Annotated in this window: 105 protein-coding genes, 1 pseudogene and 2 riboswitches (2 of these 108 running past the window's edge); of the genes and pseudogenes, 66 read left to right on the forward strand and 40 right to left on the reverse strand. The window is 70.2% G+C overall.

The window, feature by feature from the left end; all coding sequences use genetic code 11:
* The 3 genes from sucB to OG226_RS35055 all read right to left on the reverse strand — a co-directional run.
* A protein-coding gene (gene sucB / locus OG226_RS35045) for a 2-oxoglutarate dehydrogenase, E2 component, dihydrolipoamide succinyltransferase (RefSeq protein WP_328683808.1) crosses the window boundary here: on the reverse strand, window positions 1–587 show its beginning. It extends 1240 nt beyond the left edge of the window; only the first 587 of its 1827 coding nucleotides appear in the window; its start codon is at window positions 585–587; its stop codon lies beyond the left edge, outside the window.
* Between the two features lie 57 nt (window positions 588–644).
* Window positions 645–2033: a dihydrolipoyl dehydrogenase gene (gene lpdA / locus OG226_RS35050; protein ID WP_328683809.1), complete on the reverse strand. Its 1389-nt coding sequence runs from the start codon at window positions 2031–2033 to the stop codon at window positions 645–647.
* 302 nt (window positions 2034–2335) lie between these two features.
* Window positions 2336–3859, reverse strand: a complete 1524-nt coding sequence (locus OG226_RS35055) for a leucyl aminopeptidase (RefSeq protein WP_328683810.1) — start codon at window positions 3857–3859, stop codon at window positions 2336–2338.
* A gap of 440 nt (window positions 3860–4299) precedes the next feature.
* On the opposite strand from OG226_RS35055, the pseudogene OG226_RS35060 reads away from it, so the two are divergent.
* Window positions 4300–4548, forward strand: a pseudogene (locus OG226_RS35060) (DUF3492 domain-containing protein); the annotation flags it as partial.
* A gap of 31 nt (window positions 4549–4579) precedes the next feature.
* On the opposite strand, the gene OG226_RS35065 reads toward OG226_RS35060, so the two are convergent.
* Complete coding sequence (locus OG226_RS35065; protein WP_328683811.1) at window positions 4580–5356, reverse strand: adenosylcobinamide-GDP ribazoletransferase; 777 nt, start codon at window positions 5354–5356, stop codon at window positions 4580–4582.
* 60 nt (window positions 5357–5416) lie between these two features.
* Here OG226_RS35065 and OG226_RS35070 point away from each other — a divergent pair, with 60 nt between their 5' ends.
* Window positions 5417–6184: a hypothetical protein gene (locus OG226_RS35070; RefSeq protein ID WP_328683812.1), complete on the forward strand. Its 768-nt coding sequence runs from the start codon at window positions 5417–5419 to the stop codon at window positions 6182–6184.
* Window positions 6185–6204: 20 nt separating this feature from the next.
* On the opposite strand, the gene OG226_RS35075 is transcribed toward OG226_RS35070, so the two are convergent.
* From OG226_RS35075 to cobT, 3 genes are all read right to left on the reverse strand, one after another.
* Complete coding sequence (locus OG226_RS35075) at window positions 6205–6867, reverse strand: hypothetical protein (RefSeq protein WP_328683813.1); 663 nt, start codon at window positions 6865–6867, stop codon at window positions 6205–6207.
* Window positions 6864–8630 (reverse strand): phosphatidylglycerol lysyltransferase domain-containing protein, encoded by a 1767-nt coding sequence (locus OG226_RS35080; RefSeq protein WP_328683814.1) that lies wholly within the window; start codon window positions 8628–8630, stop codon window positions 6864–6866. Before OG226_RS35080 ends, OG226_RS35075 begins: the two co-directional genes overlap by 4 nt.
* Before the next feature lie 178 nt (window positions 8631–8808).
* Window positions 8809–10023 (reverse strand): nicotinate-nucleotide--dimethylbenzimidazole phosphoribosyltransferase, encoded by a 1215-nt coding sequence (gene cobT / locus OG226_RS35085; protein WP_328683815.1) that lies wholly within the window; start codon window positions 10021–10023, stop codon window positions 8809–8811.
* Between the two features lie 138 nt (window positions 10024–10161).
* On the opposite strand from cobT, the gene OG226_RS35090 reads away from it, so the two are divergent.
* Entirely contained in the window at window positions 10162–10686 is a 525-nt protein-coding gene (locus OG226_RS35090) for a class I SAM-dependent methyltransferase (RefSeq protein ID WP_328683816.1), read from the forward strand.
* A 160-nt stretch (window positions 10687–10846) separates the two neighbouring features.
* Here the strand turns inward: OG226_RS35090 and OG226_RS35095 are convergent, their stop codons facing one another.
* A complete protein-coding gene (locus OG226_RS35095; protein WP_329351111.1) occupies window positions 10847–12049 on the reverse strand; it encodes a bifunctional adenosylcobinamide kinase/adenosylcobinamide-phosphate guanylyltransferase in 1203 nt (400 codons plus the stop codon).
* A gap of 233 nt (window positions 12050–12282) precedes the next feature.
* On the opposite strand from OG226_RS35095, the gene OG226_RS35100 reads away from it, so the two are divergent.
* Window positions 12283–12495: a hypothetical protein gene (locus OG226_RS35100; protein ID WP_033284163.1), complete on the forward strand. Its 213-nt coding sequence runs from the start codon at window positions 12283–12285 to the stop codon at window positions 12493–12495.
* An 81-nt stretch (window positions 12496–12576) separates the two neighbouring features.
* On the opposite strand, the gene OG226_RS35105 is transcribed toward OG226_RS35100, so the two are convergent.
* The 3 genes from OG226_RS35105 to OG226_RS35115 form a co-directional block, all read right to left on the reverse strand.
* Window positions 12577–13677: a S1C family serine protease gene (locus OG226_RS35105; RefSeq protein ID WP_329351112.1), complete on the reverse strand. Its 1101-nt coding sequence runs from the start codon at window positions 13675–13677 to the stop codon at window positions 12577–12579.
* 87 nt (window positions 13678–13764) lie between these two features.
* Window positions 13765–14466, reverse strand: a complete 702-nt coding sequence (locus tag OG226_RS35110; protein WP_328683819.1) for a class I SAM-dependent methyltransferase — start codon at window positions 14464–14466, stop codon at window positions 13765–13767.
* 83 nt (window positions 14467–14549) lie between these two features.
* Entirely contained in the window at window positions 14550–15251 is a 702-nt protein-coding gene (locus tag OG226_RS35115) for a DUF3043 domain-containing protein (protein WP_328683820.1), read from the reverse strand.
* Between the two features lie 178 nt (window positions 15252–15429).
* On the opposite strand from OG226_RS35115, the gene OG226_RS35120 reads away from it, so the two are divergent.
* From OG226_RS35120 to OG226_RS35135, 4 genes are all read left to right on the forward strand, one after another.
* A complete protein-coding gene (locus OG226_RS35120) occupies window positions 15430–16233 on the forward strand; it encodes a PspA/IM30 family protein (protein ID WP_328683821.1) in 804 nt (267 codons plus the stop codon).
* A gap of 22 nt (window positions 16234–16255) precedes the next feature.
* A complete protein-coding gene (gene pspAA / locus OG226_RS35125; protein WP_328683822.1) occupies window positions 16256–16534 on the forward strand; it encodes a PspA-associated protein PspAA in 279 nt (92 codons plus the stop codon).
* 144 nt (window positions 16535–16678) lie between these two features.
* Complete coding sequence (locus tag OG226_RS35130) at window positions 16679–17899, forward strand: sensor histidine kinase (RefSeq protein ID WP_328683823.1); 1221 nt, start codon at window positions 16679–16681, stop codon at window positions 17897–17899.
* Window positions 17896–18582: a response regulator transcription factor gene (locus tag OG226_RS35135; RefSeq protein WP_328683824.1), complete on the forward strand. Its 687-nt coding sequence runs from the start codon at window positions 17896–17898 to the stop codon at window positions 18580–18582. The genes OG226_RS35130 and OG226_RS35135 overlap by 4 nt, the downstream gene beginning before the upstream one ends.
* A 10-nt stretch (window positions 18583–18592) precedes the next feature.
* On the opposite strand, the gene nadA is transcribed toward OG226_RS35135, so the two are convergent.
* Window positions 18593–19789 carry a quinolinate synthase NadA gene (gene nadA / locus OG226_RS35140; RefSeq protein WP_329351113.1) on the reverse strand — a complete coding sequence of 399 codons (1197 nt, stop codon included), beginning with the start codon at window positions 19787–19789 and terminating at the stop codon, window positions 18593–18595.
* Between the two features lie 296 nt (window positions 19790–20085).
* On the opposite strand from nadA, the gene OG226_RS35145 reads away from it, so the two are divergent.
* Window positions 20086–20442: an iron-sulfur cluster assembly accessory protein gene (locus tag OG226_RS35145; protein ID WP_019065032.1), complete on the forward strand. Its 357-nt coding sequence runs from the start codon at window positions 20086–20088 to the stop codon at window positions 20440–20442.
* A gap of 122 nt (window positions 20443–20564) precedes the next feature.
* On the opposite strand, the gene OG226_RS35150 is transcribed toward OG226_RS35145, so the two are convergent.
* Together OG226_RS35150 and OG226_RS35155 are read right to left on the reverse strand one after the other, a co-directional pair.
* On the reverse strand, window positions 20565–22532 hold the full coding sequence (locus OG226_RS35150; protein WP_329351114.1) for a hypothetical protein: 1968 nt from the start codon (window positions 22530–22532) through the stop codon (window positions 20565–20567).
* A gap of 168 nt (window positions 22533–22700) precedes the next feature.
* Complete coding sequence (locus OG226_RS35155; RefSeq protein ID WP_328683827.1) at window positions 22701–22940, reverse strand: hypothetical protein; 240 nt, start codon at window positions 22938–22940, stop codon at window positions 22701–22703.
* 130 nt (window positions 22941–23070) lie between these two features.
* Between OG226_RS35155 and OG226_RS35160 the strand changes: the two genes are divergently transcribed.
* The gene (locus OG226_RS35160) at window positions 23071–24045 is read left to right on the forward strand and encodes a carbohydrate kinase family protein (protein WP_328683828.1); all 975 of its coding nucleotides are present in this window, start codon (window positions 23071–23073) and stop codon (window positions 24043–24045) included.
* Between the two features lie 92 nt (window positions 24046–24137).
* Here the strand turns inward: OG226_RS35160 and OG226_RS35165 are convergent, their stop codons facing one another.
* A complete protein-coding gene (locus tag OG226_RS35165) occupies window positions 24138–25514 on the reverse strand; it encodes a cysteine desulfurase/sulfurtransferase TusA family protein (protein ID WP_329351115.1) in 1377 nt (458 codons plus the stop codon).
* A 307-nt stretch (window positions 25515–25821) separates the two neighbouring features.
* Here OG226_RS35165 and ctaC point away from each other — a divergent pair, with 307 nt between their 5' ends.
* The 4 genes from ctaC (at window position 25822) to OG226_RS35185 (ending at window position 30305) form a co-directional block, all read left to right on the forward strand.
* Window positions 25822–26781: an aa3-type cytochrome oxidase subunit II gene (ctaC, locus tag OG226_RS35170; RefSeq protein ID WP_033284151.1), complete on the forward strand. Its 960-nt coding sequence runs from the start codon at window positions 25822–25824 to the stop codon at window positions 26779–26781.
* On the forward strand, window positions 26778–28514 hold the full coding sequence (ctaD, locus tag OG226_RS35175) for an aa3-type cytochrome oxidase subunit I (RefSeq protein ID WP_318015828.1): 1737 nt from the start codon (window positions 26778–26780) through the stop codon (window positions 28512–28514). The genes ctaC and ctaD overlap by 4 nt, the downstream gene beginning before the upstream one ends.
* Complete coding sequence (locus tag OG226_RS35180; protein WP_033284401.1) at window positions 28511–28909, forward strand: cytochrome c oxidase subunit 4; 399 nt, start codon at window positions 28511–28513, stop codon at window positions 28907–28909. The genes ctaD and OG226_RS35180 overlap by 4 nt, the downstream gene beginning before the upstream one ends.
* Window positions 28910–29039: 130 nt before the next feature.
* The gene (locus OG226_RS35185) at window positions 29040–30305 is read left to right on the forward strand and encodes a L,D-transpeptidase (protein ID WP_329351116.1); all 1266 of its coding nucleotides are present in this window, start codon (window positions 29040–29042) and stop codon (window positions 30303–30305) included.
* 83 nt (window positions 30306–30388) lie between these two features.
* Here the strand turns inward: OG226_RS35185 and OG226_RS35190 are convergent, their stop codons facing one another.
* Complete coding sequence (locus tag OG226_RS35190; protein ID WP_019062390.1) at window positions 30389–30790, reverse strand: hypothetical protein; 402 nt, start codon at window positions 30788–30790, stop codon at window positions 30389–30391.
* Between the two features lie 157 nt (window positions 30791–30947).
* On the opposite strand from OG226_RS35190, the gene ctaE reads away from it, so the two are divergent.
* The 6 genes from ctaE to OG226_RS35220 all read left to right on the forward strand — a co-directional run bounded on the left by ctaE (window position 30948) and on the right by OG226_RS35220 (window position 38093).
* The gene (gene ctaE, locus OG226_RS35195) at window positions 30948–31568 is read left to right on the forward strand and encodes an aa3-type cytochrome oxidase subunit III (RefSeq protein ID WP_019062389.1); all 621 of its coding nucleotides are present in this window, start codon (window positions 30948–30950) and stop codon (window positions 31566–31568) included.
* 80 nt (window positions 31569–31648) lie between these two features.
* A complete protein-coding gene (gene qcrC, locus OG226_RS35200) occupies window positions 31649–32458 on the forward strand; it encodes a cytochrome bc1 complex diheme cytochrome c subunit (RefSeq protein ID WP_328683831.1) in 810 nt (269 codons plus the stop codon).
* A complete protein-coding gene (gene qcrA, locus OG226_RS35205) occupies window positions 32455–33510 on the forward strand; it encodes a cytochrome bc1 complex Rieske iron-sulfur subunit (RefSeq protein ID WP_328683832.1) in 1056 nt (351 codons plus the stop codon). The genes qcrC and qcrA overlap by 4 nt, the downstream gene beginning before the upstream one ends.
* Window positions 33507–35162, forward strand: a complete 1656-nt coding sequence (gene qcrB, locus OG226_RS35210) for a cytochrome bc1 complex cytochrome b subunit (protein ID WP_328683833.1) — start codon at window positions 33507–33509, stop codon at window positions 35160–35162. The genes qcrA and qcrB overlap by 4 nt, the downstream gene beginning before the upstream one ends.
* 134 nt (window positions 35163–35296) lie before the next feature.
* Entirely contained in the window at window positions 35297–36361 is a 1065-nt protein-coding gene (gene trpD / locus OG226_RS35215; protein ID WP_328683834.1) for an anthranilate phosphoribosyltransferase, read from the forward strand.
* Between the two features lie 76 nt (window positions 36362–36437).
* Window positions 36438–36554: riboswitch (SAM riboswitch) on the forward strand.
* 165 nt (window positions 36555–36719) lie between these two features.
* On the forward strand, window positions 36720–38093 hold the full coding sequence (locus OG226_RS35220) for an aminotransferase class V-fold PLP-dependent enzyme (protein ID WP_328683835.1): 1374 nt from the start codon (window positions 36720–36722) through the stop codon (window positions 38091–38093).
* 370 nt (window positions 38094–38463) lie between these two features.
* Here the strand turns inward: OG226_RS35220 and OG226_RS35225 are convergent, their stop codons facing one another.
* Entirely contained in the window at window positions 38464–38745 is a 282-nt protein-coding gene (locus OG226_RS35225) for an Lrp/AsnC family transcriptional regulator (protein WP_019062383.1), read from the reverse strand.
* Window positions 38742–39527 carry a rhomboid family intramembrane serine protease gene (locus OG226_RS35230; protein WP_329351117.1) on the reverse strand — a complete coding sequence of 262 codons (786 nt, stop codon included), beginning with the start codon at window positions 39525–39527 and terminating at the stop codon, window positions 38742–38744. Before OG226_RS35230 ends, OG226_RS35225 begins: the two co-directional genes overlap by 4 nt.
* A 161-nt stretch (window positions 39528–39688) precedes the next feature.
* Between OG226_RS35230 and OG226_RS35235 the strand changes: the two genes are divergently transcribed.
* The 5 genes from OG226_RS35235 (at window position 39689) to OG226_RS35255 (ending at window position 45027) form a co-directional block, all read left to right on the forward strand.
* Complete coding sequence (locus tag OG226_RS35235; protein ID WP_093625796.1) at window positions 39689–39928, forward strand: hypothetical protein; 240 nt, start codon at window positions 39689–39691, stop codon at window positions 39926–39928.
* Between the two features lie 36 nt (window positions 39929–39964).
* The gene (locus OG226_RS35240) at window positions 39965–41308 is read left to right on the forward strand and encodes an NYN domain-containing protein (RefSeq protein ID WP_328683837.1); all 1344 of its coding nucleotides are present in this window, start codon (window positions 39965–39967) and stop codon (window positions 41306–41308) included.
* A gap of 210 nt (window positions 41309–41518) precedes the next feature.
* The gene (locus tag OG226_RS35245) at window positions 41519–42553 is read left to right on the forward strand and encodes a C40 family peptidase (RefSeq protein ID WP_328683838.1); all 1035 of its coding nucleotides are present in this window, start codon (window positions 41519–41521) and stop codon (window positions 42551–42553) included.
* 230 nt (window positions 42554–42783) lie between these two features.
* On the forward strand, window positions 42784–43806 hold the full coding sequence (locus OG226_RS35250) for a C40 family peptidase (RefSeq protein WP_328683839.1): 1023 nt from the start codon (window positions 42784–42786) through the stop codon (window positions 43804–43806).
* A 30-nt stretch (window positions 43807–43836) separates the two neighbouring features.
* Window positions 43837–45027: a hypothetical protein gene (locus OG226_RS35255; protein WP_328683840.1), complete on the forward strand. Its 1191-nt coding sequence runs from the start codon at window positions 43837–43839 to the stop codon at window positions 45025–45027.
* A gap of 33 nt (window positions 45028–45060) precedes the next feature.
* Here OG226_RS35255 and OG226_RS35260 read toward each other — a convergent pair whose 3' ends face one another.
* Complete coding sequence (locus OG226_RS35260; protein WP_328683841.1) at window positions 45061–46296, reverse strand: glycosyltransferase family 87 protein; 1236 nt, start codon at window positions 46294–46296, stop codon at window positions 45061–45063.
* A gap of 131 nt (window positions 46297–46427) precedes the next feature.
* Between OG226_RS35260 and OG226_RS35265 the strand changes: the two genes are divergently transcribed.
* The gene (locus OG226_RS35265; RefSeq protein ID WP_329351118.1) at window positions 46428–47573 is read left to right on the forward strand and encodes a glycosyltransferase family 4 protein; all 1146 of its coding nucleotides are present in this window, start codon (window positions 46428–46430) and stop codon (window positions 47571–47573) included.
* Between the two features lie 773 nt (window positions 47574–48346).
* Window positions 48347–49933: a GMC oxidoreductase gene (locus tag OG226_RS35270; protein WP_328686526.1), complete on the forward strand. Its 1587-nt coding sequence runs from the start codon at window positions 48347–48349 to the stop codon at window positions 49931–49933.
* Window positions 49934–49955: 22 nt separating this feature from the next.
* On the opposite strand, the gene OG226_RS35275 is transcribed toward OG226_RS35270, so the two are convergent.
* Complete coding sequence (locus OG226_RS35275; RefSeq protein ID WP_328683843.1) at window positions 49956–51752, reverse strand: AMP-dependent synthetase/ligase; 1797 nt, start codon at window positions 51750–51752, stop codon at window positions 49956–49958.
* A 296-nt stretch (window positions 51753–52048) separates the two neighbouring features.
* Here OG226_RS35275 and OG226_RS35280 point away from each other — a divergent pair, with 296 nt between their 5' ends.
* The 6 genes from OG226_RS35280 to OG226_RS35305 all read left to right on the forward strand — a co-directional run bounded on the left by OG226_RS35280 (window position 52049) and on the right by OG226_RS35305 (window position 57597).
* Window positions 52049–52846 (forward strand): metallophosphoesterase family protein, encoded by a 798-nt coding sequence (locus tag OG226_RS35280; protein WP_328683844.1) that lies wholly within the window; start codon window positions 52049–52051, stop codon window positions 52844–52846.
* Between the two features lie 147 nt (window positions 52847–52993).
* The gene (locus tag OG226_RS35285) at window positions 52994–53458 is read left to right on the forward strand and encodes an SRPBCC family protein (protein WP_328683845.1); all 465 of its coding nucleotides are present in this window, start codon (window positions 52994–52996) and stop codon (window positions 53456–53458) included.
* A 276-nt stretch (window positions 53459–53734) separates the two neighbouring features.
* Window positions 53735–54907, forward strand: a complete 1173-nt coding sequence (locus tag OG226_RS35290) for an ArsA family ATPase (protein WP_329351119.1) — start codon at window positions 53735–53737, stop codon at window positions 54905–54907.
* Window positions 54908–54988: 81 nt separating this feature from the next.
* Window positions 54989–55486, forward strand: a complete 498-nt coding sequence (locus OG226_RS35295) for a DUF5304 domain-containing protein (protein WP_329351120.1) — start codon at window positions 54989–54991, stop codon at window positions 55484–55486.
* A 199-nt stretch (window positions 55487–55685) separates the two neighbouring features.
* Window positions 55686–56639: an ROK family glucokinase gene (locus OG226_RS35300; protein ID WP_033284421.1), complete on the forward strand. Its 954-nt coding sequence runs from the start codon at window positions 55686–55688 to the stop codon at window positions 56637–56639.
* Window positions 56640–56811: 172 nt separating this feature from the next.
* Entirely contained in the window at window positions 56812–57597 is a 786-nt protein-coding gene (locus OG226_RS35305; protein WP_329351121.1) for an endonuclease/exonuclease/phosphatase family protein, read from the forward strand.
* Here OG226_RS35305 and OG226_RS35310 read toward each other — a convergent pair.
* Both OG226_RS35310 and OG226_RS35315 read right to left on the reverse strand, forming a co-directional pair.
* Entirely contained in the window at window positions 57594–58214 is a 621-nt protein-coding gene (locus tag OG226_RS35310) for a hypothetical protein (protein WP_329351122.1), read from the reverse strand. The two genes, OG226_RS35305 and OG226_RS35310, sit on opposite strands and share 4 nt — an antisense overlap.
* On the reverse strand, window positions 58207–59019 hold the full coding sequence (locus OG226_RS35315) for an alpha/beta hydrolase (RefSeq protein WP_328686527.1): 813 nt from the start codon (window positions 59017–59019) through the stop codon (window positions 58207–58209). The genes OG226_RS35310 and OG226_RS35315 overlap by 8 nt, the downstream gene beginning before the upstream one ends.
* A 192-nt stretch (window positions 59020–59211) precedes the next feature.
* Between OG226_RS35315 and OG226_RS35320 the strand changes: the two genes are divergently transcribed.
* The 5 genes from OG226_RS35320 to OG226_RS35340 all read left to right on the forward strand — a co-directional run bounded on the left by OG226_RS35320 (window position 59212) and on the right by OG226_RS35340 (window position 64582).
* Window positions 59212–59958, forward strand: a complete 747-nt coding sequence (locus OG226_RS35320; RefSeq protein ID WP_328686528.1) for a lysophospholipid acyltransferase family protein — start codon at window positions 59212–59214, stop codon at window positions 59956–59958.
* A gap of 32 nt (window positions 59959–59990) precedes the next feature.
* Window positions 59991–61211, forward strand: coding sequence for a MacS family sensor histidine kinase (gene macS / locus OG226_RS35325; RefSeq protein ID WP_329351123.1), 1221 nt, complete (start codon window positions 59991–59993; stop codon window positions 61209–61211).
* Window positions 61208–61885, forward strand: coding sequence for a response regulator transcription factor (locus OG226_RS35330; RefSeq protein WP_329351124.1), 678 nt, complete (start codon window positions 61208–61210; stop codon window positions 61883–61885). Before macS ends, OG226_RS35330 begins: the two co-directional genes overlap by 4 nt.
* A gap of 144 nt (window positions 61886–62029) precedes the next feature.
* On the forward strand, window positions 62030–63058 hold the full coding sequence (locus OG226_RS35335) for a 6-phosphofructokinase (protein WP_329351125.1): 1029 nt from the start codon (window positions 62030–62032) through the stop codon (window positions 63056–63058).
* Between the two features lie 528 nt (window positions 63059–63586).
* The gene (locus OG226_RS35340) at window positions 63587–64582 is read left to right on the forward strand and encodes a 2-hydroxyacid dehydrogenase (protein ID WP_328683853.1); all 996 of its coding nucleotides are present in this window, start codon (window positions 63587–63589) and stop codon (window positions 64580–64582) included.
* Here OG226_RS35340 and OG226_RS35345 read toward each other — a convergent pair.
* Together OG226_RS35345 and OG226_RS51680 are read right to left on the reverse strand one after the other, a co-directional pair.
* Complete coding sequence (locus OG226_RS35345; RefSeq protein WP_329351126.1) at window positions 64534–66414, reverse strand: anthranilate synthase family protein; 1881 nt, start codon at window positions 66412–66414, stop codon at window positions 64534–64536. The genes OG226_RS35340 and OG226_RS35345 overlap by 49 nt on opposite strands.
* 96 nt (window positions 66415–66510) lie before the next feature.
* Window positions 66511–66579, reverse strand: coding sequence for a trp operon leader peptide (locus OG226_RS51680; protein WP_366494400.1), 69 nt, complete (start codon window positions 66577–66579; stop codon window positions 66511–66513).
* An 84-nt stretch (window positions 66580–66663) separates the two neighbouring features.
* Here OG226_RS51680 and OG226_RS35350 point away from each other — a divergent pair, with 84 nt between their 5' ends.
* Together OG226_RS35350 and OG226_RS35355 are read left to right on the forward strand one after the other, a co-directional pair.
* Window positions 66664–68016 carry a class II 3-deoxy-7-phosphoheptulonate synthase gene (locus OG226_RS35350; RefSeq protein WP_266767826.1) on the forward strand — a complete coding sequence of 451 codons (1353 nt, stop codon included), beginning with the start codon at window positions 66664–66666 and terminating at the stop codon, window positions 68014–68016.
* Between the two features lie 152 nt (window positions 68017–68168).
* Window positions 68169–68429, forward strand: coding sequence for a (2Fe-2S)-binding protein (locus OG226_RS35355; RefSeq protein WP_078623126.1), 261 nt, complete (start codon window positions 68169–68171; stop codon window positions 68427–68429).
* Between the two features lie 6 nt (window positions 68430–68435).
* Here OG226_RS35355 and bfr read toward each other — a convergent pair whose 3' ends face one another.
* Window positions 68436–68912: a bacterioferritin gene (bfr, locus tag OG226_RS35360; RefSeq protein ID WP_019062355.1), complete on the reverse strand. Its 477-nt coding sequence runs from the start codon at window positions 68910–68912 to the stop codon at window positions 68436–68438.
* Window positions 68913–69071: 159 nt separating this feature from the next.
* Between bfr and OG226_RS35365 the strand changes: the two genes are divergently transcribed.
* Complete coding sequence (locus OG226_RS35365; RefSeq protein WP_033284432.1) at window positions 69072–69686, forward strand: sulfite oxidase-like oxidoreductase; 615 nt, start codon at window positions 69072–69074, stop codon at window positions 69684–69686.
* A 30-nt stretch (window positions 69687–69716) separates the two neighbouring features.
* On the opposite strand, the gene OG226_RS35370 is transcribed toward OG226_RS35365, so the two are convergent.
* The 5 genes from OG226_RS35370 to thiO all read right to left on the reverse strand — a co-directional run bounded on the left by OG226_RS35370 (window position 69717) and on the right by thiO (window position 74889).
* The gene (locus OG226_RS35370) at window positions 69717–70610 is read right to left on the reverse strand and encodes a deoxyribonuclease IV (protein ID WP_328683856.1); all 894 of its coding nucleotides are present in this window, start codon (window positions 70608–70610) and stop codon (window positions 69717–69719) included.
* 34 nt (window positions 70611–70644) lie between these two features.
* The gene (gene pknB, locus OG226_RS35375; protein ID WP_329351127.1) at window positions 70645–72579 is read right to left on the reverse strand and encodes a Stk1 family PASTA domain-containing Ser/Thr kinase; all 1935 of its coding nucleotides are present in this window, start codon (window positions 72577–72579) and stop codon (window positions 70645–70647) included.
* Between the two features lie 151 nt (window positions 72580–72730).
* A complete protein-coding gene (locus tag OG226_RS35380) occupies window positions 72731–73525 on the reverse strand; it encodes a thiazole synthase (RefSeq protein WP_329351128.1) in 795 nt (264 codons plus the stop codon).
* Window positions 73526–73528: 3 nt separating this feature from the next.
* A complete protein-coding gene (gene thiS / locus OG226_RS35385; RefSeq protein ID WP_329351129.1) occupies window positions 73529–73729 on the reverse strand; it encodes a sulfur carrier protein ThiS in 201 nt (66 codons plus the stop codon).
* Window positions 73726–74889, reverse strand: a complete 1164-nt coding sequence (gene thiO / locus OG226_RS35390) for a glycine oxidase ThiO (RefSeq protein WP_329351130.1) — start codon at window positions 74887–74889, stop codon at window positions 73726–73728. Before thiO ends, thiS begins: the two co-directional genes overlap by 4 nt.
* Window positions 74887–74998, reverse strand: a riboswitch (TPP riboswitch). Its footprint overlaps the gene before it by 3 nt.
* A 50-nt stretch (window positions 74999–75048) precedes the next feature.
* Here thiO and OG226_RS35395 point away from each other — a divergent pair.
* The 6 genes from OG226_RS35395 to OG226_RS35420 all read left to right on the forward strand — a co-directional run bounded on the left by OG226_RS35395 (window position 75049) and on the right by OG226_RS35420 (window position 79970).
* Complete coding sequence (locus OG226_RS35395) at window positions 75049–75387, forward strand: hypothetical protein (RefSeq protein WP_329351131.1); 339 nt, start codon at window positions 75049–75051, stop codon at window positions 75385–75387.
* 44 nt (window positions 75388–75431) lie between these two features.
* A complete protein-coding gene (locus OG226_RS35400) occupies window positions 75432–76661 on the forward strand; it encodes an NAD(P)/FAD-dependent oxidoreductase (RefSeq protein WP_328683862.1) in 1230 nt (409 codons plus the stop codon).
* Between the two features lie 63 nt (window positions 76662–76724).
* Window positions 76725–77096, forward strand: coding sequence for an Rv2175c family DNA-binding protein (locus OG226_RS35405; protein WP_328683863.1), 372 nt, complete (start codon window positions 76725–76727; stop codon window positions 77094–77096).
* A 118-nt stretch (window positions 77097–77214) separates the two neighbouring features.
* A complete protein-coding gene (gene thiE, locus OG226_RS35410; protein ID WP_329351132.1) occupies window positions 77215–77874 on the forward strand; it encodes a thiamine phosphate synthase in 660 nt (219 codons plus the stop codon).
* A 111-nt stretch (window positions 77875–77985) separates the two neighbouring features.
* Window positions 77986–78909 carry a methylenetetrahydrofolate reductase [NAD(P)H] gene (gene metF, locus OG226_RS35415; protein WP_328683865.1) on the forward strand — a complete coding sequence of 308 codons (924 nt, stop codon included), beginning with the start codon at window positions 77986–77988 and terminating at the stop codon, window positions 78907–78909.
* 56 nt (window positions 78910–78965) lie between these two features.
* On the forward strand, window positions 78966–79970 hold the full coding sequence (locus OG226_RS35420) for an SCO2102 family sporulation regulator (RefSeq protein WP_329351133.1): 1005 nt from the start codon (window positions 78966–78968) through the stop codon (window positions 79968–79970).
* Window positions 79971–79973: 3 nt separating this feature from the next.
* Here the strand turns inward: OG226_RS35420 and OG226_RS35425 are convergent, their stop codons facing one another.
* The 5 genes from OG226_RS35425 to OG226_RS35445 form a co-directional block, all read right to left on the reverse strand.
* Window positions 79974–81485 carry a phytoene desaturase family protein gene (locus tag OG226_RS35425; protein ID WP_329351134.1) on the reverse strand — a complete coding sequence of 504 codons (1512 nt, stop codon included), beginning with the start codon at window positions 81483–81485 and terminating at the stop codon, window positions 79974–79976.
* Between the two features lie 45 nt (window positions 81486–81530).
* On the reverse strand, window positions 81531–82169 hold the full coding sequence (locus tag OG226_RS35430) for a DUF4126 domain-containing protein (RefSeq protein ID WP_329351135.1): 639 nt from the start codon (window positions 82167–82169) through the stop codon (window positions 81531–81533).
* 379 nt (window positions 82170–82548) lie between these two features.
* Entirely contained in the window at window positions 82549–83178 is a 630-nt protein-coding gene (locus OG226_RS35435; protein WP_328683869.1) for a TetR/AcrR family transcriptional regulator, read from the reverse strand.
* Window positions 83179–83240: 62 nt separating this feature from the next.
* Window positions 83241–85325: a YhgE/Pip domain-containing protein gene (locus OG226_RS35440; protein WP_329351136.1), complete on the reverse strand. Its 2085-nt coding sequence runs from the start codon at window positions 85323–85325 to the stop codon at window positions 83241–83243.
* Window positions 85297–85989: an ABC transporter ATP-binding protein gene (locus OG226_RS35445; protein ID WP_328683871.1), complete on the reverse strand. Its 693-nt coding sequence runs from the start codon at window positions 85987–85989 to the stop codon at window positions 85297–85299. Before OG226_RS35445 ends, OG226_RS35440 begins: the two co-directional genes overlap by 29 nt.
* Before the next feature lie 182 nt (window positions 85990–86171).
* Here OG226_RS35445 and OG226_RS35450 point away from each other — a divergent pair, with 182 nt between their 5' ends.
* The 3 genes from OG226_RS35450 (at window position 86172) to OG226_RS35460 (ending at window position 88320) form a co-directional block, all read left to right on the forward strand.
* A complete protein-coding gene (locus OG226_RS35450) occupies window positions 86172–86711 on the forward strand; it encodes an SAV_6107 family HEPN domain-containing protein (RefSeq protein WP_328683872.1) in 540 nt (179 codons plus the stop codon).
* A 162-nt stretch (window positions 86712–86873) separates the two neighbouring features.
* Window positions 86874–87644 (forward strand): methyltransferase, encoded by a 771-nt coding sequence (locus tag OG226_RS35455; RefSeq protein ID WP_329351137.1) that lies wholly within the window; start codon window positions 86874–86876, stop codon window positions 87642–87644.
* Between the two features lie 277 nt (window positions 87645–87921).
* Window positions 87922–88320, forward strand: a complete 399-nt coding sequence (locus OG226_RS35460) for a DUF3040 domain-containing protein (RefSeq protein ID WP_328683874.1) — start codon at window positions 87922–87924, stop codon at window positions 88318–88320.
* Between the two features lie 113 nt (window positions 88321–88433).
* Here the strand turns inward: OG226_RS35460 and OG226_RS35465 are convergent, their stop codons facing one another.
* From OG226_RS35465 to OG226_RS35480, 4 genes are all read right to left on the reverse strand, one after another.
* The gene (locus OG226_RS35465) at window positions 88434–90815 is read right to left on the reverse strand and encodes a transglutaminase TgpA family protein (RefSeq protein ID WP_328683875.1); all 2382 of its coding nucleotides are present in this window, start codon (window positions 90813–90815) and stop codon (window positions 88434–88436) included.
* Window positions 90812–92167: a DUF58 domain-containing protein gene (locus OG226_RS35470; RefSeq protein ID WP_329351138.1), complete on the reverse strand. Its 1356-nt coding sequence runs from the start codon at window positions 92165–92167 to the stop codon at window positions 90812–90814. Before OG226_RS35470 ends, OG226_RS35465 begins: the two co-directional genes overlap by 4 nt.
* Entirely contained in the window at window positions 92167–93192 is a 1026-nt protein-coding gene (locus tag OG226_RS35475) for an AAA family ATPase (RefSeq protein WP_328683877.1), read from the reverse strand. Before OG226_RS35475 ends, OG226_RS35470 begins: the two co-directional genes overlap by 1 nt.
* A gap of 237 nt (window positions 93193–93429) precedes the next feature.
* The gene (locus OG226_RS35480) at window positions 93430–93978 is read right to left on the reverse strand and encodes a beta-class carbonic anhydrase (RefSeq protein ID WP_328683878.1); all 549 of its coding nucleotides are present in this window, start codon (window positions 93976–93978) and stop codon (window positions 93430–93432) included.
* Between the two features lie 418 nt (window positions 93979–94396).
* On the opposite strand from OG226_RS35480, the gene rsmH reads away from it, so the two are divergent.
* The 16 genes from rsmH (at window position 94397) to OG226_RS35560 (ending at window position 112217) form a co-directional block, all read left to right on the forward strand.
* Window positions 94397–95353, forward strand: coding sequence for a 16S rRNA (cytosine(1402)-N(4))-methyltransferase RsmH (gene rsmH, locus OG226_RS35485; protein WP_328683879.1), 957 nt, complete (start codon window positions 94397–94399; stop codon window positions 95351–95353).
* A 37-nt stretch (window positions 95354–95390) separates the two neighbouring features.
* Window positions 95391–95987: a septum formation initiator family protein gene (locus tag OG226_RS35490; protein ID WP_328683880.1), complete on the forward strand. Its 597-nt coding sequence runs from the start codon at window positions 95391–95393 to the stop codon at window positions 95985–95987.
* Window positions 95988–95992: 5 nt separating this feature from the next.
* Complete coding sequence (locus tag OG226_RS35495; RefSeq protein ID WP_329351139.1) at window positions 95993–97975, forward strand: peptidoglycan D,D-transpeptidase FtsI family protein; 1983 nt, start codon at window positions 95993–95995, stop codon at window positions 97973–97975.
* Between the two features lie 173 nt (window positions 97976–98148).
* Entirely contained in the window at window positions 98149–99684 is a 1536-nt protein-coding gene (locus tag OG226_RS35500) for a UDP-N-acetylmuramoyl-L-alanyl-D-glutamate--2,6-diaminopimelate ligase (protein ID WP_329353611.1), read from the forward strand.
* A 4-nt stretch (window positions 99685–99688) separates the two neighbouring features.
* Window positions 99689–101104: a UDP-N-acetylmuramoyl-tripeptide--D-alanyl-D-alanine ligase gene (locus OG226_RS35505; RefSeq protein WP_328683882.1), complete on the forward strand. Its 1416-nt coding sequence runs from the start codon at window positions 99689–99691 to the stop codon at window positions 101102–101104.
* Window positions 101101–102174: a phospho-N-acetylmuramoyl-pentapeptide-transferase gene (mraY, locus tag OG226_RS35510; RefSeq protein WP_200712987.1), complete on the forward strand. Its 1074-nt coding sequence runs from the start codon at window positions 101101–101103 to the stop codon at window positions 102172–102174. Before OG226_RS35505 ends, mraY begins: the two co-directional genes overlap by 4 nt.
* A complete protein-coding gene (gene murD / locus OG226_RS35515; protein WP_329351140.1) occupies window positions 102156–103589 on the forward strand; it encodes a UDP-N-acetylmuramoyl-L-alanine--D-glutamate ligase in 1434 nt (477 codons plus the stop codon). The genes mraY and murD overlap by 19 nt, the downstream gene beginning before the upstream one ends.
* Before the next feature lie 21 nt (window positions 103590–103610).
* Window positions 103611–104978 carry a putative lipid II flippase FtsW gene (gene ftsW, locus OG226_RS35520; protein ID WP_329351141.1) on the forward strand — a complete coding sequence of 456 codons (1368 nt, stop codon included), beginning with the start codon at window positions 103611–103613 and terminating at the stop codon, window positions 104976–104978.
* Window positions 104979–104984: 6 nt separating this feature from the next.
* Entirely contained in the window at window positions 104985–106076 is a 1092-nt protein-coding gene (murG, locus tag OG226_RS35525) for an undecaprenyldiphospho-muramoylpentapeptide beta-N-acetylglucosaminyltransferase (RefSeq protein WP_328683885.1), read from the forward strand.
* A gap of 25 nt (window positions 106077–106101) precedes the next feature.
* Entirely contained in the window at window positions 106102–106896 is a 795-nt protein-coding gene (locus OG226_RS35530) for a cell division protein FtsQ/DivIB (RefSeq protein WP_328683886.1), read from the forward strand.
* Window positions 106897–107173: 277 nt separating this feature from the next.
* Window positions 107174–108361, forward strand: coding sequence for a cell division protein FtsZ (gene ftsZ, locus OG226_RS35535; RefSeq protein WP_328683887.1), 1188 nt, complete (start codon window positions 107174–107176; stop codon window positions 108359–108361).
* Window positions 108358–109086: a peptidoglycan editing factor PgeF gene (pgeF, locus tag OG226_RS35540; protein WP_329351142.1), complete on the forward strand. Its 729-nt coding sequence runs from the start codon at window positions 108358–108360 to the stop codon at window positions 109084–109086. The genes ftsZ and pgeF overlap by 4 nt, the downstream gene beginning before the upstream one ends.
* Before the next feature lie 6 nt (window positions 109087–109092).
* Window positions 109093–109812 (forward strand): YggS family pyridoxal phosphate-dependent enzyme, encoded by a 720-nt coding sequence (locus OG226_RS35545; protein ID WP_329351143.1) that lies wholly within the window; start codon window positions 109093–109095, stop codon window positions 109810–109812.
* A gap of 128 nt (window positions 109813–109940) precedes the next feature.
* A complete protein-coding gene (locus OG226_RS35550) occupies window positions 109941–110582 on the forward strand; it encodes a cell division protein SepF (protein WP_329351144.1) in 642 nt (213 codons plus the stop codon).
* A 50-nt stretch (window positions 110583–110632) separates the two neighbouring features.
* Window positions 110633–110923: a YggT family protein gene (locus OG226_RS35555; RefSeq protein ID WP_019062316.1), complete on the forward strand. Its 291-nt coding sequence runs from the start codon at window positions 110633–110635 to the stop codon at window positions 110921–110923.
* Window positions 110924–110975: 52 nt separating this feature from the next.
* Window positions 110976–112217, forward strand: a complete 1242-nt coding sequence (locus OG226_RS35560; RefSeq protein ID WP_328683890.1) for a DivIVA domain-containing protein — start codon at window positions 110976–110978, stop codon at window positions 112215–112217.
* Window positions 112218–112437: 220 nt separating this feature from the next.
* On the opposite strand, the gene ileS is transcribed toward OG226_RS35560, so the two are convergent.
* Window positions 112438–115343, reverse strand: the 3' portion of a protein-coding gene (gene ileS, locus OG226_RS35565) for an isoleucine--tRNA ligase (RefSeq protein WP_329351145.1). 241 nt of this gene lie beyond the right edge of the window; 2906 of the gene's 3147 nt are visible here — the last part of the coding sequence; the start codon falls outside the window, past its right edge; the stop codon is at window positions 112438–112440.

Below are 115343 nucleotides of genomic sequence, written 5' to 3' on the forward strand. Positions count from 1 at the left end.
TCGTCCTCGCCGACCAGGATCTCCAGCAGGACGCCGGCGACCGGGGAGGGGATCTCGGTGTCGACCTTGTCGGTCGAGACCTCCAGGAGGGGCTCGTCCTCCGCGACCTCCTCGCCGACCTCCTTCAGCCAGCGGGTGACGGTGCCCTCGGTGACCGACTCGCCCAGTGCGGGCAGCACGACGTCGGTACCGGAGGCGCCGCCCGCCGGAGCGGCAGGGGCCTCGGCGGGGGCGGCCGGGGCGGGCGCCGGAGCCGCGGGGGCCTCGGCGACCGGGGCCGGAGCGGGCTCGGGGGCCGGAGCCGCCTCGGGCTCGGCGGCCGGGGCCGGGGCAGCGGCGGGAGCGCCGGTACCGTCGTCGATCACGGCCAGCTCGGCGCCGACCTCGACGGTCTCGTCCTCGGCCACCTTGATGGAGGCCAGCACACCGGCGACGGGGGAGGGGATCTCGGTGTCGACCTTGTCGGTCGACACTTCGAGCAGCGGCTCGTCGGCCTCTACTCGCTCGCCCTCGGCCTTCAGCCAGCGGGTGACAGTGCCCTCGGTGACGCTTTCACCGAGCGCCGGAAGGGTTACGGAAACCGCCATGGTTTCGGTTGCTCCTTACGAATTGCGGAAGTCTGTGTCGTCGTCCGACCGAGGGGGTCAGTCGTGGGAGTGGAGAGGCTTGCCCGCCAGTGCCAGGTGGGCCTCGCCGAGCGCCTCGCTCTGCGTCGGGTGCGCGTGGATCAGCTGGGCGACCTCGGCGGGCAGCGCTTCCCAGTTGTAGATCAGCTGGGCTTCGCCGACCTGTTCGCCCATGCGGTCGCCGACCATGTGGATGCCGACCACGGCACCGTCCTTCACCTGGACGAGCTTGATCTCGCCCGAGGTGTTGAGGATCTTGCTCTTGCCGTTGCCCGCGAGGTTGTACTTCAGAGCGACGACCTTGTCCGCGCCGTAGATCTCCTTGGCCTTGGCCTCGGTGATGCCCACGGAGGCGACCTCGGGGTGGCAGTACGTCACCCGGGGGACACCGTCGTAGTCGATCGGAACGGTCTTCAGACCGGCCAGACGCTCCGCCACCAGGATGCCCTCGGCGAAGCCGACGTGCGCGAGCTGGAGCGTCGGGACCAGGTCACCGACGGCGGAGATGGTCGGGACGTTCGTCCGCATGTACTCGTCGACCGTGACGTAGCCGCGGTCGATCGCGACGCCCTGCTCCTCGTAACCGAGACCGGCGGAGACGGGCCCGCGGCCCACCGCGACCAGCAGCAGCTCGGCCTCGAACTCCTTGCCGTCGGCGAGGGTGACCTTGACACCGTTCTCGGTGTACTCGGCCTTCGAGAAGAAGGTGCCCAGGTTGAACTTGATGCCGCGCTTGCGGAACGCGCGCTCAAGAAGCTTGGAGGAGTTCTCGTCCTCAAGAGGGGCGAGGTGCTTCAGGCCCTCGATGATCGTCACGTCGGCGCCGAAGGACTTCCACGCGGAGGCGAACTCCACGCCGATGACACCGCCGCCCAGGATGATCGCGGACTGCGGGACGCGGTCCAGGACCAGGGCGTGGTCCGAGGAGATGATCCGGTTGCCGTCGATCTCCAGGCCCGGCAGCGACTTCGGCACGGAGCCGGTCGCCAGCAGGACGTGGCGGCCCTGGACGCGCTGGCCGTTGACGTCGACGGAGGTGGGGGAGGAGAGCCGCCCCTCACCCTCGATGTAGTGCACCTTGCGGGATGCGATCAGACCCTGGAGTCCCTTGTACAGACCCGAGATCACGCCGTCCTTGTACTTGTGGACGGCCGGTACGTCGATGCCCTCGAAGGTGGCCTTGACGCCGAACTGCTCGCTCTCGCGGGCCTGGTCGGCGATCTCGCCCGCGTGGAGCAGGGCCTTGGTGGGGATGCATCCTCGGTGCAGGCAGGTGCCGCCGACCTTGTCCTTCTCGATCAGGGCGACGTCCAGGCCCAGCTGGGCCCCGCGCAGCGCCGCGGCGTAACCGCCACTACCACCGCCGAGGATCACTAGGTCGAAAACGGTGCTGGCGTCGTTCGCCACGTCACGTCCTCCATGCATGTGCGCCACGCCGGTCGGCGACGACCGGTCGGCGGCTGGTGTCCGGCCGCTCTTTCTTCGGCCCTGTGGTGGGGGCCCTGTCCTGCCGAGCCCATCTTCGCACTTGTCGAGGCCCAACGAGACGCCGGGCCCGGGTGTGAGACACCACACGCTCACATGAGAGACGCTGCGGCTTTTGCCATCCCTGGGTGCGACCCCCCAGGGGCGCGGGAAACTGCGCGACCGGCCACAGGCCGTCCCGCAGTCGCCCACGCACCTAAAGGCACCGAGCTACTGGGCGAACGTCAGCCCAGATCCCCGGCCGCAGTCAACTCCGCAAGCCGCACGAGCGTCCGCACCGCAGACCCCGTCCCGCCCTTGGGCGTGTAGCCGAACGGCCCGCCCTCGTTGAACGCCGGCCCGGCGATGTCGACATGCGCCCAGGTGATCCCCTCACCCACGAACTCCCGCAGGAACAGCCCGGCGACGAGCCCCCCACCCATCCGCTCACCCATGTTCGCGATGTCGGCGGTGGGAGAGTCCATCCCCTTGCGCAGGTGCTCCGGCAGCGGCATCGGCCACGACGGCTCGCCGACCTCCTCGGCCGCGTCCACGATCGCCGCCCGGAACGCGTCGTCGTTCGCCATGACACCGAACGTCCGGCTCCCGAGAGCCAGAACCATCGCCCCGGTCAACGTGGCCACGTCCACGATCGCGTCCGGCTTCTCCGCCGACGCGGCCCACAACGCGTCCGCGAGGACAAGGCGGCCCTCGGCGTCCGTGTTGAGCACCTCGACGGTCTTGCCGCTGTACATCCGCAGCACGTCACCGGGACGCGTCGCGGAGCCGGACGGCATGTTCTCGGCGAGCGCGAGCCAGCCGGTGACATTGACGGCGAGGCCCAGCCGCGCGGCGGCGACGACGGCCGCGAACACCGCGGCCGCACCGCTCATGTCGCACTTCATCGTCTCGTTGTGCCCGGCCGGCTTGAGCGAGATGCCGCCCGAGTCGTACGTGATGCCCTTGCCGACGAACGCGAGGTGCTTGGTCGCGTCGGCGTGCGTGTACGACAGCTTCACCAGCCGCGGACCGGCCGCGGAACCGGCGCCGACGCCGAGGATGCCGCCGTAACCGCCCTTCTCCAGGGCCTTCTCGTCCAGCACCTGCACCTTGATGCCGTGCTCCTTCGCCGCGGTCTGCGCGACGGCGGCGAAGGCCTCGGGGTCGAGGTCGTTCGGCGGGGTGTTGATCAGGTCGCGGGCGCGGTTGAGCTCCTCGGTGACCGCGAGCGCACGCTCCACGGCCGCCTTGTACTCCTTGTCGCGCGGCTTGCCGCCGAGCAGGGCGACCTCGGCGAGGGGGGCCTTGCCGCCCGCCTTCGCGTCCTTGGCGCTGCCCTTGTACGCGTCGAAGGAGTACGCGCCGAGCAGCGCGCCCTCGGCGATCGCGCCGGCGTCGGCGGCGTCGGCGAGGGGGAGCGCGAAGGCGGCCTTCTTGGCGCCGGTGAGCGCGCGGGCGGCGACGCCGGCGGCCCGGCGCAGCGCCTCGGCGCCGTACGCCTCGCCCTCCTCGGGCTCCGCGCCGAGTCCCACCGCGAGCACGAGCGGGGCCTTGAAGCCGGCCGGTGCGGGCAGCTTCGTGATCTCGCCCTCGGCACCGGAGGCGCCCAGGGTCTCCAGGACGCCGGCGAGCTTGCCGTCGTACGCCTTGTCAACGGCGTCGGCGCCCGGTGCGACGACCGGGCCCTTGCCGCCCTTGCCGACACCGATCACGATCGCGTCGGCCCGCAGGCCGGGCGCCGCGGCGGTGCTGAGAGTGAGAGCAGTCACAGTGGTGAATTCTCGCTTCCGATGTGAAGTTCCTGTGGTCGATCGGGGTGGGTCGACCGGGCCCGACAGCCGACCCTATTTCCGACCTGCGGCGGTGGTCGGCATAGGGGGCTGGTGGAGCGCCCAGGACGAGCGTACGCGCGTGTGTGTCATGGCTCATTCGCGCGGGGGGTTCACCCGTTCCCGCGAGGGGTTCACCTGCCGGAAGCGGAGTGGCCACTTCTCGATCCGCACCCTGGATGTCCTGCGCCACGCTCGCGAGGTTCACGTGGGCGACACGCTCATCGATTCGTACGCCTCCCACGGATCCTCCGCGAGACGACCACAGGGAGCACCCGGCGCAGCTGCCGCCGACGAGCCGCGCATCGATCTCAAGGCCCACGATCGCCCCGGCCCTCCTGAGCGACACGGGCGACGGCACGCCCAACGAGGCGTCGTTCGGGGCGAGTTCGGCGGCCCTGCGCACCGAGACGACGTCGCGCTCGCTGATGTGGATGTTGATGTGGAAGATGCCGCATCTCCCAACAGCCGCCTCCCGCCGCACAGTTCACGACGTTCTCACCACAACGGACCTGCTGGAGCACGCACTTCGCCCGCTCGGCGTCCGCATCCCCGAGGACTGTGTCGCACACGCCGTCAGCAGCGGCCCGGCGACCCTGCCCGCGCTCGCCGCCGAGAAGCGCGCGGGGAACTGCGCGACCAGCCCCCACGCACCCGCACTCATCCACCAAACGAAAGCACCACGAACGCAGCCGTAGCCGCACTCTCCGCGAGCCCCCCGAACACATCTCCTGTGACCCCGCCGAACCGCCGCCGACAGTGCCGCAGAAGAACCTCGGCGACAACCAGGGCCACAACGAAGGCGGGGCCGATCCCACAGATCCCCAGAGCCACCCCGCACGCCCAACCCACGACCACGACCCCTACCCCCAGGCCCAGCGCCCAGCGGACCGGCACAACACCGGCAACCGCCGCCCCCAACCCCTCCGGCCGAGCCGCAGGCACCCCGCCCCGCGCGGCCAGCGTCAGCGCGAGCCGTGCGGCGACCGCCGAGACAACGGCCCCGACCGCGCCCCGGGCCCAGGAGTCGCCGTAGAGCTGAGCCAGCGCAGCCACCTGCCCCAGAAGCACGAAGACAAGGGCGAGCACCCCGAACGGGCCGATGTCCGACTGCTTCATGATCCGCAGCGCGTCCTCCGCGGGCTTCCCACTGCCCAGCCCATCGGCAGTGTCCGCTAGCCCATCCAGATGCAGTCCCCGTGTGAGAACGGCAGGCACGGCGACACTGGCCACGGCGGCAAGCAGCGACCCCGCGCCCAGGAACAGAAACAGCAGCCCGACCCCCGCCGCACACCCTCCGACGACCACCCCCACGACCGGCGCCACCAGCATCCCGGCACGCGCGGCATCACGATCCCAGCGGGTCACCCCGACCGGGAGAACGGTCAGCGTGCCGAACGCGAAGCGGAGGCCGTCGAGGGACGAGGTCTTGGACACCGGCGCAGATTACCCGGCGGGCAGGAGGGCACCCCCGGCGGCCGTCGCTAAAGTGCGCATATGGGACATTGGCTGCACCGCAACATCGTCGAGCCGGGCAAACTCCCCCTGCTCCTCGCGCTCACCGCCTTCGTCCTGACCTTCCTCATCACCCGGGTCATCACCCGCCTGATCCGCGCCGGCAAGGGCCCCTTCGGCAACATCAAGGCCGGCGACGTGCACATCCACCACGTCGTCCCGGGCGTGGTCCTCACCGTGATCGGCGGCTTCGGCGCGGTGGCCAGCACGCGCTACGGCGTCGGATCGGCGGTGTTCGCGATCGTCTTCGGCATGGGCGCTGGCCTGGTCCTGGACGAGTTCGCGCTGATCCTCTACCTCGACGACGTGTACTGGACCGAGGCGGGCCGCAAGAGCGTCGAGGCGGTGGTGCTCACGGCGGCCCTGGTCGGCTTCGTCCTCGCCGGTTTCTCGCCCTTCGGCGTCAACGACCTCACCGACACCGAACTCCACGACCGCGCCAGCGTGATCGTGAGCGTCGCGGTGAACTTCCTCTTCTCCCTCATCGCCCTGAGCAAGGGCAAGGCCCGCACGGCGGTCTTCGGCGTCCTGGTCCCACTGGTCGCCGTCGTCGGCGCGATTCGTCTGGCCCGCCCGGGTTCCCCGTGGGCCAAGCGCTTCTACCGCAGGCGCCGCCACCGGGCCCGAGCCCGTTCCACCCTGCGCGCCTACCACCACGACCGCCGCTGGGCGGGCCCGCGCCGAACCGTCCAGGACTGGATCGGCGGCAAACCGGACCCGGAGCCGCTACGGCTTCCCGGGCACCGATGAGGACACCGCGCCCGGCCCGCTCAGCCCGCCGCCCGCCCGCGATGCCGTAGCGCCGACGCCAGACACAGCAACCCCACCGCGATGATCGCCGCCAGATGCTCCTTGCCCGCGAGGTTGCCCTTCAGCATCACCTCGATCACTATCGCCGCGGTCACCGCGAGGGCCGTGGCGTACGCGCCGTAGCGCCACGCGACGAACACCGCGAGGCCGACCACCGCGGCCGAGGGACCCGTGTCCACGACCAGCCGGTCCGAGCCGGGCAGCCCGAACGGGTTGTCGAAGCCGAGCCGGATGCCGAGGCGGGCGTAGAGCGTGCCGGCGAGGGTCGCGGCGTAGGCGATGACGAGTGTGCGCCAGCGGCCGAGGGCGATCTCCGCGATGCCGAACACGAAGAGGATCTGGGCCAGGGCGCCCCATACGGGGAGGTCCAGTGCCGGGACGAAGAGGGAGAGCGGGGTGCGGAGGAGGGCCAGCCACAGCGGATCCACGGCCCGTACCGCGCCCGTGTCCTGTACGAACCGGTAGCCCCACGACTGGTTCTGCACGAACTGCAGGACCGCCGTCAGCGCCACCGCCCCGAGCGTCATCGGGATCGCCCGCCGGCGCCGCTTCAGCAGCGGCTCGCGCACGGTGACGTAGAGCAGTCCCCATTCGGCGCGGGCCCAGCGGGCGAGACGGTTCATCTGTGGGTCTCCAGGTGCTTGCGGTGCAGCCACTTCGGCAGGCCCGGTGCCTCCAGGAACCCCTCCGCGCGCGCCGCCGCGAGGCCGATGCGCAAGAGGTCCGCGCTCTTCTCGAAGAGCAGGAACCGGGGTTCCCAGATGGGCCGGTACTTGGCGTTGGCGCGGTACAGCGACTCGATCTGCCACCAGCGCGAGAAGAAGCTGAGGAGTGACCTCCACAGCCGCAGCACCGGCCCGGCACCGATCCGCGCCCCCCGTTCGAAGACCGAGCGGAACATGGCGAAGTTGAGCGAGACCTGGGTGATGCCGATCTCCTGGGCGCGGCGCAGGAGTTCGATCACCATGAACTCCATCAGTCCGTTGTCGGAGTCGCGGTCCCGGCGCATCAGGTCGAGCGACAGCCCGTGCGGGCCCCACGGCACGAAGGACAGCACCGCCCTCAACTCGCCCTCCCCGTCGGTGCATTCGAGCATCACGCACCGCCCGTCGTCGGGGTCCCCGAGCCGCCCGAGCGCCATGCTGAACCCGCGCTCCGTGGCCCCGTCGCGCCAGTCGTCCGCGCGCTTCAGCAGATACGCCATCTCCTCGGCCGGGATGTCCTCGTGGCGCCGGATCCGCACGGTGTACCCGGCCCGCTTCACCCGGTTGAAGGCCTGCCGTACGGTCCGCATGGCACGCCCTTCGAGGGTGAACTCGGCGACCTCGACGAGGGCTTCGTCCCCGAGTTCGAGGGCGTCGAGGCCGTGCCGTGCGTAGACCGTGCCCGCCTCCTCGCTCGCGCCCATGACGGCCGGAATCCATCCGTGAACGCGGGCTTCCGCGAGCCAGGGCTCGATCGCGCCGGGCCACGCCTCCGGGTCGCCGATCGGGTCGCCGGAGGCCAGCGAGACCCCGCCCACCACCCGGTACGCGACGGCCGCCTTGCCGGTCGGCGACCACACCACGCTCTTCTCCCGGCGCAGCGCGAAGTACCCGAGGGAGTCCCGCTCGCCCTGCCGCTCCAGCAGCGCCCGCAGCTTCTTCTCGTCGTCCTCGGTGAGCGGGTCGACGGCGCGCCGGGAGCGGAACGCGGCGTAGAACACGGCGAGGACGAGGACCGTGCTGAGGACGTTGATGACGACGTTGACCCAGTTCGGGGTCCAGATGCCGGGGAAGCGATTCTCCGGGGCGGCGATGGACACCAGCCGGAACGCGCCGTAGCGCCAGCGCTCCACGAAGGTCGAACGGGACGCGTCGTGCGCCTGGTTGGTGACCGTCACCAGCAGCGCGGCGAGCAGTGAGGCGGCCAGGGTGCCGCCGACGGCGACGACGGCGGCGAGCCGGGGGTTGGACCGGTCGCCCTTCGCGTAGAACTCCCGCCGCCCCGCCACCAGCGCGGCCACGAACGCGGCGGTCAGCACCAGGGAGATCCAGTTCTGCGGGTACTGGCGGATCTCCTGGAACGACATCGCGAACCCGAACAGCGCCAGGAACAGCCCGCTGACCACCAGGTTCAGGATCCACGCGGCGCGTTTGCGGCGCCGCATGGTGATGGCGAGGAACGCCGTGAACACCCCGGACGCGAAGCCTGCCGTCAGCAGATACGGCGTGAAGAAGTTCTCCTGGTTGTGCCGTCGTACGTCCTGCCCCAGCGAAACCCACGCCGCGCTGAGGAAGTTGATGAACGCGACGGCCCGCAGATACCAGACGGCGAAGGCCGCGGCCCGCCGCGAGGCACCTGAGCTGTGACGTTCCTGAACGGGCCCGACCCGGACATCTCCCATGAAGGAGGATCATATGGGCGTTGCCGCGGCGAACGGTTCTCATCCGCCGCCACAACGATCACGCCCCGGTCACTCCGTGTGCCCCGTGTCCCCGGCGGACCGACTTGGCGACCCCGGTCGGCTGCCGTGCGTCGGCAGGCCTCTCGGTCCCGGCCGGGTTCTCGGTGCCGGTCGGCCGCTACGCGTCGGTCGGCTTCTCGGCCTCGGCCTCGACCGGGGCGTCGGCCTTCTCCGGCTCCACGGCCCGCTCCGCCTCAGCCGCCGCTTGAGTCGCCGCTTCCGGCGCTACGGAAGGCTCCGCCGACTCCTCCGCCTCCGCCGGTACCTCCTCCGGCTCCGCCAACTCCTCCGGCCTGAGCGGGAGTTCGGCCGCCAGCGCCGCCGCGGCCTGCACCAGGGGCAGTGCCAGCAGCGCGCCCGCGCCTTCTCCCACCGTCACGCCGTGGTCGAGGAGGGGTTCCAGGGCCATCCGGTCCAGTGCCTTCGCCTGGCCCGGCTCGCCGCTGTTCTGGCCGGCGAGCCACCAGTCCGGCGCGCGGAACGCGACCCGCTGGCCCACCAGCGCGCACGCGGCGGCCACGACGCCGTCCAGGATCACCGGCAGCTTCCGTACGGCGCTCTGCAGCAGGAACCCGGTCATCGCGGCGAGGTCGGCGCCGCCCACCGTCGCGAGCAGCTGCAACTGGTCGCCCAGCACCGGCCGGGCCCGCCGCAGCGAGTCCCGGATCGCCGCGCACTTGCGCATCCACGCGAGGTCGTCGATCGCGAGCCCACCCCGCCCGGTGACGACGGACGCGTCGGTCCCGCACAGCGCGGCGATCAGCACAGAGGCAGACGTCGTACCGCCGACGCTCACATCGCCGAGGACCACCAGATCCGTACCGGAGTCGGCTTCGTCGTTCGCGACGGCGACGCCGGCCTCGAACGCGGCCGTCGCCTCCTCCAGCGTCAGCGCGTCCTCGATGTCGATGCGCCCGCTGCCCCGCCGTACCCGGTGCTTCACGACCTCGTCCGGCAGTGAACCGGGGTCGCAGTCCAGGGCCATGTCCACGATCCGCACCGGCACGCCGAGCCGCCGGGCGAGCACCGCGGCGGGGCTGCCGCCCTCCAGCACCGACCGCACCAACTCCCCGGCGCTGCCCGCCGGTCGGGCCGACACACCGAGTTCGGCGATCCCGTGGTCGCCCGCGAACAACACCACACGCGGCCGTTCGACCGGCCGCACCGGAACGGCGCCCTGCGCCGCCGCCAACCACTCACCCAGGTCGTCGAGTCGCCCCAGCGACCCGGGCGGCACGATCTGACGTTCGCGGCGCGCCTCCGCGTCACGGCGCACACCGCCGTCGGGGCGCTCGATCAGATCGGAGAAGTCGTCGAGATTAAGCGAGCTCATTCGCCGAACAGTACCGGCAGCGATCGAACGCGACAGCGCCACATGGCCACCACGCGCCCCGGACGTCCTTGCCCTCAAGATCTAGATCCCGTACGTATCGGTTTGCACCGTTTTGCCGTACGACTCCGGGAGCCGCCCATGAACAGCCTGCGCACCCGCGTCAGCACGCGCGTCAGCACCCTCGACGCGCGCCGCCGCCACCGCGCACTGGCCCGCGCGATCCTCCGGCTCCTCCCGGAACCGGAGAGCTGGCTCGACGTCGGCACCGGCGACGCCCACTTCCCCGAAACGGCGAAGACCCTCTTCCCGTACACGTCCTTCGACGGCCTCGACCCCACCCCCCGAGTAGTCCGCGCCCGCGCCGCCGAACGCATCGAGGAGGCCTACGCCGGCCACCTCACGGACCCCCACATCACCGCGGCCCTCCAGTCCCGCTACGACGTCGTGACCCTCCTGCGCGACCGCTCACCGGCCCCCGACCCCGATGCCGAACTCCGCGCCGCCCTCACGGTCCTGCGCCCCGGCGGCCTCCTCCTCCTGGAAGGCGGCCCGGACGCCCTGCGCGCCCAACTGGAGCCCCACGACTGCGAGTTCGTCCCCGAACACCGAGGCTTCCAGGACCGGCTCCCGCCCCCGCAGCGGATCATCGCCCGCAGGCACTGAGTACGCCGAGAGGGCGCCGCGCCGGAGCCACCGCCAGGACCGGAGCGGCAGGGGCCGTACGTCCGGTACGTGCACGCCAGGTGTACATGAGCGCGAAGCGGGCGGCGGCGTTCGCCGAGTTCCTCGCCCGACAGCCACCGATCGACGGGCGGGACGGGCCCTAGCCGCGCAACGTCAGCGCCTGCCCCGCCACCACCAGCAACACGTGCTCGCACTCACCGGCGATGGCGGCGTTCAACCGCCCCAGCTCGTCCCGGTACCGGCGCCCGGACGCGGTCGCCGGCACGATCCCCGAGCCGACCTCGTTGGACACGGCGACCAGGGTCCGCCGCGTGGCACGCACGGCGGCGGTCAACTCCCTTACCCGCTCGCGGAGTTGCTTCTCCCCGCCGTCCCCCCACTCCGTGTCGTCCCACGCCCCCGCGGAGTCCATGGCGTCCGTCAGCCAGAGCGACAGACAGTCGATGAGCAACGGCGGCCCGTCCTCCGCGAGCAACGGCACCAGGTCGCACGTCTCCGCCGTACGCCACGACCCAGGCCGCCGCTCCCGGTGCGTGGAGACGCGCGAGGCCCACTCGGTGTCCCCGTTGCGCGAGCCGCCGGTGGCGACGTACAGCACATCGGGAAAGGCATCCAATCGCCGTTCCGCCTCGACCGACTTCCCGGACCGCGCCCCGCCCAGCACCAGCGTCCGCCGCGGCACATCGGGCACGTCCTCGTACACCCCCACGGTCAACGTCGTACCGTCCGCCACGGCCCGCGCCCCCACGGCGGCCAGCCGCCGCGCCAACTCGGCCCCCGGCGGCACATCGTGATCGAGATGCACGGCGATGACGTCGGTCGCGGGCCCCATCGCCCCCACGGCTCGCAGTTTGGCCAGGGCGTCCGGCCGCCCCACGACATCGGCGAGCACCATGTCGTACGACGGCCCGGCCCCCTCCTCAAGCCCGGCCGGCGCGCCCCCCGGCGGCAGATACAGCACCCGCTGCCCGTCGGGCCCGGTGACGGCGTACCCGGTACCGGGCGCGTCCATCGCCACCGCCCGCACCCGATGCCCCGTCAACAGCGCCAGCTCCCGCCCGTCCGGCACCCGCCCCGGCTGCGGCAGCCCGGCCGGCACCTCCACCGCAGGCCCGTCATGCGGGTGCGACAACAACACCTGCCGTACCCCGCCGAGCGAGTGCCCGGCCCGCGCGGCGGCAAAGGCGGCCCCCGGCGTCAGATCAAGCAACAACGTCCCGTCCACAAGCACGGCAGTGGCCGCCCGGGCATCCACCCCGAGCGAAACGGCACAGGCCGCACAGGGACAGTCAGGCCGCGGGAGTCCAGCGGGGGCACCGGTACCGAGCAAAGTGAGTTCCACGGGTCGATTTTCACCGTTGACTTGTGGACACGCGCGACGTGGCCCCCCTAAGGGGCGCGGGGCTGTGACATTTGCGGCTCCGCCGCGGGGCGCGACCAGCCCCCACGGACCCGCACTCGACCGAATATCCGCAGCTCACCCCCCGCTAACCCAGCGGAGCGAATACGCTGCACACAGAAGCCGGACCAAGATCCGGCTTCTGTTCTGCACGCGCTCAGACTTTGGAGGCGTAGATGGCGGCATGGATCTGGCGGTTCGAGAAGTCCGACGGGACCGAGGTCGAACCCGCGGTCACGCCGGAGGAGTTCACCACACAGGGCGACGCGGAGTCCTGGCTCGGCGAGATCTGGAAAGAACTCGTCGCGGGCGGCGCGGACCAGGTGTTCCTCTTCGAGGACGGCACGCAGATCTACGGTCCGATGAGCCTGCACGCCGAGGACGCGTAACCCGCCGTAGGCCAAAGAGGTGGGGGCGGCCGGAGTTTCCCCGGCCGCCCCCACCTCGTTCCTGAACCGAACCGGGCCGGGCTACTGCTCGCCCAACGTCACGTCGACCTTCTTCGACGCCCCGTTCCGCGAGTACGTCACCGTCGTCTTCTGCCCCGGCTTGTCGGACGCCAGCGCCTCCGACAACGAAGTGATCGTGCTGATACCCGTGTCACCGAGCTTCGTGACGATGTCGCCCGCCTGGATGCCCGCCTTGTCGGCCGCCCCGCCGTCCTTCACCTCGACCACGGCGACCCCGGCGGCCCGGTAACTGTCGTCGACGACCGTACGACCGGTGATGCCGAGGGCCGCCCGCCCCGAGTCGGTGACCTTGCCGTCCTTGACGATCTGGTCGGCGACCGTCTTGACCATCGAGGACGGAATCGCGAACCCGATCCCCGGCGCCGCACTGCCCCCGAGGTCGGGATCGGTGGCGGCAAGGGTCGGGATGCCGATGACCTGCCCGTTCAGATTCACCAGCGCGCCCCCGCTGTTGCCGGGGTTGATCGCCGCCGAGGTCTGCACCATGTTGGCGATGGTCGCGCCCGTACCGCCCCCGGTACTGCCCTCGCTGACGGTCCGTCCGGTCGCCGACACAATGCCCTGCGTCACGCTGGACGACAGTCCCAGCGGCGAACCCATGGCGAGGACGATCTGCCCCACCTCGACCTTGGAGGAGTCCGCGAAGGTCGCCGCCTTCAGCCCGTCCGGCACCTTGTCCAGCTTGACGACGGCCAGGTCCTGCTCGGGGTACGAGTAGACGAGCCTGGCGGTGAGGACGTCCTCGCTGTTCGCGGTGGTCACCTTGAACGTCTTCTCGTCCCCGACCACATGCGCGTTGGTGACGATGTGCCCCTGGTCGTCGTACACGACCCCCGACCCCAGATCACTGCTGGCCTGGATCTGCACGACCGACGGCAGGACCTCCTTGATCACCTTCAGGTAGTCGCTCTGCAGATCGTCACTCGACATCGGTACGGCGGCCTCGGCGGCCTGCGTGGTCGAACCGTCCTTCTTCGACGAGGCCGACGAGGACCCGGCGCCCGAACACCCGGCGACCAGCGCGAGCGAACAGGCGAGACCGGCGAGGAGAGCGACCGGCCGCAGGGCACGGGTATGAGTGCGGGTACGGGAGGAGTCCATACGCCGAGTGTCTCTTTGGGGTGAATATCCGGCTTGTACTGCTGACCCGAACGGGCCCCTGGGGGACCAGCGGGGAGGGCCGCGCCCTCAGCCCCGCACACCGCACAGATGCAGCAGCGCGGCCACCGCCCGATACGGATCGGTGCGCCCGGCCCGCTCCTCGGCGGCCAGCAGCGGCTCGACGTCCGCAGGGATCTCCACGCCCTCCGGAGCGGTGTCCGTGAAGACCCGCACGCCGTACCAGGCCTGCAGCGGCGCCCCGATCCCGGCCAGCGTGGCCGTCAGGGTGCCCAGCCGGTCGGCCCGCACATCGAGACCCAGCCGATTGCGATAGGCGGTCGAATCGAACGCGCCCAGCGCGCCCGCCCAGTCCCAGGACAACCCGGGCCGCATGGCCAGCGCGTCGGCGTTCCGCACGAGCAGCGACAGCAGCCCGCCCGGCGCGAGCATCCGGGCAAGCCCCGCGAGCAGCGGATCGGGCTCGGACACGTACATGAGTACGCCATGACAGAGCACGACGTCGAAACTGCCCGGCAGGAAGTGCACGCCCGTGTCCCGGCCGTCGCCCTCGATGATCCGCACCCGCTCCCGGATGCCCTCGGGCTCACCGGACAGCGCCTCGCGGGCCGTGGCGACCATCTTCGGTTCCTGTTCGAGCCCGGTCACCTGATGCCCGGCCCGGGCCAGCCGCAACGCCTGCGTGCCCTGGCCCATCCCGACGTCGAGCACCCGCAACCGCTGTCCGACCGGATACCGGCCGGCTATCTGCTCGTCGAGCTGCCGGGCCACCAGCTCCTGTCGTACGACATCCCGCAGCCCGCCCAGCCTGCTCAGCCAGGCATCGGCCGCGCCCCCGGAGAAGGAGTCCGCGCTCAGGGCCGCTCTCCGCGCTTGACCTGCGGCTTCGGCAGCCGGAGTCGACGCATCTGGAGGGAGCGCATGAGGGCGTACCAGACGGTGCCCTTCGTGTTCTGGCCCGGGAAGCGCTCGGCGAGCTGCTTGCGCAGCCGGAACACGCTCCAGAAGGAGTCGACCACGATCAGCACGATCACCACGAGCCACAGCAGCAGCGCGATGTTCTGGAGCGCGGGGATCTGCACCACGCTGAGTACCAGGATCACCACGGCCAGCGGCAGGAAGAACTCGGCGATGTTGATGCGCGAGTCGATGTAGTCACGCCCGAACTTACGGATCGGACCCCTGTCACGGAGGGGCAGATCCCGCTCGTTGCCACGGCCGGAGAGCGCCTGGCGCTGCTTCTCCATCGCCGTTCGCCGCTCGTCGCGCTGGCGCTTGGAGGCGTCCTTGCGCGTCATCGAAGTGTTGGCGACGCTGCGGCGCTGAGTCTGTGACTCACTGCGCTTGGGCGTGGGCCGACCCTTCGGGGCCTGAGGGTCTCGGGGCATCTTGGAGTCGGTCAGCGACACCTTGTCGGTGGGCGCTGCCTTCTCTTCCTTGGCGCGGCTACGGAACACAAAACCCAAGGGTAAGGGGTGAATGGGGTTGGACCCCAGCCCTGTGGGGAACGATCCGGCAACACCGCTCGTCTGTAGGGGGACAGAGAAGGACGTCATGAGCGGGTCCTCCCAGGGGAGCACCTACTCCTTACGCCGGATCAGGACCGCGGTCAGTCGTCCTTGGGGATGAGCGCATCCGTCCCCGAACAGTGCGGTAATGGATGCAGGGCCCGTACTGTTGGTCCTGTTGTAGTCGCTGGAGCTGGAGTCCGTCAGAAGGGGGCGCGCGAAGCCCATGAGCGGTGTCATGAAGCGTATGGGGATGATCTTCCGCGCGAAGGCGAACAAGGCCCTTGACCGGGCCGAGGACCCGCGCGAAACCCTCGATTACTCGTACCAGAAGCAGCTGGAGCTGCTTCAGAAGGTGCGCAGGGGAGTGGCCGACGTCGCCACCTCCCGCAAGCGTCTGGAGCTCCAGCTCAACCAGCTGCAGTCGCAGTCCTCGAAGCTGGAGGACCAGGGCCGCAAGGCGCTCGCCCTCGGCCGCGAGGACCTGGCCCGCGAGGCGCTCTCGCGCCGGGCCGCGCTCCAGCAGCAGGTGACCGACCTGGAGACGCAGCACACGACGCTCCAGGGCGAGGAGGAGAAGCTCACCCTCGCGGCCCAGCGCCTCCAGGCCAAGGTGGACGCCTTCCGTACGAAGAAGGAGACCATCAAGGCCACGTACACGGCGGCCCAGGCACAGACCCGGATCGGCGAGGCCTTCAGCGGCATCTCCGAGGAGATGGGCGACGTGGGCCTGGCGATCCAGCGTGCCGAGGACAAGACCCAGCAGCTCCAGGCCCGCGCCGGTGCCATCGACGAGCTGCTCGCCTCCGGTGCCCTGGACGACCCGACCGGCATGGCCAAGGACGACATCCAGGCCGAGCTGGAACGCCTGTCCGGTGGTACGGATGTGGAGCTGGAACTCCAGCGCATGAAGGCTGAGCTGGCCGGCGGCTCGTCCGCTTCACAGCAGGCGATCGAAGGCGGCAAGGACCAGTCCCAGTCGCAGGCGTCGTCACAGCCGCAGGACACCCCGCGTTTCGACAAGCAGTAGGCCCACGCCTGAGGAGGGCGACATGATCGTACGGATCATGGGGGAGGGGCAGGTGAGGCTGGCCGACAGCCACCTCACCGAGCTGAACAAGTTGGACGACGTACTCCTGGCAGAAGTGCGCAACGGAGACGGCCTCGCCTTCCGCGAGACCCTCCAGGCACTCCTGTCGAAGGTCCGAGAACTGGGCGAGCCGCTGCCGGACGACTCCCTGGAACCGTCCGAACTGATCCTCCCGTCCCCGGACGCCACCCTGGAGCAGGTCCGGGACCTGCTGAGCGACGACGGCCTGATCCCGGGGTGAGGGCCGCCACCTTCTAGACGCGGGGTCACTTGTCAGCCCGTCCGGCGTTTGAGGACGACCCCCCTTCGGGGCCGAAGGGGGGTCTGGGGGCACAGCCCCCGGCACGCCCACACCGCGCACAGCCACAGGAACCCCGTTGCCAGAATGAGTGCTTTCGACCGAGCCCGCTGCCAAGCGAAGGCGCACCCATCGGCCCTGGACGTCACCCTCGCCGCCGCGGTGCTCGTCTGCATGGTCGCCGGTTCCTTCGTCGACCCCCACGGCGACAACGGCGTCAGCTGGGGCCTCCGCACCCCCGCCCCCCTCAGCCTGATCCTGATGGCGGTCGGCGCCGCCGCGCTGGTCAAACGCCGCCGCGCGCCCATGCTGGTGCTCGCCGTCACCGCCACCGCCTCCCTCATCGAGAGCGTCACCAGTGACCCCCGCGCCCCGGTCGCGATGTCCGCCGTGATCGCCCTGTTCACCGTCGCCGTCACCACCGACCGCTCGACGACCTGGCGCGTCGCCCTGCTCACGATGACCGTGCTGACCGGCGCCGCGATGCTCGGCGGCCCCCTCCCGTGGTACGCCCAGGAGAACCTCGGCATCTTCGCCTGGACCGGCATGGCCGCCGCCGCCGGCGACGCCGTACGCAGCCGTAAGGAATTCGTGCACGCCATACGGGAGCGCGCCGAACGGGCCGAACGCACCCGCGAGGAGGAGGCCCGCCGCCGGGTCGCCGAGGAACGGCTGCGGATCGCCCGCGACCTGCACGACGTGGTCGCCCACCACATCGCCCTGGTCAACGTCCAGGCCGGAGTCGCCGCGCACGTCATGGACAAGCGCCCCGACCAGGCCAAGGAAGCACTCGCGCACGTACGCGAGGCCAGCCGCTCCGCGCTCAACGAACTCCGCGCCACCGTCGGCCTGTTGCGCCAGTCCGGCGACCCCGAGGCCCCCACCGAACCGGCCCCGGGCCTCGACCGCCTCGAAGAACTCGCCGGCACCTTCCGCAGCGCCGGCCTCCACGTCGAGGTCGCCCGCGCCGACAACGGCACCACCCTCCCGGCCGCCGTGGACCTGGCCGCCTACCGCGTCATCCAGGAAGCCCTCACCAACGTGCAGAAACACGCCGGTACGGAGGCGAAGGCCGAGGTGAGTGTCGTCCGGGTGGGCCCGAACGTGGAGGTCACCGTCCTCGACAACGGCTCCGGCGAGGACCACGACCCCGACTCCGGCGGCGGCCACGGCCTGCTCGGCATGCGCGAGCGCGTCACCGCCCTGCGCGGCACCCTCACCACCGGTCCCCGCTACGGAGGCGGTTTCCGCGTCCATGCGATCCTGCCGGTCAAGACCCGCCCACGCGCCTCGGGGGACCCCGTATGACGACGATCCGTGTCCTGCTCGCCGACGACCAGGCCCTGCTGCGCAGCGCCTTCCGCGTACTCGTCGACTCGGAGCCCGACATGGAGGTCGTAGGAGAGGCCTCGGACGGCGCACAGGCCGTACGGCTGGCGAAGGAGGAGCGGGCCGACGTCGTGCTGATGGACATCCGGATGCCCGGCACGGACGGCCTCGCGGCGACCCGCATGATCAGCGCCGACCCGTCGCTCGCCCGCGTCCGCGTGGTCATACTGACGACCTTCGAGGTCGACGACTACGTGGTCCAGTCCCTGCGCGCGGGCGCGTCCGGCTTCCTCGGCAAGGGCTCGGAACCGGAGGAACTCCTCAGCGCGATCAGAGTCGCGGCGGCCGGAGAGGCACTGCTCTCCCCGGTGGCGACCAAGGGCCTGATCGCCCGCTTCCTCGCCCAGGGCGGCGACCTCGACGACGACCGCGACCCGGCCCGAGCCGAACGCCTCGAAGCGCTCACCGTCCGCGAACGCGAGGTCCTCGTCCAGGTCGCCGGCGGCCTCTCGAACGACGAGATCGCCGAACGCCTGGAGGTCAGCCCCCTGACGGTGAAGACCCATGTCAACAGGGCCATGTCCAAACTGGGCGCCCGCGACCGGGCCCAACTCGTCGTCATCGCCTACGAGTCGGGCCTGGTCCGGCCGCGGGTGGAATGACCCGGCGGACCTACGGCAGCGCCAGCATCCGCTCCAGCGCCAGCTTGGCGAACGCCTCCGTCTCCTTGTCCACCTCGATGCGGTTGACCAGGTTGCCCTCGGCGAGGGACTCCAGGGTCCAGACCAGGTGGGGGAGGTCGATGCGGTTCATGGTCGAGCAGAAGCAGACCGTCTTGTCGAGGAAGACGATCTCCTTGCCCTCGGGGGCGAAACGGTTCGCGAGCCGGCGTACGAGATTCAGCTCGGTGCCGATGGCCCACTTGGAACCGGCCGGGGCCGCCTCAAGTGCCTTGATGATGTACTCCGTCGATCCGACGTAGTCCGCCGCGCTCACGACCTCGTGCTTGCACTCGGGGTGGACGAGGACGTTGACACCCGGGATCCGGGCCCGCACGTCCTCCACCGACTCCAGCGAGAAGCGGCCGTGCACCGAGCAGTGGCCGCGCCACAGGATCATCTTCGCGGCCCTCAACTGCTCAACGGTGAGGCCCCCGTTGGGCTTGTGCGGGTTGTAGAGCACGCAGTCGTCGAGGCTCAGGCCGAGGTCGCGGACCGCCGTGTTGCGGCCCAGGTGCTGGTCCGGCAGGAACAGGACCTTCGTGGAATTGGGCTCGCCCTGCTCGAAGGCCCACTCAAGGGCCCGCTCGGCGTTCGACGACGTGCAGATCGTGCCGCCGTGTTTGCCCGTGAACGCCTTGATGTCCGCGGACGAGTTCATGTACGACACGGGCACGACCTGCTCGGCTATGCCGGCCTCGGTCAGCACGTCCCAGCACTCGGCGACCTGTTCGGCGGTGGCCATGTCGGCCATCGAGCAGCCGGCCGCGAGATCGGGGAGGACGACCTTCTGGTCGTCGCCGGTCAGGATGTCCGCGGACTCCGCCATGAAGTGCACACCGCAGAACACGATGTACTCGGCCTCCGGGCGCGCGGCCGCGTCCCGGGCCAGCTTGAAGGAGTCGCCCGTGACGTCGGCGAACTGGATGACCTCGTCGCGCTGGTAGTGGTGGCCGAGCACGAAGACCTTGTCGCCGAGTTTCTCCTTGGCCGCACGGGCCCGCTCGACCAGGTCCGGGTCGGACGGCGAGGGCAGGTCACCGGGGCACTCGACGCCGCGCTCGCTGCTCGGGTCGGCCTCGCGGCCGAGGAGGAGCAGGGCGAGGGGCGTCGGCTGAACGTCGAGCTCCTGGGTCTGGGCGGTGGTCACGACACGCACCCTTTCTGTTCTGCGGGCCGGGCCGACCCGATGGGAGGACGGCCCTTTTCGTCGAATTGACATTATCTATCATAACCGCTTCACGTCAGTTTGACGATGGCCATAGCGTCGATGTGACATCAATCCCGGGACGCACTCAGCGAGGGACCTTGCGGGTGTGTGCGAGCATGGAAGAGAGAGCAGAAGAGATACAGGCGAAAAGAACGCCGCCCGGCCCGGAATGAATCCGCGGCCACGCCGGTTGAAATGTCGGCAAGCAGTCTCCGTACAACCCGGGAGAGATGTAGATGTCCGTATCGGACGAGACCAGCACCGTCACCGACGGCATCCTTCTGTCCGACGCCGCCGCGGCGAAGGTCAAGGCCCTGCTCGACCAGGAAGGCCGTGAGGATCTGGCCCTGCGTGTCGCCGTCCAGCCCGGCGGCTGCTCCGGCCTGCGTTACCAGCTCTTCTTCGACGAGCGCTCCCTGGACGGCGACGTCGTCAAGGACTTCGGCGGAGTCAAGGTCGTCACCGACCGCATGAGCGCCCCGTACCTGGGCGGCGCCTCCATCGACTTCGTCGACACCATCGAGAAGCAGGGCTTCACCATCGACAACCCGAACGCGACGGGCTCCTGCGCCTGTGGCGACTCGTTCAGCTGAACCCGCTTGCGCCCCGTTGGGCAACTGAGCAGAGCGAAGGCGGCGGCCCCCTCCGACAGGGCCGCCGCCTTCGGGCTTTTCCGGAGCCCGTGGGGTCGTCGTTACTACTGCGGTCGTCGTCGCTACCGGGCGAGTGAGGGTCCCGCCCCGACCTCGACCTTCTTCTCCACGGGGATCTTCGTGCCGTCCGACCCCGCGACCGTCCGGTCACCGACCGGTGCCTTCAGCTGCACGGTCTGGTGGTAGACCTTGGCGATCATGATGCAGACCTTGTCCGGCCAGGGCGTGTCGGTCACCGTGACCGTCACCTTGTCCGAGCTCTCCACGGCCGACACCTCGTAGTCCGCGCACACCCCGCCGGTGAAGGCCACGGTGAGGCTCTTCCCGTCGGCCGTGTAACCGTCCGCCTTGACGTCGTGCGGCGTCGCGGTGGACGTCGAACTCGCCGTAGGAGCAGGCGTGTTGGCCGAGGCCAGATACTTCGGGTCGATCGCCGGATACGTCAGCGTGAAGCTGTCCTGCCCGCCCGGCTGCCGCGCCTCGAACAACCAGGAGGGCACCAGCGTCTGCTGCCCGCCCACGGAGTGCACGGCGAGCCCGAACACCGCGTGCTCGACGGTGGTCGAGGCCTGTGCGGGCGTAGCGGCGGAGGAAGCGGTCGACGACGAGGTCGACGACCCGCAGGGCGCCTCCAGCCGGTCCTTCAGCGGTACGGCACTGGCGCAACCGCCGATGCCCATGCGGTGGTCGGTCCTGGGCGCCGCGTTCATCAGGTCGAGCGTCTTCTGGGCACTCAGCACGGGATAGACGTCACCCTTCATCGGCGCCGCCAAGTCCCCGCTCCCGCCGACCACTTCACCCTGGGCACTGATGGTCAGCCCGGTGGTCCACCCGTATGTCGGCAGCCCGCCGATCACCGGCTGGGCGTTCACCACCCGCTGCGCGCCCATGAGTTGGCTCGCGTCGACCTTCGCGTCGTCCTGGCCGACGGCCTTGAGGATCGGGGCGGCGGCCTTCTCGGCCACGGCCGCGCTTACCGGGTCGGTGGCCGAAGTACCGGGATCGTGCGTGCACTTGAGGGTGCCGCCGGTGCAGTCGTCGGTGCCGGGCGCGTAGCGGCTGAACGTCCACATGCCCGGCGCCGCCTTGTTCACCTGCAGGCTGGGCCCGGTACCGTCCTGCCCGCCCACCTTCCAGAGCTGCCCCTCCGCGACCGGCGTCCCCACGACCCCGAGCGCCTTCGCGAGCCGGCTCACCGCGTCCTTGCCGACCTCACCCCGCGGCGAGTAGACGGCGGCGGAATCGGGCCTATCGGGCAGACTCCCCACGGCCCGATACGTCTCCCCGTACGGATTCGGCTCCCCGGACGCGATCCCACGCGTACCCCCGCTGGAATACCCGTCGAGCGCGAGCGGCGGCGGGGTCCCGTCGGCGCCGGACGCCGCGGACCCCGTACCTTCCCCCGAACCCCCGGACCCGGACGAGGACGACGCGAGATACGCCCCGCCCCCTCCGACGAGCAGCACGGCGGCGGCCACGGAGGCGATGACGAGGGGCGACCTGGATCGGGCGGGGCGCCGGTCGTCGTCGGTTTCGGGGGAGTGGTCGCGCAGGGAGAGGTCGGTGGTGGAGGCGGACTGCTCCGGGAGAGCGGCTTCCGTGGTGGGCGCCGCGGGGCCGGTTGCCTTCGGCCGGTCTGCGTCTGCGTCTGCGTCTGCGTCGGTGTCCGCGTCGCGCGTCCCGTGACCCGTGACGTCCGGTCGGCCTGTCTCTCGGCCCGCCTCGGCGTCGGACGCGGCGAGGCCGATCTCCTCCGACTCCTCTGACCGGCCGGCTTCCGTGCCGGACTCCGGCGGGTCGTCTTCCTCCGCGTGGCCGGCGTCTACGTCGGACGCCCCGGCCCCCGTCTCGTCCGGCCGGCCATGACCGGCCTCCGCGCGGGGCGCCGTAGAAGCGGCTTCTTCCTCATGGCGGGCCCGGGTGTCGTCGACCTCGGGCCCCTTCGTGGAGCCCTTCGCGGCGTCCCCCACGCCCCGCACGTCACCGGACGTGCCGGTCGTGTCGTCGTTGTCGGGTCGCTCGGTGTTCACCGCATCGCTCCTTCGGCTGCGCAACTGTCCCATGACCCTGACCCGGCCCTGTCAAAGGGGCAGGCAGAAGGGTCGTATCCCGCATCCCCTTTACGGGGGACAGCGATGGGACGCAGCGGGGGAGCGCACGGTTCCCCCGAGCGCGCCGATCCTGCCGAATGACTCCGCTCAGTACTCCGACATGCCGTCCAGCAGTCGGGCCGACGTCGACGGCACGGTCACCCCGTGGATGAGCGACGGGGACACCGGGAGGGAGACGATCCGGTCGGGAACCGTCCAGTGGGGAGCCATCCGCGCGCAGTCACCGCGCAGCGACGCGAGATCGACCTCGCCCTCGCCCTCGAGATGGACCGGAATACGGACGGGAACGTGAACCGGAACGGGGCCGTCGACCTTGAGGTTCGTCATAGCGGCACCGTAGGCACGCTCGACCTCGCGAAGAAAGATCTACTATCGGGTAGTTTTGGCGCTTCAGAGCCGCCGTGCGGACCGGGTAGCGTGAACTGTCAACGCAGCCTCCCTCAGGAGAGTCCTCGCCGTGCGCATCGCAGTCACCGGCTCCATCGCCACCGACCACCTCATGACCTTCCCCGGCCGCTTCGCCGACCAGCTGGTCGCGGACCAGTTGCACACGGTGTCGCTCTCCTTCCTGGTCGACAACCTCGACGTACGACGGGGAGGTGTCGGCGCCAACATCGCCTTCGGTATGGGCCAGCTCGGCACCGCGCCGATCCTGGTCGGCGCCGCCGGCTCCGACTTCGCCGAGTACCGCGACTGGCTCGACCGGCACGGCGTCGACACCGGCTCGGTGCGTATCTCCGAGACGCTGCACACCGCCCGTTTCGTGTGCACCACCGACGCCGACCACAACCAGATCGGCTCCTTCTACACCGGCGCCATGAGCGAGGCCCGGCAGATCGAGCTGAAGACCGTCGCCGACCGCGTGGGCGGCCTCGACCTGGTCCTGATCGGCGCGGACGACCCCGAGGCGATGCTCCGCCACACGGAGGAGTGCCGGACCCGTTCCATCCCCTTCGCCGCGGACTTCTCCCAGCAGATCGCGCGCATGGAGGGCGACGACATCGGCATCCTGCTGGACGGGGCGGCGTACCTCTTCTCGAACGAGTACGAGAAGGGACTCATCGAGTCCAAGACCGGCTGGAGCGACGAGGAGATCCTGTCCAAGGTCGGCCACCGTGTCACCACGCTCGGCGCGCGCGGTGTCCGTATCGAGAGCGTCGGTATGGACCCGATCGAGGTCGGCTGCGCGGAGGAGGAGCGCAAGGCCGATCCCACGGGTGTCGGCGACGCGTTCCGGGCGGGGTTCCTCTCGGGGCTGGCATGGGGGGTTTCGCTGGAGCGGGCGGCGCAGGTCGGCTGCATGCTCGCCACGTTGGTCATCGAGACCGTCGGCACGCAGGAGTATCAACTGCGGCGGGTGCACTTCATGGACCGGTTCACCAAGGCGTATGGGCATGACGCGGCGGGTGAGGTTCGGGGTTACCTGGGCTGATTTCGTCGGGTGCGGGTGCGTGGGGGCTGGTCGCGCACCCGCGGCGGTAGCCGCAGATCGACACAGCCCCGCGCCCCTGAGAGACAGGGTGCTCATGTTGCTCGGCGGATCATGTACGCCGTGCCGTTGAGTGCTCTCTCCTCGCCCATGTACTCCTGGCCCCGCATCTCGCACCACGCCGGGATGTCCAAGCGTGCCGCCTCGTCGTCGGACAGGACCCTGACCGTGCCGCCGATCGGCACGTCGCCGATGACCTTCGCCAGCTCGATCACCGGGATCGGGCAGCGCTTGCCGAGGGCGTTCACGACGAGCGAGTCGTCCTGCACGACGGTCACCGGCGCCTGCGCTCCCAACTTCTCCCGTACTCCCGCCACCACCCCCGGCAGGACGGCGAGGAAACGCTCGACGTCCTCCTCCACCGCCCCCCGCGGCAACGACACCCGCACATTCCCCTCACTCAGTACGCCCATCGCCTTCAGTACGTGGCTGGGCGTCAGGGTGCTGCTCGTGCAGGACGAACCGGAGGAGACGGAGAAACCGGCGCGGTCCAGTTCGTGGAGGAGGGTCTCGCCGTCGACGTAGAGACAGGAGAAGGTGACGATCCCGGGCAGTCGCCGCACCGGATCGCCGACCACGTCCACGCCCGGCACCAGCTTCGGCACCCGCGCCCGGATCCGCTCCGTCAGTTCCCGCAGCCGTAGCGCCTCCTGGGCCGCCTCCGCGCGGACCGCGCGGAGCGAGGCGGCCGCGGCGACCACGGCGGGGATGTTCTCGAAGCCGGCGGCGCGGCCCGACTCCCGTTCGTCCACGGGGCGTTGGGGCGCGAAGCGCGCGCCCTTGCGGACCACCAGCAGGCCGACACCGGCCGGGCCGCCCCACTTGTGCGCGCTCGCCGTGAGCAGCGACCACGCGCCCTCGACCGGACCCCAGCCCAGCGACTGCGCCGCGTCGACCAGCAACGGCACCCCGACCGCCCGGCACGCCTCGGCCACCTCGGCGACCGGCTGCACGGTCCCCACCTCGTGGTTGGCCGACTGGAGACAGGCCAGCGCGGTGTCCGAGCGGAGGGAATCGGCGTAGGTCGCCACGCTCACCGCGCCCGTCCGGTCCACGGGCACCTCGGTCGACGAACCGCCCTCCGCGACCAGCGCCTCGGCCGAATGGAGCACGGAAGAGTGTTCAACCGCTGACACGATCAGGTGACGCCCGACGCGCCGCCGCCCCGCCAACGCCCCGGCGATCCCCGTGTGTACGGCCCGGGTCCCGGAGGAGGTGAAGACGAGCTCGTCGGCCCGACACCCGACAGCCTCGGCGGCGGCCTCACGGGCAGCGTCCAGCAGCAACCGCGCCTTACGCCCTTCCCGATACAGCCGGGCAGGATCCGCCCACCCGTCGTCGAGAGCCGCCAACAGGGCTTGCTGGGCTACTGGATGAAGGGGAGCGGACGAGGCGGCATCGAAGTAGGACACACAGCAACGTTAGAACGAGGGCGAGCCGCAAAGGGGCGCGGGACTGTGACATAGCGGCTCCGCCGCGGGGCGCGACAAGCCACAACGCATCCCGCACTCGCCCAAACCACCTCAACCCCCGAGCTATTAGGCGCCCGGAGTAACCCCCGGCGCGTATGCCACCCTCCCCGCGAACCCCCGGAGGGCGTCGGCTAGGGTTTGGTCCGCATAAACATCCAAACCCCTGCCCGACGCAGGGCGGCGACCGACCCGCGTGAAGGCAGGCCGCAGCCAATCCGCGCGGGCGAGACTCTCGGGAAGGCGCTACGTGAGTCCCAACGGCTCCGACCGCTCGCCGCGGCGCCCGATGCGGCGGAAGCTGCTGCAGGCAATGACTGCGGGCCTGGTCCTGGCGACCGCGACCGGTTGCACATCCAAGGACTTTCCTCGCCTTGGTTTCCCCACCCCGACCACGGAGGAGGGTCCGCGGATCCTCTCCCTCTGGCAGGGGTCCTGGGCCGCCGCGCTCGCCGTCGGCATCCTGGTGTGGGGCCTGATCATGTGGAGCGTCGTGTTCCACCGGCGCAGCCGCACCAAGGTCGAGATCCCCCCGCAGACCCGTTACAACATGCCTATTGAGGCGCTGTACACGGTTGTTCCGCTCATCATCGTCTCGGTGTTGTTCTACTTCACCGCCCGCGACGAGACGAAGCTCCTGAGCCTCGACAAGAAGCCCGACGTGACGGTCAACGTCGTGGGCTTCCAGTGGAGCTGGGGCTTCAACTACATCGAGAACGTCGACGGTGTCAGTGGCGACGCGACGACCGACAAGAACCTGGCCGCCATTCCGGACCGGTTCAAGAAGGAGTTCCCGGCGAACGCCGGCGGAGTCTACGACGTCGGTACGCCCGCCACGAAGAACCCGCAGACGGGCAACCCGGGTCCGACCCTCTGGCTCCCCAAGGGCGAGACGGTCCGCTTCGTCCTCACCTCACGTGACGTCATCCACGACTTCTGGGTGGTGCCGTTCCTGATGAAGATGGACGTCGTCCCGGGCCACACCAACTCCTTCCAGGTGACCCCCAACAAGGAGGGCACCTACCTCGGCAAGTGCGCCGAGCTCTGCGGCGTCGACCACTCCCGGATGCTGTTCAACGTGAAGGTCGTCTCGCCGGAGCGTTACCAGCAGCACCTCAAGGACCTCGCCAAGAAGGGGCAGACCGGTTACATCCCCGCTGGCATCGCGCAGACGAGCCACGAGAAGAACCGGGAGACGAACAACCTGTGAGCATCCTCAACGAACCTCAGGGTGCCGCGGCGGCGGAGTCCCACTACGCGGACGAGCTGCCGGTAAGGCGCAAGCAACCCGGTAACGTCGTGATCAAGTGGCTCACCACCACCGACCACAAGACGATCGGCACGCTGTATCTGGTCACGTCGTTCGCGTTCTTCCTGATCGGCGGCGTCATGGCGCTGCTGATGCGCGCCGAGCTGGCCCGGCCGGGTCTGCAGATCCTGTCGAACGAGCAGTTCAACCAGGCGTTCACGATGCACGGCACGATCATGCTGCTGATGTTCGCGACGCCCCTGTTCGCCGGTTTCACGAACTGGATCATGCCGCTGCAGATCGGCGCGCCCGACGTGGCGTTCCCGCGGCTGAACATGTTCGCCTACTGGCTCTACCTGTTCGGCTCGACGATCGCGGTGGGTGGCTTCCTCACCCCGCAGGGCGCGGCGGACTTCGGCTGGTTCGCGTACAGCCCGTTGTCGGACGCGGTCCGTTCGCCGGGTATCGGCGCCGACATGTGGATCATGGGTCTGGCCTTCTCCGGCTTCGGCACGATCCTCGGTGCGGTCAACTTCATCACCACGATCATCTGCATGCGCGCACCGGGCATGACGATGTTCCGCATGCCGATCTTCGTGTGGAACGTGCTGCTGACCGCGGTACTCGTTCTGCTGGCCTTCCCGGTTCTCGCCGCCGCGCTCTTCGCGCTGGAGGCGGATCGGAAATTCGGGGCACACGTCTTCGACGCCGCCAACGGCGGGGCGTTGCTGTGGCAGCACCTCTTCTGGTTCTTCGGGCATCCAGAGGTGTACATCATCGCGCTGCCGTTCTTCGGCATCATCTCCGAGGTCATCCCGGTCTTCTCCCGCAAGCCGATGTTCGGCTACATGGGACTGGTCGCCGCGACGATCTCCATCGCCGGTCTGTCCGTGACGGTGTGGGCCCACCACATGTACGTCACCGGCGGAGTACTGCTCCCGTTCTTCTCCTTCATGACGTTCCTCATCGCCGTACCGACCGGCGTGAAGTTCTTCAACTGGATCGGAACGATGTGGAAGGGCTCCCTGAGTTTCGAGACCCCGATGCTCTGGGCCACCGGCTTCCTCATCACCTTCACCTTCGGTGGTCTGACCGGCGTCATCCTGGCCTCGCCGCCGATGGACTTCCACGTCTCGGACTCGTACTTCGTCGTCGCCCACTTCCACTACGTGGTCTTCGGCACGGTCGTGTTCGCGATGTTCTCCGGCTTCCACTTCTGGTGGCCGAAGATGACCGGCAAGATGCTCGACGAGCGCCTCGGCAAGATCACCTTCTGGACGCTGTTCATCGGCTTCCACGGCACCTTCCTGGTCCAGCACTGGCTGGGTGCCGAGGGCATGCCCCGTCGTTACGCGGACTATCTCGCGGCCGACGGCTTCACCGCCCTGAACACGATCTCGACGATCAGCTCCTTCCTGCTCGGCCTGTCGATCCTGCCGTTCCTCTACAACGTGTGGAAGACGGCCAAGTACGGCAAGAAGGTCGAGGTCGACGACCCGTGGGGCTACGGCCGTTCGCTCGAATGGGCGACGTCCTGCCCGCCGCCGCGGCACAACTTCCTCACCCTGCCGCGGATCCGCAGCGAATCCCCGGCGTTCGACCTGCACCACCCGGAGATCGCCGCTCTCGACCAGCTTGAGAACGCGCATCACGGCGACAAGGCCCTCACTGGCGGCAAGGAGGCGGGCAAGTGAAGGTCCAGGGCAGGATGTTCATGTGGCTGGCCGTCTTCGTGCTCGCCACGGCGATCGTCTACGGCGTCTGGTCCAAGGAGGCGGCCGGTACCACGGCCCTCTTCATGGCCTTCGGCCTGTGCATCATGGTCGGCTTCTACCTGGGCTTCACGGCCCGGCGGATCGACACGCTCGCGCAGGACAACAAGGAGGCCGACGTCGCGGACGAGGCCGGCGAGGTGGGCTTCTTCAGCCCGCACAGCTGGCAGCCTCTCGCCCTCGGTGTCGGTGGCGCACTGGCCTTCCTGTCGATCGCGATCGGCTGGTGGCTGCTGTACTTCTCCGCCCCGATCATCATGATCGGCCTGTACGGCTGGGTCTTCGAGTACTACCGCGGTGAAGACCGCACCCAGTAGCACGCGCAGAGCACCAGCGAGCCCGGACACTCCGTCAGGAGGGTCCGGGCTCGTGCTTTTGCCGCAACGCCGGTCCCTCGTCCGAGTGACCCACCGCGCCGGGGCTGACGAAGCTTCATAACCTCGGCTCATGAGCCACTCTCCGCGCACCCGCACCGTCGTCAGCTGCACCCTGCTGGTGATCTCCCTCGGCGCGGGCGTCACCGCCTGCGGGTCCGACGGCGGCAACCCGCTGTCGGCCAAGCCGTACGACGCGGCGGGGCAGATCTCCTTCAACGGCCCGTCCGGCAAGGGCAAGAAGGTCGACCCCGACAAGCCCCTGGCCGTCACCGCCTCCGGAGACGACGGGCGTATCACGGATGTCACCGCCGTGGACGCCACGGGACGCTACGTCACGGGCGAACTCGTCGCCGACGGCACTCGCTGGCACAGCACCTCCCCGCTGGCCGCCAACGCCCATTACACGGTGCGGGTGAGCACGGAGGACGAGGACGGCGCCCCCGGCCGCAAGGTCCTCACCTTCGACACCAGCAGGCCGACCACCAAGAAGAGCCTGACGGTGAAGTTCGGTCCGGACGCGGGCCGGTACGGCGTCGGCCAGCCGGTCACCGCCGAACTGAACATGCCCGTCAAGGACAAGGCACAGCGGGCCATCGTGGAACGCGCGCTCAGGGTGGACTCCGTGCCCGCCGTGGAGGGTGCCTGGCACTGGGTGGACGACAAGGAACTCCACTACCGCCCCAAGGACTACTGGCCCGCCCACGCCACCGTCCAGGTGCGCAGCGACCTCGACGGCGTGAAGATCAGCGACCGCCTGCGGGGCGGCACTTCGAAGGGCCTCAAGCTCACCACGGGCGACAAGATCGTCGCCGTGACGGACGCCGCGTCCCACGAGATGACGGTCTACAAGAACGACGAGGAGATCAACGAGATCCCCGTCACCACCGGCAAGCCCGGCTTCGAGACCCGAAACGGCGTCAAGGTCGTACTGGGCAAGGAGTACTTCGTACGGATGCGCGGAACCACCGTCGGCATCTCCGAGGGCTCCTCGGACTCGTACGACCTCCCCGTCTACTACGCGACCCGCGTCACCTGGAGCGGCGAGTACGTCCACGCCGCCCCCTGGTCGGTGGGCTCCCAGGGCTCCGCGAACGTCAGCCACGGCTGCACCGGCATGAGCACCAGCAACGCCGAGTGGTTCTTCGACACCATCCACGAGGGTGACGTCGTCAAGGTCGTCAACTCCGACGGCGACGAGATGGAACCCTTCGGCAACGGCTTCGGCGACTGGAACCTCGGCTGGAAGAACTGGCGAGGCGGCAGCGCACTGGTGGGCGGAACGCCGGACGGGCCTCGGCCGGAGGATGCGGCACGGCTCCGTCCTGAGTCCGTGTGAGACGCGCCCCAAAGGGACGCGGGGAACTGCGCGAGCAACCACGACCGGCCCGCAGCCGCGAAACCGCGGGCCGTCCCGAGCCACTAGGCGCTCAAGGCCCGCTTCTCACGCAGCAGGGAGGCGAGGGAGGCCGCGAACTCAACGGGGTCCACAGGCAAGGTCACCGCGGCCTCCGCACGGCTCCACGTGGCGAGCCACGCATCCTGAGGCCGCCCGATCAGCACCAGCACCGGCGGGCAGTTGAAGACCTCGTCCTTCACCTGGCGGCACAACCCCATGCCCCCCATCGGCGAGGACTCCCCGTCGAACACACAGACATCGATCCCGCCCCGGTCCAGTTCCTTCAGAACCGCCGCGGGCGTCGCGCACTCCAGGAACTCGACCAACGGCACGTCGGACGCCGGCCGCTTGCCGGAGGCCAGCCGCACCTGCTCGCGGGTGTTGGAGTCATCGCTGTAGACCAGCACCGTGGCGGTCGCCTGCATTCTTCCTCCCAAGGTCCGTTGCGCGGATGCTACTCCTTTGAACACCCCGTCAACACCTGTTGGAACACCCCTGCGATGGGCCATACGGGCAGTACACACACTGCGAACACTCCGAACGGCACCCCCCGGAGTGAGGGCGGGATAAGCGACCGACATAATGTCGGTCGTGGCGACAGCAACGACAGTAGAAACCGGGCACGCGCACCCGTCGGTCAACCGACCGAACCTCACCAGCGTCGGAACCATCATCTGGCTGAGTTCCGAGCTGATGTTCTTCGCGGCCCTCTTCGCGATGTACTTCACCCTGCGATCGGTGACCGGTCCGGACCACTGGAAGGAGATGGCGAGCCATCTCAACATTCCATTCTCCGCGACCAACACCACGATCCTGGTGCTCTCCTCCCTCACCTGCCAGCTCGGCGTCTTCGCCGCCGAGCGCGGGGACGTGAAGAAGCTCCGGGGCTGGTTCATCATCACGTTCGTGATGGGTGCGATCTTCATCGGCGGTCAGATCTTCGAGTACACGGAGCTGGTGAAGAAGGACGGCATCTCGCTGTCCTCCGACCCGTACGGCTCGGTGTTCTACCTGACCACCGGGTTCCACGGCATGCACGTGACGGGCGGCCTCATCGCCTTCCTGTTCGTCCTCGGACGTACATACGCGGCGAAGAGGTTCACCCACGAACAGGCGACCGCGGCCATCGTCGTGTCCTACTACTGGCACTTCGTCGATGTCGTCTGGATCGGCCTCTTCGCCACGATCTACTTGATCAAGTAGTCGGGCCCGATCCCGCGCGCGGCCAAGAAGCGCACATTCCAGAAGCATCGACGCAGAAGATCCTGACACCGGGGTAATCCGTGAAAAAGCTCTCCACACGACGACGCCATCCGCTGGCGGCGGTCGTCGTACTACTCCTCGCGCTGGCGGTATCCGGGGGGGTGTTCAGCTTCCTCGCCCCCGCGGGCAAGGCGCAGGCCGACGAGTCCGCTCAGTCCCTCGCCATCGACGAGGGCAAGAAGCTGTTCGCCGTCGGCTGTGCAAGCTGCCACGGCACCGGCGGTCAGGGCAGTTCCGACGGCCCGAGCCTGGTGGGTGTCGGCGCTGCGGCGGTCGACTTCCAGGTCGGCACCGGCCGGATGCCGGCGCAGCAGCCGGGTGCTCAGATCCCGGCCAAGAAGGTCATCTACTCCCAGGCCGAGATCGACCAGCTCGCGGCGTACATCGCCTCGCTGGGCGCCGGTCCGGTCATCCCGACGAAGAACGAGTACGGGCCCGCCGGTTCGGACATCGCCAAGGGTGGCGAGCTGTTCCGCACCAACTGCGCCCAGTGCCACAACTTCACCGGGAAGGGCGGCGCGCTGACGCACGGCAAGTTCGCGCCGAGCCTCGAAGGCGTTGCCCCGAAGCACATCTACGAGGCCATGCAGACCGGCCCGCAGAACATGCCTTCCTTCCCCGACACCACGCTGTCGTCGAAGAACAAGAAGGACATCATCGCGTACCTCAACGCGGTCAACGGCGACAACACCGAGAGCCCCGGCGGGCTTGAGCTGGGTGGTCTCGGTCCGGTCAGTGAGGGTCTCTTCGCCTGGATCTTCGGTCTGGGCGCGCTGATCGCGGTAGCCGTCTGGGTCGCCGCTCGGACCGCAAAGGCCAAGAAGTCATGAGTAGCCAAGACATTCCAGAAGAGAACCTGCCCGCTGAGCAGGACGCGCACGGCGCGGTGTCGGTCGCGGACGAGCAGAACCCGTTCGCCGACCCGGGGCTGCCGCCGCACGAGCACCGTGTCCAGGACATCGACGAGCGGGCCGCCAAGCGGTCCGAGCGCGTCGTCGCCTTCCTGTTCACGCTGTCGATGCTCCTCACGGTCGGCTTCATCGCCTCGTACGTGGCGATCCCGCACGACAAGGCGATCTTCGTCTTCCCGATCGGTCACATCAACGCGCTCAACTTCGCGCTCGGTCTGACCCTCGGCGGAGCGCTCTTCACCATCGGCGCGGGCGCGGTCCACTGGGCCCGCACCCTGATGTCCGACGTGGAGATCGCCGACGAGCGGCACGCCATCGAGGCACCCCCCGAGGTCAAGGCCAAGGTTCTGGCCGACTTCAAGGAGGGTGCCAAGGAGTCGGCACTCGGCCGTCGCAAGCTGATCCGCAACACGATGTTCGGCGCGCTGGCCCTGTTCCCGCTCTCCGGCGTCATGCTGCTGCGCGACCTGGGCCCGCTGCCGGGGACGAAGCTCCGCCACACCATCTGGTCCAAGGGCAAGCTGCTCGTCAACATGAACACGAACCTGCCGCTGCGTCCCTCGGACGTGGCCGTCGGCTCGCTCACCTTCGCCAAGCCCGAGGGCCTGGAGGAGACCGACGAGGAGTTCCAGACCGAGATCGCCAAGGCAGCGCTGATGATCGTCCGGCTCCAGCCGGACAACATCAAGGACAAGCGCGAGCTGGAGTGGGCGCACGAGGGCATCGTGGCCTTCTCGAAGATCTGCACCCACGTGGGCTGCCCGATCTCCCTGTACGAGCAGCAGACGCACCACGTGCTGTGCCCGTGCCACCAGTCCACCTTCGACCTCTCCGACGGTGCCCGAGTGATCTTCGGCCCGGCCGGTCACGCCCTGCCGCAGCTGCGCATCGGCGTGAGCGACGAGGGCTACCTCCAGGCGCTCGGCGACTTCGAGGAGCCCGTCGGTCCTGCATTCTGGGAGCGCGGATGAGCACCAACGAGACGCACACATCGGCCACTGCCGCGGCGGGTGAGCGGCGCGACAAAGCACCGGCCGGCGAGAAGATCGCCGACTGGGCCGACGGACGGCTCGGGATCTACTCCCTCGCCAAGTCCAACATGCGCAAGATCTTCCCCGACCACTGGTCGTTCATGCTGGGTGAGGTCTGCCTCTACAGCTTCATCATCATCATCCTCACGGGTGTGTATCTGACGCTGTTCTTCCACCCGTCGATGAACGAGGTGACGTACCACGGCAGCTATGTCCCGCTCCAGGGGCAGTTGATGTCGGAGGCGTTCAACTCGACCATGCACATCTCCTTCGATGTGCGCGGTGGTCTGCTGATCCGGCAGATCCACCACTGGGCGGCGCTGATCTTCCTCGCCGCCATGTTCGTGCACATGATGCGCGTGTTCTTCACGGGTGCGTTCCGCAAGCCGCGTGAGGTCAACTGGCTGTTCGGCTTCCTGCTGTTCGTCCTGGGCATGTTCACCGGCTTCACCGGTTACTCGCTCCCGGACGACCTGCTCTCCGGCACCGGTGTCCGCTTCATGGAGGGCGCGGTCCTGTCCGTGCCGATCGTCGGCACGTACCTGTCGTTCTTCCTCTTCGGCGGCGAGTTCCCGGGCGGCGACTTCGTGTCCCGCTTCTACTCGATCCACATCCTGCTGCTGCCGGGCATCATGCTCGGCCTGGTGGTCGGCCACCTGATCCTGGTCTTCTACCACAAGCACACGCAGTTCGCGGGCCCCGGAAAGACGAACAACAACGTCGTCGGCATGCCGCTGCTGCCGGTCTACATGGCCAAGGCCGGAGGCTTCTTCTTCCTGGTCTTCGGTGTCATCGCGGCCGTCTCGGCGATCGCCTCGATCAACCCGATCTGGTCCATGGGTCCGTACCGTCCGGACATGGTGTCCACGGGCGCCCAGCCCGACTGGTACATGGGCTTCTCCGAGGGCCTGATCCGGTTCATGCCGGGCTGGGAGATCAACTTCTGGGGTCACACGCTCGTCCTGGGTGTGTTCATCCCGCTGATCATCTTCCCGCTGGTCCTGGTCGCGATCGCGGTCTACCCGTTCATCGAGTCCTGGGTCACCGGCGACAAGCGCGAGCACCACATCCTGGACCGCCCGCGCAACGTCCCGACCCGTACGGCCTTCGGTGTCGCCTGGATGTCGTGGTACTTCGTCCTGCTCGTCGGTGGCGGCAACGACATCTGGGCCACGCACTTCCACCTGTCGATCAACTCGATCACCTGGGCGGTGCGTGTCGGCTTCTTCGTGGTGCCGGTGCTCGTGTTCATCGCCACCAAGCGGGTCTGCCTCGGCCTCCAGCGCCGCGACCGGGACAAGGTGCTGCACGGCCGCGAGTCGGGCGTCATCAAGCGCCTGCCGCACGGTGAGTTCGTCGAGATCCACGAGCCGCTCAGCCAGGACGCGCTGCACACGCTCACCGCGCACGAGCAGTACGAGCCGGCCGCGATCGGTGCGACCGTCGACGACAACGGCGTCGAGCGCAAGGTGAAGGGCTCCCAGAAGCTGCGCGCCAAGCTGAGCGAGGCGTACTACGGCGAGGAGTCCCAGATCCCCAAGCCCACCGTCGAGGAGTACAAGGAGATCACGAGCGGCCACGGCCACCACTGATCGCTGAGGCGTCGCCACGCCACAGTCGAAGGGCCCCGTCCGAACACCGGACGGGGCCCTTCGCCGTGCCCCGCGCTGGATAGGGTGGGGCACGTCTTGTGAAGCAGGTTTCTACGACACCCAGGAGCGGCCGTATGAGCGCTGTGACCCCCGCTGGAGGCGACACCGCGGCGGCCCGTTCCTGGCCCGACGTACTGAGCGCGCTGCTCGCCGGACAGGACCTGAGCACCGCCGACACGGCGTGGGCGATGGACCGCATCATGAGCGGTGAGGCGGCGGACGCCCAGATCGCGGGCTTCCTGGTGGCGCTGCGGGCCAAGGGCGAGACCGTCGAGGAGATCAACGGCCTCGTCGAGACGATGTACGCCCACGCGAAGCCGCTGGACATCCCGGGGCCGGCCGTCGACATCGTCGGTACGGGCGGCGACCGGGCCAAGACGGTCAACATCTCGACGATGTCCGCCATCGTGATCGCGGGCACCGGTGCGAGGGTCGTCAAGCACGGCAACCGGGCCTCGTCCTCGGCGAGCGGTTCCTCCGACGTGCTGGAGCGGCTCGGCATCAACCTGGAGCTGTCGCCCGAGCGGGTCGCGCAGGTGGTGGAGGAGGCCGGGATCACGTTCTGCTTCGCGGCCAAGTTCCACCCCACGATGCGGTTCGCGGGCGCGGTCCGGCGAGACCTGGGAGTGCCGACCGCGTTCAACCTCCTCGGCCCGCTGACCAACCCGGCCAGGGTCACCTCGTCGGCGGTCGGCTGCTTCGACACCCGCATGGCCGGGCTCATCGCGGGCGTACTCGCCGAACGCGGTTCCTCCGCGCTGGTGTTCCGCGGTGACGACGGCCTCGACGAGCTGACGACCACGGCCACCTCCCGGGTGTGGATCGTCCGCGAGGGCAAGGTCACCGAGGAGTCCTTCGACCCGCGGGACGTCGGCCTCGAACTGGTCCCCGTGGAAGCCCTGCGCGGTGCCGACCCCGAGTACAACGCGGACGTCGCCCGCCGTCTCCTGGACGGCGAGACGGGCCCCGTACGCGACGCCGTACTCCTGAACTCGGCGGCGGCCCTGGTGGCGCTGGAGGCCGGGGACGGGCCGCTGGCGGACCGGATCCGGGCCGGGATGGCGAAGGCGGCCGAGTCGATCGACTCGGGGGCGGCCAAGCGCACGCTGGAGCGCTGGGCCGCCGCCAGCAACGCATAGCGGCACGGCGGTCGGTGTCCCGCGATCCGGACACGGGTTGCGGGACACCGATCACCTCGCGTAGGTTTTCCGACCAGGTCATGAGTGACAGTCATGAGGCCCCGGCCGACTGTCCGGCAACCCTCCGTCCGTGGCGGGGTGCCCCGGGTGAAGACCAGGCCGTAGGCAGCGAGGTCTGCGGCAAGCGCGGGCCCCTCGAAAGACACCAGGGGTCCTGGTCATCGAGGGAGCTCTCTGTGAGCAAGCGAATGCGATAGGGCGCGAAGCCCCCACTCCGCACATCCCCCTTTACCTTTCCCTGCGCCGAAGCCATGCCCGCTCGCGCAGTGAATTCGCCTGCCTCTTACGGGAGTTCGCCATGTCTGTCTCCACCGTTGCCGCCGCTCAGACCATTTGCAGTGACATTCCGGAGGCGCTGCCCGTTCTCGGCCGGGATGTCACCGTCCCGCTCGTCACGGGCGGCGAAGTCACCTACGCGGCGCTCGACTACGCGGCCAGCGCCCCCGCCCTCCAGCGCGTCTGGGACGACGTGGCGGCCTACGCCCCGTACTACGGCAGCGTGCACCGCGGCGCCGGCTACCTCTCGCAGCTCTCCACGGACCTGTTCGAGAACGCCCGCAGGACGGTCGAGGAGTTCCTGGACTGCCGCGCCGACGACCAGCTGATCTTCACCCGCTCGACCACGGACTCCCTGAACCTCCTCGCCGCCGCCCTCCCCGCCGACTGTCAGGTCTTCGTCTTCGAGACCGAGCACCACGCGTCCCTGCTCCCCTGGAAGGACGCCCGGGTCACCTACCTCAACGCCCCGCGCACCCCGGCCCAGGCCGTCGAGACCCTGGAGCAGGCCCTCGCCGGCCGGGACCCGTACGGCCCGGCCCTGGTCTGCGTCACCGGCGCCTCGAACGTCACCGGCGAGCTGTGGCCGGTACGGGAGCTGGCGGCCGCGGCTCACGCCCACGGCGCCCGTATCGTCCTGGACGCCGCCCAACTGGCCCCGCACCACCCGGTGTCCGTCCAGGACCTCGACGTCGACTGGATCGCCTTCTCCGGCCACAAGCTCTACGCCCCCTTCGGCTCGGGCGTCCTCGCCGGCCGCGCGGACTGGCTCCAGGCGGCCGACCCCTACCTCGCGGGCGGCGGCGCGAGCCGCAAGGTCACGCGGCGCGAGGACGGGGGAGTGGACGTGGAGTGGCACGACAGCGCGGCCCGCCACGAGGCCGGCTCCCCGAACGTCATCGGCGCCTACTCCATCGCGTCGGCCTGCAAGGCGCTCACGGAGGCGGGCTTCGACACCCTGGTCGCCCGCGAGAGGCACCTGATCGAGAAGGTGCGGTCAGGCCTGGCCGAGGTCCCGGAGGTGCGCGTGCTGTCGTTGTTCGGCGACGACGCCCCGAGGGTGGGCGTGATCTCCTTCGTCGTCGACGGCTGGAACAGCTCCCACTTCGCCGCCGCCCTCTCCGCCGAGTACGGCATCGGAGTCCGCGACGGCCTCTTCTGCGCCCACCCCCTGGTCCGCACCCTGCTGGGCAGCGACCCGCAGACCCAGGGCGAGTGCGGCGCCCCCGAGGCGGCCCCGGGCGAGAAGTCCCTCAACGCGATCCGAGTCAGCTTCGGCGCGGGCACCCCGGACGAGCACGTCGAGCGTTTCGTGACGGCGGTACGGGAGCTGGTGACCGACGGTGCGAAGTGGAACTACCGCACGGAGAACGGCCGTTGTGTCCCCACGGTGTGATCTGAACGGGCTGTAGGGCAGCCCACCCAGGGGCGCGGGGCTGTGTCAATCTGCGGCTCCCCCGCGTGGGCGCGACCACTCGGTCCGATGTGACGGGCGTCAGTGCAACCCCCTAGGGGCGCGGGGCTGTGTCAATCTGCGGCTCCGCCGCGTGGGCGCGACCACTCGGTCCGATGTGACGGGCGTCAGTGCAACCCCCTAGGGGCGCGGGGCTGTGTCGATGTGCGGCTCCGCCGGGTGGGCGCGACCACTCGGTCCGATGTGACGGGCGTCAGTGCAACCCCTTAGGGCGCGGGGAACTGTGCGACCAGCCACACACGGCCGTCAGTCGCAAACGATCCGCGCCCCCCACCCCACTAGGCGCCCAACCTCACGAGTCCAACCCGATGGCGAACGCGGCCTCAAGGTCATGCTGCGAGTACGTCCGGAACGCCACGTGCGTATCCGTCCCCTCGACTCCGGGGATCTTGCTGATCCGCCCAGGAATCACCTCGGCCAGATCCTCGTGCTGCCGCACCCGAACCATCGCGATCAAGTCATACGTACCGGTGACGGAAAAGACCTCGCTCACAGATTCGAGCGCGGCGATCGACTCGGCGATCTCCGGAATCCGGTCCACGCTGGTCTTGATGAGGACGATCGCGGTGATCACGGCTGGTTCTCTCCCTCGGGGACCGTTACTGGGGCGGGCCCAACTCTAGTCGCCCGCCCGTCTCCCACCACCGCCCTTCCAAGTCCGCCCTTCGAGCCCTTCTTCTTCCTGAATCTCACCCACGCGTAACCGAAGCCCAGCGTGAAGCCCACGAGGTGGGCGAGGTACGCCACCCCGGGCCCCTGCGCCGCCTGCCCCGCCGCCAGCCACTGGAGGGCCGCCCAGAACGGCAGCACGACCCACGCGGGGAAGCGCAGCGGCAGGAAGAAGAGGAAGGGGAGGAGACTCGTCACGCGGGCCCGGGGGAACAAGTACAGGAACGCCCCGAGGACCGCCGAGATCGCCCCGGACGCGCCGACCAGCGACTGCTCGGAGTCGGCGTTGGCCACCGCGTAGCCCAGCAGCGCCAGGTAGCCGCAGACCACGTAGAACAGGGTGAACTCGACCCGGCCAAGCCGTTCCTCGGTCATCGCTCCGAAGACGTAGAGGAAGAGCATGTTGCCGAGGAGGTGGATCCAGCTGCCGTGGATGAAGAGGGCCGTGACCGGGGTCAGGGCCTCCCGGGCGGGGCTGCCGAACAGGTCGGCCGGGACCACGCCCCAGCGGCGGAAGTACGCCCGCTGCGCGGCGAGCAGCGCGTCCCCGGTGCCGTAGGACGGGACGAAGCCCGAGGCCGGGCCGAGGACGAAGATCAGGCAGCACAGGCCGATCAGGGTGTACGTCATGGGCGTCGAGGTGCCGCGGAACGTCCTGACGAGGGCCGTGCCCCAGTTGCTGATCATGGCTACAGAGCATGACGTAACGGGACGCAACGGGACAGGGTGAATCGCCGCTGTGGACGGCCGAGCGGTGAGTACCCGCCAGGCCGTAGGGTTACGAGCCACACTCGCCGGGGAAACCGGCGATCACGGAAACTGGAACGAGAAGGAAGCGGACAGCCACGATGACGGTTCCCCTGCCGACTGCCTCCACGCGGTGGCGCTGCACCCTCTGCGGCAACCTCACGCGCTTCGACGTGACGCGTTCGTCGAAGGTCGTGGAGTACCTCCACCTGGACCTGGCGGGTGAGCCGAAGGTGGAGGAGCGCGAGGTGGTCAGTGAGACCATCGAGTCGGTGCGCTGCCGCTGGTGCAATGCCGTGGACCAGGTGGAACTCGTGGACAGGCCGGGCGCCGCCTCCTGAGAGGGAGAGGCCCCGCACAGACATTGGGGTGTGAGGATGGTGGAGAACTCAGGCGGGGGGCCGGGCGACGGCGCCGCCGAAGTGCTCGACCGTCCGCTGCCCGACGGCGTGCGGAGAAGAGTCGTACAGATCGTCTCTGACGGCTTCGGCGGCCTCACCGTCGCCGAACTGCCCCCGCAGCTACGACAGTACGCCCGCTTCGCCCCCAACCGGCGCGCCAAGTTCGCGGGCAATGCCATGGCCGCCGCGCTGGAGACCGATCCGCTGTTCCGACAGCGCATCGGGGAGAAGCTGAGAGAGGCCCAGGCGGAGCTCGCGGGCGCTCTCGACTCCGGCTCGCCGCCCCCGGCCGCGGATCCGCTCGACGTGGCGGCCGCGGCCTATGTTCTGCGCCCCACCGGCTGGGTGAAACTCGTGACCGCCGCCGGCGAGGAGGCGCTGCGCGCCGACGCCGAGCGCGCCGACGAGGAGAGCCGGGCCGAACTGGAGCGGCTGCGCGAGGAGTTGGCGCAGGCACGGGACGCGACCCGGGCCGACACCGAGCGGCTGCGCACCGAGCTGGACGCGGCGAAGAAGGAAGCGGACTCGCTGCACCGCAAGCTGCGGGCCGCCCACAGCGACGTCAAGCGCGGCGAGGCCGCCCTGCGCAAGCTGCGGGCCGAGACGGACACCGCGCGCGCCGAGAGCCAGGTCCAGGTGTCCGCGGCCGAGAGCGAGAGCCGCCGCCTCAAAGCCCGGCTGGGCGAGGCGGAGGCGGCCCTGGAGGCCACCCGCAAGGCCGCCCGCGAGGGCCGCAGCGTCGAGGACATGCGGGTACGGCTGCTGCTCGACACCGTGCTGGACGCGGCCCAGGGGCTGCGCCGCGAGCTGGCGTTGCCGCCGGTCTCCGTACGGCCCGCCGAGACCGTCGACGCGGTCGAACCGGGACGGATGACCCCGAAGGACATCGCGGCGCGGGCGTTGTCGGACAACGACCCGGCGATCCTTGACCAGTTGCTCGCGCTGCCGCAGGCTCACCTGGTCGTCGACGGCTACAACGTCACCAAGACCGGCTATCCCCAAATGCCCCTGGAGAAGCAGCGGTTGAGGCTGCTGGGGCAGCTCTCGCAGCTCGCCGCGCAGACCGGCGCCGAGGTCACCTGTGTCTTCGACGGGGCCGAGCTGGCCGCGCCCGTGCTGCTCGCGCCGCCGCGCGGGGTGCGGGTGCTGTTCTCCAAACCGGGCGTCACCGCCGACGAGTTGATCCGCCAGCTGGTGCGCGCCGAGCCGCCGGGCCGGCCCGTCATCGTCGCGTCGACCGACCGCGAGGTGGCCGACGGCATCGCGAAGGCGGGCGCCCGGCCCGTCGCTTCTGCGGTACTCCTGAAGCGACTGTCGTGAAGGTCAACGTACAGGTTTAATGCCGGAATTGACCGAACCGTCACGCAACGTAGCGTCAATGGGCCATCACTGCACGTTGGTTATGTGCAAAGAATGCTTTGAGTGACAGCATTTTTTCGTGTGAGGATTTGAACTGATCACAGAAACATCACTAGGGTCAGGCCTCGAACCTCCGAACGGGTGATCACTCAATAGAAGGAGCTCGACTCCGTGGCGTCCCATCGTCGACCGAAGCAGCCGAGCCGCACGCGCGTCACTGTGCTGACCACCGCAGCCGCTGCCGCCGTTGTTCTCAGCTCCCAGGCCGCGAACGCCGCGCCGAGCGAGAAGCCCAACAAGGACGAGGTCAAGGCGAAGGTCGACGCCCTCTACGAGCAGGCCGAGCAGGCCACCGAGAAGCTCGACGGCGCCCAGGAGAAGCAGGAGAAGCTCCAGAAGGAGATCTCCACCATCCAGGACAACGTCGCCCGCGGCCAGGAGGAGCTCAACAAGCTCCGGGACGGCCTCGGCACGATGGCGAGCGCGCAGTACCGCACCGGTGGCATCGACCCCTCGATCCAGCTGTTCCTGTCCTCGGACCCGGACGACTACCTCGACAAGGCGTCCACGATCGACCAGTTGAGCGCCCAGCAGGTCGAGGCGCTCACGAAGATCCAGGGCAAGCAGCGCGAACTCGCCCAGGAGCGCGCGGAGGCGAGCACCAAGCTCAAGGACCTCTCCGCCACCCGCACCGAGCTCAAGAAGAAGAAGGACGAGGTCAAGGCGAAGCTGGCCTCGGCCCAGAAGCTCCTCAACACCCTGACCGCCGCGGAGAAGGCGGCGCTGGACCAGGAGCAGGCGCAGGCCGCCAACCGTTCCAGCTCGCGCGTGAACCTCGGCAGCACCGGTTCCGCCTCCGGCCGCGCCGCCTCCGCCTTCGCCGCCGCCCAGTCCGTGATCGGCTCCCCGTACGTCTACGGCGCCTCCGGCCCGTCCTCCTTCGACTGCTCCGGCCTGACCTCCTGGGCCTACGCGCAGGCGGGTGTCTCCATACCCCGCACGTCCGAGGCGCAGGCGAACGCCGGCACCCGGATCTACAGCCAGAGCGACCTCAAGGTCGGCGACCTGGTCATCTTCTACGGCGACTTCCACCACGTCGGCCTCTACGCGGGCAACGGCCAGGTGCTGCACGCCCCGCACACCGGCGCCGTGGTGCGGTACGAGGCGATCGGCAACATGACGTTCGAGTTCGGCGTCCGGATCTGATCCGACCGCGACCGTTCTCGTCCGGACCTTCCGGACCGCCCGAACGGGCGAATCGCGACACACCAGGCTGACCCCACGCCCCGCCGATGACCTGCGTCATAGGCGGGGCGTCACGTTGTGTGCCTGCGGCGGTCGTTGGCCCGCACCCCTTCACAGAGCTACTGTCTGGCGCGTTTCCCCGCACCGGGGGAGCGGTCCGTGTCTGCCAGCGGAAGGAAGTGCGGCTTCCCGTGGGATCCCGTCGTCGCCTTGCACCGTCCGGGTTCGACCGAGGCGCCAGTGCCGCGGTCTGTGTCCTGTCCGCCGCCGCAGCAGCGCTGGGCGCCCTGCCGGCCACCTCCGCCGTGGCCGCCCCGCACGACGACTCCCGGGCCGAGGTGGACCGGCTCTACCACGAGGCCGAGCGAGCGACGGAGGCCTACGACAAGGCCGACGAGAACGCCGGGCAGCTGCACCGGCAGGTGAGCGACGCGCAGGACCGGATCGCCCGGCAGCAGCAGCGCATCAACACCATGCGGGACGCGCTGGGTTCACTCGCCGGCGCCCAGTACCGCTCCGGCGGCATCGACCCCACCGTCGCGCTGCTGTTCTCCGACGACCCGGCCGACTACCTCGACAAGGCCTCCGTCCTCGACCGCATCACCACCCAGCAGGCGGGCCAGCTCAAGGACCTCCAGGAGGCCATGCGCGAACTCGCCCAGGAACGCACCGAGGCCGCCGGACACCTCGCCGAACTGGAGCGCAGCCGCAAGGCCGTCGCCACCCACAAGAAGACCGTCGAACGGAAACTCGCCAAGGCCCGGCAGCTCCTCAACCGGATGCCGCTCGCCGATCGCGCCTCCTTCGACCGGGCCTCCCGCTCCACCCGCGAGGACATCCCCGACCTCGGCGCCGGTGTCCCGTCCTCGGGCCGCGCCGCCGCGGCCGTGGCCGCCGCCCGCATGGCACTCGGCAAGCCGTACATCTGGGGCGCCAACGGCCCCGGCGGCTTCGACTGCTCCGGCCTGATGCAGTGGTCGTACGCCCACGCGGGCGTCCACCTCCCGCGCACCTCGCAGGAACAGCGCTACGCCGGCCATCAGATCCCGCTCTCCCAGGCCCAGCCCGGCGACCTGGTCGTCTACCGCTCCGACGCCAGCCATGTCGGCATGTACGTGGGCAACGGCCAGGTCATCCACGCCCCCTACCCCGGCGCGCCGGTGCGCTACGACCCGGTCGGCATGATGCCCATCTCGTCGGTCACGAGGGTCTGAACCCGCCCGAAAGGGTCGTACGATCAGGAAGTGACTGGTCGTAGGCGGGCGTCGCGCTCCGGAGTGCTCGCGCTGTGTCTGCTGCTCGGCTCGCTGGTGTCGTGCGGCGGGCAGCCGGCGGCGAACAGCGCGAAGGCGGAGGTCCAGAGTCTCCTCGACCGCCGGTCCACGGCGGTCCTGCACCACGACGAGACGGCGTACACGAGGACCGGCGCGCGCACGGCGTACGAGAACCTGAGCGCGGTCCCCTTCGCCTCCTGGTCCTACCGGCTGACCTCCCTCCACCGCAGCGGCGCGACCGCGACCGCCGACGCCGAACTCAGCTACGAGGTCAGGGGCTACGACACCTCACCGGTCACGGTCGGCCGCACGCTCGGGCTCCGCCTCACCGCCGACGACCAGTGGTACGTCGACTCGGACAGGCCCGCGAAGACGTCCGGCCAACAGCTGTGGGACCAGGGGAAGGTGAGCGTCGTCAAGGGCGCGCACAGCCTGGTCATGGGGGTCGGCCAGGACGCCGCCACCCTCCGCGAGTACCGCTCCCTCGCGGACCACGCCGTACCGGCCGTGTCGGACGCGTGGGGCACGGACTGGACCCGGCACGTCGTCGTGCTCGTCCCGGGCTCCCTGGACGGCATGGCGGGCCTCCTGGGCTCACCGGCGGCGTCCTACCGGGGCATCGCCGCGGTGACGACGGGCGAGGCGGGCGGCTCGGGCAGCGCGCCCGCGGACCGGATCATCGTCAACCCGGACGCGTACGCGCTCCTGGGCTCGATGGGCAAGCAGGTGGTCCTGACCCACGAGACGACCCACGTCGCGACCCGCGCCCACACCACGGCCGCCACCCCCCTCTGGCTCTCGGAGGGCTACGCCGACTGGATCGGCTACCGGGGCACCGGCCGCACCTCCATCCAGGCCGCCCCGGAGCTGTACCGCGCCGTGGAGGCCGGCGACCTCCCGGCCGACCTTCCCACCGACAAGGACTTCGGCTTCGACAGCGATTCGACGAAGCTCGCGCAGGCGTACGAGGGCGGCTGGATGGCCTGCCGGATGATCGAGGACCGCTGGGGAGTCGACCGGCTCGGCAAGTTCTACCGGGCGGTCGGCGCCCACAAGAAGCGGGCGGGGTCGGTGGAGGACGCGTTGAAGAGCGTGCTCGGGGTGACGCTGGGGGACTTCACGGCGGAGTGGCGGGACTATCTGAAGTCTCAACTCGGCTGATCCGAACGGGGCTTGGCTCAGACGGGTCTCGGCTCAGGACGACGCCGAAGTCGCCTTCGAGCGCGTCGCCTGGGTCGGCAGCGGCGGTACGTCCGCCCAGGTGACCGACGCGCGCCACAGCTCCCGTGCGCCGGACACGGCCGCGGCCACCAGCAGGCCGTTGCGGATGATCAGCAGGGTCACGCCGAGGCCGTCGCTGGCGACCACGTCGGCGAACCGGATCGGGAACTCCAGGACCGTGACGAAGGCTGCCGCCAGGACCAGGGTGACCGGGAGTCTCATGCGGCTGGCGCGGAAACAGGAGCAGACGGCTGCGAGGCCGATCAGCCAGACGACGTACTGGGGGCTGATCACGCGGCTGGTGACCGTGAACATCAGGACTGCCACGAAGGCCGCGTCCGCGAGGGTGTGGGGGAGGAAGCGGGCCGCCATCAGGCGCCAGAGCATGAGCCAGCCGAAGGCCATCGCGGTGAGGCCCAGGGCGGCCGTGCTGACCCAGTTGACGTACGGGCCGACGAACTCGACCGAGCCGTAGTTCAGGAGGACCTGGCCCGGCCAGCCGAAGTGCCGGGCCACGTGGAAGACGAGGGAGCCCAGGGACTCCACCTCCGTGCCCCGGCCGCGCTGGAAGTTCAGGAAGGCGAACGCGCCCGGCATCGACACCGCGAAGAGGGACGCGATCACCACCACCGTCACCGCCGCCGCTCCCCACGCGCGGCGCTTGACCGCGCCCAGCAGGAGCAGCGCGGGCCAGACCTTCAGCAGCGCTCCGAAGCCGGCCAGCGCACCCATCACGCGGGGGTGGCGGGTCCCCGCGAGCAGCGCGGCCACGGCGACCGCGGTCACCATCACGTCGTAGCGCGCGTACACGGTCGGGCCGAGGAGAGGGACGCCCGCGATCCAGACCCAGGCACCGCGGAGGGTGCGACCGGGGCGCAGGCCCGTGTACAGGAGCAGGGCCAGGACGGTCAGGTCCGCGAGGAAGGCGAGGACGAAGAACGCCGACGCGTAGTCGAGGAAGCCCAGCAGGGCGGGGGAGAGGATCGGGAGGGCGGCGGCGGGCGGGTACTGCCAGGTGACGTCGTCCAGCGGGAAGCCGCCGTGGCGGAGTGTCTCGTACCAGCCGTGGTAGATGACGGAGACGTCGCTGGTGACGTCCGGGCCCGGGAACACGAGCACTTTGAAGACGAACAGCAGGAGGACGACTCTGGTCAGGCCCCAGGTTCCCAGCAGCGGCGCCAGCCGCCGTCCCGCGCCCGCGATCTCCACCTGAGCCCCTGTTCCGTGCCGTGCCTGCCGATGTGGGGCACATGTTCTCCCGATCTGCTGTGCGATGGCCATGAAGCGCGGCCGTGCGGGCCTGTGAGTCGTCGTCCGGTAGGGCCGGTAGGGTCTGCCGCGTGCGCAAGACCCTGATCGTGACCAATGACTTTCCGCCCCGGCCCGGTGGCATCCAGGCGTTTCTGCACAACATGGCGCTACGGCTGGAGCCCGAGCGGTTCGTCGTCTACGCCTCGACCTGGAAGCGCGGGCGGGAGGGCGCGGAGGCGACGGCGGCGTTCGACGCCGAGCAGCCCTTCACCGTCGTACGGGACGCCGCGACCATGCTGCTGCCGACGCCCGCCGCGACCCGCAGGGCGGTCGGGCTGCTGCGTGAACACGGGTGTACGGCGGTGTGGTTCGGGGCGGCGGCGCCGCTCGGGCTGATGGCGCCGGCATTGCGGAAGGCGGGCGCGGAACGGCTCGTGGCGACGACCCACGGCCACGAGGCCGGGTGGGCCCAGCTCCCCGCCTCGCGTCAACTCCTGCACCGCATCGGGGAGTCCACCGACACGATCACCTACCTGGGCGAGTACACGCGCTCGCGTATCGCCGCCGCGCTGAGTCCTGCGGCGGCCGGGCGGATGGTCCAACTGCCGCCCGGCGTGGACGAGAAGGTCTTCCATCCGGGTTCGGGTGGAGCGGAGGTCCGAGCGCGCCTCGGGCTGACCGACCGTCCGGTGGTCGTGTGCGTCTCGCGTCTCGTGCCGCGCAAGGGGCAGGACACGCTGATCCTGGCGATGCCGCGCATTCTGGCCCGTGAGCCGGAGGCCGTGCTGCTGATCGTGGGAGGCGGTCCGTACGAGAAGGACCTCCGCCGCCTCGCCCGTGAGACCGGCGTCACCGACTCCGTGCGCTTCACGGGGGCCGTCCCTTGGTCCGAGCTGCCCGCGCACTACGGCGCCGGTGACGTCTTCGCGATGCCCTGCCGTACCCGGCGCGGGGGCCTCGACGTCGAAGGCCTCGGCATCGTCTACCTGGAGGCGTCCGCCACCGGCCTTCCCGTCGTCGCCGGCGACTCCGGCGGCGCGCCCGACGCCGTCCTCGACGGTGAGACCGGCTGGGTCGTCCGCGGCGGCTCCCCGGAGGACGCGGCCGACCGCATCACCGCGCTCCTCGGCGACGCGGAGCTCCGCCGGAACATGGGTGAGCGGGGGCGGCAGTGGGTGGTGGAACGGTGGCGGTGGGACCTCCTGGCGGAGAGGCTGAAGGAGCAGCTGCTCTAGGGGCACGATTCGGGGTGTGGGGTGAGGTGGTCGGGCGGCTGCGGGTGGGGGGTGGCTGGTCGCGCCGTTCCCCGCGCCCCTGAAGGACAGGGGGTTCCGCCGGCCTTGGGGCGCCATCCGAGGTGCCAGGGATCTAGTCGGCGGGCGCGGGTCGTGTGTGGCTGGCCGCGCAGTTCCCCGCGCCCCTGAAAGCAGGGGGTTGCGTCGAGAGGGCGTGTTGAACTCGGGGTGCGGCTGGTCGCGTCCCTAAAGGCGGCTAACTGCCGCGTGATGGAACCGAGGGGTCGCGGCTCGGCTTGCCCACGTGGCGGAGCCCGCGCCCCCTCGGCCCAACCCCCGTTTTTCAGGGGCGCGGGGAACTGCGCGCCAAGCCGCACACAACTTGCGTCCGCCCGATCACCTTCCCTGGCGCAACCCCTGTTTTTCGGGGGTGCGGGGAACTGTGCGCCAAGCCGCACACAACTTGCGTCCACCTGATCACCTTCCGTGGCGCAACCCCCGTTTTTCAGGGGTGCGGGGAACTGCGCGCCAAGCCGCACACAACTTGCGTCTGCCCGATCACCTTCCCTGGCGCAACCCCTGTTTTTCAGGGGCGCGGGGAACTGCGCGACCAGCCACCCCCCGCCCGCACTCGCCCAACAACCTCCCCCCGCACCCCAGATGCCGCCCCAAAACCGGCGCAGCCCCTTGGCGGAACCCAATAATCCGCACATGCTGCGCGCATGACAGCAAAACTGACGCAGCATCAGCTGACGAGACGTCAAATCCTGGGCATGATCGCCCTCCAGACCGCCGCCACCGCCGGTCTCACCCGTATCGGTCTGCAGTCCGCGCAGGCCGTCGAACCCGCGGCCGTCCAGACCGCCCCCGCGATCGTCGTCGGGTCCGGTTACGGCGGTGCGGTCGCCGCCCTCCGGCTCGGGCAGGCCGGTATCACCACCCTGGTTCTGGAGATGGGCAAGCTCTGGAACACCGCAGGGTCCGACGGCAAGATCTTCTGCTCCACCTCCGCCCCGGACCAGCGGTCCATGTGGTTCAAGACCCGCACCGAGGCCCCGCTCGCCACCTTCCTGTGGCTGGACATCGTGAACAAGGACATCGGCCTGTACCCCGGCGTCCTGGACCGCGTGCACTACGACAACATGTCCGTGTACGTGGGGCGTGGCGTCGGCGGGGGTTCGCTGGTCAACGGCGGCATGGCCGTCACCCCGCTCCAGTCGTACTTCACCGAGCAGTTCCCCACCGTCGACGCCACCGAGATGTACGCCACGTACTTCCCGCGCGCCCGCACCATGCTCGGCGTCAACACCGTCGACCCGACCTGGTTCGAGTCGACGGAGTGGTACCAGTTCACCCGCACCTCACGGAAGGCCGCCACCACCGCCGGCCTGAAGACCACCTTCGTGCCCAACGTCTACGACTTCGGCTACATGCAGAAGGAGGCCGCAGGCACCGCCACCAAGTCCGCGCTCGCCGCCGAGGTCATCTACGGCAACAACTACGGCAAGAAGAGCCTCGACAAGACCTACCTCGCCTCCGCGCTGGGCACCGGCAAGGTCACCATCCACACCATGGAGAAGGTGAAGGGGATCACGCGCGCGAGCGACGGGTCGTACGTCCTGACCGTCGACCGCATCGACGACACCGGCGCGGTCGTCGAGACCAAGCAGTACAGCTGCACCTATCTGTTCCTCGGCGGCGGCAGCCTCGGCACCACCGAACTCCTTGTCCGCGCCCGGGACACGGGCACCCTTCCGGCCCTCAACGCGAGCGTCGGCGCGGGCTGGGGGACCAACGGGAACACGATGGTCGGGCGCGCCAACCACATCTGGGACACGGTCGGCGCCAACGAGTCGACGATGCCGGTCATGGGCATCGACGACTGGGCCAACACCGACAACCCCGTCTTCGCGGAGATCGCCCCGCTGCCGATGGGCATCGAGCACTGGATCAGCCTGTACCTGGCGATCACCAAGAACCCGCAGCGGGCGTCGTTCACCTACGACTCCGCCTCAGGAACGGTGAAACTCGGCTGGACCGCGGCGCAGAGCGCGGTCTCGGTCGCCATGGCGAAGAAGCTGTTCGACCGGATCAACGCGGCGAACGGGACGATCTACCGGTACGACCTGTTCGGCTCCACCAGCAAGGTCTTCGCCGACGACTTCTGCTACCACCCGCTCGGCGGCTGCGTGTTGGGCCAGGCGACCGACAGCTACGGCCGGGTGAAGGGGTATTCGAAGCTGTACATCACCGACGGCTCGCTGGTGCCCGGCTCGATCGGGGTCAACCCGTTCGTGACGATCACCGCACTCGCGGAAAGGACGATGACGCGGGTCCTCGCCGAGGACACCGCGTCATAGACCAACTCCCGTACGGGGCCCGCTACTTCTGGTAGATGGCCTCGATCTCGTCCGCGTAGTCCTTGGCCACCACATTGCGCTTGAGCTTCAGCGACGGCGTCAGGTGGCCCGACTCCTCCGTGAACTGGGAGGACAGAATGCGGAACTTCCGCACCGATTCCGCCTTCGACACCGCGGCGTTGCCGTCGTCGACCGCGTCCTGGACCGCCCGCACCAGGTCCGGATCGTCACGCAGCGACGCCGCGGTGGAACCCACCGGCTTGCCGTGCTCGGCCGCCCAGCGGCCCAGGAACTCGTCGTCGATGGTGACCAGCGCGCCCACGAAGGGCCGCCCGTCGCCGACGACCATGCACTCCGCGACCAGCGCGTGCGCGCGGATGCGGTCCTCGATCACGGCCGGGGCGACGTTCTTGCCGCCCGCGGTGACGATGATCTCCTTCTTACGACCGGTGATGCTGAGGTAGCCGTCCTCGTCGAGGGTGCCGATGTCGCCGGTGTGGAACCAGCCGTCGGCCAGCGCCTCCGCCGTGGCGGCCTCGTTGTTCCAGTAGCCCTTGAACAGGTGCTCGCCGTGCAGCAGCACCTCGCCGTCGTCCGCGATGCGCACGACCGAGCCGGGCAGCGGCTGGCCGACCGTGCCGATCTTCGTGCGGTCCCAGGGGTTGAACGCGGTGGCCGCGCAGGACTCGGTCAGGCCGTAGCCCTCCAGGACCGTGAAGCCGATGCCGCGGAAGAAGTGGCCCAGGCGCTCGCCCAGCGGGGCGCCGCCGGAGATCGCGTACTCGCCCTTGCCGCCGAGCACCGCGCGCAGCTTGCTGTAGACGAGCTTGTCGAACGTCCTGTACTTGATCTTCAGACCGAGGGACGGGCCCGCCGGGGTGTCCAGCGCGCGGCTGTACGCGATCGCGGTGTCGGCCGCCTTGTCGAAGATCTTGCCCTTGCCGTCCGCCTGCGCCTTGGCCCGCGCCGAGTTGTAGACCTTCTCGAAGACGCGCGGCACGCCCAGGATCAACGTCGGCCGGAACGAGGCGAGTTCGTCGGTGAGGTTCTTGATGTCCGGGACCAGGCCCAGCTTGATCGGCGCCATCATCGGCGCGATCTGCACCAGCCGCCCGAAGACGTGCGCGAGCGGCAGGAACAGCAGTACCGAACACTCGCCGGTGCGGAACAGCGGGCGCAGCCGCTCCACGATGTTGCCGCACTCCGCGAAGAAGCTGCGGTGGGTGAGCACACAGCCCTTGGGCCGACCCGTGGTACCGGAGGTGTACACGATGGTGGCCGGGTCGTCGGCCTTCGCCAGCGAGCTGCGTTCCTCGACGGTCGCGTCGGTGACGTCCTTGCCCGCACGGTCCAGCTCGTCGATCGCACCGGCGTCGATCTGCCACACGTGCTTGAGCGCGGGCAGCTGCGCCCGCACCGACTCGACGGTGGCCGCGTGCCCGTCCTGCTCGACGACGACGGCGGTGGCGCCCGAGTCGGCGAGGATCCACTGCACCTGCTCCGGCGAGCTGGTCTCGTACACCGGCACGGTGATCGCGCCCGCGCACCAGATCGCGAAGTCGAGCAGCGTCCACTCGTACCGCGTGCGGGACATCAGGCCGACCCGGTCGCCGGGCTGGACGCCGGAGGCGATGAGCCCCTTGGCGGCGGCGTGCACCTCGGCGAGGAAGACCGTGGCGGTCACGTCCTGCCAACCTCCGTTCGCCTTACGGGCGATCACGGCGACATCTGGGTGCTGCGCGGCGTTTCTGCGGACGATGTCGGTCAGATTGCCGTCCGCAGGGACCTCGTACAAAGCCGGAAGGCTGAACTCGCGCAAGACTGCTGCTCCTCATAGGGCGCCGGCGCCACGACGTTGTGTGATGCGACGGTCCGGTCCAAGACTCGGGCAGGTGCGTCAGGACCCGGTGGTTGAAATCCTGAGCACGACTGGACTGCCCGGACGTTACCCGCCGGTATGGGTCCTACGACAGGGGGGTCGGGCGAGATGTTCGCTGCGTCACACAGATTGGTGTTTCCTCGCGCACAGTAGTCCACGCCTTTCTTGACTGGCCAGTAACCGCAAGCTCCGCCGCCACTGTTCACGTTTGCCGCACACGCCTACGCTTGATCGTCATGGCACCCACACCGGCCGGTAACTCCGGGACGCGCATCCATGTGGTCAGCGACGTGCACGGCAACGCCCGTGACCTGGCCAGATCCGGCGAGGGTGCCGACGCCCTGATCTGCCTGGGCGACCTCGTCCTCTTCCTCGACTACGCCGACCACGCGCGCGGGATCTTCCCCGAACTCTTCGGCGAGGAGAACGCCGACCGCCTGGTCGAGCTGCGCACCGCCCGCCGCTTCGAGGAGGCCCGAGAACTGGGCGCCCGCCTCTGGTCCGGCGTCGGCGGGGACCGGGCGGCGCTGATCGAGAAGGCGGTCCGCAAACAGTACGCCGAGATGTTCGCCGCCTTCCCCACCCCGACGTACGCCACCTACGGCAACGTCGACATGCCGACCCTGTGGGCCGAGTACGCCGGTCCCGGAACGACCGTGCTCGACGGCGAACGCGTAGAGATCGGCGGCTGGACGTTCGGCTTCGTCGGCGGCGGCCTCCGCACCCCCATGCGCACCCCGTACGAGATCAGCGACGAGGAGTACGCCGCCAAGATCGAGGCGGTCGGCGAGGTCGACGTCCTCTGCACCCACATCCCGCCCGAGGTCCCCGAGCTGGTCTACGACACCGTCGCGCGCCGCTTCGAACGCGGCAGCCGCGCCCTCCTGGACGCCATCCGCCGCACCAGGCCCCGCTATTCACTGTTCGGCCACGTCCACCAGCCGCTCGTGCGGCGGATGCGGATCGGGGCGACCGAGTGTGTGAACGTGGGGCACTTCGCGGGGAGCGGCAAGCCGTGGGTACTGGAGTGGTGACCTCCTCCTGACGTCGTCCCGACCTCCTCCTGATGTCCGCAGGTAGGGGGTGCGGTAAGGGGGTTGGCGGGGAGGTAGCCTTCACGCTGCACGCACACGCGCACGACGACGACGCCCTGCCGGTCCGCATCTGGAGGAGCCACAGCGATGGCGGAACACACCAGTTCGAGCATCACGATCGAGGCGGCACCGGCCGAAGTGATGGAAGTGATCGCCGACTTCGCCCGCTACCCGGACTGGACCGGCGAGGTGAAGGAGGCGGACGTCCTCAAGACCGACGAGCGCGGCCGGGCCGAACAGGTCCGCCTCGTCATGGACGCCGGCGCGATCAAGGACGACCAGACCCTCGCGTACACCTGGACCGGCGACAACGAGGTCTCCTGGACCCTCGTCAAGTCCCAGATGCTGCGCTCCCTGGACGGCTCCTACCTCCTCAAGCCCAAGGGCGCGGACGCCACGGAGGTCACGTACCTCCTCACGGTGGACGTCAAGATCCCCATGCTGGGCATGATCAAGCGCAAGGCCGAGAAGGTCATCATCGACCGGGCGTTGGCGGGGCTGAAGAAGCGGGTGGAGTCGGGCGAGCCGCCGGTGGAGACGGGCGAGAAGTAGGCCGGCCTCTTCGGCGCCGGCCGGCACCCTGGGCCCGTGCGGTGCCTTTTCGGCGAGGCCGGCTGTCCAGCCCGTGCGGCGCCTTCTGCGACGGGCCGGTGCCATTTCTGACGCGGCCCGGCGCCATCCAGCGTGTCCGGTGCCTTCCTGCGCAGGTCGGCTGTACCCAGCCCGTCCGGCGTTCGAGGACGAGGCCCCTTCAGGGCCGACGGGGTCCGGGGGCGGAGCCTCCGGCGACGGCGCTCAACCCCCACCGAGCGACTACCGTTCACTCATATGCGTACCATCCTGATCACCGGCCCAGGCGGCAGCGGCCGCAGCACCCTCGCCGCAGCCACCGCCCAAGCCGCCGCAGGCACCGGCACCCGGACACTCCTCCTCGGTGCCGACCGCGGCGACACCCTAGGCGCCGCCCTGGGCGTGGTGACGGGAGCGGCCCCAGTGGAAGCCGCCGAGAACCTCACGGCATGGCGCCCCGACGCCACGGAATCCTTCCGCGCGGACCTCACCGCCTTCCAGGACCGCGCCTCCACCGCCCTCGAACTCCTCGGCGCGGCCCGCCTGGACGCGGAAGAGGTGACCCCCCTCCCCGGCGCCGAGGAACTGGCCCTCCTCCGAGCCCTCAGGGACGCGGCCCTGTCCGAGGCCTACGACCTCCTCGTCGTGGACCTCCCGCCGACCCCCCACGCGCTCGCCCTGCTCGCCCTCCCCGAGGAACTCCGCCGCTACCTCCGCCGCCTCCTCCCCGCCGAGCGGCAGGCGGCCCGCGCCCTCCGCCCGGTCCTCGGCCGCCTCGCCGGCGTCCCGATGCCCTCGGAGTGGCTCTACGACACGGCAGGCCGCTGGGACGTCGAACTGGCCGCCGTAGAAGCTGTTCTCGCCGACCGGGACACGACCGTACGACTGGTCGCCGAGCCCGGACCGGCGGGCGCCGACGCCGTCCGTGAGGCCGGGCTCGCACTCGCCCTGCGCGGCCTGCGCCCCGACGTCCTGGTCGCCAACCGGGTGCTGCCCGAGTCCGTCGAGGACACCTGGCTCGCCGGCCTCAACGCGCAGCAGCGCAAGACCCTCGACGAGTGGCAGGGGACGTACGACGACGTCCGGCACGTCCCGCACCTCGGCCACGACCCGCGCGGCACCGACGACCTCGCCGCGCTCGCCGTGCCCGGTGTCACCGAGGCCGGTTCCGCGGTCGAGTGGCCGGTCACCGACCGGCTGGCCGAGGACGGCGTGCTGGTCTGGGGCATTCCGCTGCCCGGCGCGATACGGGACGAACTGGACCTGGTCCGGCGCGGCGACGAACTCGTCGTCACCGTCGGCCGGTTCCGCCGGATCGTGCCGCTGCCGTCGGCCCTGCGCCGCTGCACCGTGGCCGGCGCCGCCCTGCGGGAGGGCGAACTGCGCATCCGTTTCGCCCCCGACCCGGACCTGTGGCCGCAGGGAAGGTGAGGATTGGTGGGTGCGGAGCCGTGAAGCACGTACGCCCATTCGGGTAACGTCGTAGAGACGAACCGTAGTCAGGAGTCCGTCATGAGCGAAGAGCTCCCCCCGTCCGACGCCCGCAAGGACGAGGCGCTCGACGAGGTGCGGGCGACCGACGCCGACGCCTGGGCGACGGCGGCCGCCGAAGACCTCGCGGCGGAGAAGGCCCGCCGCCGCACCCAGTACGGCCAGCCCCCGAGCTCGGCCGCCGAGGAACTGCGCAAGCTCGTCGACACCGTCGCGGACAAACTGTCCGGCCTCCAGTCCCCGCTGCTCGGCCAGGTCGCCGGACCGGCCGCGCAGCAGGTGGTGAAGCAGGTCGTCCAACAGGCCAAGGCGGCCGTCGAGCCCGTCATCGAACGCAACCCGGACGTCTTCGACCACCTGGCGGCCGCCGGCAGCGAACTCCTCGCCGCGTACCGCTCCGCGGTCCAGGCCCAGGAGCAGCGCTGGACGGCCCGCGACAGCGAGTTGAAGGACCTGAAGAACGACCGCCGCGACCGGGGAGACGACTCCGGTCCCGGGGAACGCATCGACCTGGACTAGAAGCCCGGAAGGCCCGCCGCCGGACGCACGTCGCCCGGCGGCGTCCGGCACGCACACATTCCCCCCCACGGCCTCCAGGGCGTGGGAGGACCCTCAGGCGCCGTCGTCGGGCCCGTCCTACGGGCGAACGCCGCGATTCCGACGGCAGGCCCTCGGGTACGGTGGGCCGTAGCGGGGCTCGACCGAAACTGAGGGATTCATGGGACTCACCATCGGCGTCGATATCGGCGGCACCAAGATCGCGGCCGGGGTGGTCGACGAGGAAGGCAACATCCTCTCGACCCACAAGGTGCCGACCCCGGGCACGGCCGAGGGCATCGTGGACGCCATCGCCGCCGCGGTCGACGGAGCGCGCGCCGGGCACGAGATCGTCGGCGTGGGCATCGGTGCCGCCGGATACGTCAACCGTCAGCGCTCCACGGTCTACTTCGCGCCGAACATCGACTGGCGCCAGGAACCGCTGAAGGAGAAGGTCGAGGCCCGCGTGGGCCTCCCCGTGGTCGTGGAGAACGACGCGAACGCCGCGGCCTGGGGCGAGTACAAGTTCGGCGCCGGCAAGGGCCACCGCAACGTCATCTGCATCACGCTCGGCACCGGCCTCGGCGGCGGCATCATCATCGGCAACAAGCTGCGCCGCGGACACTTCGGGGTGGCCGCCGAGTTCGGCCACATCCGCATGGTGCCGGACGGCCTGCTGTGCGGCTGCGGTTCGCAGGGCTGCTGGGAGCAGTACGCGTCGGGCCGCGCGCTCGTGCGCTACGCCAAGCAGCGCGCGAACGCCACCCCCGAGTCCGCGGAGGTGCTCCTCTCGCTCGGCGACGGCACCCCCGAGGGCATCGAGGGCAAGCACATCTCCATGGCCGCCCGGCAGGGCGACCCGGTGGCCGTCGACTCGTACCGCGAACTGGCCCGCTGGGCCGGCGCCGGACTCGCCGACCTCGCCTCCCTCTTCGACCCCTCCGCGTTCATCGTCGGCGGCGGCCTCTCGGACGAGGGCGAACTGGTCCTCGACCCGATCCGCAAGTCCTACAAACGCTGGCTGGTGGGCGGCAACTGGCGCCCGGTCGCCGACGTGATCGCGGCCCAACTGGGCAACAAGGCGGGCATGGTGGGCGCGGCGGACCTGGCGAGGGAGCCGGACCCCATCATGTGACCCTCACTTCGTGAGTGACATCGGTTCCCCGCGCCCCGCCTTGGCTTTTCGCTTCGAGGGGCGCGGGGCTGTGTCGATATGCGGCTCCGCCGCGTGGGCGCGACCAGCCACGACGCACCCGCAGCCGACACCCGACCCGCGCATCCCCATGCTTCGTCGTATCTTAATCCGCATGGCGACCTCGACCCCGCTGCTCCCCAACTCCCGCACCGAACCCGACGGTTCGGCGATCATCCGCGTCCTGAGCTACAACATCCGCTCGATGCGCGACGACACGGACGCCCTGGCCCGCGTCATCAGGGCCTGCGCCCCCGACCTCGTCCTGATCCAAGAGGCCCCCCTCTTCTTCCGCTGGCGCAAAAAGCTGGCCCGCCTCGCCTCCGCGTCGGACCTGGTGGTCCTCTCCGGCGGAGGCACCGCGGCGGGCCCGGCGCTGTTGTGCTCGCTCCGGGCAACGGTCGAGCGCACGGAGGACGTACTCCTGCCCCTGACCCCCGGCCAACACCGACGCGGCTTCGCCACCGCGGTCGTACGGTTCGGAGGCGCCCGCCTGGGAGTCCTCAGCTGCCACCTCAGCCTCCGCCAGGACGAACGCTACGAACAGGGCGGCATGCTGCTCGACCGGCTGGCCGGCATGGGCGTGGACCACGTGATCGCGGGCGGCGACCTCAACGACCGCCCCGACGGCCGGACTTTCGGCCGCCTGGCCAAGGAACTCCAGGACTGCTGGGCCACCGCCCCCTGGGGCGCCGAGAACACCTGGACCCCCGGCAACCCCTTCCAGCGCATCGACGCGATCTTCGCGACGCAGGGCATCGAGGTACTGGGCTGCGGGGTTCCGCTCGGGCTGCCCGGAGTCACGGAGGCAGATGTGAGGGCGGCCACCGACCACTTCCCGGTGCTGGCCGCCCTCAAGATCCCCGCGAACTCCAGGAACCGGACGAACGAGACGAGCTAGACGACCGCACCCCGCCCCGGATCGTCCCCGTCCTCCTCATCGGTCCGCATCCGCATCACCAACGTGCCGAACCCGCCCAGGAATCCACCGATCCCGATGGTCGCCAGCCACCAGGTCATGTCCCAGCTGAGCAGCACCGCGAGCAGCAGCAGGATCGGGCCGCCGATCACCCCGAGCCAGGCGAACTTGGCGGTCGTGTCGGCGTCCGGCAGCGGGGGCGGCTCCGGCGGTACGAAGTGGCCCTCGTCGTCCTCGTCGAAGTCCTCCTCGGAGGAGTCCGGCGAGGTGAAGTCACGGGGACCGCCGACACCGGGCGCGAAGGAGACCGAACTGCCGAGCGGCTTGGCGGGCGGCTGCTCCGCTTTGCCGGCGCTCTCCGGGCTTTCGGCGGGCTCCGCCTTGTCCGCCTTGTCCGGCTTCTCCGTGGACTTGGCGTCGTTCTTCTCGGGATCGAGCAGCGCGAGATCCTCGATCGACTTGAACGGCTTGGCGCCCGGCGGATCCTTGGGCTCGTCGCCGTACCCGGCGACGATCGCGGCCCACGCGGCCTCCTCGTCGAACGGGACGCCCTGCTCGTCCGGTTCGAGGCCCTCGCGGTCGGAGTCGTGCTCAGCCACCTGTGGCCGTCCCTTCCTGCTCGCTCACCCGGCCCGTGTCGGACGCCTGCTTGCCGACACTGGGTGCGAGCCGGCCGATGAACGTGAAGCTCTCCTCGAAAATCCGGTCCGCGTCGTGGTCCAACGTCGCGACGTGGTAGCTCTGTTCCAGCAGGATCTCCGTCACGTCGGCCGAGGAAACCCGGCTGAGGACACGAGCCGAGTCGGCCGGCGGAACCACATGGTCCTGGGGGCTGTGCAGCAGCAGGAGCGGCTGGGTGACCTGGGGCAGCTCGCGGTCGACCAGCCGGAAGAAATTGCGCAGGGAGTGCGCGGAGTGCAGCGGCACCTTGTCGTACCCGACCTCCTCGCTGCCCTCCTTCGCGATGTCGCTGGCGATGCCCGGCGCCGTACGCACCAGATGGCGGGCCACCGGAAGGGCGTACGCCGCGAGGCCGTGCACCTTGATTCCGGGGTTGACGACCACGACCCCGCTGATCTCGTCGCCGTGCTTCGCGGCCAGTCGCAGGGCCAGCGCGCCGCCCATGGACAGGCCCGCGACGAAGACCTGCGTGCAGCGCTCGCGCAGGGCCCGCAGCTCGCGGTCCACCTCCGCGTACCAGTCCTGCCAGCCGGTGAGCTGCATGTCCTCCCAGCGCGTGCCGTGCCCGGGCAGCAGCGGCAGCGACACGGTGAGGCCGCGCTCGGCCAGGTGCTCCGCCCAGGGGCGCAGCGACTGCGGGGAACCGGTGAAGCCGTGACAGAGGAGCACTCCGACCTCCCCGCCCTCGTGGCGGTACGGCTCGGCTCCGGGGAGGACCGGCACCTTCGGTCTCCTGTTCATGAGAAGGGCGTGATGGTGAGACGCGTGTTCATGAGAGGGGTCTGAACAAGTCCAGGTGCGGTTAACCGTACGCGACCGCACTGACACCGACCAGGGTCGTCGGGTCCTTTGACAGTGCTCCGGGTTAAGGTCTGATCGACGGAAACGGGAGGCACTCGGTTGTTGTACGGCACGATGAAGGTCGCCATCGGGGGACCGCTGAAGGTCGCCTTCCGACCCTGGGTGGAGGGCCTGGAGAACATTCCGGACGACGGCGCCGCCATTCTGGCGAGCAATCACCTCTCGTTCTCGGACTCGTTCTTCCTGCCCGCGGTCCTGGACCGCAAGGTGACCTTCATCGCGAAGGCCGAGTACTTCACGACCCCCGGGGTGAAGGGCAAGCTGACGGCCGCGTTCTTCAAGGGCGCCGGCCAGCTTCCGGTGGACCGCTCCGGTGCGCGCGGGGCGGGCGAGGCCGCGATCAAGGCCGGGATCGACGTCCTGGAGCGCGGTGAACTGTTCGGTATCTATCCGGAGGGCACGCGCTCCCCGGACGGCCGGCTCTACCGGGGCAAGCCCGGTGGCCTCGCGCGGGTGGCCCTCGCCAGCGGCGCCCCGGTGATCCCGGTCGCGATGATCGACACGGAGAAGATCCAGCCGCCGGGGAAGGTGATGCCGAAGCTGATGCGCCCCGGCATCCGGATCGGCAAGCCGCTCGACTTCAGCCGGTACAACGGCATGGAGCACGACCGTTTCGTCCTCCGCGCGGTGACCGACGAGGTCATGTACGAGATCATGAAGCTCTCCGGCCAGGAGTACGTCGACATCTACGCGACCGCCGCCAAGCGGCGGATCGCGGATGCGCAGAAGGCCGACAAGGAAGCGGACAAGGCGGCCAAGGCCGCACTCGCACAGACGGAGAAGGAACAGACCAGCCCATAGGCGGGCCGGAGTCTGTGTCGGGGGTGGGGGAGATGGCCAAGCAGGTACGTGTCGTCAGGATGTCCGTGGAGCAGCCGCTCTGGCGCGCCCTGAGCGGCTACCGCGTGCTCACCATGCTGTACGCGATCGGGCTGTTCGTCAGCGCCTACGACGAGTTCGACCGTCCCGCCGTCGCCATCGCCTTCTACGTCGTCCTGTTCGTCTGGACGCTCGTCACCCTGCCCCGGGTGCAGAGCGCGGTCGCCTGCACCAAGCGCTTCCTCGCCGTCGACCTCGCGATCGCGCTGACCGGCATCGTCCTCACCCCGCTCGCGGCCGACGACCACCACATCTCCAGCGGCGGTACGACGCTGCCGTCGATATGGACCGCCGGGTCGGTCCTCGCGTTCGCCATCAAGGGCGGCTGGCGCTGGGCCGCGTTCGCCTCGACGCCGGTCGCCGTCGCCAACCTGATCGAGCGCGGCTCCCCGGCCCGCGACACCGTCCACAACGTGGTCCTCGTCTGGGTCGCCTCCATCGCGATCGGCTACGTCGTGGAGGTCGCCCGCGCGTCCGAGCGCACCCTCGCCCGCGCCCTGGAGATCGAGGCCACCACCCGGGAACGGGAGCGCCTCGCCCGCGACATCCACGACGGCGTCCTCCAGGTGCTGGCGATGGTGCAGCGGCGCGGTGCCGTGCTCGGCGGCGAGGCGGGTGAGCTGGGCCGGATGGCGGGCGAGCAGGAGATCGCGCTGCGCACCCTGGTCTCCGGCGCGCTGGTGCCGGTGTCCCGGGTGTCGCTGGACGCGGCGGAGGGCGCGGTGGTGAGGGCCGTGGAAGTGGATGTCGAAGAACCCGACGACGGGCCGGTCGATCTGCGGGGGCTGCTCGCGCCGTATGCGGCGGCCAAGGTGAGTTTCGCCGAGCCGGGTGCTCCGGTGCCGTTGCCCGCGCCCGCGGCGAAGGAGTTGGCCGCGGCTGTCGGGGCCGCGCTGGACAATGTGCGCCGACATGCCGGTGAGGACGCGCGGGCGTGGATCCTGGTCGAGGACGAGCCCGGGGAGGTCGTGGTGACCGTGCGGGACGACGGGCCCGGGATTCCCGAGGGGCGGCTCGCGCAGGCCGAGGGGGAGGGGCGGCTCGGGGTCGCCCTGTCGATCCGGGGGCGGTTGCGGGACCTGGGGGGCAGTGCCGAACTGGTGTCGATTCCCGGGCAGGGCACGGAAGTTGAGCTGAAGGTACCGAGAGCGCGGGGGAAGGCGGGGACACGATGAGTGAGCAGCAGGGCCCGATCAGGGTCATGGTGGTCGACGACCACCCGATGTGGCGCGACGCCGTCGCCCGCGACCTGGCCGAGTCCGGCTTCGACGTGGTCGCCACCGCCGGTGACGGCGAGCAGGCGGTGCGCCGGGCCAAGGCCGCCGCCCCGGACGTCCTCGTCCTCGACCTGAACCTGCCGGCGATGCCCGGCGTCCAGGTCTGCAAGGAACTGGTGGGCGCCAACCCGGCGTTGCGCGTCCTGGTCCTCTCCGCGAGCGGCGAGCACGCGGACGTGCTGGAGGCGGTGAAGTCCGGCGCGACCGGCTATCTGCTCAAGTCAGCTTCCACGGAAGAGCTGTTGGACGCGGTGCGGCGGACGGCGGTCGGCGACCCGGTGTTCACACCCGGGCTCGCCGGACTGGTCCTCGGCGAGTACCGCCGCCTGGCCTCCGACCCGGCGCCGGCCACCGACGGCGACCGGCCCAAGGCACCCCGACTCACCGACCGCGAGACCGAGGTACTGCGCCTGGTCGCCAAGGGCCTGAGCTACAAGCAGATCGCCGAACGCCTGGTCATCTCGCACCGCACGGTCCAGAACCATGTCCAGAACACCCTGGGCAAGCTGCAGTTGCACAACCGGGTGGAGCTCGTCCGGTACGCGATAGAGCGCGGCCTGGACGACGCGTAGCCGGTCCGGTTGATCAACTCCCCGACCGTTCACCGGAGTTGATCTCGGAACTGACATCGAAATTGACCTTCCCGCCCATCCCTCTGTGACCTGGATCACCATTAGCGTGGCTGTCACAGGAAACCGCGGCGAAGGGATATTTCCATGCGCGTCGGAGTACTGACCGGAGGCGGCGACTGCCCCGGACTCAACGCCGTCATCCGGGCCATCGTCCGCAAGGGCGTACAGGAGTACGGCTACAGCTTCGTCGGCTACCGGGACGGCTGGCGAGGCCCGCTCGAAGGCGACACCGTCCGGCTCGACATCCCCGCGGTGCGCGGCATCCTGCCCCGCGGCGGGACCATCCTCGGCTCCTCCCGCACCAACCCGCTGAAGCTGGAGAACGGCATCAGCCGGATCAAGGCCAACCTCGCCGCGCAGGAGGTCGACGCGCTCATCGTGATCGGCGGCGAGGACACCCTGGGGGTGGCCGCGCGGCTGTGGGACGAGAGCGGTGTGCCGTGCGTCGGCGTACCGAAGACCATCGACAACGACCTGTCCGCCACCGACTACACCTTCGGCTTCGACACCGCCGTCGGCATCGCCACCGAGGCGATCGACCGGCTGCACACCACCGCCGAGTCGCACATGCGCATCCTGGTCTGCGAGGTGATGGGCCGGCACACCGGCTGGATCGCCATCCACTCCGGCCTCGCGGGCGGCGCGAACGTCATCCTCATCCCCGAGCAGCGCTTCGACGTCGACCAGGTGTGCGCCTGGATCACGTCCCGCTTCAAGGCGTCGTACGCCCCGATCGTGGTCGTCGCGGAGGGGGCCATGCCCAAGGACGGCGACGTGGTCCTCAAGGACGGCACCCTCGACTCCTTCGGACACGTCCGGTTGTCCGGGGTGGGCGAGTGGCTGGCCAAGGAGTTGGAGAAGCGCACCGGCAAGGAGGCCCGCACCACCGTCCTGGGCCACATCCAGCGCGGCGGCACCCCCAGCGCCTTCGACCGCTGGCTGGCCACCCGCTTCGGCCTGCACGCCATCGAGGCCGTCCGCGACGGCGACTTCGGCAAGATGGTCGCCCTACGCGGCACGGACATCGTCCGCGTACCGATCGCGGAGGCCACAGCCCAGCTCAAGACGGTCGATCGGAAGCTGTACGAGGAGGTCGGGGTGTTCTTCGGCTGAGCCGAGGGGACGGGTGGGACGGGCGGAACCCGCGGAACCGGCGGATGGCCGGATCCGGCTGATCCGACGGTCCGGCCCATCCGGCCAAAGGAGCCGGATGGGCCGGACCGGTCGATCGGGCGGAGGGGGCTGAAGGGTCGGATCCGCTTGAACCGCGCACAGTGGCGGCGGCGCTCGCGGTACCTGGCGGAATGGGTCGAGCTGGTCGATCGGGCGGAGGGGGCTGAAGGGTCGGATCCGCTTGAACCGCGCACAGTGGCGGCGGCGCTCGCGGTACTCGGCGGAATGGGTCGAGCTGGTTGATCGGGCGGAGGGGGCTGAAGGGTCGGATCCAGCTGAACCGCCCGCAGTGGCGGCGGTCGCGGCGCCTGCGGCACCCGGCGGAACGGGTTGAACGGGCCGAACCGGCTGATCCGGCCGGCTCCGCAGAGCGGCCCGAAAAGCCCGGTTCGGCGGGGTCTACCGGATCGGCACTGTGCGGTTATGGGTCGTATATTCTGCCCATAACAGCACAGAACGGGAGCGCTCGTGGAGATTCTTGCCTTCGGCGTCCAGGCCGACGAGAAGCCGCTGATCGAGAGGGCGTTCGCCGGGCGTCACGAGATCCGCTGTCTGGGCGTCTTCCTCGACGAGGACACCGCGCCGATCGCCGCCGGGCACGAGATCGTCTCCACCAGTGTCAACGCCGACCTGAACCCCCGTGTCCTCCAGACCCTCGCGGCCGGCGGCACCCTGCTCATCGCCCAGCGCTCCACCGGCTTCAACAACATCGACCTCGACGTGGCCGAAGGCCTCGGCCTCACGGTCGCCCGCGTCTCCTCCTACTCCCCGTACTCCGTCGCCGAGTTCGCCTGGACCCTCGCGACGGCCGTGAACCGCCGTATCGTCCGCGCGGCGACCCGCACCCGCGACTTCGACTTCCGGCTCGACGGTCTGATGGGCCGCGACCTGCGCGGTCGTACCGTCGGAGTCCTCGGCACCGGCAAGATCGGCGAGGCGTTCACCCGGATCGCCCACGGCTTCGGGATGCGTCTGCTCGGCTGGGACGTCACCGAGAACCCGGCCTGCGTGGAACTCGGCATGGCCTACGTCCCCAAGGACCAGCTCCTCGCCGAGTCCGACCTCGTCACCCTGCACGTCCCGCTGATGCCGGCCACCCAGCGGCTCATCGACGCGGACGCCCTGAAGCTGATGAAGGACGACGCGATCCTGGTCAACTCCAGCCGCGGCGGCCTGATCGACACCGCGGCCCTCGTCGCCGAACTCCGCGAGGGCCGCTTCACGGGCGTGGGACTGGACGTCTACGAGGCGGAGGCGGGCCTGTTCTTCCTCGACAAGTCCCTGGAGGCCGTCGACGACGACACCCTGGCCCGCCTGGTCACCTTCCCGAACGTCCTGGTCACCTCCCACCAGGCGTACTACACCCAGGACGCCGTCACCCAGATCATCGACGCCACCGTCCGAAACGTCCTCGACTACATGGCCGGCCGTCGCTCCGAGAACGTGCTCGTCCCGCGCAACTGACCCATCAACTCCCGTACGACGGCGGCCCCGTTGAGCGTCAGCACCGACTCCGGATGGAACTGGACCGACGCGAAGCCAGGAGCCCGCACAGCGTGCACCTCCCCGGTCTCGCTCCGGCTCACCTCGACCTCGTGCGCGGCCAGCTCACCCAGCGCCTCGTCGTCACACCGCGCCACGAAGCTGTTGTAGAAGCCGACGGTCTCCTCCCGCCCGAACAGGTCGATCACCGTCTGCGCCCCCTGGTACGGAACCTCCTTCCGTACGATGTCCAGGCCCAGCTCCGCCGCGATCAGCTCGTGTCCGAGGCACACGCCGAGGACGCCGTGCCGGTTCGCCCGGAGGACCTCGGCGGTCAGCGCGCGCAGGAACCGCATCTTCGGGTCGGCCGTGTCCGAGGGGTCGCCCGGCCCGGGGCCCAGCACCACGGGCCCCTCGTGCGCGAGCACCGCCTCCCGCAGCCCCTCCTCGTCGTACCGCCGGACGGTCACGTCGAGCCCGCTCGACCGCAGCACATGCGCCAGCATCGCCGTGAAGGTGTCCTCCCCGTCCACGACCAGCGCGTGCCCGCTCAGTTCCTCGGACCGCTCCTGCATCCGCAGCCAGAAGGGGGCCAACGAGGAACGCCGACCGTCGAGCGCGGCACGCACGCGCGGGTCGTCGGCCAGCCGGGGGCGGGCGTCCTCGTTCCGCGGCCGGGACGGTCGTACGCCGAGCGCCGCCAGGACCCCCGCCGCCTTCGCGTGGGTCTCCGCGACCTCGCTCGCCGGGTCCGAACCGCGGACCAGGGTGGCGCCGACCGGCACCCGCAGCCGCCCGGCCGGGTCGATGTCGGCGGTGCGGATGAGGATGGGGGAGTCGAGGGTCTGGGCGCCTCCGGAGTCGCGGCCGAGCAGGGCCAGCGCACCGGCGTAGTAGCCGCGCCCGCCGACCTCGTGCCGCTCGATGACCCGGCAGGCGTTCTGCACGGGCGAGCCGGTGACGGTCGCCGCGAACATCGTCTCCTTCAGGACCTCGCGCACGTCCAGCGAGGACCGGCCGCGCAACTCGTACTCGGTGTGCGCGAGATGGGCCATCTCCTTCAGCCGAGGCCCGATCACGACCCCGCCCATGTCGCCGACCGTGCACATCATCTTGAGCTCCTCGTCGACGACCATCGACAGCTCCTCGATCTCCTTGCCGTCGGCGAGGAAGGAGAGCAGATGCTCGGGCGTCGGCCCCTCGGCCGGATACCGGTACGTCCCGCTGATCGGGTTCATGACCACGGTCCCGCCGGACATCCGGACGTGCACCTCAGGGCTGGCCCCGACCAGCGTCCGCTCGCCCGTGTGCACGACGAACGTCCAGTACGCGCCCCGCTCCCCGACCAGCAGCCGCCGGAACAACGCCAGCGCCTCGGCCCTGCCGTACCCCGGGATCTCGCCCTCGTACGTCCGCCGGATGACGAAGTTGGCGCCCTCGCCCCGCCCGATCTCCTCCCGCAGCACCCGCCCGACGATCTCGCCGTAGGCCTCGTCGTCCACGTCGAAGCCACCGCCCTCGACCCGCACGTCGTGCGCGGGCAGCTGTGCCAGCGCGTCGGCGAGCGGGATCTCGTACGACTCCTCGGGCGTGAGGAAGGCCAGGGGCGTGCCGTCGTCGCGGACGTCGAAGCCGCGCTCGCGGATCTGGCGGTAGGGGACCAGGGCCAGGCCCTCGGCCGGGAGGTCGGCGAGGCGGTGGTAGGAGGCGACCGGGCCGAGCATGACCTCGATCACGTCCTGGTCGTGGCCCGGGGTGCGACGGCGCAGCAGGGCGAACGGGCGGGGATCGCGGAGCAGGTCGTCCAGATGCATGGGTCCTTGGTTCCTTCTCGTGGAGAGGAACGGACCCCGGACACACCGAAGGCCGCCCCTCGGGCGGCCTTCGCGGAGTACTGGGAGTACGCGCAGTCAGTGGGCCGCCGGATGAGCGGTCCACCACCAGTTACGGGTCGAATGCGCGAACATGGGGGGCACCATACCCCACGCGCACCTGAGCGTGAGGGTGTCTCACCTGTCGAGCCGCGCGAAAATAGCTCGACACGACCCCGTAATGTTGAGGGCGTGACCGTGAACGCTAAGACCAGCGCCAGCGCTGGCAACACCTGGCGAGACCTGCCCGCGGCGCAGCAGCCCGAGTACCCCGACACCGAGGCTCTGCGCGCAGTGATCGCGGACCTTGAGTCGTATCCGCCGCTCGTCTTCGCGGGCGAGTGCGACCAGCTGCGCGCCCGGTTGGCGGCCGTCGCCAAGGGAGAGGCGTTCCTCCTCCAGGGCGGCGACTGCGCCGAGGCCTTCGACGCGGTGTCGGCCGACCACATCCGCAACAAGCTGAAGACCCTGCTCCAGATGGGCGCCGTCCTCACGTACGCCGCCTCCGTGCCGGTCGTGAAGGTCGGCCGCATCGCCGGCCAGTACTCGAAGCCGCGCTCCAAGGGCACCGAGACCCGTGACGGCGTGACCCTGCCGACGTACCGCGGCGACTCGGTCAACGGCTTCGCCTTCGACGAGAAGTCCCGTATCCCGGACCCCGAGCGCCTGAAGCGGATGTACAACGCGTCCGCGTCCACGCTCAACCTGGTCCGCGCCTTCACCACCGGCGGTTACGCCGATCTGCGCCAGGTGCACGCCTGGAACCAGGACTTCGTGAAGTCGTCCCCGTCCGGCCAGCGCTACGAGCAGCTCGCGCGCGAGATCGACAGCGCGCTGAACTTCATGCGGGCCTGCGGGACGGACCCGGAGGAGTTCAAGACCGTCGAGTTCTACTCCTCGCACGAGGCGCTCCTGCTGGACTACGAATCGGCCCTGACCCGGGTCGACTCCCGCACCGGCCGGCTCTACGACGTCTCCGGGCACATGGTGTGGATCGGCGAGCGCACCCGTCAACTGGACGGCGCGCACATCGAGTTCGCCTCCCAGATCCGCAACCCGATCGGCATCAAGCTCGGCCCGACGACGACCGCCGAGGACGCGCTGCAGTACATCGAGCGCCTCGACCCGGACCGCGAGCCCGGCCGCCTCACCTTCATCGTGCGGATGGGCGCGGACAAGGTCCGCGACAAGCTGCCCGAGCTGGTCGAGAAGGTCACCGCGTCCGGCGCGACCGTGGCGTGGATCACCGACCCGATGCACGGCAACACGTACGAGGCGGCCTCCGGTCACAAGACCCGCCGCTTCGACGACGTGCTCGACGAGGTGAAGGGCTTCTTCGAGGTCCACAAGGGCCTCGGCACCCACCCGGGCGGCATCCACGTGGAGCTCACGGGTGACGATGTCACCGAGTGCGTGGGCGGCGGCGACGAGATCTTCGTCGACGACCTGCACCAGCGTTACGAGACGGCCTGCGACCCGCGTCTCAACCGCAGCCAGTCGCTTGACCTGGCCTTCCTCGTCGCCGAGATGTACAGGGACCAGTAGCCGTTTCGCCTGTTACAGCAGTGTGCCGTGGGGCGGGGATCACATACGATCCCCGCCCCACGGCACTTTTGCGGCTCCTGCGCGGCGGGTAAGGTTAGGTTAGCCTCACCGATTATCGGGATGGCACGACGACCTTCGATCCCGCCCGGGAGGTGACCCGCGTGTACGTCTGCAACTGCTTCGGTGTGACCGAGGCGCAGGTGGCGAAGCACGCGGAGGGCGGTGCCTGCACCCCCCGGCAGATCGCGTCGGCCTGCAAGGCGGGCACCGACTGCGGGTCGTGCGTACGCCGTATCCAGGCCCTGCTGGGCCGGGGCGCCTGTCCGCGCCGTGAGGCGGCCGACCAGGGCGAGTCGATACTCACCGAGCTGACCGGAGTGGCCGCGATGGCCGATCTGGAAGACGCTGCCTAGCAGGCTCTAGCTGGGCTGCTCGATCTGCTGCGCGATGTACAGCGCCTCGCCGAGCTGCTCGATCAGCTGGAGCTGTGTGTCGAGGTAGTCGATGTGGTGCTCCTCGTCCTCAAGGATGTCCTCGAAGATGTTGGCCGACGTGATGTCGCCCTTCGTGCGCATCACCTCGATCCCGCGCTTGAGGCGGTCGATCGCCTCGACCTCCACCTGCCGGTCCGCCTGGAACATCTCGGTGACCGTCTGGCCGACCCGGACGTGGAACAGCCGCTGGTAGTTCGGCAGGCCGTCGAGCATCAGGATGCGCTCGGTGATCTTGTCCGCGTGCTTCATCTCATCGATGGACTCTTCACGCGTGTACTTGGCGAGCTTGGTCCAGCCGTTGTTGTCCTGGATGCGGTAGTGCAGCCAGTACTGGTTGATCGCGGTCAGCTCGCCGGTGAGCTGCTCGTTCAGGAATTCAAGGACCTCGGGGTCGCCCTGCATCGCAGAGGCTCCTTCCAAAAACGGGGGGAACTGGCGGGTTGCGCCGCATGATTGCACCGGCGCGAAGACGTCGTCCAGTAAGTGCATGCTTAGTAGGAGTTGCCCTAATCCGCCCAGAGCCGGTCATGTGCACCGCCCCCGGTCTGTCAGGATGGAGTCATGGGTCAGAGAGGGGTCGAACAGTCCGAGCTTCCGCCGGGCCAGCGGCTCCAGCGCGGCTGGCCGGTCACGCACTACGGCCCGGTGCCCAAGTTCCGCCCCGAGCGCTGGGAGTTCAGGGTCTTCGGCGCCACGGCGGACGGCGACAAGCACTGCTGGAACCACGACGAGTTCACTGCCCTGCCCTACGACTCGGTAGTGGCCGACCTGCACTGCGTCACGAAGTTCAGCATGCTCGGCGCCGAATGGGGCGGCATCCCCGCCCGCACGATCCTGGACACCGCCCCGCCCGCGCCGACGGTCACGCACGTCATGGTCTGGGCCGAGTACGGCTTCAGCGCCAACCTCCGCCTCGCCGACTTCGCCGCCGACGGCACCATCTTCGCCACCCACAAGGACGGCGAACTCCTCACCGCGGAACACGGCTTCCCGCTCCGCCTGGTCGTCCCCCACCTGTACGCCTGGAAGGGCCCGAAGTGGGTCCGGGGCGTCGAGTACATGACGGCGGACCGGCGGGGGTTCTGGGAGGAGCGCGGATATCACAACGTGGGCGATCCCTGGCAGGAGCAGCGGTACTCGTACCAGGAAGGACCCGGCGAGGGCCCGGAGCTGTAAGCCCCCGCGGGGGTTGTGAGCCTCTCGGGGCTACGCGTCCCGGAGCTTCTTCAGCCGCTCCACGTCCGCCGCGTGTCCTTCCTTGCCGCCGGGCGTCTCGATGATCAGCGGTACGCCCGCGGTCGCCGGGTGGGTCATCAGGGCGCGGAACGGATCCTCGCCGATATGGCCGGAGCCGATGTTCTCGTGCCGGTCCTTGTGGGCGCCGACGACGTCCTTGGAGTCGTTGGCGTGGATCAGTTTCAGCCGCCCCTCGCCGACCGTGTCCACCAGCAGGTCGAGGGTCTGGTGCATACCGCTCGGGCCGGTCAGGTCGTGCCCGGCGGCGAAGATGTGGCACGTGTCCAGGCACACGCCCAGCTTCGGGTGGGCGTCCAGTGCCTCGAAGTACGGGCCGAAGTCCCAGGTCCGGGAGCAGAGGGACGAGCCCTGCCCGGCCGTCGACTCCAGGAGCAGGAACGGGTCGTCGTCATGGGTCAACTCGTCCAGCAGCGGCAGCAGATGCTCCCGCACCTGGGCCAGCGCCACCGACCGCTCCCGACCGCCCGTCGCGCTCCCGGTGTGCACGACGACACCGAGCGCGCCGATCTCCCGCCCGCGCCGCAGCGAGTGCCGTAGCGAATCGACGGACTTCTCCACGGTGGCCTCGGTGTGCGAGCCGAAGTTGATCAGGTACGGGGCGTGCACGTACGCCGGGATCGACTCGGCCTCGCAGACCGCGCGGAACTCCTCGTCCTGGCGCGGGTTCCCGACCGGTGTGGCCCAGCCGCGCGGATTGGCGACGAAGACCTGCACGGTCTCGGCGGCCAGCTCACGGGCGTAGGACAGGCCCACGGAGTGGAGGCCGCCGGCGACCGGGACATGGCCGCCGACCGGGTTGCGGGAGGGGAACTCGGGGGCGCTGGAAGGGGACTCGCTGCTCACCCGTCCAGGGTGTCACGCGCGCGTGCCGCCCCCGTCACCGGATGGTGATCGTGATCGTCGACCCCTTGGCGGCCTGTTCGCCCGCGTCCACGGACTGGCCCTTCACGGTGTCGCCGAACAGACCGAGCAGGCCCCGGTCCTCCTTCACCTTGAAGCCGGACTGCTCAAGGAGCTTCGTCGCGGCGTCGACGCTCGCGCCGACCACGCTCGGGACCTCGACCATCTCCGGGCCCTTGGACAGGGTCAGCGTCACCGTGTCGCCCTCGGCGGCCTGGCCGTCGCCGGCCGGGGTCTGCTGGGCGACCTGGCCCGCGTCGTACTCCGAGGTGATCTCGGTGTCCGACACCGTCACCTTCAGGCCGGCTTCCTGGAGGTCCGACTTCGCGTCGTCCAGGTCCTCGCCGGTGACGTCGGGCACGTCGATCGCGCTGCCCTTGCTGACGGTCAGGGCTATCGCCGAGCCCGCGTGGCGCTTGGTGCCCGCCTGCGGGTCCGTGCTGATCACGAAGCCCTTGGGGACGTCGTCGCTGAACTCCCTGGTGACCATGCCGGCCGCCAGCCCGTCCTGCTTCAGCAGGGTCTGCGCCTTGGTCAGGCGGGTGCCCGTCAGGTCGGGGACGTTCACGGTCTCCGGGCCGTCCGAGACGGTCAGGGCCACCGAGTCGTTGTTCCGGATGCGGGCGCCGGACTCCGGGTCGGTGCTGATGACCGTGCCGCGCTTCACGGTGTCGCTGTACTCGTGGTCGACCTTCTTGACGTCGAGACCGGCGTCCTCCAGCCGCTCCCGCGCCTGCGCCTCGGTCTTCGCCAGCAGCGGCGGGACCTTGGTGAACTGGCCGGAGTTGATGTACCAGACCCCTGTCCCGACCCCGACGATCAGCAGCAGGGCGGCGACGATCGCCAGCAGCCCGCGCCGGGGCCGCCGTGCCTCGCGCCGCCGGGGCGGCAGCGGCGGCCCGCTCTCGAACCGGCTGGTCCGGTTGAACCGGTCACCGGGCTCGTCGTCCTCGTTGACCGGCAGCGGACGCGGCACGGTCAGCGAGCGCGGGATCACACTCGTACGGTTCTCGGCGTTGGGATGCTCCACGGTCAGCGCCTGCGGCGGCACCGCGTCCAGCTGCTCGGTGCTCAGCCCCGACCGCGCCTCGCGGACCAGACCGAACAGCGCGACCGCGTCGTACGGCCGCAGGTCGGGGGTGCGCGCGGTGGCGGTGGCGACCAGCTCGTCCAGCTCGTACGCCAGCCCCGGCACCTGCGCCGAGGGCGGCGGGACGTCCTCGTGCAGGTGCTTGTAGAGCACGATCGCGGCGGAGTCCCCGTCGTGCGGCTTCTGGCCGGTGAGCATCTCGTACAGGACGACACCGCACGCGTACACGTCGACCCGGGGGTCGGCGGTGCTGCCCTCGATCTGCTCCGGCGCGAGATACGACACCGTGCCGAGCACGGCCCCCGTGGTGCTGGTGTTCGTGTCGACGGACCTGACCAGCCCGAAGTCGGCGACCTTGACCCGGCCGTCGTCCCCTATGAGCACGTTCTCCGGCTTCATGTCCCGGTGCACGAACCCGGCCCGGTGCGCTGCGCCGAGCGCGGCCAGCACCGGCTCCAGGATGTCCAGCGCGGCCCGCGGCTGCAGCGCCCCGCGCTCGCGCAGCACGTCCCGCAGGGTGCAGCCGGCGACGTACTCCATCGCCAGATAGACGTACGACCGGTCGGCGCCCTGGTCGAAGACCTGCACCACGTTCGGATGCGCCAGCCGCGCCACGGACTTCGCCTCGCGGATGAACCGGTCCACGAAGTGGGCGTCGGCCGCCAGCGTCGGGTGCATCACCTTGAGCGCGAGAACCCGGTCCAGGCGGGTGTCCACGGCCCGGTAGACCGTGGCCATCCCGCCGACGGCGATCCGCGCGTCGACGCGATAGCGGCCGTCGAGCAACTGCCCGACGAGAGGGTCATGAAGGGTCGTATCCACGCAGGTGAGTGTACGAGCCAAGGCTGAAAGGGCAGCCTTTTCGCCCGGTTTCGAGGCGGTACTGCAGCCGACCTGTGACGGATACCTCATGGTGGAGCGGGTGTCCGAGGCCGGGCTGTGCGGCTCGGCGGGTGGTGCGTGGGCGGGAGATTCAGAAGGCGGGGCGTTCCGGGTCCAGGCAGGCCACACCGGTTGTCGGGGAGGACGCCTCGGCGAAATGCCGGCGGGGGATACGCCCCGCCCGGAACGCCAGCCGGCCCGCCTCCACCCCGCTCCGCATGGCCGACGCCATCAACACCGGCTCCTGCGCCCGCGTCACCGCTGAGGCAAGCATCACACCGGCACACCCCAGCTCCATCGCGAACGCCGCGTCGGACGCCGTACCCGCCCCCGCGTCCAGAATCACCGGCACGCGCGCGTGCTCGGTGATCAGCTGGAAGTTGTGCGGGTTGCGGATCCCGAGCCCGGACCCGATCGGCGACCCGAGCGGCATGACGGCCGCACACCCGACGTCCTCCAGCTTCCGCGCCAGCACGGGATCGTCGTTCGTGTACGGCAGCACGGTGAAGCCGTCGTCGACCAAGGTCTCGGCGGCGTCGAGGAGTTCGATCGGGTCGGGCAGCAACGTGCGCTCGTCCGCGATCACTTCGAGTTTGATCAGCGCGGTCCCCAGCGCCTCCCGCGCCAGCCGCGCCGTCAACACCGCCTCGCCCGCCGTGAAGCAGCCCGCGGTGTTGGGCAGCACCTGGATGCCGAGCCGCTCCAGGACAGACAGCACCGAGCCGTGCACGGAAGCGTTGACGCGCCGCATCGCGACCGTCGTCAGCTCCGTACCGGAGGCCACCAGCGCGCGCTCCAGGACGTCGAGGCTGGGCGCACCGCCGGTGCCCATGATCAGCCGGGACGTGAAGGACGTACCACCGAGGAGGAAGGGGTCGTCGGCCATGGGTCAGCCTCCTTGGACAGCGGTGAGGACCTCGACGCGGTCTCCCTCGGAGAGGGACGTCGATTGCCACTCCGCGCGCGGGACGACGGTTTCGTTGAGGGCGGCGGCCACACCGGAGGGAGCCGGGGTGAGGGACCGTACGAGCGCGTCCAGGGGCGTGCCGGGAGCGACCTCCTGGTGTTCGCCGTTGACGGAGATGTTCATGCGGGCTGCTCCACGAGGTCCGTGCGGGCGAACCGCTTCGGGGTGAACGGCCGTGCCTCGTCCGGGAGTTCACCGGTGCTGAGCGCGTGCGCCAGGGCGTCGCCGGTGACCGGGGTGAGCAGCACGCCGTTGCGGTAGTGCCCGGTGGCCAGCAGCAGTCCCGGCAGGGCCGTCGGGCCGAGCAGGGGTGCGTTGTCGGGGGAGCCGGGGCGCAGTCCGGCCCGGGTCTCGGTGAGCGGGAGTTCGGTGATCCCGGGCACCAACTCGTGGGCGTCGCGCAGCAGTTCGTAGACGCCGCCGGCCGTCACGGTGGTGTCCCAGCCCAGTTCCTCGCTGGTGGCGCCGACGACCAGCTCGCCGTTCTCGCGCGGCACCAGGTACACCTGGCTGCCACGCACCACGGCCCGCACGGTCCGGCTCAGGAACGGCGCGTGACGCTCCGGCACGGTCAGCCGCAGCACCTGCCCCTTCACGGGCCGTACGGGCGGCAGGACGTCGTTCGGGACCCCCTCCAGCTGTCCGCTGAGGCTGCCGCCCGCGAGCACCACCTGGTCCGCGGCGAGGGCGACGTCCTCGCGCGTGACGACCCCCGTGGCGCGGTCCCGCCCGACCGTGAGCCGCTCGACCCAGGTCCGGTGGAAGACGACCCCGGCGCGCTCGCAGGCGGCCACCAGCGCGCCCGCCAGCCGCCGCGGGTCGACCTGGTGGTCCCCGTCGACCCTGAGCCCCCCGCGCACGCCGGGCGCGAGCATCGGCTCCAGGCGTCGGCACTCGCGCCCCGACAACCACTCGGAGTCGAGCCCCGACCGGTGCTGCAGGGCGTGCAGTTCGCGCAGATGGGCCCGGTCGTCTGCGTCCAGGGCGACGGCCAGCGTGCCGCAGCGGCGGTAGCCGAGGTCGAGGCCGGTGAGGTCGGTCAGCTCGGCCGCGAAGTCCGGGTAGCGGTCCGCCGAGGCCAGGTTGAGGGCGAGCAGGGTCTGCTCGCCGTGGTGGAGCTCGGTGACGGCGGCCAGCATCCCGGCGGCCACCTGGGCGGCCCCGCCGCCCGGCTCCGGGTCCAACACGGCCGTGGAGAAGCCGCGTTGGGCCGCGCGCCAGGCTGTGACCAGGCCGATGATCCCGCCCCCGACGACGAGGACGTCTGACGTACGTGTAGGCATGGGCGTCCAGCCCCTCCCTTCGCCGGCATGACCCGGATCAGGTTCGTACGGTCGGAGGCCGCCAGCCTCCCTCTCAGCCCGGTACGTCCGGACTCCCGCGAGTGCTTTACTCGGCCACCCTAGCCCGTGCTTTGTGCGCCAGTAAGGGAGCCTTCGTCCATGGCCCGCTCGCTCGACGGTCTCGTCCTCGCCCCTGTCGCGGACCAGGCCCCAGGTCAGGTCGGTACGCGCACCCGGTTCGCGTACCACGAGGAGGACGGCGAGATCTGGGCCGAGTACGCGGGCGGCGACGTCGTACGGGGGCGTCTCGTCGGCACGCGCGCGGGGGACCGGATCGACTTCCGGTACGTGCAGTTGAAGACGGACGGGACGACGTCCTCCGGGCACTGCGTGTCCGAAGTGGTCGAGTTGCCCGACGGCCGCATTCGCCTCGACGAGTCCTGGGAGTGGGAGTCCCAGGAGGGAAACGGGACCAGCACTGTGGAACAGGTCACCTGACGCGCCCGCTGACTGACGAATTGTCAGGTGTCTATGGTGATCGAGTGAGCGAGCAGACGCGGGACCAGGGCACGGTGGCAGGGCGGCGCGTGGTCGTCGTCGGCGCGGGCATGGCCGGGGTGCAGACCGCGGTCGCGCTACGGGAGCAGGGCTTCACCGGCACCGTCACCCTGATCGGCGCGGAACCCCATCAGCCGTACGACCGGCCCCCGCTGTCCAAGGCCGTGCTGCTCGGCAAGGCCGAGGGCTCCGCCTTCGACGTCGACTTCGAGGCGCTCGGCATCGAGGTGCGGCTGGGGCGCGAGGTGGTGGGCGTGCGCCCGGCCGACCACGAACTGGACACCGCCGAGGGCCCGGTGCCCTACGACGTCCTCGTGCTCGCGACCGGTGCCGAACCGATCCGGCTGCCGGGCGCCGACGGCATTCCCGGCGTGCATCTGCTGCGCACCCTGGACGACGCCGAGCGGCTGCGGCCGGTGCTCGCGCGGCAGCACGACATCGTGGTGGTCGGCGCGGGCTGGATCGGCGCCGAGTTCGCCACGGCCGCGCGCGAGGCGGGCTGCGCGGTGACCGTCGTGGAAGCCGCCGACCGACCGCTCGCGGGGGCGCTGCCCGCCGAGGTGGCCGCGCCGATGGCCGCCTGGTACGCCGCCGCCGGAGCCTCGCTGCGGACGCACGCACGCGTGGCGCACGTCGAACCCGGCGAGGTGGTCCTCGACGACGGCTCACGGCTGCCCGCGGGCGCCGTCGTGGTCGGCATCGGCGCCCGCCCCGCCACCGCCTGGCTGGCGGGCTCCGGCATCGAACTGGGCGCGCACCGCGAGGTCCTGGCGGACGCCGGGCTGCGCACCTCGGTGCCGGACGTGTACGCGGTCGGCGACTGCGCCTCCTTCCCCTCGGGAAGGTACGGCGAGCGCCTTCTGGTCCACCACTGGGACAACGCCCTCCAGGGGCCGCGCACGGTCGCCGCGAACATCGTGGGCGAGATCCCGGCGCTGTACGACCCGGTGCCGTACTTCTGGTCGGAGCAGTTCGGCCGCTTCGTCCAGTACGCCGGCCATCACGCGTCCGCCGACACCACCCTGTGGCGCGGCGACCCGGCCAACCCCGCGTGGAGCGTCTGCTGGCTGCGCGAGGACCGTCTGGTGGCCCTCCTCGCGGTCGGCCGCCCCCGTGACCTGGCCCAGGGCCGCCGCCTGATCGAGTCGGCCACGCCCATGGATCACGCACTGCTAGCCGATGCTTCTCTGCCGATGAAGGCGGCTATCGCCTAGTTCGTCCCCCGGGTCGGACCGGCCCGACTTCCGACTGTCAGTCCGGGATGGCACGCTGTTTACGTGACCGAGATTGACGCAAAGATCGATGCTCTCGTCCCCGCCTGGCTCACGCTGCCCGACATCGCAGAAATGTTCGATATCGAGGTGACACGCGTGCGGCAGCTGGTCAAGGACGGCCAAGTCATCGCCGTACGCCGTGGTGAGAACCGCGCGCTGCACGTCCCCGCCGCCTTCATCGACGGGGTCGAGCAGAAGGTCGTCAAGGGCCTCACGGGGACCCTGACGCTGCTGCGGGACGACGGCTTCTCCGACGAAGAGATGCTCGAATGGCTCTTCACCCCCGACCCCAGCCTGCCCGGCACCCCCGCGCAGGCGCTGAGTGAGAATCGCGGCACGGAGGTGAAGCGCCGCGCCCAGGCGCTCGCCGTCTGACCCGCACGACCGACCGCTGTACGGGCCGCGGCGACGCGAGGGCCTGCCTGAACAGGCCCTGCCCGCGGCCCGTCCGCGACACCACCACACGACGAGCAGGACAACGGGGGACACACCCATGCCCGACACCGCCCCAGCCGCCGCCCGCGCGGAACTCGCCGACGCCCGGGTCTACCTCTGCACGGACGCCCGTCGGCGCCAGGGCGACCTCCCGGAGTTCCTGGACGCCGTCCTGGCCGGCGGGGTCGACATCGTGCAGCTGCGCGACAAGGGCATGGAGGCCGCCGAGGAGCTGGAGCACCTCCAGGTGTTCGCGGACGCCTGCGCCCGGCACGGAAGGCTGCTCGCGGTGAACGACCGCGCGGACGTCGCCCACGCCTCCGGCGCCGACGTCCTGCACCTGGGCCAGGGCGACCTCCCGGTCCCCGCGGCCCGCGCGATCCTCGGCGACGACATCCTGATCGGCCGCTCCACGCACGCCGAGTCCGAAGCGGCGGCGGCCGCCGTCCAGGAGGGCGTGGACTACTTCTGCACGGGCCCCTGCTGGCCCACCCCCACCAAGCCCGGCCGCCACGCCCCAGGCCTCGACCTGGTCCGGTACACGGCAGCCCTGGGCACCGACCGCCCCTGGTTCGCCATCGGCGGCATCGACCTCGGCACCCTCGACGAGGTCCTCGAAGCGGGCGCCCGCCGGGTCGTCGTCGTACGGGCGATCACGGAGGCCGGCGACCCCGGCGCGGCGGCGGCGGAGTTCGCGAAGCGGCTGCGGCAGCTCTGACAGGCGTCCAGGAAGTCGGGCTGTTGTCCGATGGGTGGACAAGAGGGCGACAAACCAGGCAAATTCCCGCTTCCGGTTGGGTGACCGCCGCCCCCTGACTAACCTGCGGGTATGGCCTTCGGAACCGCATCGACCAGGACTGATCGCGCACGAACCGTGCGGGACATGCTCGCGACCGGCAAAGCGACCTACTCGTTCGAGTTCTCCGCGCCGAAGACCCCCAAGGGCGAGCGGAACCTGTGGAGCGCGTTGCGACGGGTCGAGGCGGTCGCCCCCGACTTCGTCTCGGTGACCTACGGCGCCGGCGGCTCGACCCGCGCGGGCACCGTCCGGGAGACCGAGCAGATCGTCGCCGACACCACGCTCACCCCGGTCGCCCACCTCACCGCGGTGAACCACTCCGTCGCCGAACTGCGCAACATCATCGGCCAGTACGCCGACGCGGGCATCCGCAACATCCTCGCCGTGCGCGGCGACCCGCCCGGCGACCCCATGGCCGACTGGGTCGCGCACCCGCAGGGGCTGACGTACGCGGCCGAACTGGTGCGGCTCATCAAGGAGTCGGGCGATTTCTGCGTCGGTGTCGCCGCCTTCCCGGAGATGCACCCGCGCTCCCCGGACTGGGACGCGGACGTCGCGCACTTCGTCGACAAGTGCCGGGCCGGCGCCGACTACGCGATCACGCAGATGTTCTTCGAACCCGAGTCGTATCTCCGGCTGCGCGACCGTGTCGAGACGGCGGGCTGCGGGACCCCGGTCATCCCCGAGGTCATGCCGGTGACCAGTGTGCGGATGCTGGAGCGGTTGCCGCAGCTCAGCAATGCCGACATCCCGCCCGCTCTGAAAGAGCGAATCCTCACAGCCAAAGACGATCCGGCCGCTGTACGCTCGATCGGAATCGAGTTCGCCACCGAGTTCTGCGCCCGGCTGCTGGCCGAGGGAGTCCCCGGACTTCACTTCATCACGCTCAACAGCTCCACGGCGTCACTCGAAATCTACGAGAACTTGGGCCTGCACCACCCACCGCGGGCCTAGACCGGTCGCTCCGGAATAGGACACACTGCGTAGCGGCCACTGGGAGAGGGGCGTACATGGGCTGGACGGTCCTCTACATCGCGTTCGGCGTCGTCGCACTGTGGTTGCTCGGTGAGGTGCTGCTGCAGTACAAGGCACGCCTGCGCTGGCGGCTGCTCGCTTTCGCCGGCTTCCTGGGCGTGGTCCTCGGAGTGCTGATTCCCTCCGTCCTCGTGATCGCCCTGGGCGCCGTGGCGTTCGCCGTCGGCCAGACCTACGTCACGCTGTCGTTCCGCCGCGGCTTCGAAGCCGGCTGGGCGGTCTCCGGCCGACCGGGCGCGGGCGGCATCAAGCGCCGCCGCGGCGAGCCCGACGAGCAGGACCCGAACCTGGACGCCTCCGGCCTCCAAGGGGCGGAGAGCGGCTTCCAGGGGTACGGCCAGAACAAGGCCGCCTACGGCCAGGACGACGACTACGACCGCGACGACGTGTTCACCCCGAACCGCTCCGTCGCCCCCACGGCCGCCGAGTCCACCTCGGTCTACGAGCCGCAGCCCCTCCCGGACGACACCGGCTCCTACGGCGTGTACAACGCCACCGCGTACGCGAACGCCACGGACCCCACCTACGAGGGCACCGACCAGGCGTACGCCGCGGCGGCCGCGGGCCAGACCCAGGACCAGGCCTACGCGGCGGCCGACCAGAACTACGGCTACGACAACACCTACACGGGCTACGACCAGCAGCAGTACGGCTACGACACGACCGGCCAGCAGCAGTACGCGGCCTACTCCGACCCGTACATCGGCACCCAGACCTACGGCGGCACCGGTTACGACACGGGCTACGACGGTCAGCAGCAGTATCCCCAACAGGGCTACACGCAGGACCAGTACGGCAACGGCGGCTACGGCGGCGAGACCCCGGCCGGCGGGGTGTGGGTCCCGCAGCAGCGCAACGACGAGACGTACGGCGGCGAAATGCCGCCGGAGCAGCAGTACCCCTACCAGGGCGACGGCCAGCAACAGCCGCAGCAGCAGCCTCAGTCGGGCCCCGGCTACGACGAGCAGTACCGTTTCTGAAGCCTACTGAGACCCCTTGAACTGGGGTCCCTCCACGATCAGCCCGGCGACCAGCGCTCCTGACATCCCGGCGTGCGGAAGCCCGCCGCCGGGGTGGGACCAGCCGCCGACCCGGTAGAGCCCCGGCACGCGCGTGGTGTTCGCCGGGTGCAGGAAACGGCCCTGCCCGGCCGCGAGCGAAGGCGCGGGCACGGCACCGAAGCGGGAGCCCGTCTCACTCTCCGTGTGCTCCGGGGTACGCACCTCGTGCCACAACAGGCGCTCCCGCAGCCCCGGTACGGCCCGTCCGGCGGCTGCCAGGAGGAAGTCCGTGTACCGCCGGACCGTGCCCTCGTCGTCCCAGCCGGCCTCGCCCGAGAGCACGGCGGACACCACCGCGGATTCGTGGTCACCGTCCGGCCGGAGCGCGGGGTCGTCGGGGCGCAGCACCGTCACCGTGGGACAGCGTGGCTCGTCGCCGCCCGGGGCGGCCAGGAGGTCCAACTCGGCCTCGCGGTCCGGGGCATGGACCACCGTCCGGTGAACGGTCCCGTCCTCACGCGGGCCACGCAGAGCCAGCAGGAGCGCGCACCGCACCGGCCGGGGTGCGTCGGCGTCGGCCCGCACATCCCCGTCCTCGTCCAGCGGACGCTCCGTCAGGGCCCGTAGCCGCGCGGGGTCCACGTCCGCGACGACATGGTCCGCGTCGACCACCGTCCCGTCGGCCAGCTCCACCCCGGCCGCCCGCCCGTCCTTCTCCAGCACGCGCGTCACCTCGGCCCCGAAGACGAACTCGACCCTCCGCGCCAGACACCGCTCGTACACCGCGCGCGCCAACTCCCTTATGCCGCCCCGCACATACCAGGTGCCGAAGGCGTGCTCCATGTACGGCAGCACGGCCGCGCTCGCCGGTGCGGTCCGGGGATCGAGGCCGTACGCGAGCGCGTGGCTCTCCAGGAGGGCTGTCAGGCGCTCGTCGCGCAGCTCCCAGGCGCCGATCTCGGCGAGGGTGCCCGCCCGCCGGGTGCGCAGCAGCTTCTTGTGCGGGACCGCCGGATACGGCTCCTGGTCGGCCAGCACCGACCAGTCGGTCCACAAGGGCTCCTCCAGGAGGGGCCTGCGGGTGCGGTCCCAGGCCTCGCGGGCCCGGATCAGGAAGTCGCCCCAGCGCTGCCCCGCGCCGCCGCCCAGGGCCTCGTCCAGGGCCGTGACGACACCCGCGCGGGAGGCGTTCGGCAACGACACCTCCGTGCCGTCCGCGAAGACGTGCCGGGAGGACGGGTCGACCTGGACCAGCTCGACCAGGTCCTCCAGCGGCTCCTTGCCGGTCTTGATGAACAGGTCGCGATGGACCGCGGGCACGGGCAGCAGACCGGGGCCGGTGTCGAAGGAGAACCCGTCCCGCTCGAAGCGGCGCACCGCACCGCCGTACGTCTCCGTACGCTCGTACACCGCCACCCGGTGGCCCGCGACGGCCAGCCGGGCAGCGGCCGCCATCGCGCCCATGCCGGCGCCGATCACCGCAATCCGTGCCATGCCCGCGACTTTATCGGCCGCCACTGACAGTCCGGCCACGGGCTGTCACCACGGAGGCGGGTCCGGTGGCCGGCCGGGTGGGTGTCCCACCTGCGCGGCGAGCCGTTTCTCCTCCCGGCGCTGGGCCCGGCGGCGCAGGAACCGTCGGATCCGCGAGATCAGGAAGAACAGGACCGTGAGTCCGGCCACCAGCAGCACGGCCGCGATGATCGCCGCCGCCTGGGGATGGAACATCGCGAACGAGACGATCCCGCCGACGCCGAGATCCTCCGCGAAGCTCATGATCACGTTGCTGAACGGCTCCGGCGAGGTGTTGATCGCCATCCGCGTCCCGGTCTTGACGGTATGGCTGGCCAGCGCCGACGAACCGCCGATCAGGCCCGCCACCACGTCGTTCATCGAACCGCTGTGCCCCGCGAGCACCGCTCCGACCCACGCCCCGGCGGCCGGCCGGATCACCGTGTGCACGGAGTCCCACAGGGAGTCGAGGTAGGGGATTTTGTCGGCGACGGACTCGCACAGGAACAGCACGCCCGCTGTGATGAGGACCTCAGGGCGTTGCAGCGACTCGGGGACCGCGTCGGTCACTCCGGTCGCGCCGAAGATCCCGAGCAGCAGCACCACCGCGTACGCGTTGACGCCGCTGGCCCAGCCGCTGGTGAAGACCAGGGGGAGTACGGACACGGAGGTGATAGTAACCACTCGGCAACATGACGTCCTGGGCCTGAGTGCGTACGGCTGAGTATCCGTACCTAGGGAGTGAGATGAGTACGCGCGCGGATGGGGTGCGACCTGCGCGAACGGGAGAGTAGGGGCACGGAAAGGGGCGCGGCTCCGGAACCGCCGACACGGGGCGGCGGAACGGGGCCCGCGCCCTTGGCCGCTCCTTCCGCCGAACCTTCGGCGGAAGCGAGGCACGGGGGAACCCTGGGATTGACCGACGGGGGTTCCGACAGGGGGAACGTACGGGGGAGCACAAGGGAGCGCCGGTTCGAGGTGGCCCGCGGGGGACGCGGCCACAACGGACCGGCGCTTCTGTGTGTGCGTTGTCCGGGTGCCGCCGTCAGCGGTTGCCGCTGACCCGCCCCTGCAACAGCCGGGAAAGCGCCGCGTGGACGTCGTCCAGGGAGCGCTCCGGCTGGAACGACTGCCAGTCCAGGGCGGCCACCACGACCATGCCGATCAGCGCGGCCGCGGTCAGCCGGACATCGATCTCCGGGCTGAACTCGCCGTTGGCCACGCCCGCGTGCAGCACGTCCTCGATCGCCGCGTTCACCTGCTGCCGCACCACCATGAGCGTGGACTGCCAGGCGCGGTTGGTGCGCCACAGCTCGGCCACGTAGAGCTGGGTGAAGGACGGGTAGCGGGCGATGAAGACGAGGCCCGCGCGGACCATCGCGTCGAGGGCGTCGACCTTGCTGCCGCCGTCCCGCGCGGTCTGCTCGGCCGCCTCCCGCAGCGAGGCGGTGAGGAGGCCCACGCCGTGCCGCAGCAGTTCCTCGAAGAGGACGGACTTGCTGGCGAAGTTGTAGTAGACGGTGCCCTTCGCGACCCCGGCACGCTCGGCGATCTCGTCCACCGTGGTGGCCGAGAAGCCCTGTTCGGCGATGAGCGTGACGGCCGCCTCGTAGAGCTTCTGCCGGGTGGCCTCGCGGCGCGTGCTGCCGCCCGACGGGGTGCTGCTGCTTTCCATGGGCCTGATTGTCACAGGCCCGGCTCCCGCGCCGGGCACGGGTGCCGAGGTCCCGCGCGCGGTCACAGGCTCAGCTCCGGGTGCAGCCGGTCCAGCGTCCACACCTGGCGGTGGCGCGCCGACAGAGCGGTCAGCGCGAGCGCCCCCGCGGTGAAGGCGACGAGCACCACGCACGCGTGCCACACGGGTCCGAGGCCACCGCCCGTGATGAGCCTCCGTAGCGCCTCGACGACGTAACTCATCGGCAGGAAGGGGTGGATCGCGTTGAAGAAACCGGGACTGGTCTGCACCGGATAGGTGCCGCCCGCCGACGTCAACTGGAGCATCAGCAGGGCGAGTACGAGGATCCGGCCGGCCGCTCCGAAGCGTGCGTTCAGCCACTGGACGATGGCCGCGAAGCACGCCGTCACCAGGAACAGGAAGCCGACCGTGCCGGCCGCCCGCACCATCTCCAGGCCGATCGCCCAGTGCAGTACGGCCATCAGGGCCACCGTCTGGAGCACCCCGACCGCGACCACCGGCAGCCATCCCGCGAGCGCGATCCGCCAGGCCGAGGCACCGGCGGCGAGTGCGCGCCGGTTCATGGGCGCGATCAGCATGTAGGCCACCATCGCGCCGACCCACAGGGACAGCGGGATGAAGTACGGGGCGAATCCGGTGCCGTAGTTGGGCGCCTTGTGCATGTCCTGGGTGGCCAGTTGGACCGGGTCGGCCATGACGCCGGTGCGCTGGTCGCGGTCCTGCTTGTCGTAGTCCGGGATCTGCGCGGCGCCGTCGTGCAGACCGCCGGCGAGCTTCCCGGAGCCGTCGACGAGCTTGTACAGGCCGCCGTTGAGGTCCACGGCACCCGTCCTGAGCTTGCCGACACCGGTGTCCAGATCGGCGGCGCCCGTCTTGGCCGTACCGAGCCCGGTGTGCAGGGTCTTGGCGCCCGCGGCGACCTTCGAGGCACCGTCGTTCAACCTGTTGACCTTGGCCACCGCGTCGTCGAGGTCCTCGGAGAGACGCGGGGCGCGGTCGGCGAGCGCCTGGGCCTGCGTCTGGAGCGTGGCCAGGTTCGCGTCGAGCTTCTTCAGGTCGCCGTTCTGGTCGACGACCAGGCTGTTCACGTCGTCGGCGACCTTCGCCACGTCGGAGGCGGCCGTAGCGGCCTTCTTCAGGTCGGGACAGGCCGCGTCCTTCAGGACGGCGCTTTCGCAGCGCGCCTTGTAGACCTCGGCCAGGGTGTCCGAGGCCGCGTGCGCGCCCTTGGCGGCGACCGGCGCCGTCTTCACGAGGGTGCCCAGGTTGGCGCGAATGGTCTTGGCCGAGTCGGCGACCAGCTGAGCCGTGTCCCCGATGGTCTTCTCGTTGTCCTTGAGGAAGGGCCCCACCTTGTCGGCCACCCCGTTGACCGTGTCGGCGAGGGTCTGCGTCCCAGCGGCCACCTGCCGTGAGCCGTCCGCCAGGTCACCCGCGCCCGTGTCGAGCCTCTTCAGGCCCTTGGAGAGCTTGCCGCTGCCCTTCTTGGCGTCCTTCAGGCCGTCGGCGAGATCCTTGGAGCCCTCCTCGGCCGTACCGATGCCGCCCTTGAGCTCGTCGGCGCCGTCGGCCGCCTTCACGGTCTGGCCGTGGATGTCGGAGAACGACACGAAGATCCGGTCCAGGAAGGTCCGCGAGGCCTTGGTGGACGCGGCCGACCGCACCTCGCTGAACACCGTCCGGGAGATCTGCCCGACGATGTAGTTGTTCGCGTCGTTCGTCCGTACCTGGAGGGCGCCCGTCTCCGGGGAGTCGCCCGCACTGGAGGTGACGCGCTCGCTGAAGTCGGCCGGCATGGTCAGCGACAAGTAGTACGTGCCGTCCTCGACGCCCTTCCGCGCGGTGGCCGCACTCACCTCGTGCCAGTCGAACGTCCCGCTGTCCCGCAGCCCCCGGGTGATGTCGTCGCCCGCCGTGACCTTCTTCCCGTCGGCACTCGCCCCCCTGTCGTCGTTGACGAGCGCCACGGGGATGCGGTCCAGGCGGCCGTACGGGTCCCAGAAGGACCACAGGTACAGGGCCCCGTAGAGCAGCGGCAGCAGCAGGAGGGCGACGAGCGCCGCGCGCGGCAGCTTCCCCCTGCCGAAGCGCCTGAGCTCAAGCGCGGCCAGTCCGGGCGCGTGCATCGGCCTTCTCCGTCCCCTCGGTGGACACCGCTACGACAGTCGTTCCGGAATCGGCGAGCGACCTCAACAGGTCCCAGATCCCGGCCCGTTCGGCATCCGAGAGCTTGAGATCGACGTCGTCCACCCCGAGCAGCGCGGGCCGCCCGATCAACGCCAGCGCGATGGACAGCCGCACCTCCTGCGGCCGCTCCAGATCCCGTACGGCGGTCCGGGCGCCCTTGGGCAGCGCCTCGCGGTCGAGCCCGGCGGCGGTCAGCGCCCGCTCGATCCGCAGCCCCGCCTCCACCGCGCGCTCGGTGCGGGGCCGCAGCAGTCCGCGCACGGAGTCCCCGAACCGCCGTTGCAGCAGCGCCCGTTCGCGCAGATGCTCGCCGACGGTCAGCGCCGGTTCGAGGTCGGTGACCCCGCCGACATTCGCCAGGGCGCTGACCCGGCGTACGGCCGCCGACTGCTTCGGGAGCGTGAACTCGCCCACGGCGGCGGTCCCTTCGGACGCCTTCATCCGCCCGGTGAGCGCGAGCAGCAGGCTCGTACGCCCGGACCCGGACGGCCCTTCCACGGCGATCAGCGACCCGGGCCCGGCGTCCAGGGAGATCCCCCGGAACGCCCAGCCGCGCGGCCCCTCGACCCCGAAGTCCTCGGCTGTGACACCGACCCCACCCACGGTTCCCCGCCCCCTGCCGCAATGCGAACCTTTGAACTGACTGGTCAGTGCAAAAAGTAACCCGAACCTTCGATCGAAGCAAAAGCGCAGGTCAGAACGGATTGTCAGTGCCATACCTCACGATGGGCACATACGGCACCACCTGACTGGGCGTGCCGTCACACGACGACAGGAGGTTCGTCATGGCCCATCCGTCCGCAGCCGCCGCCCGTCGGCGCCGCGCCGCCGGCCCTGCCCCCTCACTGAACGGCCCGGCGAGCGACGTGCACCCCGTGCTCCGCCGGGCCACGGCCCCGCCCGCCGCCCTCGACCTCTTGGCCCAGGCCCGTGCGGGACTGGACGAGGCAGCCGTCCTCGAAACGTCGAACGAGCGCTACGCCACAGCCCACTTGGCCGCCCTGCGCACCGCCGCCGCGGTACTCGCCGCGCGGGTCCAGCCCGAGCCCACGGCCCGGCGCCGCGGCCGTATCCGCAGCGCCTGGGAAGTGCTCCCCGAGATCGCGCCCGAACTCACCGAGTGGAGCGCCCTGTTCGCCTCCGGCGCCCGGCGCCGCGCGCGGGCCGAGGCGGGCATCCAGGGCGCGGCGACCCGCCGGGACGCCGACGACCTCATACGCGACGTGGCGATGTTCCTGCGCCTGGTCGAGCGCATGCTCGTCCTCCAGCCGGTCCTGCCCCAGCCGCGCCAGGAACCGGAGCGGCCGGGGGACCGCGCGGGGTGACCACGCCGTGTTCGCCGCGCGAGACGCGTGACCAGGTACGGCGCCGGAGGCAATAGGGTGGAGGGCGCCTGAAGCCTTCCCTCAGCCCGCAGCTCGGGCCGGGACGGCAGCCCGTTTCGCTCCGCCGTGCACAGGCGGTGCCGCGCCGAGGAGTCAACTGCCGTGTCGGACCCGAGCCGCCCCCGCGCCTCCCTCCGTACCGCCGTGGTCTGGGACGTCCTGCAGGACGCCCTCGACCGCCGGGTCAAGGCCACGGGTCGGGACGCGCTGGACGTCCTCGACACCGGAGGCGGCAGTGGCAACTTCGCGGTGCCCGTCGCCCGCCTCGGACACCGCGTCACCGTCGTCGACCCCAGCCCGAACGCGCTGTTCGCGCTGGAGCGCCGCGCCGCCGAGGCCGGGGTCGCCGACCGCGTGCAGGGCGTCCAGGGCGACGCCCACGGCCTCTTCGACGTGGTCGAGCGCGGCGGCTACGACGCGGTGCTGTGCCACGGCGTCCTGGAGTACGTGGACGACCCCGCCGAGGGCGTCCGCACGGTGGTGGCCGCGCTGCGCCCCGAGGGCGTCCTCAGCCTGCTCGCCGCCGGGCTCGGCGGTGCCGTGCTCGCGCGCGCCCTCGCCGGCCACTTCAAGGAGGCCCGGCAGGCCCTCGACGACCCGAACGGCCGCTGGGGCGACGCCGACCCCGTCCCGCACCGTTTCACCGCCGAACAGCTCGCCGCGTTCGTCGAGGGCGCGGGCCTGGACGTCGGCGCCGTGCACGGGGTGCGGGTCTTCGCCGACCTGGTTCCCGGAGTCCTCGTGGACACCGAGCCCGGCGCGCTGGACGCGCTGCTGAAGCTGGAGGCCGCGGCGGCCGAGCTCCCGGCGTTCCACTCCGTGGCCACCCAGCTTCATGTGCTCGGCGAGACGCGGGGTGCCCACGAGGCGTGAGTTGCCTCCCGCGCCGGACCCCTGATCAGCGGCTCGACAGCACATGGAGTACGCCACAGGCCCCCCGATCGGGGGCCCGGCGCCGTATGATCGAGGGAGACCGCCCGGCATGACGGGACGGCTCCTGGGGAATGGAAGCCTCAGCGAGTCGGAACGGCCATGGCGGGTTCCGGTTGGCCAATTGGCGTAGAGGGGCGGGTTTCACGGGGGCGATTCCCTGCCTATCCTGAAGGGACCCCCCGGGTCGCCCCGGCGACTGCACGATGAGGAGGACTCCGTGCCGCTCTCGGAGCACGAGCAGCGAATGCTTGAGCAGATGGAGCGAGCGCTGTACGCCGAAGACCCCAAGTTCGCGACAGCGCTCGAAGGAAGCGGCCTGCGCACGTACACCCGGCGACGGGTCTACCAGGCAGTGGCCGGCTTTCTCGTAGGTATCGCGCTCCTCATCGCCGGCATGGTCACGCTGCAGATTTGGGTCAGCGTGGTGGGATTCCTCGTCATGCTGGGCTGTGCGGTACTCGCCGTGACCGGTTGGCGCAAGGCCCCCAAGCCTGGCGAACAGCCCGCCGCAGGCGCTCCGCACGCCCGCGGCCAGGGACGGCAGCGGCGCTCGGTGATGAATCGAATCGAGCAGCGCTGGCAGCGCCGCCGCGACGAGCAACAGGGCGGCCAGTAGCAGCACCCGGCCCCGCACACACGCGGCGCTCCTCGGACACGACTGAGGGGGTGACCACCGGACCGGTGGTCACCCCCTCACGTCTGCCCTGCTCTCCTGCCCTGCAGTGCCCGCTAGCCCCGCTGTCCGGACGGCTTGCGCAGGGTCGGCCGTAGCGCCGCCGCCCGCGTCGTCACCGATGTCCGCCAGGCCGACAGTGCCCACACCACCCGGACGGTCGAGCGCGGGGCGACCAGTGCGCGCAGCCGCGTGGAGCGGCCGGACGTGTCCTGGAACCCGGTGATCACCTGGCGCACGTCCTTCGCGAGTCCCGCCGCGAGCTGCGGCCGGGGCGCGTACAGGACCTGCTCCACGGCGTCCGCCACCCGGTGCACCGAGGCGGCCGACGGCGGGTCGAGATGCCCGAGTTCCACGATCCGCGCCGCCGCCCTGCGCGGGGTCAGCGACTCGTCGGGCGAGATCCCGAAGTCCCAGGCGGTATCGGTCAGTTCCTCCCACACCGCCAGCGTGTGGACCGCCGCGTCCGCATCCGTACGGCCGTGCGCTCCGAGTCGTACGGAGCGCCTCCGGGTCCGCCACAGCATCGGCGAGAACGGGATCGTCAGCAGCAGGAGCGCGCCCAGGCCCAGCGCCACCAGCTGTACGTACGACCAGGGGCCGCGCGGGTCATCGCCCGTCGCGAGCGCCGGGGCCTGGCTCGTGCAGCCGTCCAGCTTCCGCAGCTGGGCCGTGCAGCTCTCGCTCGCCGAGGGGGCCGCGGAGGGCGCCGTGCTCGTCGAGGTCGAGGGGAGGGCCGGGTCCGGGACGTCGCTGCCGGGCGTGGTCGACTGGGTGTACGACGGCACCGAGCCCCGGTTCGGGGTCGGCTCGAAGCGGGTCCAGCCCACACCCTCGAAGTACAGCTCGGGCCAGGCGTGCGCGTCCTTCAGGCCCACCGACACCGAGCCGTTGGCCTCCGGGGTGCCCGGCGCGAAGCCCACCGCGACCCGGGCCGGGATGCCCAGGGTGCGGGCCATCGCCGCCATCGCGAAGGAGAAGTGGACGCAGAAGCCCTGCTTGTCCTTCAGGAACTTGGCGATCGCGTCGCGGCCGGTGCCGACGTCCACCTGGGTGTCGTACTGGAAGCCGCCGGTCACCGCGAAGTAGTCCTGGAGCTTGACCGCCTGCTCGTAGTGACTGGTCGAGCCCGCGGTGACCTCGCGGGCGGTGTCGGCCACCACCGCGGGCAGCGACTTCGGCACCTTCGTGTACTGGTTCCGCAGGGTCGACGAGGGCTCCGGCGCCGTGGCCAGCTGCTCCGCGGTCGGCTGTACGTCGAGGCTGGTGACCTCGTAGGTCACCCCGCGGGTGTTCTGTCCGTGATCGCCGACGACAGTCATGCCCACGGGCTCGTAGCGCCAACTGCCGTCTATGCTCACGCCGCTGGGCGGGTACGGCATCGGCAGCCAGTCCTGGGCGTACCAGTCCGCGGCCGAGATCCGGGTCTTGATCTCCGAGCGCTTGATGTCAGCGCCGAGGCCGGTCGGGGTGGGGAACTGGTTCGGCACACTCTGGATGTGCCGTTGGGACGGCTTCCAGGTGGTGCCGTCGAAGTCGTCCAGGGACACGATCCGCAGATACATGTCCGAGATGTCGTTCGTGTTGGTGCGCACGGACAGGACCTGGCGGTTCTCGTCCACGTTCAGGCTGTCGCGCAGCGAGACCAGCGGGTTGACCGCGGAGATCGTGCCGCCGCTTCCGTTGCCCGCGCCCACGCCGGTCCCGGCGGCGTCCAGCAGGCCGCCCGAGATGGTGGGCAGCGGCAGCAGGGCGATGGCCATCGCGACCGCGCCGATCCGCCGCCCGGTGCGGACCGGGGCGAGCGGGCCCGAGGAGTCCGAGCCCGGGGTGGTGCGCTGTGCCCCGCCGAAGACGCGGCCCCACTGGGCGAGCCGGTCCCGGCCCTCGGCCAGCAGCAGCATCAGATAGCCGGCGGCGGCGAGCAGGAACCACAGCCAGCTGACGCTGCTCTCGGACAGCCCGGCGGCGACCGAGTACAGCGCGAGCAGCGGCAGTCCGGCCGGGGCCGCGCTGCGGAAGGTGACGGCCAGGGTGTCCACCGCGAGGCCGATCACCAGGACACCGCCGATGAGCATCAGCCGGATGCCGTCGTGCAGGGGCGCCGGGATCGCGTACCGGGAGACGTCGTCGGAGCCCTGCTGGAGCAGGTCGGCGAAGTGCTGGAAGGCCTCGGGGCCCGGGACGAACCCGGCGAGGGCCTGCGCGTGCGCGAAGACCAGGGTCAGCATCAGCAGCGTGACCAGGGCCTGTGCCGCGACGGTCAGCGGCCGGGCCAGCGGCACCCGGCGGGTCGCCGCGCCCACGCCGGTCTGGATCGCCAGCATGAAGGCGGCCTGGATGATCCAGGTCGCCGGGGAGACCAGGGGGAGCATGGCGCAGGACGCCAGCAGTGTGGCGACCCAGGCGCAGATCGCCAGTCGTGCCCGCCCGCTCATGCCCATCCCTCCCCGAGGCCGGTCGCGGTGATGCCGTTGCGCTCCCGGTCGGCCTGTTGCCACAGATCGGTCAGCGAGGCGCCGCGCGGTACGCCCACCGCGGTCCAGCCCGCGTCGCGCAGCATCCGCAGCCGCTCCTCGGGTTCGTCCGCTGTACCGGGGACATCGGTCGACTCACGCACCCAGCCGTCGCTGTCCAGCACGAAGGCGAGGGCGCCCCCGCTGCGCTGGCGCATCCGCGCGACCACCGCCGCCTGTTCCTCGTCGAGGTCGCCGAAGAAGGCCACCAGCAGCCCTTCGTTCCCGCCGCGCAGGACGTCGTAGGCCCGGGACAGGCCCGAGCCGTCCGAATGGTCGATCACCGCGAGGGTGTCCATCATCAGCCCGGCCGCGTCCGCCGACTCCTGGCTCGCGCCCGCGAACCCGTCGGCGTCCTGGCCCGGCACCGAGTTGCCGGTGTCGCTCAACAGGCGTACGGAGAAGCCCCGTTCCAGCATGTGCACCAGGACGGAGGCGGCGCCGGAGACGGCCCACTCGAAGGCCGAGTCCGGGCCCTGGCCCGCGAAGGCGATGCCCCGGGTGTCGAGCAGGACCGTGCAGCGGGCGCGCTGCGGCTGCTCCTCGCGGCGCACCATCAGCTCGCCGTAGCGCGCGGTGGAACGCCAGTGCACGCGGCGCAGGTCGTCGCCGTAGCGGTAACCGCGCGGGATCACGTCGTCCTCGCCCGCCAGGGCCAGCGAGCGGTTCCGGCCGTCTCCGTAGCCCTTGGCCTCGCCGCTGAGGCGGACCGGGGGGAGGGCCTCCACGCGCGGGATGACCGTGAGGGTGTCGAAGGTCGAGAAGGAGCGGGTCAGTTCGCACATCCCGAAGGGGTCCGTCAGGCGGAGCTGGAGCGGGCCCAGGGGGTAGCGGCCGCGCAGGTCGGAGCGGACCCGGTAGGACACCTCGCGCCGGCCGCCCGCCTCGACCCGGTCCAGGACGAACCGGGGACGCGGGCCGAGCACGTACGGCACCCGGTCCTGGAGCATCAGCAGGCCCGTGGGCAGTCGGGAGACGTTGTCCATCCGCAGATGGACGCGGGCCTCGCTGCCGGCGGGCACGCGCGCGGGGGAGAGCCGACGGCTGCCGGCCACTCGGTAGCGGGTGCGGTAGAGCACGGTCGCGCAGACCAGGGGCAGCACCGCCAGCAGCAGCCCGACCCGGAGCAGATCGCTCTGCCCCAGGACGTACGCGCACACCGCGGCGGCGATACCGGCGGCCAGGAAGGAACGTCCACGGGTCGTCAGCCCGGCCAGGGCCGTACGGACACCGCCCTTCTCGTCCCGGTCGGTCTCCGCCGCCCCGGTGGTCATCACAGCCTCCGGGGCTGCTGCTGCCCGTACGCGCCGAGACCCAGGCCGCTCTGCGGGGCCGGTGCCGCGGGCACGGGGGTGCGCTGGAGGATCTCCTGGACGACCTGCTCGGCCGTACGACGGTTCAGCTGGGCCTGCGCGGTGGGCAGCAGGCGGTGTGCCAGGACCGCGACCGCGAGCGCCTGGATGTCGTCCGGCAGCGCGTACTCACGGCCGCTCAGGGCGGCGGAGGCCTTCGCCGCGCGCAGCAGGTGCAGCGTCGCGCGCGGGGAGGCGCCGAGTCTGAGGTCGGCGTGGTTGCGCGTGGCGGAGACCAGGTCCACCGCGTACCTGCGCACCGGGTCGGCGACATGGACGCCGCGGACCGCCTCGACCAGCTTGACGATGTCGTGCGCGTGGGCCACGGGCTGGAGGTCGTCCAGCGGGCTCGCCCCGCCGTGGATGTCCAGCATCTGCAGCTCGGCCTCCGTGCTGGGATAGCCGATGGAGACCCGGGCCATGAAGCGGTCGCGCTGCGCCTCGGGCAGCGGATAGGTGCCCTCCATCTCGACCGGGTTCTGCGTGGCCACCACCATGAAGGGACTGGGCAGCTCGTAGGTCTGGCCGTCGATGGTGACCTGGCGCTCCTCCATGGACTCCAGGAGCGCGGACTGGGTCTTCGGCGAGGCGCGGTTGATCTCGTCGCCGATCACGATCTGCGCGAAGATGGCGCCCGGTTTGAACTCGAAGTCCCGCTGCTGCTGGTCCCAGATGGACACACCGGTGATGTCCGAGGGCAGCAGGTCGGGCGTGAACTGGATTCGCCGCACCGAACAGTCGATCGACCGCGCCAGCGCCTTGGCCAGCATTGTCTTGCCCACACCCGGGACGTCCTCGATCAGAAGATGTCCCTCGGCGAGCAGCACGGTCAGCGAAAGCCGTACGACCTCGGGCTTGCCCTCGATCACTCCTTCCACCGAACTGCGGACTCGCTCCACAGTGGCGGTCAGATCTGTAAGGCTCGCTCGATCGTCATAGGTCGTCACCCGGCCCTCCTCGGCCCGTTCTTTCCATGGGCCGGCGCACGCACTGCGGACCGGCCCACCCCGAAACACGGACGGCACGCGGGAAAAGTTCCGCGTGACGCCACACCCGCATTCTTGTTGCCGTTACCGGTTCGTGTCACTCGCCTGTGGACAACTGCCTTCGCTTTGTCGGGTCTTGCGACCTTTTGGGCGGTCCGAGGGGCGAGCTTTTCGAAAGTTTCGGGGCGGGCGGGTGCGTCAGGCGGGGTCGATCTCGCGCAGCAGACCCGACTTCACGTCGAATACGAAGCCGCGCACATCATCAGTGTGCAGCAGGAACGGCGAGGTGCGCACACGCTGCATGGACTGCCGTACGTCCTGCTCGACGTCCCGGAAGGCCTCCACCGCCCAGGCGGGGCGCTGGCCGACCTCCATCTCCAGGTCGTGCCGGAACTCCTCGGTGAGGGACTCCAGGCCGCAGCCGGTGTGGTGGATGAGCACGACACTGCGGGTGCCGAGCGCCCGCTGGCTGATGGTGAGGGAGCGGATCGCGTCGTCGGTGACCACACCGCCCGCGTTGCGGATCGTGTGACAGTCGCCCAGTGCCAGACCGAGCGCGGCGTGCAGGTCGAGACGCGCGTCCATGCAGGCCACCACGGCCACCTGCAGGACTGGACGGGCGTCCATCCCGGGATCGGTGAAGGCGGAGGCGTAGCGCGCGTTGGCCTCGACGAGGCGGTCCGTCACGGTCCCGCCGTCGACTATGGCGCCTTCGGACTCTGTGGGTACGGATGCGGAGGTCGTCATACCTATGACGGTACTGGTCACCGGCGGTGCGGTCTCGGTGCGGGACGGGAAAAAGAGCGTCATTGCGTCCTCTTGTGAGGTAACCCACACGGGTGGCGGGGGTGCACCCGCCCGGGTGATTCTTCCCGTTTTGACGCTTCGCACGCACCCGGGCCCGCGACGCGCAGGCCGGTTGATTGACCGTGAGACAGCGTGGACTAAAGTTGCGCGAAGCGGGAGGCGAGGCTCTCCCTGCTGGACTTTTCCCGGAGACCCCGGCGACTTTCCGGATTCTCCCCACGTGCGCGGCGCGTACGTACGGCTCGGCCTCCTCCCGCTCCCGGTCGGCTGACGCTTCCGGCGCCGGCAGGCCTCCTCTTCATCGGCGGGCGGGGACCCGGCGGTGCGTACGGCTCCGCGCCGGATCTGAGAGGGCCCCTTGAGCCACAGTCGACACGTCCCGGTGATGCTCCAGCGGTGCCTGGACATGTTGGCCCCCGCGCTGGAGCGGCCGGGGGCGGTGGTCGTCGACTGCACGCTCGGCCTCGGCGGGCACAGCGAGGCCCTGCTGACCCAGTTCCCCGAGGCCCGCCTCGTCGCCCTCGACCGCGACAAGGAGGCTCTGCGCCTCTCCGGCGAGCGCCTCGCCCCCTTCGGGGACAGGGCCGACCTCGTGCACGCCGTCTACGACGAACTGCCAGACGTACTCGACCGCCTGGGCATCCCGCGCGTGGAGGGCGTCCTGTTCGACCTCGGCGTCTCCTCCATGCAACTCGACGAGGCCGACCGCGGTTTCGCCTACGCCCAGGACGCGCCCCTCGACATGCGTATGGACCAGACGACCGGCATCAGCGCGGCCGAGGTCCTCAACACCTACGCGCCCGGTGAACTCGTCCGGATCCTGCGGGCGTACGGCGAGGAGAAGCAGGCCAAGCGGATCGTGTCCGCGGTCGTACGGGAGCGCGACAAGGAGCCGTTCGGCAACAGCGCGCGGCTCGTCGAGCTGATCCGCGACTCGCTGCCGCAGGCCGCCAAGCGCACCGGCGGCAACCCGGCCAAGCGCACCTTCCAGGCGCTGCGCATCGAGGTCAACGGCGAACTGTCCGTCCTGGAGGCCGCGATCCCCGCCGCTGTGAAGTCCCTTGCCGTGGGCGGCCGGATCGCCGTCCTGTCGTACCACTCGCTCGAAGACCGCCTGGTCAAGCAGGTGTTCGCGGCCGGCGCCGCCAACACCGCGCCTCCTGGGCTGCCTGTCGTACCCGAGCAGTACCAGCCCCGGCTCAAGCTCCTGACGCGCGGTGCCGAACTTCCCACCGAGGAAGAGGTTGCCGAGAACCGGCGAGCGGCACCCGCGCGGCTGCGAGGGGCTCAGCGCATCAGGGAGGACATCGGGTGAGTGCGTATCGCGTGTGGGCGTGGCGTCTGGGGTGCGAGTGAGCAGGAAACCCGAACTGAGGGGCAGGGCCGCTCGTCTCGCGCGGCTCTTCCCGACCGGGCCCGCGCAGACGGGCGGGATCCAGGCCGCCCGGACCCCGTTCGTCCTCCTTGTCGTGCTGCTTCTCGGCGGCGGTCTGATCGCGCTGCTGGTGCTGAACTCCGCGCTCAGCGAAGGGCAGTTCAAGCTGGACGACCTCCAGAAGCAGACGAAGAGCCTCACCGACGAGGAACAGGCCCTCCAGCGGGACGTCGACGCCTACTCCGCCCCCGACGCCCTCCAGCGCCGCGCCCACGAGCTGGGCATGGTGCCCGGCGGGGACCCCGCCTTCCTCGACCCCAACGGCACCGTGAAGGGTGTCCCGGAACAGGCCGCCGCGAGGACGGTCAGCACACCGGCGGTCCTCGCACCCGAAGCACTCGTCAGCAGGCCGGGCCCGAGCCCCACGGCCGTCGTACCGGCACCGGCCCCCGCGGCCACCCCCGTCGCGACCCGGCCCGCGCAGACATCTCCCGCGCAGTCCGCTACAACCCTGACCTCCACAGCGCAGTCATCCACAGCACAGACCTCCACCCCGACGATCCCCGGCAGGTGACGGAAGTGTCCGACAGGGAACCGCCGCGCCGCCGAGTGCCCGGACCGGCCAGGCCCGAACGCCCCGAGGGCGGCAACGCCCCCCGGCGCCGCCCCGGTCCCGGCGCCCGTCCGGCCCGCCGCCCGGCCTCGCCCCCTCCCGCGGCCCGTCCGAGCGGCTCCCGCTCCCTCCGGCTCGGCAGCCCCCGCCCCCGGCTGCGCATGATCAGCCTGGCGCTGACCCTCGTCCTCATCGCGTTCGTCGTACGGCTGCTCCAGGTGCAGGCCGTCGACGCGAGCGCGTACGCCGCCAAGGCCGCGCAGAACCGGTACGTCGACTACGTCCTGGCCGCCGAGCGCGGTGAGATCACCGACCGTTCCGGAGTGGCGCTGGCGACCAGCGTGGACGCGTACACGATCACCGCCGACCCGACGCTGTTCACCCGCAAGCAGCTGAAGATCGACGACGGGCCCGAACAGGCGGCCGCCCTCCTCGCCCCGATCCTCGGCGTGGACCAGGCCTCCCTCGTCAAGAAGCTCAGGCCCGCGAACAAGAACCTGCGCTACGTGGTGCTCGCCAACCGGCAGACCCCGCAGGTCTGGAAGCAGATCAAGGACCTGAAGAGCGCCCTCAACACCAAGGCCTCGACCGACCCGACCACGGTCAACGTCCTGGCCGGTGTCCTCGCCGTCCCCACCACCAAGCGCGTGTACCCGAACGGCGATCTCGCCGCCGGGATACTGGGCTGGGTCAACGCCGACGGCAAGGGCGGCGGCGGGGTCGAGCAGCAGCTGAACAAGGACCTCACCGGCAAGGACGGCAAGGTCCGCTACGCCCAGTCCGGCGGTCTCCAGGTGCCCACCGCGGGCTCCACGGAGACGCCCGCGGTGCCCGGTGCCGACGTGGAGCTGACGATCGACCGTGACATCCAGTGGGCCGCGCAGAACGCCATCACCGAGCAGGTCAAGAAGTCCAAGGCGGACCGCGGGTACGTGATAGTGCAGGACACCCGCACCGGCGAGATCCTCGCCATGGCCAACGCGCCCGGCTTCGACCCGAACGACCTCTCGCAGGCCAGCGCGGCCTCCCTGGGCAACGCGGCCGTCCAGGACGCCTACGAGCCCGGTTCCACCGCCAAGGTCATGACGATGGCCGCCGTACTCCAGGAGAACGCGGCCACCCCGCTGACGCATGTCGTCGTGCCGAACCGGCTGCACCGCGGGGACCGGCTCTTCCAGGACGACGTGGACCACGCGACCTGGAACCTGACGCTGAACGGCGTGCTCGCCAAGTCCAGCAACATCGGCACCATCGAGGCGGCCGGCCAGCTCGGCAAGACCCAGCCCGAGGCCAACCAGGTCCTGTACTCGTATCTGCGCAAGTTCGGCATCGGCAGCTACAGCGGGCTCAATTTTCCCGGCGAGACGAAGGGCATCCTCGCGCCCGCCGACAAGTGGTCGACCTCGCAGCAGTACACGATTCCTTTCGGCCAGGGCATGTCCCTCAACGCGCTCCAGGCGGCCTCCGTCTACTCGACGGTCGCCAACGGCGGAGTCCGCGTCGAACCCACCCTGGTACGCGGCACGAAGGGGCCCGACGGCCGCTTCACGCCCGCGACCACGCCCAAGAAGACCCGGGTCATCAGTGCCAAGACGGCGAAGACCCTCGCCCAGATGCTGGAGTCCGTGGTGGACGACGAGCAGGGCACGGGCGGTAAGGCCGCGATTCCGGGGTACCGGGTCGCGGGCAAGACCGGCACCGCCAACCGTGTGGATCCGGCCACCGGCAAGTACAAGGGCTACACCTCGTCGTTCGCCGGGTTCGCGCCCGCCGACAACCCCCGCATCACCGTCTACTGCGCGATCCAGAACGCCACCAGCGGAAGCTACTTCGGCGGTCAGATCTGCGGACCGATCTACAAGCAGGTGATGGAGTTCGCCCTCAAAACCCTCCAGGTCCCGCCCACCGGGGCGAAGGCGGCGAATCTGCCCGTGACCTTCACGCCCTGATCAGCGCAACAGCCAGGAACCGATCCGTGACCATGATCACCTCCCAGTCCGGGAACCAGGGCCAGCAGGACAGCGGGCCCGGCCCCTCGCTTCGCTCCGGGGCGGGTGTGCCCGGTACGCTCACCGCCGTGCCATCCGCCGACCACTCCCAAACCCCCCAGAAGGGCGCATCCGTGACCTACCCGGGGCCGCCCAGGCCGGCGCGGATCTCCGCCACACCCCTCGCGGAACTCGCCGACGAACTGGGCGCCGCCGTGACTGTGACGACAGCGCCGGTGCCGACCGCCGAGATCACGGGCATCACCCATGACTCGCGCGCCGTCCGCCCCGGCGACCTGTACGCCGCGCTGCCCGGCGCCCGCCTGCACGGCGCCGACTTCGTCACCCAGGCGGCCGGCCTCGGCGCCGTAGCGGTGCTGACGGATCCGGCCGGCGCCGACCGCGCGGCCGCAACGGGCCTGCCGGTGCTGGTCGTCGAGGACCCGCGCGGGCAGATGGGGGAGCTGGCGGCGACCATCTACGGTCATCCCGGCCGCGATCTGCTCCAGGTCGGCATCACCGGAACGTCCGGCAAGACGACGACCGCCTACCTCGTAGAGGGTGGCCTGAAGACGGTCCGGTCCACCGGTCTGATCGGCACGGTCGAGATGCGCATCGGCGACGAGCGCATCAAGTCGGAGCGCACGACCCCCGAAGCCACCGATCTCCAGGCCCTGTTCGCGGTGATGCTGGAGCGCGGGGTCGACGCGGTCGCCATGGAGGTCTCCAGCCACGCGCTGGTCCTCGGCCGGGTCGACGCCTGCATCTTCGACATCGCGGTCTTCACCAACCTCAGCCCGGAACACATGGAGTTCCACACGGGCATGGAGGACTACTTCCAGGCCAAGGCGCAGCTGTTCACACCGCTGCGCAGCCGGCAGGGAGTGGTCAACCTCGACGACGCGTACGGCCGCAGGCTCGCCGTCGAGGCCACGGTCCCCGTGGTCACCTACTCCGCCGAGGGCCACCCGGACGCCGACTGGCGCGCCCAGGACGTCGAAGTCGGCCCGATGGACTCGACGTTCACCGCGGTCGGCCCCAAGGGCGAGCTGATCGCCGCTCGTTCGCCGCTCGCCGGCTCCTTCAACGTGGCCAACACCCTCGCCGCGATCGCCGCCCTGGCCACCGCGGGCCTCGACCCGCAGCTCGCCGCCGACGGCATCGCCGCGGTGCCGGGCGTGCCGGGCCGCCTGGAGCGCGTGGACGTCGGGCAGCCGTATCTCGCGGTCGTCGACTACGCCCACAAGACGGACGCCGTCGAATCGGTTCTCCGCGCGCTGCGCAAGGTCACCGAGGGCAAGGTGCACGTCGTGCTCGGCTGCGGTGGCGACCGGGACAAGACCAAGCGCGAGCCGATGGGCGCCGCGGTGGCCCGGCTCGCCGACACCGCCGTACTGACATCGGACAACCCCCGCTCCGAGGACCCCCTCGCGATCCTCGCGACGATGCTCCAGGGCGCCGCTTCGGTGCCCGCGCACGAGCGTGGCGAGGTCCAGGTCTTCGAGGACCGGGCCGCCGCCATCGCCGCCGCCGTCGCCCGCGCACAGCCGGGGGACACCGTGCTGGTCGCGGGCAAGGGCCATGAGCAGGGCCAGGACATCGCCGGTGTGGTCCGTCCCTTCGACGACCGCCAGGTGCTTCGCGAAGCTATCCAGAAGACCCAGGGATGAACTTGTGATCGCCCTCTCCCTCGCCGAGATCGCTGAAGTCGTCGGCGGGCAGACGCACGACATACCGGATCCGTCCGTCCAGGTCACCGGCCCGGTGGTCCGCGACTCCCGGGAGGTGGAACCCGGCAGCCTCTTCGTCGCCTTCGTCGGCGAGCACGTCGACGGCCACGACTTCGCGCACGCGGTCGTCCAGGCGGGCGCGGTGGCCCTCCTGGCGTCCCGCCCGGTCGGCGTGCCCGCGATCGTCGTGGACGACGTCCAGAGCGCCCTGGGCGCCCTCGCCCGTCATGTCGTACGACGGCTCGGCGCGACCCTCGTCGCCCTCACCGGCTCGGCGGGCAAGACCAGCACCAAGGACCTCGTCGCCCAGGTGCTCGCCCGCAAGGCGCCCACGGTGTTCACACCGGGATCGTTGAACAATGAGATCGGGCTGCCGCTGACCGCGCTGAGCGCCACCGCCGAGACGAGGTTCCTCGTCCTGGAGATGGGCGCCCGCGGCATCGGTCACATCCGCTACCTCGCGGATCTGACGCCCCCGCAGATCGGCCTCGTGCTCAACGTCGGCACCGCCCACATCGGGGAGTTCGGCGGCCGGGAGCAGATCGCACAGGCAAAGGGTGAACTCGTAGAAGCGCTCCCTTCAGTTGAAGACGGCGGTGTCGCGGTCCTCAACGCGGACGATCCGCTCGTACGGGCCATGGCGTCCCGTACGAAGGCGAAGGTGATCCTTTTCGGAGAGTCCGGCGAAGCGGACGTACGGGCCGAGAACGTGAGACTCACGGACAGCGGACAGCCCGCCTTCAGCCTTCACACACCCTCCGGGTGCAGCGAAGTGACCATGCGCCTGTACGGTGAGCACCACGTGTCGAACGCGCTCGCCGCGGCCGCCGTCGCCCATGAGCTGGGCATGTCCGCAGACGAGATCGCCACCGCGCTCTCCGAGGCGGGCTCCCTCTCCCGCTGGCGGATGGAGGTCACCGAGCGACCGGACGGCGTGACCATCGTCAACGACGCCTACAACGCGAACCCCGAGTCCATGCGAGCCGCCTTGCGCGCGCTCGCGGCCATGGGCAAGGGGCGGCGGACCTGGGCGGTGCTCGGCAAGATGGCCGAGCTCGGGGACGAGGCGCTCGCCGAGCACGACGCGGTCGGACGGCTGGCCGTCCGGCTCAATGTCGGCAAGCTCGTCGCGGTCGGGGGCAGGGAAGCGTCCTGGCTGCAACTGGGCGCATATAACGAGGGTTCGTGGGGTGAGGAGTCGGTGCACGTGTCCGACGCACAGGCGGCGGTCGACCTGTTGCGCAGCGAGTTGCGCCCGGGAGACGTCGTTCTCGTGAAGGCGTCCCGGTCGGTCGGTCTGGAGAGCGTGGCGCAGGCGCTCGTCGAGGCCGGTACCGAGGGTGAGGTTGCCGCCCGATGATGAAGCAGATCCTGTTCTCAGGAGTCATCGGCCTGTTCCTGACCCTGGTGGGCACCCCGCTGCTGATCAAGCTGCTGGCCCGCAAGGGCTACGGCCAGTACATCCGTGACGACGGCCCGCGCGAGCACGCCAGCAAGCGCGGTACGCCGACGATGGGCGGTATCGCGTTCATCTTCGCGACGGTCGCCGCGTACTTCCTGTCCAAGGTCATCACCGGTTACACGCCGACCTATTCGGGTCTGCTGGTGCTCGGTCTGATGGTGGGCATGGGCCTGGTCGGCTTCCTCGACGACTACATCAAGATCGTCAAGAGGCGTTCGCTGGGCCTGCGGGCCAAGGCGAAGATGGCCGGCCAGCTGATCGTCGGGATCAGCTTCGCGGTGCTCGCCCTGCAGTTCCAGGACGCCCGCGGCAACACCCCGGCGTCCACGAAACTGTCGTTCATCACGGACTTCGGCTGGAAGCTCGGCCCGATCCTGTTCGTGATCTGGGCGCTGTTCATGATCCTCGCGATGTCGAACGGCGTGAACCTGACGGACGGTCTGGACGGCCTGGCCACCGGCGCCTCGGTGCTGGTCTTCGGCGCCTACACCTTCATCGGTGTCTGGCAGTTCCAGGAGTCCTGCGCCAACGCGACGACCCTGACCAACCCGAACGCCTGCTACGAAGTGCGCGATCCGCTCGACCTCGCGGTCATCGCCTCCGCGCTGATGGGTGCCTGCCTGGGCTTCCTGTGGTGGAACACCTCGCCGGCCAAGATCTTCATGGGCGACACGGGTTCACTCGCCCTCGGCGGTGTCCTCACGGGTCTGGCGATCCTCTCCCGCACGGAGCTGCTGGTCGCCATCATGGGTGGTCTCTTCGTCCTCATCACCATGTCGGTGGTCATCCAGGTCGGCTCGTTCAAGCTCACCGGCAAGCGGGTCTTCCGCATGGCCCCGCTCCAGCACCACTTCGAACTCAAGGGCTGGTCCGAAGTGCTCGTGGTGGTCCGCTTCTGGATCATCCAGGGCATCTGCGTGATCGTCGGCCTGGGCCTCTTCTACGCGGGATGGGCAGCGGAAAAGTGACCGATGGGCAGGGGCTCTCCTTCGAGGGCAAGCACGTCACCGTCGCCGGGCTCGGTGTCTCCGGCATCCCGGCGGCCAGGGTCCTGCACGGCCTCGGCGCGCTCGTCACGGTCGTCAACGACGGCGCCGACGAGCGCTCCCGGGTCCAGGCGGCCGACCTGGAGGCGCTCGGCATCACCGTGCGCCTCGGTGATGGAGCGTCCCTGCCCGACGGCACCGAACTGATCGTCACCACCCCCGGCTGGCAGCCCGACAAGCCGCTGTTCACGGCGGCCCGGGCAGCCGGTGTCGAGATCTGGGGCGACGTGGAGCTGGCGTGGCGCCTGCGCGGCCCCGAGGCGGCCCCCTGGCTGGCCGTCACCGGCACCAACGGCAAGACCACCACCGTCCAGATGCTCGCCTCGATCCTGAAGGCGGGCGGCCTGCGCACGGCGGCGGTCGGCAACATCGGCGTCTCGGTCCTGGACGCCGTACTCGGGGACGAGCAGTACGACGTCCTCGCCGTCGAACTGTCGAGCTATCAGCTGCACTGGGCACCCTCGCTGCGCGCCCACTCCGCCGCCGTTCTCAATCTGGCGCCCGATCACCTCGACTGGCACGGCTCCATGGAGGCGTACGCCGCCGACAAGGGCCGTATCTACGAAGGCAATCGGGTCGCCTGCGTCTACAACGTCGCCGACAAGGCCACCGAGGAACTGGTCCGAGAGGCCGACGTCGAGGAGGGGTGCCGGGCGATCGGGTTCACCCTCGGCAGCCCCGCGCCGTCCCAACTCGGCCTCGTGGACGGCATTCTGGTGGACCGCGCCTTCGTCGAGGACCGGCAGAAGAACGCGCAGGAGTTGGCGGAGGTCTCCGACGTCAACCCGCCCGCCCCGCACAACATCGCCAACGCCCTTGCCGCCGCTGCCCTCGCGCGCGCCTTCGGGGTGCCCGCCAAGGCCGTACGGGACGGGCTGCGGGCCTTCACGCCCGACGCGCACCGCATCGCGCACGTGGCCGATGTGGACGGCGTCGCGTACGTCGACGACTCCAAGGCCACCAACACCCATGCGGCGGAAGCCTCGTTGGCGGCCTACGAGTCGATCGTGTGGATCGCGGGCGGACTCGCCAAGGGCGCGACCTTCGACGAGTTGGTCGCCAAGTCGGCCGAGCACCTTCGGGGTGTGGTGCTGATCGGCGCAGATCGCGCGCTGATCCGCGAAGCCCTCGCGCGACACGCGCCGGAAGTACCCGTCGTCGACCTCGACCGGACCGACACTGGGGCGATGCTCGCGGCTGTCCAGGAGGCACAGCGGCTCGCCGCCGCCGGCGACACGGTGCTGCTCGCCCCGGCCTGCGCCTCCATGGACATGTTCGCCAACTACAACAAGCGCGGTGACGCGTTCGCCCAGGCGGTTCGCGAACTCGGCGCCTGACCGACGCAAGCGGAGGCGCTGATGCCCAGTAGCCGTACCGGCCGGCCGCCCGTGCAGCAGCGGACCCCAAGACGTCCCGCCGCCGCCAGGGCCGTCCGCGACAACCCCGTACGACGGCTCTATGTCAACGCGCGCCGAGCCTGGGACCGGCCGCTGACCGCCTACTACCTGATCGCCGGCGGCAGCGTGCTGATCACCGTGCTCGGTCTGGTGATGGTCTACTCGGCCTCCCAGATCACCGCGCTCCAACTCTCGCTGCCCGGCTCGTATTTCTTCCGCAAACAGTTCCTCGCGGCCTGTATCGGCGGGGTCTTGGCGCTGGCCGCCTCGCGGATGCCGGTCAAGTTGCACCGGGCGCTGGCCTATCCGATCCTCGCGGGCGCCGTCTTCATGATGGCGCTGGTGCAGTTGCCGGGGATAGGGATGTCGGTCAACGGCAACCGCAACTGGATCTCGCTCGGCGGCTCCTTCCAGATCCAGCCCAGCGAGTTCGGCAAGCTGGCCCTGGTCCTGTGGGGCGCCGACCTGCTCGCCCGCAAGCAGGACAAGGCGATGCTGTCCCAGTGGAAGCACATGCTGGTGCCGCTGGTGCCGGTCGCGTTCATGCTGCTCGGGCTGATCATGCTCGGCGGCGACATGGGCACGGCGATCATCCTCACCGCGATCCTGTTCGGCCTGCTCTGGCTGGCCGGTGCCCCGACCCGGCTCTTCGCCGGCGTGCTGTCGATCGCGGGCGTGATCGGTGTGATCCTCATCAAGACCAGCCCCAACCGGATGGCCCGGCTCGCCTGCATCGGCGCGACCGAGCCGAAGACCGGGGTCGCCGACTGCTGGCAGGCCGTGCACGGAATCTACGCGCTCGCGTCCGGCGGGATCTTCGGCTCCGGGCTCGGGGCGAGTGTGGAGAAATGGGGTCAACTCCCCGAGGCCCACACGGACTTCATCTTCGCCGTCACCGGTGAGGAACTGGGTCTGGCGGGCACACTGTCGGTGCTCGCCCTCTTCGCGGCTCTAGGCTATGCGGGTATCCGCGTGGCCGGACGCACGGAGGACCCCTTCGTGAGGTATGCCGCGGGAGGCGTGACCACCTGGATCATCGCTCAGGCGGTGATCAACATCGGTGCGGTGCTCGGCCTGCTGCCGATCGCCGGTGTCCCGCTCCCGCTGTTCTCCTACGGGGGTTCCGCCCTGCTGCCGACCATGTTCGCCATGGGGTTGCTTGTCGCCTTCGCGCGCGACGACCCCGCTGCGCGGGCGGCGCTTGCGATGCGGCAACCCCGCTTTGGTAGAAAACGGGGGGGCAGGGGTACCGGTTCCGGCCAGCGGCCCCGGAGATGGAACACGATGCGACGGCGTGCCTCGGCGGCGCGTTCGTCCGGAGAGCGGTGAATTTCGGTGCATGTCGTACTCGCCGGTGGGGGGACCGCCGGCCACATCGAGCCGGCGCTCGCCCTCGCGGACGCCCTGCGCAGGCAGGACCCCACTGTGGGGATCACGGCCCTGGGCACGGAGCGCGGCCTTGAGACCCGTCTCGTACCCGAGCGGGGCTACGATCTCGCGCTGATCCCCGCCGTACCCCTGCCGCGCAAGCCCACCCCCGAACTGATCACCGTGCCGGGCCGGTTGCGCGGCACGATCAAGGCGGCCGAGCAGATCCTGGAGCGCACCAAGGCGGACTGTGTCGTCGGCTTCGGCGGCTATGTGGCGCTGCCCGGCTACCTCGCGGCCAAGCGCCTCGGGGTGCCGATCGTGATCCACGAGGCCAACGCCCGGCCCGGGTTGGCCAACAAGATCGGCTCGCGGTACGCGGCCCGGGTCGCCGTCTCGACCCCGGACAGCAAGCTGCGGGACGCCCGCTACATCGGCATCCCGCTGCGCCGCACGATCGCCACCCTGGACCGCGCGGCCGTACGGCCCGAGGCCCGGGCCGCGTTCGGGCTCGACCCGAACCTGCCGACGCTGCTGGTCTCCGGCGGCTCGCAGGGCGCCCGGCACCTGAACGAGGTGGTCGAGCGGGTCGCGCCGTACCTCCAACAGGCCGGAATCCAGATCCTGCACGCGGTCGGCCCGAAGAACGAACTGCCGCAGGTGCACCAGATGCCGGGGATGCCCCCCTACATCCCGGTACCGTACGTGGACCGGATGGACCTCGCGTACGCCGCGGCCGACATGATGCTCTGCCGCGCGGGCGCGATGACCGTCGCCGAACTCTCCGCCGTCGGACTCCCGGCCGCCTACGTCCCGCTGCCCATCGGCAACGGCGAACAGCGGCTGAACGCCCAGCCGGTGGTCAAGGCAGGCGGCGGACTCCTGGTCGACGACGCGGAACTGACGCCCGAGTGGGTCCAGGGCAACGTCCTGCCCGTGCTCGCCGACCCGCACCGGCTGTACGAGATGTCGCGCGCGGCAAGCGAGTTCGGCCGCCGGGACGCCGACGACCTGCTCGTCGGCATGGTGTACGAGGCGATCGCCTCGCGGCACCGTTAGCCATATGTGAGAGAGGCAGGGGAGCGTGGCCGGACCGAGCACCGCCGAGCGCGGTGAACGCCAACAGGAGTCGTCCGGCCCGCCCCTTGTCCGGCGTCTGGGACCAAGACGCCTTCGTCTGATTGTCGTACTCGCCCTGGCCGCAGTCCTGTTGGGCACCGCGGCGATCTGGCTGCTCTACGGCTCGCAGTGGCTGCGGGTGGAGAAGGTGTCGGTCTCCGGGACGAAGGTTCTGACGCCGGAGCAGGTGCGCGAAGCCGCCGGCGTTCCGGTCGGCGGACCGCTCGTTTCCGTCGACACCGATGCGATCGAAGCCCGACTCCGCAGTAAATTGCCCCGAATTGACACCGTTGACGTAGTCCGTTCCTGGCCTCACGGAATCGGGCTGAAAGTGACCGAACGCAGCCCGGTTCTGATGGAGAAAAAGGGCGGAAACTTCATCGAAGTGGACGACGAAGGCGTGCGGTTCGCCACTGTTTCCATGCCACCGAAGTCCGTCCCCACCCTCGAATTGACGCTCTCCCCGTCGAGTTCGTCCGCGGCGGGCCTGCGCCGCTTCGGAGAGGGTCGACTCGTACGCGAGGCGGTGAAGGTCGCGGGTGACATTCCGGCCGCGGTCGCGCGCGTCACCCAGGTCGTCAAGGTCCGTTCCTACGACGACATCTCACTGGAGTTGAGCGGCGGCCGGACGGTCTCTTGGGGAAGTGGTGACAAGGGTGCGGCGAAGGCGCGTACGCTCACCGCTCTCATGAAAGCAGCTTCCAGCGCCCGGCACTTCGACGTAAGCGTTCCCACCGCCCCTGCGTCAGCCGGGAGTTGACGCACATTCGCGCAGGCCAGCACCCTGGTTGGGCAGCGCTACGGCTGATCACATAGGGTGAAAAGAAAAACGGGAGGTTCGGCGTGTTCGTTGAACGTGCGCCACTTGTCGACTTAGTGTCCTGTTCAGAAGACTTCAAGGAACGGACACACTGGTAACCCTAAACTTCAACGTTAGGGTTCGGGTCGGCGCTACGGACCGTCCCATTCGGCATCCGTCGTCGGGTCGCGGAACACCGCGATCGACGACACGTAACTCGAGGCGAGAGGCCTTCGACGTGGCAGCACCGCAGAACTACCTCGCAGTCATCAAAGTCATCGGTGTCGGCGGCGGTGGTGTCAATGCCATCAACCGGATGATCGAGGTCGGTCTCAAGGGCGTCGAGTTCATCGCCATCAACACCGACGCGCAGGCGCTGTTGATGAGCGACGCCGACGTCAAACTCGACGTCGGCCGCGAACTCACCCGCGGACTCGGCGCCGGCGCCAACCCGGCCGTCGGCCGCAAGGCCGCCGAGGATCACCGCGAGGAGATCGAGGAGGTCCTCAAGGGGGCCGACATGGTCTTCGTGACGGCCGGAGAGGGTGGCGGCACCGGCACCGGCGGCGCGCCCGTCGTGGCCAACATCGCGCGCTCCCTGGGCGCCCTCACCATCGGCGTGGTCACCCGCCCGTTCACCTTCGAGGGACGGCGCCGGGCGAACCAGGCGGAGGACGGCATCGCCGAACTCCGCGAAGAGGTCGACACCCTCATCGTCATCCCGAACGACCGGCTGCTGTCCATCTCGGACCGCCAGGTCTCGGTCCTCGACGCCTTCAAGTCGGCGGACCAGGTCCTGCTCTCCGGTGTGCAGGGCATCACCGATCTCATCACCACCCCCGGCCTGATCAACCTCGACTTCGCCGACGTCAAGTCCGTGATGTCCGAGGCCGGTTCGGCCCTCATGGGCATCGGCTCGGCCCGCGGCGACGACCGCGCGGTGGCGGCGGCCGAGATGGCGATCTCCTCGCCGCTCCTCGAAGCCTCCATCGACGGCGCCCGCGGCGTCCTGCTCTCCATCTCCGGCGGCTCCGACCTCGGCCTGTTCGAGATCAACGAAGCGGCCCAACTGGTCAGCGAGGCGGCCCACCCCGAGGCCAACATCATCTTCGGCGCGGTCATCGACGACGCCCTCGGCGACGAGGTCCGGGTCACGGTCATCGCGGCCGGCTTCGACGGCGGCCAGCCGCCGACCCGCCGCGAGACGGGCACGAGTTCGTCCTCGGCCCGCCGCGACGAGCCGACCCCGGTACGGCAGGAGAGCCGTCCGTCCTTCGGCTCGCTCGGCAGCGTCAAGCCCAAGGAGGAGCCGGAGCACGCCCCGGAGCCGGTTGCCGACCACCCGGTCGCCCCGCCGGTCCCGCCGTCGCGGACCTACTCGGACAGTGCCGCCGAGGAGCTGGACGTACCGGACTTCCTGAAGTGATAGGACAGTTCGACACCGTGAGCGGCGCGCATTTCGCCTTCACCGACAGGTGGGGCGGGGTGAGCGCCGTTCCGTACGAGGAGCTCAACCTCGGCGGCGCGGTCGGCGACGACCCCGACGCGGTCCGTGCCAATCGCGAACTGGCCGCCAAGTCGCTGGGGTTGGACCCGGCGCTGGTGGTCTGGATGAACCAGGTGCACGGCGCGGACGTGGCGGTCGTCGAGGAGCCCTGGGGCACCTCGGACATCCCCTCCGTCGACGCGGTCGTCACCGCCCGGCGCGGCCTCGCCCTCGCCGTGCTGACCGCCGACTGCACACCGGTCCTGCTCGCCGACCCGGTCGCCGGGATCGCGGGCGCGGCCCACGCCGGACGCCCGGGCATGCTCGCCGGAGTCGTCCCCGCCGCCGTGGCGGCCATGGTGGAACTCGGCGCCGATCCCGCCCGGATCGTCGCCCGCACCGGACCCGCGGTCTGCGGCCGGTGCTACGAAGTGCCCGCGGACATGCGCGCCGACGTCGCCGCCGTGGAACCCGCGGCGTACGCCGAGACGAGCTGGGGCACTCCCGCGGTCGACGTGACCGCCGGAGCGCACGCGCAGCTCGACCGGCTCGGGGTGCGCGACCGGGAGCAGTCGCCGGTGTGCACCCGTGAATCGGGCGACCACTTCTCGTACCGCCGCGACCGTACGACCGGGCGCCTGGCGAGCTATGTCTGGCTGGACTGATCGGACATGACGGACCGTGGGCAAGAACTCGCCGTGAATCTGGCGGGAGTCGAGGAACGCATCGCCGCCGCCTGCACGGCGGCCGGGCGCAAGCGTGAAGAAGTGACCCTGATCGTGGTCACCAAGACCTATCCGGCGAGCGACGTGCGGATGTTGGCCGAACTCGGTGTGCGTCATGTCGCCGAGAACCGGGACCAGGACGCCGCCCCGAAGGCCGCCGCATGCGCGGATCTGCCGCTGAGTTGGCACTTCGTCGGTCAGTTGCAGACCAACAAGGTGCGATCCGTGGTCGGTTACGCCGACGTCGTGCAGTCGGTCGACCGGGCCCGACTCGTCACCGCGCTGTCGAAGGAGGCCGAGCGGTCCGGGCGCCGACTGGGCTGTCTCATCCAGGTCGCACTCGACGCGGGAGTGAGCGGGCGGGGCGAGCGGGGAGGCGTCGGACCGGGCGGGATCGGGGAGTTGGCCGATCTCGTCGCCGGGGCTCCGGGGTTGCGGCTCGACGGGCTGATGACCGTCGCCCCGCTCACCGGTGAGTACGCGGGACGCCAACAGGAGGCGTTCGGGCGGTTGATGGATTTGTCGACTGACCTGCGCCGAGCCCATCCTGCTGCGAACATGGTGTCGGCAGGGATGAGTGCGGACCTCGAACAGGCCGTGGCAGCCGGAGCGACACATGTACGCGTCGGCACTGCGGTACTCGGCGTGCGCCCCAGGCTCGGGTAACGTCGCCAGGAAGTCGGACCACAGCAGAAAATATGGTCAATGCCGCCGAAGGTGGGCGCAACGACCTCGTGGATCGCGGGCACTTGGCAGTCGTCAGCCGATCCACCACAGAGCGGAGGACTCAGAGCATGGCCGGCGCGATGCGCAAGATGGCGGTCTACCTCGGCCTCGTGGAGGACGATGGGTACGACGGCCGGGGTTTCGACCCCGATGACGACTTCGAACCCGAACTGGACCCGGAGCCCGAGCGGGACCGTCGACGGCACGAGCCGTCGCACCAGTCACACAGCCCTCATCAGCCTCAAAGGGACGAACCGGTACGAGTGGTGCAGCCTCCGGCCCCTCGCGAACCTGTGTCCCATTCCGCTTCACTGGGTGCGGAATCAGGGCGTCCGGCGCGTATCGCGCCCGTGGCATCCATCACACAAGAACGCCAGTCCCTGGAGAAGAACGCACCGGTGATCATGCCCAAGGTCGTGTCGGAGCGAGAGCCTTATCGGATCACCACACTTCACCCCCGGACCTACAACGAGGCCCGTACCATCGGGGAACACTTCCGTGAGGGCACCCCGGTGATCATGAATCTGACTGAGATGGATGACACAGACGCCAAGCGACTTGTCGACTTTGCGGCCGGTTTGGTGTTTGGTCTTCACGGCAGCATCGAGCGGGTGACGCAGAAGGTGTTCCTGTTGTCGCCTGCTAACGTCGATGTCACGGCGGAGGACAAGGCCCGCATCGCAGAGGGCGGGTTCTTCAATCAGAGCTGAGACAGACAGCCGCTAGAAAGCACGGAACAGGGGAGAGGGAAAGACAGACCATGAGCGTGTTCGCGCAGGTGATCTACATCGCGCTGATGGTGTTCCTCATCGTGCTCATCTTCCGGTTGGTCATGGACTACGTCTTCCAGTTCGCCCGCTCATGGCAACCCGGCAAGGCGATGGTGGTCGTTCTGGAGGCCGCCTACACTGTCACCGATCCACCGTTGAAGCTTCTGCGGCGGTTCATCCCGCCGTTGCGTCTCGGAGGCGTGGCGCTCGACCTGTCCTTCTTCGTCCTGATGATCATCGTCTACATCTTGATCTCTATCGTGGGCAATCTCGCGAGGTGACAGTGGACGATACGGTCTTGCCGACTGCCGATGACTACGTTGAGGTGAAGAGATGCCGTTGACCCCCGAGGACGTGCGGAACAAGCAGTTCACGACCGTCCGCCTCCGAGAAGGCTATGACGAGGACGAGGTCGATGCCTTCCTCGACGAGGTCGAAGCCGAACTGACGCGCCTGCTCCGCGAGAACGAGGACCTGCGCGCCAAGTTGGCCGCGGCCACGCGCGCCGCGGCCCAGAACCAACAGAACATGCGCAAGCCCCCCGAACAGGACCAGCAGCAGGGCGGCATGCAACAGGGCGGTATGCAGCAAGGCGGCATGCAGCAGCAGGGGATGCCCCAGCAGGGCATGCCCCCGCAAGGCATGCGCGGTCCGGGCGGCCCGGTGCCCGCCGGCATATCGGGCCCGCCGCAGCAGCAGATGGGCGGCCCCATGGGAGGCCCGCCCCAGCTGCCGAGCGGTGCCCCGCAGTTGCCCGCAGGCCCCGGTGGCCAGGGTCAGGGTGGCCCGCAGGGCCAGGGTCCGATGGGACAGGGCCCCATGGGCGGTCCGATGGGCCAGGGCCCGATGCAGGGGCAGATGCAGCAGATGGGCCAGGGCCCGATGCAGGGTCAGATGGGCGGCCAGCCCCCCATGCAGCAGCAGATGGGCGGCCCCATGGGCGGTCCCATGGGTGGCGGCATGCCGCAGCAGGGCCCCGGTGGCGACAGCGCCGCCCGTGTCCTCTCGCTGGCCCAGCAGACCGCCGACCAGGCGATCGCCGAGGCCCGTTCCGAGGCCAACAAGATCGTCGGCGAGGCCCGTTCGCGCGCCGAGGGTCTTGAGCGTGACGCCCGAGCCAAGGCCGACGCCCTGGAGCGGGACGCGCAGGAGAAGCACCGCGTCGCGATGGGCTCCCTGGAGTCCGCCCGCGCCACGCTGGAGCGCAAGGTCGAGGACCTGCGCGGCTTCGAGCGCGAGTACCGCACGCGTCTGAAGTCCTACCTGGAGTCCCAGCTGCGTCAGTTGGAGACCCAGGCCGACGACTCGCTGGCCCCGCCGCGCACTCCGGCCACCGCGTCGCTTCCGCCGTCCCCGGCGCCGTCCATGGCTCCGGCAGGCGCGAGCGCCCCGTCGTACGGCGGCAACCAGGGCATGGGCGGCCCGCCGCCCGCCGGTCCGTCCTACGGCGGCCAGCAGCAGATGTCCCCGGCCATGACCCAGCCGATGGCGCCGGTACGGCCGCAGGGCCCGTCGCCGATGGGCCAGGCTCCCTCGCCGATGCGCGGGTTCCTGATCGACGAGGACGACAACTGACCGGCCTTTAGTACGCCTTCGGCGTCGGCAGCGTTCAGGGCGGGGCCCCGGATTTCGATCCGGGGCCCCGCCCTTTTTACGCGGGTTGACCGCTGGATCATGTGAGTTGACCGTTGGGGCAGGTGAGTCGGCCGTTGGTTCAGGTGAGTTGACCGTTGGGCGTGAGAAAAGGGCCCGACCTCCAGGAAGGAGGCCGGGCCCTTTCGCGTGCCGGTGGTGCCTACGCCTTGTGCAGGCGGAACACCAGGGACAGGCCCTCGTCGGTGAACGGGGTGCCGTAGGTGTCGTCGGCCTCGCCCTGGGCGAAGTCCGTGGCCAGGACCTCGTCGGCGATCAGGGCCGCGTGCTCGGACAGGGCGGCGATGACTGCCGGGTCGGTCGAGGTCCAGCGCAGGGCGATCCGGTCGGCGACGTCCAGGCCGCTGTTCTTGCGGGACTCCTGGATCAGGCGGATCGCGTCACGGGCCAGGCCCGCCTGCCGCAGCTCCTCGGTGATCTCCAGGTCGAGGGCGACCGTCGCACCCGAGTCGGAGGCCACGGACCAGCCCTCGCGCGGGGTCTCTGTGATGATCACCTCATCCGGGGCCAGCGTGATGGTCTCGCCGTCCACCTCGACGGACGCCGTGCCCTCGCGCAGCGCCAAGGACAGCGCGGCGGCGTCCGCGTTCGCCACGGCCTTCGCGACGTCCTGGACGCGCTTGCCGAACCGCTTGCCCAGGGCGCGGAAGTTGGCCTTCGCCGTGGTGTCGACCAGCGAGCCGCCGACCTCGCTCAGCGAGGCGAGCCTCTCGACGTTCAGCTCCTCCGTGATCTGCGCGTGCAGCTCGCGGTCCAGGGCGGCGAAGCCCGTGGCCGCGATCAGCGCGCGGGACAGCGGCTGGCGCGTCTTGACGCCCGACTCCGCGCGCGTGGCCCGGCCCAGCTCCACCAGGCGGCGTACGAGGACCATCTGCTTGGAGAGCTCGGGGTCGATGACGGAGAGGTCCGCCTCCGGCCACACGGACAGGTGGACGGACTCGGGGGCGCCCGGAGTCACCGGGACGATGAGGTCCTGCCAGACCCGCTCGGTGATGAACGGGGTCAGCGGGGCCATCAGCTGGGTGACCGTCTGGACGACCTCGTGCAGGGTGCGCAGCGCGGCCTTGTCGCCCTGCCAGAAGCGGCGGCGGGAGCGGCGGACGTACCAGTTGGACAGGTCGTCGACGAACGCCGACAGGAGCTTGCCGGCGCGCTGGGTGTCGTAGGACTCCAGAGCCTGTGTCACCTGGTCGGTGAGGGCGTGGAGTTCGGACAGGAGCCAGCGGTCCAGGACCGGGCGGTCGGCCGGGGCCGGGTCCGCCGCGCTGGGTGCCCAGTCGGACGTGCGCGCGTACAGGGCCTGGAAGGCGACCGTGTTCCAGTACGTCAGGAGGGTCTTGCGGACGACCTCCTGGATGGTGCCGTGGCCCACGCGGCGTGCCGCCCACGGGGAGCCGCCCGCCGCCATGAACCACCGCACCGCGTCGGCGCCGTGACGGTCCATCAGCGGGATCGGGTCCAGAGTGTTGCCCAGGTGCTTGGACATCTTGCGGCCGTCCTCGGCGAGGATGTGGCCGAGGCAGACGACGTTCTCGTACGACGACTTGTCGAAGACCAGGGTGCCGATCGCCATCAGCGTGTAGAACCAGCCGCGGGTCTGGTCGATGGCCTCGCTGATGAACTGCGCCGGGTAGTGGGACTCGAAGAGTTCCTTGTTCTTGTGCGGGTAGCCCCACTGCGCGAACGGCATCGAACCCGAGTCGTACCAGGCGTCGATGACCTCGGGCACGCGCGTGGCGCTCTCGCCGCACTGCGGGCAGGCGAAGGCGACCGCGTCGATGAACGGGCGGTGCGGGTCCAGGCCCGACTGGTCGGTGCCGGTCAGCTCGGTCAGCTCCGCGCGGGAGCCGACGACGGTGAGGTGGTTGTCCTCGCAGCGCCAGATCGGCAGCGGGGTGCCCCAGTAGCGGCTGCGGGACAGTGCCCAGTCGATGTTGTTGTTCAGCCAGTCGCCGTACCGGCCGTGTTTGACCGTGTCCGGGAACCAGTTGGTGTTCTCGTTCTCCTGGAGGAGGCGGTCCTTGACGGCGGTGGTGCGGATGTACCAGGAGGGCTGCGCGTAGTAGAGCAGCGCGGTGTGGCAGCGCCAGCAGTGCGGGTAACTGTGCTCGTACGGCACGTGCTTGAAGAGCAGGCCGCGGTCCTTGAGGTCCTCGGTGAGCTTTTCGTCGGCCTTCTTGAAGAAGACACCGCCGACGAGCGGGACGTCCTCGGCGAAGGTGCCGTTCGGGCGGACCGGGTTCACGACCGGCAGGCCGTACGCGCGGCAGACCTTGAGGTCCTCCTCGCCGAAGGCGGGGGACTGGTGGACCAGACCCGTACCGTCCTCGACCGTCACGTACTCCGCGTTCACCACGTAGTGGGCGGGCTCGGGGAACTCCACGAGCTCGAACGGACGTTGATACGTCCAGCGCTCCATCTCGGCGCCGGTGAAGGTCTCGCCGGTGGTCTCCCAGCCCTCGCCGAGGGACTTGGCGAGCAGCGGCTCGGCGACGACGAGCCGCTCTGTGCTGTCGGGGCCCTTCGTCGCGACGACGTAGGTGACCTCGGGATGGGCGGCGACGGCCGTGTTGGACACCAGCGTCCAGGGGGTCGTCGTCCACACCAGGAGCGCGGCACGGCCGGCCAGCGGACCGGAGGTGAGCGGGAAACGGACGTACACGGAGGGGTCGACGACCGTCTCGTAGCCCTGCGCCAGTTCGTGGTCCGAGAGGCCCGTCTGGTCGCGCGGGCACCAGGGGGCGACGCGGTAGTCCTGTACCAGCAGGCCCTTGTCGAAGATCTCCTTGAGGGACCACCAGACCGACTCGATGTACTCCGGGTCCATCGTGCGGTACGGGTTTTCGAGGTCCGTCCAGTACCCCATGCGGGTCGTGAGCGCCTCGAAGGCGTCGGTGTGCCGGGTCACGGACTCGCGGCACTTGGCGTTGAACTCGGCGATGCCGTACGCCTCGATGTCCTGCTTGTCGGTGAAGCCCAGCTCTTTCTCGACCGCCAGCTCCACCGGGAGGCCGTGGCAGTCCCAGCCGGCCTTGCGGGCCACGTGGT

This window comes from Streptomyces sp. NBC_01261, from assembly GCF_036226385.1.
Classification (GTDB): domain Bacteria; phylum Actinomycetota; class Actinomycetes; order Streptomycetales; family Streptomycetaceae; genus Streptomyces.

Coding starts and splice junctions, on each gene's coding strand:
- cobT (WP_328683815.1), bottom strand. CDS start 10,023: ATGAGCTCGCTTAATCTCGACGACTTCTCCGATCTGATCGAGCGCCCC.
- OG226_RS35240 (WP_328683837.1), top strand. CDS start 39,965: ATGGTGGAGAACTCAGGCGGGGGGCCGGGCGACGGCGCCGCCGAAGTG.
- OG226_RS35365 (WP_033284432.1), top strand. CDS start 69,072: ATGGGTCAGAGAGGGGTCGAACAGTCCGAGCTTCCGCCGGGCCAGCGG.
- bfr (WP_019062355.1), bottom strand. CDS start 68,912: ATGCAGGGCGACCCCGAGGTCCTTGAATTCCTGAACGAGCAGCTCACC.
- OG226_RS35155 (WP_328683827.1), bottom strand. CDS start 22,940: ATGACGAACCTCAAGGTCGACGGCCCCGTTCCGGTTCACGTTCCCGTC.
- OG226_RS35130 (WP_328683823.1), top strand. CDS start 16,679: ATGAGTGCTTTCGACCGAGCCCGCTGCCAAGCGAAGGCGCACCCATCG.
- qcrB (WP_328683833.1), top strand. CDS start 33,507: ATGAGCACCAACGAGACGCACACATCGGCCACTGCCGCGGCGGGTGAG.
- OG226_RS35320 (WP_328686528.1), top strand. CDS start 59,212: ATGAAGGTCGCCATCGGGGGACCGCTGAAGGTCGCCTTCCGACCCTGG.
- OG226_RS35300 (WP_033284421.1), top strand. CDS start 55,686: ATGGGACTCACCATCGGCGTCGATATCGGCGGCACCAAGATCGCGGCC.
- OG226_RS35335 (WP_329351125.1), top strand. CDS start 62,030: ATGCGCGTCGGAGTACTGACCGGAGGCGGCGACTGCCCCGGACTCAAC.
- metF (WP_328683865.1), top strand. CDS start 77,986: ATGGCCTTCGGAACCGCATCGACCAGGACTGATCGCGCACGAACCGTG.
- OG226_RS35560 (WP_328683890.1), top strand. CDS start 110,976: ATGCCGTTGACCCCCGAGGACGTGCGGAACAAGCAGTTCACGACCGTC.
- OG226_RS35185 (WP_329351116.1), top strand. CDS start 29,040: ATGAGCCACTCTCCGCGCACCCGCACCGTCGTCAGCTGCACCCTGCTG.
- OG226_RS35270 (WP_328686526.1), top strand. CDS start 48,347: ATGATCGCCCTCCAGACCGCCGCCACCGCCGGTCTCACCCGTATCGGT.
- pspAA (WP_328683822.1), top strand. CDS start 16,256: ATGATCGTACGGATCATGGGGGAGGGGCAGGTGAGGCTGGCCGACAGC.
- macS (WP_329351123.1), top strand. CDS start 59,991: ATGGCCAAGCAGGTACGTGTCGTCAGGATGTCCGTGGAGCAGCCGCTC.
- OG226_RS35555 (WP_019062316.1), top strand. CDS start 110,633: ATGAGCGTGTTCGCGCAGGTGATCTACATCGCGCTGATGGTGTTCCTC.
- OG226_RS35280 (WP_328683844.1), top strand. CDS start 52,049: ATGGCACCCACACCGGCCGGTAACTCCGGGACGCGCATCCATGTGGTC.
- OG226_RS35080 (WP_328683814.1), bottom strand. CDS start 8,630: ATGGGAGATGTCCGGGTCGGGCCCGTTCAGGAACGTCACAGCTCAGGT.
- murD (WP_329351140.1), top strand. CDS start 102,156: ATGGGCAGCGGAAAAGTGACCGATGGGCAGGGGCTCTCCTTCGAGGGC.
- thiO (WP_329351130.1), bottom strand. CDS start 74,889: ATGCCTACACGTACGTCAGACGTCCTCGTCGTCGGGGGCGGGATCATC.
- mraY (WP_200712987.1), top strand. CDS start 101,101: ATGATGAAGCAGATCCTGTTCTCAGGAGTCATCGGCCTGTTCCTGACC.
- ftsW (WP_329351141.1), top strand. CDS start 103,611: ATGCCCAGTAGCCGTACCGGCCGGCCGCCCGTGCAGCAGCGGACCCCA.
- OG226_RS35115 (WP_328683820.1), bottom strand. CDS start 15,251: ATGACGTCCTTCTCTGTCCCCCTACAGACGAGCGGTGTTGCCGGATCG.
- OG226_RS35440 (WP_329351136.1), bottom strand. CDS start 85,325: ATGCACGCGCCCGGACTGGCCGCGCTTGAGCTCAGGCGCTTCGGCAGG.
- OG226_RS35395 (WP_329351131.1), top strand. CDS start 75,049: ATGGCCCGCTCGCTCGACGGTCTCGTCCTCGCCCCTGTCGCGGACCAG.
- OG226_RS35425 (WP_329351134.1), bottom strand. CDS start 81,485: ATGGCACGGATTGCGGTGATCGGCGCCGGCATGGGCGCGATGGCGGCC.
- OG226_RS35075 (WP_328683813.1), bottom strand. CDS start 6,867: ATGAACCGTCTCGCCCGCTGGGCCCGCGCCGAATGGGGACTGCTCTAC.
- OG226_RS35330 (WP_329351124.1), top strand. CDS start 61,208: ATGAGTGAGCAGCAGGGCCCGATCAGGGTCATGGTGGTCGACGACCAC.
- thiS (WP_329351129.1), bottom strand. CDS start 73,729: ATGAACATCTCCGTCAACGGCGAACACCAGGAGGTCGCTCCCGGCACG.
- OG226_RS35135 (WP_328683824.1), top strand. CDS start 17,896: ATGACGACGATCCGTGTCCTGCTCGCCGACGACCAGGCCCTGCTGCGC.
- OG226_RS35190 (WP_019062390.1), bottom strand. CDS start 30,790: ATGCAGGCGACCGCCACGGTGCTGGTCTACAGCGATGACTCCAACACC.
- thiE (WP_329351132.1), top strand. CDS start 77,215: ATGCCCGACACCGCCCCAGCCGCCGCCCGCGCGGAACTCGCCGACGCC.
- OG226_RS35420 (WP_329351133.1), top strand. CDS start 78,966: ATGGGCTGGACGGTCCTCTACATCGCGTTCGGCGTCGTCGCACTGTGG.
- qcrA (WP_328683832.1), top strand. CDS start 32,455: ATGAGTAGCCAAGACATTCCAGAAGAGAACCTGCCCGCTGAGCAGGAC.
- OG226_RS35435 (WP_328683869.1), bottom strand. CDS start 83,178: ATGGAAAGCAGCAGCACCCCGTCGGGCGGCAGCACGCGCCGCGAGGCC.
- OG226_RS35470 (WP_329351138.1), bottom strand. CDS start 92,167: ATGACCACCGGGGCGGCGGAGACCGACCGGGACGAGAAGGGCGGTGTC.
- OG226_RS35290 (WP_329351119.1), top strand. CDS start 53,735: ATGCGTACCATCCTGATCACCGGCCCAGGCGGCAGCGGCCGCAGCACC.
- OG226_RS35070 (WP_328683812.1), top strand. CDS start 5,417: ATGGGACATTGGCTGCACCGCAACATCGTCGAGCCGGGCAAACTCCCC.
- OG226_RS35100 (WP_033284163.1), top strand. CDS start 12,283: ATGGCGGCATGGATCTGGCGGTTCGAGAAGTCCGACGGGACCGAGGTC.
- ctaE (WP_019062389.1), top strand. CDS start 30,948: ATGTCGGTCGTGGCGACAGCAACGACAGTAGAAACCGGGCACGCGCAC.
- OG226_RS35545 (WP_329351143.1), top strand. CDS start 109,093: ATGACGGACCGTGGGCAAGAACTCGCCGTGAATCTGGCGGGAGTCGAG.
- OG226_RS35480 (WP_328683878.1), bottom strand. CDS start 93,978: ATGACGACCTCCGCATCCGTACCCACAGAGTCCGAAGGCGCCATAGTC.
- OG226_RS35230 (WP_329351117.1), bottom strand. CDS start 39,527: ATGATCAGCAACTGGGGCACGGCCCTCGTCAGGACGTTCCGCGGCACC.
- OG226_RS35220 (WP_328683835.1), top strand. CDS start 36,720: ATGTCTGTCTCCACCGTTGCCGCCGCTCAGACCATTTGCAGTGACATT.
- OG226_RS35450 (WP_328683872.1), top strand. CDS start 86,172: ATGGCCCATCCGTCCGCAGCCGCCGCCCGTCGGCGCCGCGCCGCCGGC.
- OG226_RS35285 (WP_328683845.1), top strand. CDS start 52,994: ATGGCGGAACACACCAGTTCGAGCATCACGATCGAGGCGGCACCGGCC.
- OG226_RS35380 (WP_329351128.1), bottom strand. CDS start 73,525: ATGGCCGACGACCCCTTCCTCCTCGGTGGTACGTCCTTCACGTCCCGG.
- OG226_RS35550 (WP_329351144.1), top strand. CDS start 109,941: ATGGCCGGCGCGATGCGCAAGATGGCGGTCTACCTCGGCCTCGTGGAG.
- OG226_RS35305 (WP_329351121.1), top strand. CDS start 56,812: ATGGCGACCTCGACCCCGCTGCTCCCCAACTCCCGCACCGAACCCGAC.
- trpD (WP_328683834.1), top strand. CDS start 35,297: ATGAGCGCTGTGACCCCCGCTGGAGGCGACACCGCGGCGGCCCGTTCC.
- OG226_RS35345 (WP_329351126.1), bottom strand. CDS start 66,414: ATGCATCTGGACGACCTGCTCCGCGATCCCCGCCCGTTCGCCCTGCTG.
- OG226_RS35465 (WP_328683875.1), bottom strand. CDS start 90,815: ATGAGCGGGCGGGCACGACTGGCGATCTGCGCCTGGGTCGCCACACTG.
- OG226_RS35090 (WP_328683816.1), top strand. CDS start 10,162: ATGAACAGCCTGCGCACCCGCGTCAGCACGCGCGTCAGCACCCTCGAC.
- OG226_RS35295 (WP_329351120.1), top strand. CDS start 54,989: ATGAGCGAAGAGCTCCCCCCGTCCGACGCCCGCAAGGACGAGGCGCTC.
- OG226_RS35145 (WP_019065032.1), top strand. CDS start 20,086: ATGTCCGTATCGGACGAGACCAGCACCGTCACCGACGGCATCCTTCTG.
- OG226_RS35235 (WP_093625796.1), top strand. CDS start 39,689: ATGACGGTTCCCCTGCCGACTGCCTCCACGCGGTGGCGCTGCACCCTC.
- OG226_RS35120 (WP_328683821.1), top strand. CDS start 15,430: ATGAGCGGTGTCATGAAGCGTATGGGGATGATCTTCCGCGCGAAGGCG.
- OG226_RS35105 (WP_329351112.1), bottom strand. CDS start 13,677: ATGGACTCCTCCCGTACCCGCACTCATACCCGTGCCCTGCGGCCGGTC.